110 protein-coding genes and 1 pseudogene (2 of these 111 cut by a window edge) are annotated in these 112,006 nt (G+C 74.9%); 55 read left to right on the top strand and 56 right to left on the bottom strand.

The window, feature by feature from the left end:
- The 4 genes in view from ACR80Q_RS01130 to ACR80Q_RS01115 are tightly spaced (at most 15 nt apart) and all read right to left on the bottom strand, a layout consistent with a single transcriptional unit that may run on beyond the window.
- Positions 1-212, bottom strand: partial view of a GTP-binding protein gene (locus ACR80Q_RS01130; RefSeq protein WP_435375698.1) — the 5' portion only. Its footprint begins 415 nt before the window's first position; 212 of the gene's 627 nt are visible here — the first part of the coding sequence; the start codon lies at positions 210-212; its stop codon lies off the left edge, out of view.
- Complete coding sequence (locus tag ACR80Q_RS01125; RefSeq protein WP_435375697.1) at positions 193-585, bottom strand: DUF742 domain-containing protein; 393 nt, start codon at positions 583-585, stop codon at positions 193-195. The genes ACR80Q_RS01130 and ACR80Q_RS01125 overlap by 20 nt, the downstream gene beginning before the upstream one ends.
- Before the next feature lie 4 nt (positions 586-589).
- A complete protein-coding gene (locus ACR80Q_RS01120; RefSeq protein ID WP_435375696.1) occupies positions 590-1,039 on the bottom strand; it encodes a roadblock/LC7 domain-containing protein in 450 nt (149 codons plus the stop codon).
- Between the two features lie 15 nt (positions 1,040-1,054).
- Entirely contained in the window at positions 1,055-4,939 is a 3,885-nt protein-coding gene (locus ACR80Q_RS01115) for a sensor histidine kinase (protein ID WP_435375695.1), read from the bottom strand.
- 158 nt (positions 4,940-5,097) lie between these two features.
- Here ACR80Q_RS01115 and ACR80Q_RS01110 point away from each other — a divergent pair, with 158 nt between their 5' ends.
- The 3 genes from ACR80Q_RS01110 to ACR80Q_RS01100 are packed head-to-tail and all read left to right on the top strand — an operon-like array spanning position 5,098 to position 7,107.
- A complete protein-coding gene (locus ACR80Q_RS01110; protein WP_435375694.1) occupies positions 5,098-6,075 on the top strand; it encodes an NAD(P)H-quinone oxidoreductase in 978 nt (325 codons plus the stop codon).
- A gap of 17 nt (positions 6,076-6,092) precedes the next feature.
- Positions 6,093-6,677, top strand: a complete 585-nt coding sequence (locus ACR80Q_RS01105) for a bacterial proteasome activator family protein (RefSeq protein WP_435375693.1) — start codon at positions 6,093-6,095, stop codon at positions 6,675-6,677.
- Positions 6,678-6,687: 10 nt separating this feature from the next.
- Complete coding sequence (locus ACR80Q_RS01100) at positions 6,688-7,107, top strand: hypothetical protein (protein WP_435375692.1); 420 nt, start codon at positions 6,688-6,690, stop codon at positions 7,105-7,107.
- Positions 7,108-7,119: 12 nt separating this feature from the next.
- Here ACR80Q_RS01100 and ACR80Q_RS01095 read toward each other — a convergent pair whose 3' ends face one another.
- Positions 7,120-8,433: an alpha/beta hydrolase family protein gene (locus ACR80Q_RS01095; protein ID WP_435375691.1), complete on the bottom strand. Its 1,314-nt coding sequence runs from the start codon at positions 8,431-8,433 to the stop codon at positions 7,120-7,122.
- A complete protein-coding gene (locus tag ACR80Q_RS01090; RefSeq protein WP_435375690.1) occupies positions 8,430-9,326 on the bottom strand; it encodes an HAD family hydrolase in 897 nt (298 codons plus the stop codon). The genes ACR80Q_RS01095 and ACR80Q_RS01090 overlap by 4 nt, the downstream gene beginning before the upstream one ends.
- Before the next feature lie 181 nt (positions 9,327-9,507).
- Between ACR80Q_RS01090 and ACR80Q_RS01085 the strand changes: the two genes are divergently transcribed.
- Both ACR80Q_RS01085 and ACR80Q_RS01080 read left to right on the top strand, forming a co-directional pair.
- Positions 9,508-10,428, top strand: coding sequence for an ABC transporter ATP-binding protein (locus ACR80Q_RS01085; RefSeq protein ID WP_435375689.1), 921 nt, complete (start codon positions 9,508-9,510; stop codon positions 10,426-10,428).
- Positions 10,425-12,101, top strand: a complete 1,677-nt coding sequence (locus ACR80Q_RS01080; protein ID WP_435375688.1) for an ABC transporter permease — start codon at positions 10,425-10,427, stop codon at positions 12,099-12,101. The genes ACR80Q_RS01085 and ACR80Q_RS01080 overlap by 4 nt, the downstream gene beginning before the upstream one ends.
- Positions 12,102-12,110: 9 nt before the next feature.
- Here the strand turns inward: ACR80Q_RS01080 and ACR80Q_RS01075 are convergent, their stop codons facing one another.
- The gene (locus ACR80Q_RS01075; RefSeq protein WP_435375687.1) at positions 12,111-12,944 is read right to left on the bottom strand and encodes an HAD family hydrolase; all 834 of its coding nucleotides are present in this window, start codon (positions 12,942-12,944) and stop codon (positions 12,111-12,113) included.
- Positions 12,941-14,221 carry a serine--tRNA ligase gene (gene serS / locus ACR80Q_RS01070; RefSeq protein WP_435375686.1) on the bottom strand — a complete coding sequence of 427 codons (1,281 nt, stop codon included), beginning with the start codon at positions 14,219-14,221 and terminating at the stop codon, positions 12,941-12,943. The genes ACR80Q_RS01075 and serS overlap by 4 nt, the downstream gene beginning before the upstream one ends.
- A gap of 60 nt (positions 14,222-14,281) precedes the next feature.
- Between serS and ACR80Q_RS01065 the strand changes: the two genes are divergently transcribed.
- Positions 14,282-15,268: a diacylglycerol/lipid kinase family protein gene (locus ACR80Q_RS01065; RefSeq protein WP_435375685.1), complete on the top strand. Its 987-nt coding sequence runs from the start codon at positions 14,282-14,284 to the stop codon at positions 15,266-15,268.
- A 1-nt stretch (position 15,269) separates the two neighbouring features.
- Here the strand turns inward: ACR80Q_RS01065 and yczR are convergent, their stop codons facing one another.
- Positions 15,270-16,703: a MocR-like transcription factor YczR gene (yczR, locus tag ACR80Q_RS01060; RefSeq protein ID WP_435375684.1), complete on the bottom strand. Its 1,434-nt coding sequence runs from the start codon at positions 16,701-16,703 to the stop codon at positions 15,270-15,272.
- Between the two features lie 74 nt (positions 16,704-16,777).
- Here yczR and yczE point away from each other — a divergent pair, with 74 nt between their 5' ends.
- Positions 16,778-17,440, top strand: a complete 663-nt coding sequence (gene yczE / locus ACR80Q_RS01055) for a membrane protein YczE (protein WP_435375683.1) — start codon at positions 16,778-16,780, stop codon at positions 17,438-17,440.
- On the opposite strand, the gene ACR80Q_RS01050 is transcribed toward yczE, so the two are convergent.
- Both ACR80Q_RS01050 and pheA read right to left on the bottom strand, forming a co-directional pair.
- The gene (locus tag ACR80Q_RS01050) at positions 17,418-18,263 is read right to left on the bottom strand and encodes a MerR family DNA-binding transcriptional regulator (RefSeq protein ID WP_435375682.1); all 846 of its coding nucleotides are present in this window, start codon (positions 18,261-18,263) and stop codon (positions 17,418-17,420) included. The genes yczE and ACR80Q_RS01050 overlap by 23 nt on opposite strands.
- 37 nt (positions 18,264-18,300) lie before the next feature.
- Positions 18,301-19,275: a prephenate dehydratase gene (pheA, locus tag ACR80Q_RS01045; protein WP_435375681.1), complete on the bottom strand. Its 975-nt coding sequence runs from the start codon at positions 19,273-19,275 to the stop codon at positions 18,301-18,303.
- Positions 19,276-19,350: 75 nt separating this feature from the next.
- On the opposite strand from pheA, the gene ACR80Q_RS01040 reads away from it, so the two are divergent.
- Complete coding sequence (locus tag ACR80Q_RS01040; protein WP_435375680.1) at positions 19,351-20,370, top strand: LLM class flavin-dependent oxidoreductase; 1,020 nt, start codon at positions 19,351-19,353, stop codon at positions 20,368-20,370.
- Between the two features lie 78 nt (positions 20,371-20,448).
- Here the strand turns inward: ACR80Q_RS01040 and ACR80Q_RS01035 are convergent, their stop codons facing one another.
- The 7 genes and pseudogenes from ACR80Q_RS01035 to ACR80Q_RS01005 form a co-directional block, all read right to left on the bottom strand.
- Complete coding sequence (locus ACR80Q_RS01035) at positions 20,449-20,637, bottom strand: DUF421 domain-containing protein (RefSeq protein ID WP_435376043.1); 189 nt, start codon at positions 20,635-20,637, stop codon at positions 20,449-20,451.
- Positions 20,638-20,846: 209 nt separating this feature from the next.
- Positions 20,847-21,020, bottom strand: a pseudogene (locus tag ACR80Q_RS01030) (DUF421 domain-containing protein); the annotation flags it as partial.
- A gap of 43 nt (positions 21,021-21,063) precedes the next feature.
- Positions 21,064-21,807: an ABC transporter permease gene (locus tag ACR80Q_RS01025; RefSeq protein ID WP_435375679.1), complete on the bottom strand. Its 744-nt coding sequence runs from the start codon at positions 21,805-21,807 to the stop codon at positions 21,064-21,066.
- The gene (locus ACR80Q_RS01020) at positions 21,804-22,727 is read right to left on the bottom strand and encodes an ABC transporter ATP-binding protein (RefSeq protein WP_435375678.1); all 924 of its coding nucleotides are present in this window, start codon (positions 22,725-22,727) and stop codon (positions 21,804-21,806) included. The genes ACR80Q_RS01025 and ACR80Q_RS01020 overlap by 4 nt, the downstream gene beginning before the upstream one ends.
- The gene (locus ACR80Q_RS01015; RefSeq protein WP_435375677.1) at positions 22,724-23,074 is read right to left on the bottom strand and encodes a transcriptional regulator; all 351 of its coding nucleotides are present in this window, start codon (positions 23,072-23,074) and stop codon (positions 22,724-22,726) included. Before ACR80Q_RS01015 ends, ACR80Q_RS01020 begins: the two co-directional genes overlap by 4 nt.
- The gene (locus ACR80Q_RS01010) at positions 23,071-23,832 is read right to left on the bottom strand and encodes a hypothetical protein (RefSeq protein ID WP_435375676.1); all 762 of its coding nucleotides are present in this window, start codon (positions 23,830-23,832) and stop codon (positions 23,071-23,073) included. Before ACR80Q_RS01010 ends, ACR80Q_RS01015 begins: the two co-directional genes overlap by 4 nt.
- Entirely contained in the window at positions 23,829-24,488 is a 660-nt protein-coding gene (locus ACR80Q_RS01005) for a hypothetical protein (protein WP_435375675.1), read from the bottom strand. The genes ACR80Q_RS01010 and ACR80Q_RS01005 overlap by 4 nt, the downstream gene beginning before the upstream one ends.
- A 108-nt stretch (positions 24,489-24,596) precedes the next feature.
- Between ACR80Q_RS01005 and larB the strand changes: the two genes are divergently transcribed.
- From larB to ACR80Q_RS00990, 3 genes are all read left to right on the top strand, one after another.
- On the top strand, positions 24,597-25,385 hold the full coding sequence (gene larB, locus ACR80Q_RS01000; protein WP_435375674.1) for a nickel pincer cofactor biosynthesis protein LarB: 789 nt from the start codon (positions 24,597-24,599) through the stop codon (positions 25,383-25,385).
- Complete coding sequence (gene larC, locus ACR80Q_RS00995) at positions 25,382-26,584, top strand: nickel pincer cofactor biosynthesis protein LarC (RefSeq protein WP_435375673.1); 1,203 nt, start codon at positions 25,382-25,384, stop codon at positions 26,582-26,584. Before larB ends, larC begins: the two co-directional genes overlap by 4 nt.
- 439 nt (positions 26,585-27,023) lie before the next feature.
- On the top strand, positions 27,024-28,292 hold the full coding sequence (locus ACR80Q_RS00990) for an arginine deiminase (RefSeq protein WP_435375672.1): 1,269 nt from the start codon (positions 27,024-27,026) through the stop codon (positions 28,290-28,292).
- Between the two features lie 96 nt (positions 28,293-28,388).
- Here ACR80Q_RS00990 and ACR80Q_RS00985 read toward each other — a convergent pair whose 3' ends face one another.
- The 4 genes from ACR80Q_RS00985 to ACR80Q_RS00970 all read right to left on the bottom strand — a co-directional run bounded on the left by ACR80Q_RS00985 (position 28,389) and on the right by ACR80Q_RS00970 (position 31,160).
- Complete coding sequence (locus tag ACR80Q_RS00985; RefSeq protein ID WP_435375671.1) at positions 28,389-29,408, bottom strand: DUF5926 family protein; 1,020 nt, start codon at positions 29,406-29,408, stop codon at positions 28,389-28,391.
- 75 nt (positions 29,409-29,483) lie between these two features.
- Positions 29,484-29,948 (bottom strand): ATP-binding protein, encoded by a 465-nt coding sequence (locus tag ACR80Q_RS00980; protein WP_435375670.1) that lies wholly within the window; start codon positions 29,946-29,948, stop codon positions 29,484-29,486.
- Positions 29,949-30,004: 56 nt separating this feature from the next.
- Positions 30,005-30,772, bottom strand: a complete 768-nt coding sequence (locus ACR80Q_RS00975; protein ID WP_435375669.1) for a glycerophosphodiester phosphodiesterase — start codon at positions 30,770-30,772, stop codon at positions 30,005-30,007.
- Positions 30,773-30,824: 52 nt separating this feature from the next.
- Positions 30,825-31,160: a rhodanese-like domain-containing protein gene (locus tag ACR80Q_RS00970; protein WP_435375668.1), complete on the bottom strand. Its 336-nt coding sequence runs from the start codon at positions 31,158-31,160 to the stop codon at positions 30,825-30,827.
- Positions 31,161-31,225: 65 nt separating this feature from the next.
- On the opposite strand from ACR80Q_RS00970, the gene ACR80Q_RS00965 reads away from it, so the two are divergent.
- Positions 31,226-31,855, top strand: coding sequence for an SSI family serine proteinase inhibitor (locus ACR80Q_RS00965; protein WP_435375666.1), 630 nt, complete (start codon positions 31,226-31,228; stop codon positions 31,853-31,855).
- 30 nt (positions 31,856-31,885) lie between these two features.
- Here ACR80Q_RS00965 and ACR80Q_RS00960 read toward each other — a convergent pair whose 3' ends face one another.
- A complete protein-coding gene (locus tag ACR80Q_RS00960; protein WP_435375665.1) occupies positions 31,886-32,749 on the bottom strand; it encodes a DNA-formamidopyrimidine glycosylase family protein in 864 nt (287 codons plus the stop codon).
- Between the two features lie 123 nt (positions 32,750-32,872).
- Here ACR80Q_RS00960 and ACR80Q_RS00955 point away from each other — a divergent pair, with 123 nt between their 5' ends.
- Positions 32,873-33,322 (top strand): hypothetical protein, encoded by a 450-nt coding sequence (locus ACR80Q_RS00955; RefSeq protein WP_435375664.1) that lies wholly within the window; start codon positions 32,873-32,875, stop codon positions 33,320-33,322.
- A 50-nt stretch (positions 33,323-33,372) separates the two neighbouring features.
- On the opposite strand, the gene ACR80Q_RS00950 is transcribed toward ACR80Q_RS00955, so the two are convergent.
- From ACR80Q_RS00950 to ACR80Q_RS00940, 3 genes are all read right to left on the bottom strand, one after another.
- Positions 33,373-33,837 carry a DUF3592 domain-containing protein gene (locus ACR80Q_RS00950; RefSeq protein WP_435375663.1) on the bottom strand — a complete coding sequence of 155 codons (465 nt, stop codon included), beginning with the start codon at positions 33,835-33,837 and terminating at the stop codon, positions 33,373-33,375.
- Complete coding sequence (locus ACR80Q_RS00945; protein ID WP_435375662.1) at positions 33,818-34,567, bottom strand: hypothetical protein; 750 nt, start codon at positions 34,565-34,567, stop codon at positions 33,818-33,820. The genes ACR80Q_RS00950 and ACR80Q_RS00945 overlap by 20 nt, the downstream gene beginning before the upstream one ends.
- Before the next feature lie 61 nt (positions 34,568-34,628).
- Positions 34,629-36,017 (bottom strand): hypothetical protein, encoded by a 1,389-nt coding sequence (locus ACR80Q_RS00940; RefSeq protein ID WP_435375661.1) that lies wholly within the window; start codon positions 36,015-36,017, stop codon positions 34,629-34,631.
- Between the two features lie 84 nt (positions 36,018-36,101).
- Here ACR80Q_RS00940 and ACR80Q_RS00935 point away from each other — a divergent pair, with 84 nt between their 5' ends.
- Entirely contained in the window at positions 36,102-37,517 is a 1,416-nt protein-coding gene (locus ACR80Q_RS00935; RefSeq protein ID WP_435375660.1) for a VWA domain-containing protein, read from the top strand.
- On the opposite strand, the gene ACR80Q_RS00930 is transcribed toward ACR80Q_RS00935, so the two are convergent.
- Complete coding sequence (locus tag ACR80Q_RS00930; RefSeq protein WP_435375659.1) at positions 37,508-37,939, bottom strand: hypothetical protein; 432 nt, start codon at positions 37,937-37,939, stop codon at positions 37,508-37,510. The two genes, ACR80Q_RS00935 and ACR80Q_RS00930, sit on opposite strands and share 10 nt — an antisense overlap.
- A gap of 232 nt (positions 37,940-38,171) precedes the next feature.
- Between ACR80Q_RS00930 and ACR80Q_RS00925 the strand changes: the two genes are divergently transcribed.
- The 13 genes from ACR80Q_RS00925 (at position 38,172) to ACR80Q_RS00865 (ending at position 49,957) form a co-directional block, all read left to right on the top strand.
- On the top strand, positions 38,172-38,951 hold the full coding sequence (locus tag ACR80Q_RS00925) for a hypothetical protein (RefSeq protein WP_435375658.1): 780 nt from the start codon (positions 38,172-38,174) through the stop codon (positions 38,949-38,951).
- Positions 38,948-39,709, top strand: coding sequence for a Flp pilus assembly protein CpaB (gene cpaB, locus ACR80Q_RS00920; RefSeq protein ID WP_435375657.1), 762 nt, complete (start codon positions 38,948-38,950; stop codon positions 39,707-39,709). Before ACR80Q_RS00925 ends, cpaB begins: the two co-directional genes overlap by 4 nt.
- Positions 39,706-41,343: a CpaE/TadZ family protein gene (locus tag ACR80Q_RS00915; RefSeq protein ID WP_435375656.1), complete on the top strand. Its 1,638-nt coding sequence runs from the start codon at positions 39,706-39,708 to the stop codon at positions 41,341-41,343. The genes cpaB and ACR80Q_RS00915 overlap by 4 nt, the downstream gene beginning before the upstream one ends.
- Positions 41,340-41,699 (top strand): TadE family protein, encoded by a 360-nt coding sequence (locus ACR80Q_RS00910; protein WP_435375655.1) that lies wholly within the window; start codon positions 41,340-41,342, stop codon positions 41,697-41,699. Before ACR80Q_RS00915 ends, ACR80Q_RS00910 begins: the two co-directional genes overlap by 4 nt.
- Positions 41,699-43,075, top strand: coding sequence for a TadA family conjugal transfer-associated ATPase (locus ACR80Q_RS00905; RefSeq protein WP_435375654.1), 1,377 nt, complete (start codon positions 41,699-41,701; stop codon positions 43,073-43,075). Before ACR80Q_RS00910 ends, ACR80Q_RS00905 begins: the two co-directional genes overlap by 1 nt.
- Positions 43,063-43,983 carry a type II secretion system F family protein gene (locus ACR80Q_RS00900; RefSeq protein WP_435375653.1) on the top strand — a complete coding sequence of 307 codons (921 nt, stop codon included), beginning with the start codon at positions 43,063-43,065 and terminating at the stop codon, positions 43,981-43,983. The genes ACR80Q_RS00905 and ACR80Q_RS00900 overlap by 13 nt, the downstream gene beginning before the upstream one ends.
- Complete coding sequence (locus ACR80Q_RS00895; protein ID WP_435375652.1) at positions 43,980-44,891, top strand: type II secretion system F family protein; 912 nt, start codon at positions 43,980-43,982, stop codon at positions 44,889-44,891. Before ACR80Q_RS00900 ends, ACR80Q_RS00895 begins: the two co-directional genes overlap by 4 nt.
- Positions 44,888-46,159 (top strand): sensor histidine kinase, encoded by a 1,272-nt coding sequence (locus ACR80Q_RS00890; protein WP_435375651.1) that lies wholly within the window; start codon positions 44,888-44,890, stop codon positions 46,157-46,159. The genes ACR80Q_RS00895 and ACR80Q_RS00890 overlap by 4 nt, the downstream gene beginning before the upstream one ends.
- The gene (locus tag ACR80Q_RS00885; RefSeq protein ID WP_435375650.1) at positions 46,156-46,818 is read left to right on the top strand and encodes a response regulator; all 663 of its coding nucleotides are present in this window, start codon (positions 46,156-46,158) and stop codon (positions 46,816-46,818) included. Before ACR80Q_RS00890 ends, ACR80Q_RS00885 begins: the two co-directional genes overlap by 4 nt.
- Positions 46,819-46,965: 147 nt before the next feature.
- On the top strand, positions 46,966-47,172 hold the full coding sequence (locus ACR80Q_RS00880) for a hypothetical protein (protein ID WP_435375648.1): 207 nt from the start codon (positions 46,966-46,968) through the stop codon (positions 47,170-47,172).
- A gap of 91 nt (positions 47,173-47,263) precedes the next feature.
- On the top strand, positions 47,264-48,055 hold the full coding sequence (locus ACR80Q_RS00875; RefSeq protein WP_435375647.1) for a hypothetical protein: 792 nt from the start codon (positions 47,264-47,266) through the stop codon (positions 48,053-48,055).
- A gap of 58 nt (positions 48,056-48,113) precedes the next feature.
- On the top strand, positions 48,114-49,268 hold the full coding sequence (locus tag ACR80Q_RS00870) for an OmpA family protein (RefSeq protein ID WP_435375645.1): 1,155 nt from the start codon (positions 48,114-48,116) through the stop codon (positions 49,266-49,268).
- Entirely contained in the window at positions 49,268-49,957 is a 690-nt protein-coding gene (locus tag ACR80Q_RS00865) for a hypothetical protein (protein ID WP_435375644.1), read from the top strand. Before ACR80Q_RS00870 ends, ACR80Q_RS00865 begins: the two co-directional genes overlap by 1 nt.
- Before the next feature lie 17 nt (positions 49,958-49,974).
- On the opposite strand, the gene ACR80Q_RS00860 is transcribed toward ACR80Q_RS00865, so the two are convergent.
- From ACR80Q_RS00860 to ACR80Q_RS00840, 5 genes are read right to left on the bottom strand one after another with little or no spacing between them, the layout of a single operon-like run.
- Positions 49,975-50,520 carry a hypothetical protein gene (locus ACR80Q_RS00860; protein ID WP_435375643.1) on the bottom strand — a complete coding sequence of 182 codons (546 nt, stop codon included), beginning with the start codon at positions 50,518-50,520 and terminating at the stop codon, positions 49,975-49,977.
- Positions 50,517-51,089: a hypothetical protein gene (locus tag ACR80Q_RS00855; protein ID WP_435375642.1), complete on the bottom strand. Its 573-nt coding sequence runs from the start codon at positions 51,087-51,089 to the stop codon at positions 50,517-50,519. Before ACR80Q_RS00855 ends, ACR80Q_RS00860 begins: the two co-directional genes overlap by 4 nt.
- Positions 51,086-51,757 carry a hypothetical protein gene (locus ACR80Q_RS00850; RefSeq protein ID WP_435375641.1) on the bottom strand — a complete coding sequence of 224 codons (672 nt, stop codon included), beginning with the start codon at positions 51,755-51,757 and terminating at the stop codon, positions 51,086-51,088. The genes ACR80Q_RS00855 and ACR80Q_RS00850 overlap by 4 nt, the downstream gene beginning before the upstream one ends.
- Before the next feature lies 1 nt (position 51,758).
- Positions 51,759-53,126: a hypothetical protein gene (locus tag ACR80Q_RS00845; RefSeq protein ID WP_435375640.1), complete on the bottom strand. Its 1,368-nt coding sequence runs from the start codon at positions 53,124-53,126 to the stop codon at positions 51,759-51,761.
- 51 nt (positions 53,127-53,177) lie between these two features.
- A complete protein-coding gene (locus ACR80Q_RS00840; protein ID WP_435375639.1) occupies positions 53,178-53,621 on the bottom strand; it encodes a hypothetical protein in 444 nt (147 codons plus the stop codon).
- Between the two features lie 125 nt (positions 53,622-53,746).
- Here ACR80Q_RS00840 and ACR80Q_RS00835 point away from each other — a divergent pair, with 125 nt between their 5' ends.
- On the top strand, positions 53,747-54,436 hold the full coding sequence (locus ACR80Q_RS00835; RefSeq protein WP_435375638.1) for a hypothetical protein: 690 nt from the start codon (positions 53,747-53,749) through the stop codon (positions 54,434-54,436).
- 9 nt (positions 54,437-54,445) lie between these two features.
- Here the strand turns inward: ACR80Q_RS00835 and ACR80Q_RS00830 are convergent, their stop codons facing one another.
- The 3 genes from ACR80Q_RS00830 to ACR80Q_RS00820 are packed head-to-tail and all read right to left on the bottom strand — an operon-like array spanning position 54,446 to position 56,206.
- Positions 54,446-54,673: a hypothetical protein gene (locus tag ACR80Q_RS00830; RefSeq protein WP_435375637.1), complete on the bottom strand. Its 228-nt coding sequence runs from the start codon at positions 54,671-54,673 to the stop codon at positions 54,446-54,448.
- On the bottom strand, positions 54,670-55,494 hold the full coding sequence (locus tag ACR80Q_RS00825; protein ID WP_435375636.1) for a DNA-formamidopyrimidine glycosylase family protein: 825 nt from the start codon (positions 55,492-55,494) through the stop codon (positions 54,670-54,672). The genes ACR80Q_RS00830 and ACR80Q_RS00825 overlap by 4 nt, the downstream gene beginning before the upstream one ends.
- A 4-nt stretch (positions 55,495-55,498) precedes the next feature.
- Positions 55,499-56,206, bottom strand: coding sequence for a dienelactone hydrolase family protein (locus ACR80Q_RS00820; protein ID WP_435375635.1), 708 nt, complete (start codon positions 56,204-56,206; stop codon positions 55,499-55,501).
- Between the two features lie 55 nt (positions 56,207-56,261).
- On the opposite strand from ACR80Q_RS00820, the gene ACR80Q_RS00815 reads away from it, so the two are divergent.
- The 3 genes from ACR80Q_RS00815 to ACR80Q_RS00805 all read left to right on the top strand — a co-directional run bounded on the left by ACR80Q_RS00815 (position 56,262) and on the right by ACR80Q_RS00805 (position 60,283).
- Positions 56,262-57,797: an MFS transporter gene (locus ACR80Q_RS00815; protein ID WP_435375634.1), complete on the top strand. Its 1,536-nt coding sequence runs from the start codon at positions 56,262-56,264 to the stop codon at positions 57,795-57,797.
- Positions 57,798-57,962: 165 nt separating this feature from the next.
- Entirely contained in the window at positions 57,963-58,949 is a 987-nt protein-coding gene (locus ACR80Q_RS00810) for an LLM class flavin-dependent oxidoreductase (RefSeq protein WP_435375633.1), read from the top strand.
- 470 nt (positions 58,950-59,419) lie between these two features.
- Positions 59,420-60,283, top strand: coding sequence for a DUF559 domain-containing protein (locus ACR80Q_RS00805; protein ID WP_435375632.1), 864 nt, complete (start codon positions 59,420-59,422; stop codon positions 60,281-60,283).
- A gap of 329 nt (positions 60,284-60,612) precedes the next feature.
- Here ACR80Q_RS00805 and ACR80Q_RS00800 read toward each other — a convergent pair whose 3' ends face one another.
- The gene (locus ACR80Q_RS00800) at positions 60,613-61,398 is read right to left on the bottom strand and encodes an isocitrate lyase/PEP mutase family protein (RefSeq protein ID WP_435375631.1); all 786 of its coding nucleotides are present in this window, start codon (positions 61,396-61,398) and stop codon (positions 60,613-60,615) included.
- Between the two features lie 56 nt (positions 61,399-61,454).
- On the opposite strand from ACR80Q_RS00800, the gene pgm reads away from it, so the two are divergent.
- From pgm to ACR80Q_RS00785, 3 genes are all read left to right on the top strand, one after another.
- Positions 61,455-63,131: a phosphoglucomutase (alpha-D-glucose-1,6-bisphosphate-dependent) gene (gene pgm, locus ACR80Q_RS00795; protein WP_435375630.1), complete on the top strand. Its 1,677-nt coding sequence runs from the start codon at positions 61,455-61,457 to the stop codon at positions 63,129-63,131.
- A gap of 60 nt (positions 63,132-63,191) precedes the next feature.
- Complete coding sequence (locus ACR80Q_RS00790) at positions 63,192-63,974, top strand: CAP domain-containing protein (protein WP_435375629.1); 783 nt, start codon at positions 63,192-63,194, stop codon at positions 63,972-63,974.
- A gap of 85 nt (positions 63,975-64,059) precedes the next feature.
- Positions 64,060-65,430: an FG-GAP repeat domain-containing protein gene (locus tag ACR80Q_RS00785; protein WP_435375628.1), complete on the top strand. Its 1,371-nt coding sequence runs from the start codon at positions 64,060-64,062 to the stop codon at positions 65,428-65,430.
- A gap of 83 nt (positions 65,431-65,513) precedes the next feature.
- On the opposite strand, the gene ACR80Q_RS00780 is transcribed toward ACR80Q_RS00785, so the two are convergent.
- Positions 65,514-67,478 carry a M13 family metallopeptidase gene (locus tag ACR80Q_RS00780; protein WP_435375627.1) on the bottom strand — a complete coding sequence of 655 codons (1,965 nt, stop codon included), beginning with the start codon at positions 67,476-67,478 and terminating at the stop codon, positions 65,514-65,516.
- A 182-nt stretch (positions 67,479-67,660) separates the two neighbouring features.
- Here ACR80Q_RS00780 and ACR80Q_RS00775 point away from each other — a divergent pair, with 182 nt between their 5' ends.
- Positions 67,661-69,064, top strand: coding sequence for a hypothetical protein (locus ACR80Q_RS00775; RefSeq protein WP_435375626.1), 1,404 nt, complete (start codon positions 67,661-67,663; stop codon positions 69,062-69,064).
- Here ACR80Q_RS00775 and ACR80Q_RS00770 read toward each other — a convergent pair.
- Together ACR80Q_RS00770 and ACR80Q_RS00765 are read right to left on the bottom strand one after the other, a co-directional pair.
- Entirely contained in the window at positions 69,039-69,548 is a 510-nt protein-coding gene (locus ACR80Q_RS00770) for a CoA-binding protein (RefSeq protein ID WP_435375625.1), read from the bottom strand. The genes ACR80Q_RS00775 and ACR80Q_RS00770 overlap by 26 nt on opposite strands.
- Positions 69,545-70,855: an O-acetylhomoserine aminocarboxypropyltransferase/cysteine synthase family protein gene (locus ACR80Q_RS00765; RefSeq protein WP_435375624.1), complete on the bottom strand. Its 1,311-nt coding sequence runs from the start codon at positions 70,853-70,855 to the stop codon at positions 69,545-69,547. Before ACR80Q_RS00765 ends, ACR80Q_RS00770 begins: the two co-directional genes overlap by 4 nt.
- A 263-nt stretch (positions 70,856-71,118) precedes the next feature.
- Between ACR80Q_RS00765 and ACR80Q_RS00760 the strand changes: the two genes are divergently transcribed.
- Positions 71,119-73,602: a M14 family metallopeptidase gene (locus tag ACR80Q_RS00760; protein WP_435375623.1), complete on the top strand. Its 2,484-nt coding sequence runs from the start codon at positions 71,119-71,121 to the stop codon at positions 73,600-73,602.
- 101 nt (positions 73,603-73,703) lie between these two features.
- On the opposite strand, the gene ACR80Q_RS00755 is transcribed toward ACR80Q_RS00760, so the two are convergent.
- The 9 genes from ACR80Q_RS00755 to ACR80Q_RS00715 all read right to left on the bottom strand — a co-directional run bounded on the left by ACR80Q_RS00755 (position 73,704) and on the right by ACR80Q_RS00715 (position 82,717).
- Complete coding sequence (locus ACR80Q_RS00755) at positions 73,704-74,528, bottom strand: hypothetical protein (protein WP_435375622.1); 825 nt, start codon at positions 74,526-74,528, stop codon at positions 73,704-73,706.
- A gap of 67 nt (positions 74,529-74,595) precedes the next feature.
- Positions 74,596-75,561, bottom strand: a complete 966-nt coding sequence (locus tag ACR80Q_RS00750) for a formylglycine-generating enzyme family protein (protein ID WP_435375621.1) — start codon at positions 75,559-75,561, stop codon at positions 74,596-74,598.
- The gene (locus tag ACR80Q_RS00745) at positions 75,558-77,057 is read right to left on the bottom strand and encodes an arylsulfatase (protein WP_435375620.1); all 1,500 of its coding nucleotides are present in this window, start codon (positions 77,055-77,057) and stop codon (positions 75,558-75,560) included. The genes ACR80Q_RS00750 and ACR80Q_RS00745 overlap by 4 nt, the downstream gene beginning before the upstream one ends.
- A gap of 76 nt (positions 77,058-77,133) precedes the next feature.
- Complete coding sequence (locus ACR80Q_RS00740) at positions 77,134-78,006, bottom strand: spermidine synthase (protein ID WP_435375619.1); 873 nt, start codon at positions 78,004-78,006, stop codon at positions 77,134-77,136.
- A complete protein-coding gene (locus ACR80Q_RS00735) occupies positions 78,003-79,178 on the bottom strand; it encodes an FAD-dependent oxidoreductase (RefSeq protein ID WP_435375618.1) in 1,176 nt (391 codons plus the stop codon). The genes ACR80Q_RS00740 and ACR80Q_RS00735 overlap by 4 nt, the downstream gene beginning before the upstream one ends.
- Positions 79,175-79,528 carry a hypothetical protein gene (locus ACR80Q_RS00730; RefSeq protein ID WP_435375617.1) on the bottom strand — a complete coding sequence of 118 codons (354 nt, stop codon included), beginning with the start codon at positions 79,526-79,528 and terminating at the stop codon, positions 79,175-79,177. The genes ACR80Q_RS00735 and ACR80Q_RS00730 overlap by 4 nt, the downstream gene beginning before the upstream one ends.
- Complete coding sequence (locus tag ACR80Q_RS00725; RefSeq protein ID WP_435375616.1) at positions 79,525-80,619, bottom strand: DUF2332 domain-containing protein; 1,095 nt, start codon at positions 80,617-80,619, stop codon at positions 79,525-79,527. Before ACR80Q_RS00725 ends, ACR80Q_RS00730 begins: the two co-directional genes overlap by 4 nt.
- A gap of 11 nt (positions 80,620-80,630) precedes the next feature.
- Positions 80,631-82,187 carry a flotillin family protein gene (locus ACR80Q_RS00720; protein WP_435375615.1) on the bottom strand — a complete coding sequence of 519 codons (1,557 nt, stop codon included), beginning with the start codon at positions 82,185-82,187 and terminating at the stop codon, positions 80,631-80,633.
- Positions 82,187-82,717: an NfeD C-terminal domain-containing protein gene (locus tag ACR80Q_RS00715; RefSeq protein ID WP_435375614.1), complete on the bottom strand. Its 531-nt coding sequence runs from the start codon at positions 82,715-82,717 to the stop codon at positions 82,187-82,189. Before ACR80Q_RS00715 ends, ACR80Q_RS00720 begins: the two co-directional genes overlap by 1 nt.
- A 240-nt stretch (positions 82,718-82,957) precedes the next feature.
- Here ACR80Q_RS00715 and ACR80Q_RS00710 point away from each other — a divergent pair, with 240 nt between their 5' ends.
- Entirely contained in the window at positions 82,958-84,367 is a 1,410-nt protein-coding gene (locus ACR80Q_RS00710; protein WP_435375613.1) for a vanadium-dependent haloperoxidase, read from the top strand.
- A 79-nt stretch (positions 84,368-84,446) separates the two neighbouring features.
- The gene (locus ACR80Q_RS00705; RefSeq protein WP_435375612.1) at positions 84,447-85,157 is read left to right on the top strand and encodes a hypothetical protein; all 711 of its coding nucleotides are present in this window, start codon (positions 84,447-84,449) and stop codon (positions 85,155-85,157) included.
- A gap of 102 nt (positions 85,158-85,259) precedes the next feature.
- Here ACR80Q_RS00705 and ACR80Q_RS00700 read toward each other — a convergent pair whose 3' ends face one another.
- Positions 85,260-86,690 (bottom strand): serine hydrolase domain-containing protein, encoded by a 1,431-nt coding sequence (locus ACR80Q_RS00700; protein ID WP_435375611.1) that lies wholly within the window; start codon positions 86,688-86,690, stop codon positions 85,260-85,262.
- Between the two features lie 35 nt (positions 86,691-86,725).
- Between ACR80Q_RS00700 and ACR80Q_RS00695 the strand changes: the two genes are divergently transcribed.
- Positions 86,726-87,499 (top strand): tryptophan 2,3-dioxygenase, encoded by a 774-nt coding sequence (locus ACR80Q_RS00695; protein ID WP_435375610.1) that lies wholly within the window; start codon positions 86,726-86,728, stop codon positions 87,497-87,499.
- The gene (locus ACR80Q_RS00690; protein WP_435375609.1) at positions 87,499-88,677 is read left to right on the top strand and encodes a kynureninase/PvdN C-terminal domain-containing protein; all 1,179 of its coding nucleotides are present in this window, start codon (positions 87,499-87,501) and stop codon (positions 88,675-88,677) included. The genes ACR80Q_RS00695 and ACR80Q_RS00690 overlap by 1 nt, the downstream gene beginning before the upstream one ends.
- Before the next feature lie 380 nt (positions 88,678-89,057).
- Here the strand turns inward: ACR80Q_RS00690 and ACR80Q_RS00685 are convergent, their stop codons facing one another.
- Positions 89,058-90,266 (bottom strand): AI-2E family transporter, encoded by a 1,209-nt coding sequence (locus ACR80Q_RS00685; RefSeq protein WP_435375608.1) that lies wholly within the window; start codon positions 90,264-90,266, stop codon positions 89,058-89,060.
- Positions 90,267-90,345: 79 nt separating this feature from the next.
- On the opposite strand from ACR80Q_RS00685, the gene ACR80Q_RS00680 reads away from it, so the two are divergent.
- Genes ACR80Q_RS00680 through ACR80Q_RS00655 form a run of 6 tightly spaced genes read left to right on the top strand, consistent with a single transcriptional unit; the run spans position 90,346 to position 96,237 of the window.
- Positions 90,346-91,923, top strand: coding sequence for a phytoene desaturase family protein (locus ACR80Q_RS00680; protein WP_435375607.1), 1,578 nt, complete (start codon positions 90,346-90,348; stop codon positions 91,921-91,923).
- The gene (locus tag ACR80Q_RS00675) at positions 91,920-92,765 is read left to right on the top strand and encodes a hypothetical protein (RefSeq protein WP_435375606.1); all 846 of its coding nucleotides are present in this window, start codon (positions 91,920-91,922) and stop codon (positions 92,763-92,765) included. The genes ACR80Q_RS00680 and ACR80Q_RS00675 overlap by 4 nt, the downstream gene beginning before the upstream one ends.
- Positions 92,762-93,742 (top strand): homocysteine S-methyltransferase, encoded by a 981-nt coding sequence (gene mmuM / locus ACR80Q_RS00670; RefSeq protein ID WP_435375605.1) that lies wholly within the window; start codon positions 92,762-92,764, stop codon positions 93,740-93,742. Before ACR80Q_RS00675 ends, mmuM begins: the two co-directional genes overlap by 4 nt.
- A gap of 43 nt (positions 93,743-93,785) precedes the next feature.
- Positions 93,786-94,559, top strand: coding sequence for a LamB/YcsF family protein (locus ACR80Q_RS00665; protein ID WP_435375604.1), 774 nt, complete (start codon positions 93,786-93,788; stop codon positions 94,557-94,559).
- Complete coding sequence (locus ACR80Q_RS00660; RefSeq protein ID WP_435375603.1) at positions 94,559-95,197, top strand: 5-oxoprolinase subunit B family protein; 639 nt, start codon at positions 94,559-94,561, stop codon at positions 95,195-95,197. The genes ACR80Q_RS00665 and ACR80Q_RS00660 overlap by 1 nt, the downstream gene beginning before the upstream one ends.
- Complete coding sequence (locus tag ACR80Q_RS00655) at positions 95,194-96,237, top strand: 5-oxoprolinase subunit C family protein (RefSeq protein ID WP_435375602.1); 1,044 nt, start codon at positions 95,194-95,196, stop codon at positions 96,235-96,237. The genes ACR80Q_RS00660 and ACR80Q_RS00655 overlap by 4 nt, the downstream gene beginning before the upstream one ends.
- A 15-nt stretch (positions 96,238-96,252) precedes the next feature.
- On the opposite strand, the gene ACR80Q_RS00650 is transcribed toward ACR80Q_RS00655, so the two are convergent.
- A complete protein-coding gene (locus tag ACR80Q_RS00650; protein ID WP_435375601.1) occupies positions 96,253-96,396 on the bottom strand; it encodes a hypothetical protein in 144 nt (47 codons plus the stop codon).
- Positions 96,356-97,618, bottom strand: coding sequence for a saccharopine dehydrogenase family protein (locus ACR80Q_RS00645; RefSeq protein WP_435375600.1), 1,263 nt, complete (start codon positions 97,616-97,618; stop codon positions 96,356-96,358). Before ACR80Q_RS00645 ends, ACR80Q_RS00650 begins: the two co-directional genes overlap by 41 nt.
- A 296-nt stretch (positions 97,619-97,914) precedes the next feature.
- Here ACR80Q_RS00645 and ypfJ point away from each other — a divergent pair, with 296 nt between their 5' ends.
- Positions 97,915-98,790 carry a KPN_02809 family neutral zinc metallopeptidase gene (gene ypfJ, locus ACR80Q_RS00640; protein ID WP_435375599.1) on the top strand — a complete coding sequence of 292 codons (876 nt, stop codon included), beginning with the start codon at positions 97,915-97,917 and terminating at the stop codon, positions 98,788-98,790.
- 155 nt (positions 98,791-98,945) lie between these two features.
- Here the strand turns inward: ypfJ and ACR80Q_RS00635 are convergent, their stop codons facing one another.
- Genes ACR80Q_RS00635 through ACR80Q_RS00625 form a run of 3 tightly spaced genes read right to left on the bottom strand, consistent with a single transcriptional unit; the run spans position 98,946 to position 101,472 of the window.
- Entirely contained in the window at positions 98,946-99,686 is a 741-nt protein-coding gene (locus tag ACR80Q_RS00635) for a PPOX class F420-dependent oxidoreductase (protein ID WP_435375598.1), read from the bottom strand.
- Positions 99,683-100,633 carry a chymotrypsin family serine protease gene (locus ACR80Q_RS00630; RefSeq protein WP_435375597.1) on the bottom strand — a complete coding sequence of 317 codons (951 nt, stop codon included), beginning with the start codon at positions 100,631-100,633 and terminating at the stop codon, positions 99,683-99,685. The genes ACR80Q_RS00635 and ACR80Q_RS00630 overlap by 4 nt, the downstream gene beginning before the upstream one ends.
- Entirely contained in the window at positions 100,633-101,472 is an 840-nt protein-coding gene (locus tag ACR80Q_RS00625) for an alpha/beta fold hydrolase (protein ID WP_435375596.1), read from the bottom strand. Before ACR80Q_RS00625 ends, ACR80Q_RS00630 begins: the two co-directional genes overlap by 1 nt.
- Before the next feature lie 208 nt (positions 101,473-101,680).
- Here ACR80Q_RS00625 and ACR80Q_RS00620 point away from each other — a divergent pair, with 208 nt between their 5' ends.
- The 3 genes from ACR80Q_RS00620 to ACR80Q_RS00610 all read left to right on the top strand — a co-directional run bounded on the left by ACR80Q_RS00620 (position 101,681) and on the right by ACR80Q_RS00610 (position 106,354).
- On the top strand, positions 101,681-103,993 hold the full coding sequence (locus tag ACR80Q_RS00620; RefSeq protein WP_435375595.1) for a family 16 glycosylhydrolase: 2,313 nt from the start codon (positions 101,681-101,683) through the stop codon (positions 103,991-103,993).
- Positions 103,994-104,113: 120 nt separating this feature from the next.
- Complete coding sequence (locus ACR80Q_RS00615) at positions 104,114-105,115, top strand: sigma-70 family RNA polymerase sigma factor (protein ID WP_435375594.1); 1,002 nt, start codon at positions 104,114-104,116, stop codon at positions 105,113-105,115.
- Between the two features lie 165 nt (positions 105,116-105,280).
- Positions 105,281-106,354, top strand: a complete 1,074-nt coding sequence (locus ACR80Q_RS00610) for an AI-2E family transporter (protein WP_435375593.1) — start codon at positions 105,281-105,283, stop codon at positions 106,352-106,354.
- Between the two features lie 78 nt (positions 106,355-106,432).
- On the opposite strand, the gene ACR80Q_RS00605 is transcribed toward ACR80Q_RS00610, so the two are convergent.
- Positions 106,433-107,014: a histidine phosphatase family protein gene (locus ACR80Q_RS00605; RefSeq protein ID WP_435375592.1), complete on the bottom strand. Its 582-nt coding sequence runs from the start codon at positions 107,012-107,014 to the stop codon at positions 106,433-106,435.
- Positions 107,015-107,110: 96 nt separating this feature from the next.
- On the opposite strand from ACR80Q_RS00605, the gene ACR80Q_RS00600 reads away from it, so the two are divergent.
- The 5 genes from ACR80Q_RS00600 to ACR80Q_RS00580 all read left to right on the top strand — a co-directional run.
- Entirely contained in the window at positions 107,111-108,721 is a 1,611-nt protein-coding gene (locus ACR80Q_RS00600) for a phospholipase D family protein (RefSeq protein ID WP_435375591.1), read from the top strand.
- Positions 108,722-108,787: 66 nt separating this feature from the next.
- Positions 108,788-109,888 (top strand): hypothetical protein, encoded by a 1,101-nt coding sequence (locus ACR80Q_RS00595; RefSeq protein WP_435375590.1) that lies wholly within the window; start codon positions 108,788-108,790, stop codon positions 109,886-109,888.
- A 106-nt stretch (positions 109,889-109,994) separates the two neighbouring features.
- Positions 109,995-111,107 carry an LLM class flavin-dependent oxidoreductase gene (locus ACR80Q_RS00590; protein WP_435376033.1) on the top strand — a complete coding sequence of 371 codons (1,113 nt, stop codon included), beginning with the start codon at positions 109,995-109,997 and terminating at the stop codon, positions 111,105-111,107.
- Positions 111,104-111,724 (top strand): CE1759 family FMN reductase, encoded by a 621-nt coding sequence (locus ACR80Q_RS00585; RefSeq protein ID WP_435375589.1) that lies wholly within the window; start codon positions 111,104-111,106, stop codon positions 111,722-111,724. The genes ACR80Q_RS00590 and ACR80Q_RS00585 overlap by 4 nt, the downstream gene beginning before the upstream one ends.
- 101 nt (positions 111,725-111,825) lie before the next feature.
- Positions 111,826-112,006: the 5' end (the start) of a DNA glycosylase AlkZ-like family protein gene (locus ACR80Q_RS00580; RefSeq protein ID WP_435375588.1), read on the top strand. 1,460 nt of this gene lie beyond the right edge of the window; only the first 181 of its 1,641 coding nucleotides appear in the window; it begins with the start codon at positions 111,826-111,828; its stop codon lies beyond the right edge, outside the window.

The raw sequence follows: 112,006 nt of genomic DNA, 5'->3' as shown, positions 1-112,006 counted from the left end.
TCGCTCACGCCGCCGGCGTCGTCGACGCCCAGGCTGTGCTCGGTCATCGCCGCCTCGGTGGACAACGGCTCGATGTCGGAGATCGACCCGATGAACGTCGTCTTGCCGACCGCGAAACCGCCGGCCACGACGATCTTGACGACCGTGGGCGCCACTACCTGCTCGGGGACCTCCGCCACGGGGGCGGCCAGGTCAGAGGGAGGAAATGCCATCGAGAACACTCTCCAGAACGCTCAGCGAGATCGAGGGGGAGGACGAGGGGGACGTGAGCCCATGGACCCGGACCTGGCCGGACTCCATCAGGTCGCCCACGACGATGCGGACGACACCGACGGGCAGCTTGAGGTGGGCCCCGATCTCGGCGACCGACTCGAACTTGTCGGCGCAGAGCTCGAGGATGCGGCGCTGCTCGGGGGTGTCGGACACGCTCGGCCGGGCCAGGGCCTGCACGAGCGCCTCCAGCGGGAGCGAGGCCCCGTTGGCGTGCCGCGTGCGGCCCCGGGTCAGGGCGTAGGGGCGCACGGAGAAGTCGTCCCCGTCGCCGTGGCGGGGTCCCGGCGGCGCGGGCCTGCGTCGGTCGTCCACGGTCTCAGCCGACCGTGGCCCGGGTGGCGCCGGAGATCGGCAGGCGCGCCCGCATCTCCCCGACGAGCTGGGGGGTCAGGGTCTGCTCGGTCCGGCTGACCAGCAGCGCCATCTCGTAGCCGATCAGCCCGACGTCGCAGCCGGCGTCGGCCATCACGGCGATGACGGAGCCGTCCGAGACGACCATCGAGAACAGGAACATGCTGTCCATCTCGACGATGGCCTGGCGGACCTCGCCGGCGTTGAGCTGCCGGGCGGCGCCGCGGGTGAGGGACGAGATGCCCGACACGATCGCGGACAGCTGGTCGCCCTGGGTGCGGTCGAGCTGGTCCGACATCGCCATCAGCAGGCCGTCGGCCGACACCACGAGGGTGTGCGTGACGCCGGGGACGCTGCGGACGAAGTTGTCGAGCAGCCAGCTGAAGTTGGTCGCTTCGGTGCTCATCGTGGTCACGGTCCGGGTCCTCCGTCAGTCGGTGGTGCGGGTGTCGTCGGTGCTGGGATGGGTACCGGCGGCGGGCGGTGCGGTGGTGCCGGCGGTCGGGCTGGAACGTGGCAGGACGGCGGGACGGAGAGCCGGTGCGGCTCCTGAGGGGCCCGAGGGGACGGGCACCCGGCTCTGGGCGGGCGGCGGCACGGACGCCTCGGCGTCCTCCCCGCGCCCGCGGGTGACCCCCGACTGGAAGCCGGACAGCATGCTGCGGACGTCCGCGGCGCTGCGCTGCCGGCGCTCGGGCGCCGGGCCGGTGGGCTGGTGGATCTTGGCCGCCTCGCTGGCGGCGGGCTGGCGCCGGGTCAGCGGGGCGGGACCGCCGCGACCCTCGACCGCGCTCGGGCTGTACGTGGACAGCCGGCTCAGCTCGCTGAGCGCCTCCGAGGCCAGCATCGAGCGCTGCCGGACGGAGTCGCCGTCGTCGAGCGCGGGCACCAGGGGGACGGGCACGGCCCGGCCACCGTCACGACCGGGCAGCGGGGCCGCGGGAGCGGCGGTCCGGCCGGGGTCGACCGCGGCGGGCGGCACCGGCGGCGGCCCGGCCGGCCGGCGTGCCGGCCCGGGGTTCTGGGTGGGCACCTGCGGCAGGTCGGGGCGCGGTGCGGACGGGCCGGCCGCGGGGACCGGCGGCTGCACCGGGGGCGTCGCCCGGGCGACCGGTGCGGGCGGCTGGGCCGCGGCCTGCCGGCCGCCGAACAGGCTCCGACGACCGCGGCGACGGCCGCCGCCGGGGAGGATGTCGACGGGCTGGGACGTCGGCGGCTGCGGGGCGGCCTGAGGCGCGGCCGCAGGCTGGGGTGCGGACCGGCGCACGGCCGGTGCCTGGGGTGCCTGGGCCTGAGGCGCCTGGGCCTGAGGTGCCTGGGCCTGAGGTGCGGCGGCCCGGGCTGCCGGTGCCTGGGCGGTCGGCGCCTGGGGCGCCGGCGGCGGGGTCGGCGCGAGCCGGGTCGAGTGCGCCGGCGGCGCGTGCACCGGGGCCGGGGTCTTCGTCGCCGGCGCGGAGTCGCCGGTGGGCGCCCCCGGGGTACGCGTGACCAGGGCCGGGGCCAGGGCGGGGGCGGGGGCGGGGGCGGGGGCGGGGGCGGACCGGACCACGGGAGCGGGCGCCGCGGGAGCGGGAGCTGCGGGGGCGGCTACGGCGGGGGCGGGAGCGGCCGGAGCAGGACGGACCGCGGGGGTCGGCACCGGGACGACCGCGGCCGGCGTCGCGGTCGACGGCGCGGCGGCCCCGTCGGCCTCGACCTCACGGCGGGCACGGAACGCCCCGAACAGCCCGGCCCGACGGGGCGGGTTGCCGGCACGCTCGTCCGGGCCCGTCCCGTCCTCCGACGTCGGGGCGGCCGGCGCGGGCGCCTGGGTGGTGGCCGCCGGGGCAGGCGCGACGGCCGGGGCAGGCGCGACGGCCGACGACGGAACCGGCGTGACGGGGCCGGGCTCGCGGCGGGCACGGGTCGGCAGGGACGGGCCGTCCCCGCTGACCACGGGGGTCAGCGCGGCCGTGTCGTCCTCCGGGCGGGGCACCGTGAAGGTCGGACGGGGGGTGACCGCCGCCGGGGCAGGAGCCGCGGGAGCAGGAGCCGCCGGGGCAGCGGGTGCGGGAGCAGCGGTCCCGGCGACGAGGGTCGCCGGAGCGGGGGTCGCGAGGGGCCCGGCCGCGGTGGCGCCGGGCGCCGGCGCGGCCTGACCGCGGCGCGGCAGGGCGGGTCCACCGGGTGTCACCGTCACGGCCGGCGCGGCCTCGTCGTCGGCCGGGGCGGGGAGCTGGATGGGGGGGCCGGGGGTACGGGGCGCGACGGGCGCGGGAGCGGCCGGGCGCGACGTGGGCGGCCGGGTCGCGTGACCGGGCGCCGCCGGGCGGCCCGGGCCCGGGCTCGGGGCCGCGGCCGCGGCCGGGGCCGGGGCCGGGGCCTGACGGGACGGCGTCGGGACGGCCGCGGGGGCGCCCGCCACCGCCGGGGCCTCGGGGGTCACGGCCCTGACCGTCCCCGGGACGAACAGCGAGGGCGGCAGGTCGACGGTCACGACCAGACCCTTCGCCGCGCCGCGCCGGATCCCGACGGTGACGCCGAGCCTGCGGGCCAGGCGGCCGACGACGAAGAACCCGAGGCGCTGCGAGGTGACGACGTCGTCGGCACCGAAGTCGGAGATCTTGGCGTTGGCCGCCGCGATCTCCTCGTCGTTCAGGCCGAGGCCCTCGTCGGTCACCGTGATGCGGACACCCGTCGGGGTCTTGCTGGTGGCCACCAGCACCGGGGTGTGGGGCTCGGAGAAGTTGGTGCCGTTCTCGAGCAGCTCGGCCAGCAGGTGGGCCAGCTGCAGCGACAGGTGCCCCATGGTCGGCGGATCGACCTGCAGGGCCAGGTTGACGCGCTCGTACTGCTCGATCTCCGACGCCGCGGTGCGGATGACGTCGGACAGGGCCAGCGGCTGACGCAGCCGACGACCGGCGTCGATGTTGGCCAGCACCAGCAGGGACTCCGCGTTGCGGCGCATCCGGGTGGCCAGGTGGTCCAGCCGGAACAGGTTCTCCAGCGTGTCCGGGTTCTCCTCGCTCTGCTCCAGCTGGTCGATGAACGACAGCTGGCGCGACAGCAGGACCTGGTTGCGGCGGGCGACGTTGACGAAGGTCTCGGCGATGGAGCCGCGCAGGGCGGCCTGCTCCTCCGCGACCTCGACGACCGTGGAGTTGACGGCGTTGAACGCGGCGGCCAGACGGGCCACCTCGTCGTCACCGTCCACGTCGATGCGGGGCAGCGTGACGTCGGGCATCTGACCGGGGCTGCGCATCTGCTCGACCATGCGGGGCAGCTGCTCGCGCACCGACGTGGCGGCGGCGGTGAGCTCGCGCAGCGGGCGGGCGATCCGTCGCGCCAGGACCAGCGACAGCAGCACCGTGACACCGACGCCCACGACGGCCGCGGCCACCGCGAGCGCGGCCAGCAGGGTGGCCCGCTGGGAGACGGCTGCGGCCTGGGTGTCGACCTCACCGGCGATCTGCACGAGGGCGGTCTCGAGCCCGGCGATCCGGGCGTCGGTGGTCTCCTGCCAGATCTCGGGGGTGAGCCCGGTCTGGTTGACCGTGGACGGCGAGCTCAGGGCCACCCGGGCCCGGCCGATGGACCAGACGGTCTGCCGCTGCTCGCCGACCAGCTCGGCCGCGTCGGCGGCCGCGTCGGAGCCGACGGCGAACTCCCAGGCCGCGACCTCCTCGGTCTGGGCCTCCGCGAGGGGACCGAAGGTGCGGGTGTCGCCGACGGTGGCGCTGCGGGCCAGGATCCGGCGGCCGATCTCCTGCTCCTGCAGGGCCAGGTCCCGCGTGGTCATCAGGTGGCCGAAGCCGGCCAGCAGGTCGGCGGTCTGCTCGTCGGCGACACCCGCGGCGACACGACCGGGCATGGCCAGGTCCTCGCGCAGGACGTCGTCGAAGTCCGCCATCACGTCGTCGAGGGAGGCGGCGCCGCCGTCCACCCGCTGACGGATGATCCCCAGCTCGACGTGGGCGCTCTGCACCCGGGCCAGCGCCTCCTCGGCCTGGCCGGACAGCAGACCGAGCTGCACGTCGGCCACGGCCTCGCGAGAGGCGACCAGGCCCTGGTCGACCTGCGCGCGGACCTGGGGCAGGGCCTCGACCGCCGCGGGGTCGTCCTGGATCAGCGCAGCGGTGGTGGCGCGCTCGGCGGCGATGCCACGCACCAGGGTGCTGAAGTCCGCGCCGATGGCGGCGATCTTCTCGACCTCGTACGCCTGCCTCGCGCGGTCGACCTGGGCCACGGCCAGCAGACCCGCCGTGATGCCGAGCAGCACGAGGGGCACGACCAGGACCGCGAGGATCTTCGACCGGATACCGGCAGAACGCAGCATGGCGAGCCTTCCAGGAGACGACGATGACCGACCGCCTGAACCGCCGGTCGGTAGGTCGTTCGGCACGCAGGGGCCCCGGGTGAACCACCACCCCCTCACCGGTCACCCGAACGGCGCACCGTGGGAGGTGTGTCGCTGCGTGTCCTACCGTCGACCGGGTGAGAGCTGCAGTGGTCACGTCCCCCGGCGGTCCCGAGTCCCTGGTGGTCCAGGAGGTGCCCGAGCCGCGTCCCGGCCCCAAGGAGGTGGTGGTGACCGTCGCGGCGGCCGGCGTCAACCGCGCGGACCTGCTGCAGCGGCAAGGGCGCTACGACCCGCCGGCGGGCACGCCCGCGTGGCCGGGCCTGGAGTGCTCCGGCACCGTGACCTCGGTCGGCGCCGAGGTGAGCCACCTGCGGGTCGGCGACGAGGTGTGCGCGCTCCTGGACGGCGGTGGCTACGCCGAGCAGGTCGCCGTGCGCGCCACGCAGGTGATGCCGGTGCCCGCCGGGGTGGACCTCGTCGCCGCCGCGGCGCTGCCCGAGGCGGCCGCCACGGTCCACAGCAACGTCGTGACCACCGCCCGGCTGCAGCCGGGCGAGACGTTCCTGGTCCACGGCGCCACGAGTGGGATCGGGACCTTCGCCACGCAGCTGGTCCGGGCGCTGGGGGCGACGCCGTACGCGACCGCGGGGTCGGCGCAGAAGGTGGCTGCGGCGGCCGGCTACGGCGCCGACGTCGTGCTGGACTACCGGGCCGACGACCTCGCGGCGCGGCTGCACGAGCTGACGGGTGGACGCGGCGTCGACGTGGTCCTCGACCCGGTCGGGGCGAGGTACCTGGGCCTGCACGTGCAGGTGCTGGCCACCGGCGGCCGCCTCGTCGTGATCGGGCTGATGGGCGGGCGTACCGCCGAGCTGGACCTGGCCGCGCTCATGGGCAAGCGGGCGACGGTGCACGGCAGCACGCTCCGGGCCCGACCCTGGTCGCAGAAGGCCGACATCTGCGCCCGCGTGGTCGTCGAGGTGTGGCCGCTGGTCGCCCGCGGGGCCGTGCAACCGGTCGTCGACCGGGTGCTGCCGCTGGAGCAGGCGGGCGAGGCGCACCGCGTCATCGAGGCCGGTGAGCACGTCGGCAAGGTGCTCCTGGTGCCGTGATGACCCACGATGGTCCCGTGAGCGACACCGGCCCGACCGACCCGCAGAAGCACCCGACCCAGCCGGTCACGCCGGCGCCCGACCACCCCGCCGAGGGACGCGACGACAGCCGTGACCGGGTCGTGGTGGTCACGCCGCAGGGCATGAGCGTCACCACCGACGCCAGCGAGGAGGGCCTCGCGGGCATGGTCGAGCAGCCCGCGAAGGTGATGCGGATCGGCAGCATGATCAAGCAGCTGCTGGAGGAGGTCCGGACCGCACCGCTGGACGAGGCCGGCCGGGCCCGGTTGGCCGACGTGCACTCCCGCTCGATCGCCGAGCTCGAGAGCGGGCTGTCGGACGACCTGACCCAGGAGCTCCGCCGGCTGGCGCTGCCCTTCGACCCCGGCGCCACCCCGTCCGACGCCGAGCTCCGGATCGCGCAGGCCCAGCTGGTCGGCTGGCTGGAGGGGTTGTTCCACGGCATCCAGACGACGCTGTTCGCCCAGCAGATGGCCGCGCGGGCCCAGCTGGAGCAGATCCGGCGGCAGGCGCTGCCGGGGCCCCTGCCGCCGGGTGCGGCGGGGCCCGACGGGCCGACCGCGACCGGGCAGTACCTCTGATCGCCTCGTCGTGGGGCTGATCGGTCGGCTCACGGCTCGGTTCGGCCCGCCGCCGCACCCGTTGGGCGAGGGCCTGTGGCGCCGGGACTTCGACCGGGTGGACCGGGCCAGCCAGCGCGTGCTGCAGGTGCTGTCCCACCAGCAGCGCGAGGCACCGGCGCTCGTGCACGAGCTGACGGCGTGCCGCGAGCTGGTGTGGCGCTGCTGCTCGGCGGCGTTCGAACGCTCCCCCGGGACCGACCAGGACGTACCGGGGGACGACGGGCTCGCGGCGGCGCACCACGCCCTGTCGCGCGCCGCCACCGCCGTCTCCCAGGTCGCGCAGGCGCTCGTCATCGCCCAGGCGGACCCGGTGGCGGCGGACCGGCCGATGGCGCAGGCCATGGCGCGCGCGCACGACGCGGCCCTCGCCCTCGAGCTGGACGGCTGAGGGGACCCGTGCTCACCCGGCGTCGCGCAGGGGCCCCTCGAACCAGTCCCTCATGGCCTCGTCGTACCCCTCCGGATCCACGTTCCACTCCCGGGTGTGGTCCGCCGGCCCGTCGAAGCGGGTGGTGACGCGGTCCGGTCCGAGGAACTCCGCCAGGTCGCGGCTGGGGCCGTTGGGCACGAAGGCGTCGTCGTCGGAGTGCACGAGGTAGACGGGCACGTCGATGACGACGGCCGCGTCCTCCCGTGTCGTCCAGTCGAACTCCTCGAGGTCGAGCGAGCCGCGCAGCTCGACGAACTGCATGGCCAGGTCGGTGATCCACGGGGGCAGCCCGGCGAGCTCGCCCTGGTGCTCGAAGACGTCGCGCCAGTCCAGCACGGGCGCGTCCAGCACCAGCCCGACCACCGCGTCCTCGTGCTCGGACCGGTCCAGCACCTGCAGGTTGACCGCCCCGCCCTTGGACCAGCCCGCCAGCACCACCTGCTCGGCGCCGTGGTCCAGGGCGTAGGCCAGGGCGGTGTCGATGTCGCGCCACTCGGTGCCGCCGAGGCCGTAGCGGCCGGACGGGTCCTGCGGTGCGCCGGCGTCGTTGCGGTACTGGGGGACGAGGACCTCGTACCCCATCTCGTGCCACAGCGGCAGGTAGCGGTTGGCCTCCTCGCGCTGACCGCCACGGCCGTGCGCGAAGACGATCCAGGTCCCCCGGGCCGCGGCCTGCTGCTCGTCGGGGCGCAGCGGCGCGGGTACCCGGTAGGCGGCCAGCTCACCGAGCTCGGACTCCAGCGTCACCTCGACGAACTCCATGCCCACGACGCCGGGGTTGCCGAGGAACACGTCCTGGTCGATCTGCCCGTTGGCCCCGGCCCGGGGCAGGGTCCCGACCCGGTCCTCCCAGTCGCGCACGACACGACCGTCGGCCCGGGACACCACGTCGCCGACGACGCCCCACCCCGACTCGTCGTCGTCCTGCCAGCGGATGCCGTGCAGACCCTCCACCGCCATCCCGGGGGTGTCCGGCAGGACGACCGTGCCGTCGCGCTCGCCGTCGGCCCCGACACCGGCGCTGAGACCCACCGGCGGGGCCCCGCCGCGGTCCACGGCCAGGGCGATGCCGGAGAAGTACCAGGCGACCCCGGCCACGAGACCCGCGGCGAGGAGGAGCAGGGCGACCACGACGAAGGCGACCGCCCGCAGCCACCGGCCGCGGCGGCTGCGGCGGGCCGGCGCGTCGACCCCCGGACCGGTGTCGCTGCCGGTGTCGCTGCCGGTGTCGCTGCCGGTGTCGCTGCCGGTGTCGCTGCCGGTGTCGCTGCGGGTCGAGGTCATGCGCCGGCGCGGCCCGTCCCCCGGCGCGTGCCCCCCGCCAGGAGCTGCTCGACGACCTGGGCCACCCCGTCCTCGTGGCACGGCGGAGCCAGCCGGTCGGCGGCCTCGACCGCGGCCGGGTGCCCACCGGTCATGGCGTACCCGGTGCCCGCCCACCGGAGCATGGCCACGTCGTTGGGCATGTCGCCGAAGGCGACGACGTCGGTGCGGTCGACCCCCAGCTCGGCCGCCACCTCGGCCAGGGTGGCGGCCTTGTCCACGCCCGGCGGGCCGATCTCCACCAGCGGGGACTGCGAGCCGGAGTGGGTCGGTTCACCACGTCCGGCCGTGACCCGTCGGGCGATCTCGAGCATGTCGTCCCCGGCGGTCGAGCTCGACGCGTGCGTGGCGGGGCCGTCCGGGTCGGCCGGCCCGAACGGGTCGGCCCCCTCGGCCGCCTTGGCCAGCAGCTTCACCACCGGACCGCTGCGCCGGAGCAGCTCGACCAGGTCGGCGCGGGGCAGGTCGGCCTCGATGGCCTGCGGCCAGCCGGGCTCGACGCCGAACCAGGTCACGGACTCCACCGCGAAGTGGATGCCGGGCATCTCGGCCCGCAGGTCGTGGGCCAGCTGCAGGACCTCCTCGACGGCGATGGTGCGGGTGCGGACCACGCCGTGGTCGGCGTCCCCGACCCGTTGCAGGTCGACCACGACGGCACCGTTGGCCAGCACGGCGTGCCCGGCGATGCGCGTGCGGGCGGCGATCTCGGTCATCCAGCGGGGTGGTCGGCCGGTGGCGAGGACCACGTGGACCCCGGCGTCCTCCGCGCCCCGCAGGGCCGAGACGGTCCGGTCGGTGATCGGACCCAGCCGTGGCAGCAGCGTCCCGTCGATGTCGCTGGCCAGTAGACGCACCCGACCATTGTGAGGGAGGGGCGCGCCGTCGGCAGGGTGTACCGACCAGCGACACGACACGCACCCTCGACGGCGGACGAGCCCCTCAGGCCGTACCGGTGTCGCTGCGCGGTACGCGGCGGCGGCGGCGGCGGCGGCGAGCACCCCTGACACGGCGGACCCAGCGGCGTAGCGTGCCGCCATGACCGAGGTGGTCGCGATGCAGGGGGTCGTCAAGACCTTCGGTGCGACGCGGGCCCTGGACGGGCTGGACCTGTCCGTCGCCCCGGGCGAGGTGCACGGGTTCCTCGGGCCCAACGGCTCCGGCAAGTCCACGGCGCTCCGGGTCCTGCTCGGGCTGCTGCGTCCGGACTCCGGGCAGGTGCGGCTGCTGGACGGTGACCCGTGGCGTGACGCCGTCGCCCTGCACCGGCGCCTGGCCTACGTCCAGGGCGACGTCACGCTGTGGCCGGGCATCACCGGCGGGGAGACCATCGACCTGCTGGCGCGGCTGCGCGGCGACCTGGACCCCGTGCGGCGCGCCGAGCTGCTCGAGCGCTTCGACCTCGACCCGACCAAGAAGGCCCGGACGTACTCCAAGGGCAACCGGCAGAAGGTCGCCCTGGTCGCCGCGCTCGCCTCCCGCGCGGAGCTGCTGGTGCTCGACGAGCCGACGTCGGGGCTGGACCCGCTGATGGAGGCGGAGTTCACCGGCTGCGTGCGCCAGGCCCGCGAGGACGGCCGGACGGTGCTGCTGAGCAGCCACATCCTGGCCGAGGTCGAGGCGCTGGCGGACCGGGTGAGCATCATCCGGTCCGGCCGCGTCGTGGAGTCCGGGACGCTGGACGACCTGCGCCACCTGACGCGGACCTCCGTCGTCGCCCACGTGGTGCGGGCGCCGGACGGGCTGGCCGACCTGCCGGGCGTGCACGACTGGAGCACCACCCCCGAGGGCCCGGACGGGCACCGGGTCGAGTGCGAGGTGGAGACGGACCGGCTCGACGGGTTCCTGGCCCGGCTCACCGGGCTCGGGGTGCGCGGTCTGACCAGCCGCCCGCCCACGCTGGAGGAGCTGTTCCTGCGCCACTACGGCGAGCGGGTCGAGGCCCCGGTCCGGTCATGACCACGTCCACCCGACCGGGCGGGCCGGCCACCACCGCGCACCGGCACCGCGAGGACGGCCGGGCCGCTCGTCGGACCGGCACCGGCACCGGGCCCGCGACGGGCACCGGGCCGCTGCTGCGGTTCGCGCTGCGCCGGGACCGGTTGCGGCTGCCCGTGTGGGTGGCCGTGGCCGCCGCGCTCGTCGGCGTGCAGTCGGTGTCCAGCCAGCAGGTCTACGACACGCCGGAGTCGCTGCAGCAGTACGCCCGCACCGCGGAGGCGAGCGCCGCGGTCGTCGCCATGACCGGGCGCCCCGTCGGCCTGGACACCGTCGAGCGGGCGGTGGCGTTCGAGATCACCGGGGTGGTCGCCGTCGTCGTCGCCCTGATGAGCGTGTTCACCGTGGTGCGCCACACCCGCGCCGACGAGACGGAGGGCCGCACGGAGCTGGTGCGGGCCACGGCCGTCGGGCGGCGCGCGCCCCTGCTGGCCGCGATGGCCCTGGCGGTGCTGGCCAACCTGGGCGTGCTGCTGGCGGTCACGGCCGTCGGCGTCGGGACCTCCCTGCCCCTGGGGGGGTCGCTGCTGCTGGGGGCGTCGCTGGCCGGGGCGGGGGTGGTGTTCACCGGGGTGGCGGCGGTCACCGCGCAGCTGGCCGCCGGCAGCCGGGCCGCGAGCTCGACGGCCGGCGCGCTGGTGGGGGTGGCGTTCCTGCTGCGGGCGGTCGGCGACGTGCAGGAGAACCTGCTCAGCTGGCTGTCGCCGATCGGCTGGGCGCAGGCGACCTACCCGTTCCACACCGACCGCTGGTGGCCCCTGCTGCTGTGCCTGGGCGTCGGGGCGATGCTGGTGGGTGCGGCGGTGGCGCTGCTGGACCGCCGCGACCTGGGCGCGGGCCTGCTGCCGGACCGTCCCGGCCGGGCCACCGCCGGGTGGGCGCTGGGCACACCGCTGGGCCTGGCGTGGCGGCTGCAGCGCGGCACGGTCACGGGCTGGTCGGTGGGGCTGGTCGGTGTCGGCGTCGTGTACGGCTCGTTGGTGACGGCGACCGAGGACCTCGTCGAGCAGACCCCCGAGCTGATGGAGCTGCTGCCCGGCGGCGCGGACGACGTCCTGGCCGGCTACCTGGTCATCACGGCCGGCTTCCTGGCCGTGCTGTCCGCCGCGGCAGGCGTGGCGATGGCGCTGCGGCTGCGCGGCGAGGAGGCCGCGGGACGGGCCGAGCCCGTCCTGGCCACCGCGTCGTCACGGACCGCGTGGGCGGCCTCGCACCTGACGGTCGCCCTCGTGGCGTCGGCGGGGCTGCTGGTCGGCTCCGCGCTGGTGGTCGGCCTGACCGCGGTGGCGACGGGGGTGCCGGCCGGCGTGGTCGGGGACGTCGCGCTCGGCGGGCTGGTCCTGGTCCCGGCCGTCTGGTTGCTCGTGGGGCTCACGGCGGCGCTGTGGGGCGCCGACCCGCGGCTCGCGTCGCTGGGCTGGCTCGGGGTGGCCTGGGCGGCGGTCGTCCTGATGCTGGGCGACTCCCTGGACCTGCCGGGCTGGCTGCGGGGCCTGTCACCCCTGCACCACGTGCCGGCGGTGCCGTTGGAGGACGCGACGGCGACCGCGCCGCTGGTCCTGCTGGGCCTCGCCGTCGGGACGGTCGTGCTGGGCGTCGCCCTCTGGGGTCGGCGCGACCTGCGGACGGGGTGAGCGGGCGGGTCAGGCCGCCACGTCGAGGTCCAGCACCCGTTCCAGGAACACGGCCAGACCGTCGTCGGCCACGCTCGGCACCTGCTCGTCGGCGGCCGCGCGCACGTCGTCGTCCAGGGCGTTGCCCATCGCCGCCGACTGCGCGGCCCACTGCAGCATCTCGATGTCGTTGCGCCCGTCCCCGATGGCGAAGGTGTCCCCGGGCTCGACGCCCAGCGAGCGGCGCACCGACTCCAGCGCGCTGGCCTTGGACACCCCCTCGGGGGCGATGTCGAGCCAGGCCGACCAGCCGACCGCGTAGGCCACGGAGCTGAGGCCGATCCGCTGGACGATCTCCTCGAACTCCTGCGGCGTGTGGTCGAGGCTGCGGACGATGACCCGCAGGGCGCGGGTGGCCGTGAGCTCCTCGAAGGAGCCGACCCGGTACGGCCCGCTGAGCTCCCCCTCGGGGAACGCCTGGGTGAGCAGCTTCTCCAGCGTCACCGTCTCCACGCCGTACAACGCGGTCGGCAGGTGCTCCCGGATGACGGCGAGCGCCGGCCCGGGGTCGAAGGAGATCGCCTCGGTCACCTCGTACCCGGTGGGCAGGGCCGGGTCCAGGCCGAGCGTCACCGCGCCGTTGCTGACGATGGCCTGCCCGGTCAGCAGGTCGAGACGGTCCAGCACCTCCAGGGTGCCGTCGGTGCTCCGCCCCGTGGCGATGACGACGTGCGCCACCTCGCTGGCGGCCCTGATCGTGCGGCGCACCCGCTCGGTCAGCCGGTCGTCGTGGTCGACGATCGTGCCGTCGATGTCGATGCCGACCAGGGCGCGCCTCGCCCCGGGCGCCTGCGCCGCGGTCACAGCGGTGCCAGCACGTCGGTGCCGAGCCGTGCGGCCAGCGGCGGCGGGACGATGACGGACCCGTCGGCCTGCTGGTTGTTCTCCAGCATCGCCACCAGCCAGCGCGTCGTGGCCAGGGTGCCGTTGAGCGTGGCGACCGGGCTGGTGCCGTTCTCGCCCCGGGAGCGGATGTCGAGGCGGCGGGCCTGGAACGTCGTGCAGTTGCTGGTGCTGCTGAGCTCCAGCCAGCGGTTCTGCGAGGGCAGCCACGCCTCGCAGTCGTACTTGCGGGCGGCGCTGGAGCCCAGGTCGCCCGCGGCCACGTCGATGACGCGGTAGGGCAGGCCGAGCGCGCCGAGCATGCCCTCCTCCAGCGCGAGCATCCGCTCGTGCTCGGCCTCGGCGTCGGCCGGGTCGGTGAAGGCGAACATCTCGACCTTGTGGAACTGGTGGACCCGGATGATGCCGCGGGTGTCCTTGCCGTGGCTCCCGGCCTCGCGGCGGTAGCACGCCGACCAGCCGGCGTAACGGATCGGGCCGTCGGACAGGTCGAGGATCTCGTCGGAGTGGTACCCGGCGAGCGCGACCTCGCTGGTGCCCACCAGGTAGAGGTCGTCGGCGGCCAGCCGGTACACCTCGTCGGCGTGGGCGCCGAGGAAGCCCGTGCCCGCCATGATCTCCGGGCGGACCAGGGTCGGGGTGATCATGGGCGTGAACCCGGCCTCGTAGGCGGTGTCCATGGCCAGGCCGAGCAGGGCCAGCTCCAGGCGGGCGCCGACCCCGGTGAGGAAGTAGAACCGGCTGCCCGACACCTTGGCGCCGCGCTTGACGTCGATGGCCCTCAGGCCCTCGGCCACCGCCAGGTGGTCCGGCACGGCACCGGCGGCGTCGATGACGCCCTCGGCCTCGAAGTCCCGGACCTGCCCGACCTCGCGCAGCACGACGTAGTCGTCCTCCCCACCCGCGGGCACACCCGGCAGCACCAGGTTGTCGATCGCCCGCAGCGACCGGTCCAGCTCGGTCTGGGCGACGTCGACGTCGACCTGGGCGGCCTTGACGGCGTCGGACAGCTGCTTGGCCTGCGCGACCAGGGCCGGCTTCTCGTCCTTGGGTGCGGCCGCGACGTTCTTGCCGAAGGCCTTCTGCTCCGAGCGCAGCTGCTCGTAGCGGGCCACCTGCTCACGTCGTGAGACGTCGGCGGCGAGCGCCACGTCGACCGTCCCGGGGTCGGCCCCGCGCCGTCTCTGGCTGTCCTTCACGGTCTGCGGGTCGTCCCGGAGCGCCTTGATGTCGATCACGCCCCGAGACTACGGGGGCGGGAGCAGGTCGGACGGTCTGCACGGGACTACGCTCCAGCCGTGGACACGGAACCCTCGGGGGCCGGCGAGCAGTCGTCGGAGCAGAAGTGGGTCGCCGTCATCGCGCACCCCGGCAAGACGGACATGGACGAGGTCCGCCGCGAGGTGGGCGAGCTCGCCACCCGGTCCGGCTGGGGCCGGCCCCGGATCTGGGAGACGACGGTCGACGAGACCGGTGCGCTGCAGGCCCGCGAGGCCGTCGAGGCCGGCGCCACCGTCGTGGCGGTGTCCGGCGGCGACGGGACGGTGCGCTCGGTCGCGTCGGCCCTGGTGGGGGGCTCCACCCCGATGGCCATCCTGCCGGCCGGCACCGGCAACCTGCTGGCCCGCGCCCTGGGCGTCAGCCACACGAACCGTTCCGAGGCCGTGGAGCTGCTGCAGACGGTCCACACCCGGCACGTCGACGTCATGGAGGCCGTCCTGGTCCGCCCGGACGGCACCCGCGCGACAGAGCTGTCCCTGGTCGGGCTGGGCATCGGCTACAACGCCGACATCATGGCCGGCGTCGACGAGAAGCTGAAGCAGCGGGCCGGTTGGCTGGCGTACGTCTTCTCCGGCGCCCGCGCCATCCGCCGGCACGCGCTGCGGGTCCGGATCGCCGACGACGTCGACGACGTCTCCGCGCCGCTGCTGCCCGGTGGGGCCGAGCAGCGCAGCGTCCGGTCGATCCTGGTGATGACCTGCGGCGAGCTGGTCGGTGGGCTGCGGCTGCTCGAGGAGTCCACGCCCGACGACGGGACCATCGAGACGGTGATCGCGGCGCCCAACAGCCACTTCGAGCTGGTGTGGCAGCTGGGTCGGCTCGTCAGCCGGCGCGACGCCCGCGGCGCCAACGTCGACGTGCTCCGCTCGACCCGCAACGTCGTCGTGGAGTGCCCGCGCGAGACCGAGGCCCAGGTCGACGGCGACCCCGTGGGCCAGGTGACCCGGATCGAGGTCACCCTCCGCCCCGGCGCCCTCGAGGTCATCGCCCCCGACCCCGGCTGAGTCAGACCACCAGGCGGGTGGGGCGCTGGGCCGCGGCCGCGACCGCGAGTCCGGACAGCCGGTGGACAGCCTCGTCGACCCGGTTGGTGGGGACCACGAACGGCAGTCGCAGGTAGCGCTCGAGCGCGCCGTCCACGCCGAAGCGCGGGCCCGCGGCCAGCCGCAGCCCGTGCGCCCCGGCCATCTCGGCCATCGAGCTGCTGGAGCGGTGGTCCAGCTCGACCCACAGCGACAACCCACCCTGCGGCGTCCGCCAGCGCCACGCCGGCAGCTCGCGGCGCAGCGCGACCTCCAGGGCGTCCCGGCGGGCGGCCACCTCGTCACGACGGGCGGCCGCGTGGGCCTCGCGGTCGGGGTCGCGCAGCAGGTGCGCCAGCGCCAGCTGACCGACCACCGCGGTGCCCAGGTCCCAGGACAGGCGGGCCTCGACGAGCCGGTCGGCCAGGTCGCGCGGGGCACGAACCCACCCCAGCCGCAGCCCCGCCCAGGCGGACTTGCTCACCCCGCCGACCGTGACGACCGAGTCGGAGAAGGACGCCAGCGGCGGTTCGGGCGCCCGGCCGTCCAGGCGCAGGTCGACCAGGGTCTCGTCCACCACGAGCGTGGTCCCGACCGCGTCGGCCGCGGCGACCAGCTCCGCCCGTTGCGCGGCGCCCATCACCCCGCCCGTCGGGTTCTGGCAGTCGGGCAGCACGTAGCCCAGCGTCGGTGCGCTCTGCCGGAGCACGGTGCGCCAGGTGTCCAGGTCCCACCAGGCCTCGTCCAGGTCGCCCAGCGGGACCGGGACCAGGCGCGCCCCGGACCGGCGCGCCGCCTCCAGGGCGTTGGGGTAGGTCGGCTGCTCGACGACGACCCGGTCACCGGGCTGGACCAGCAGCCGCAGCAGCATCGCCCACGCCGACACCGCGCCGGACGTGATGACGACCTGCGCGGGGTCGGTCGGCAGGCCGCGGGCGTCGAACATCTCGGCCACGGCTCGCCGGGTGTCGTCGACGCCGGCCGCCTCGTAGCCGACGCCGGGCAGGTGGCGGGGCAGCTCGAGCAGGGCGGCCTCGTAGGCGGCCCGCACCGCGACACCGTCCGCGGGCAGGGTCGCCGCGGCCAGGTCGATGGCGTCACCGGCCAGGTCCAGCGGTGTCGCCGGGGCGATGGCCCCACCGGTCGGCCGCACGCCGCCGGGCACCGCGGTCCAGGAGCCGGACCCCTGCCGCGAGTGCAGGAAACCGGCCTCGCGCAGGTGGTCGTAGGCGGCGGTGACGGTGGTGCGGCTGACGTGCAGCTGCTCGGCGAGCTGCCGCTCGCTCGGCACCCGGACGTCGAGCGGGAGCCGGCCGTCCAGCACGAGGGCGCGCAGCCGGGCGGCCAGGCCGACATAGGTCGGGCCACCGGTCCGCCACTGCTCCCCCAGCAAGCGGCCCATCGTCAAGGCACCCATCCGCGTCCGCACCGGGCCAGTCTGCCGTGATTGGCTCTGGAACGGAAGGCCAATCAGACGGCAGGGTTCCCGTCATGCTTCCCCGCCCGGTCCCTCGACGCCTCGCCCAGCTGCTGGTCGGGCTCGTCCTGTACGGCGCGACCATGGCGCTGATGGTCCGCTCCGGCCTCGGCCTCAACCCGTGGGACGTGCTGCACGAGGGCCTGTCCGGGCTGACGGGTCTGACCTTCGGCACCGTCACCGTGCTCGTCGGCGCCGTCGTCCTGCTGGCGTGGATCGCGCTGCGCCAGCGCCCGGGCATCGGGACCGTGGCCAACGTCGTCGTCATCGGGGTCGCCGTCGACGTCACGCTGTGGCTGCTGCCGGAGCCGGAGCACCTGGCGGTCCGCATCGCGTTCCTGCTGTCGGGGATCGTCGGCAACGGGATCGCGGGCGGGCTGTACATCGGCGCCGGTCTGGGGCCGGGGCCGCGGGACGGGCTGATGACCGGTCTGGTCCGTGTGACGGGGCGCTCGACCCGCCTCGTCCGCACCAGCATCGAGCTGTCGGTGCTGGCCGTGGGGTGGCTCATCGGCGGCACGGTCGGCCTGGGCACGGTGCTGTACGCCCTCGCCATCGGCCCGGTCGTGCAGCTGGCGCTGGGGTGGTTCACGGTGCGGGCGGCGGCCGACGGCGAGGCCCCGTCCGCGCGGCTCGCTGAGCGACGCGCGTGCCTCAGCCCACCAACGGCACCGTGACCTCCGTGCCGGCGCTGGTCCCGTCGGGGGCCATCAGCACGACCTGACGCAGGTCCTGCAGGCGGACGTCGGCCCCCCGGCGTCCCGCCTCGACGAGCAGGGCCAGGACGGCCGGGTGCAGCTGGTCGGTCTCCAGGACGGGGTCGTCGTCGTGCGACCACCGGCTCACCAGCCGCGGACCGGCCGGTGTGCAGCCGACCACCACGTCCACCCCCGGCAGGTGCCAGCCGGCGGGGACCGGGCCGTCGACCGGCCAGCAGCACAGCAGCTGCAGCGAGTCCTCCGACCCCGGGTCGACCCGGAAGGCGGACCACGGCGCACCGGTGGGGCGGTGGCCGGCCCGCTGCAACCCCTGCCACACCGCGGCGAAGACGCCGTCGGCGCGTTCGGTGGCCCCGTCGTCGGACTCACCGGAGGCCTCGTCGTCGGTCACGGGGAGCAGCGCCCCCACCCAGTGCTGCGCCGGCGCGTCCCGCTGCACCACCTCCCACCGCTGACCACCGGCCTCCTCCGCGAGGTGTCGCGCGAGCGCCTCGAGCGCGTCGTCCTGTTCCGCGCGCTCGAGGGCCAGCCGCTCGCGGAAGCGCTCGATCGCGGACGACGCCGCGTCCCCGCCCGCCATCACGACCGGCGCGTCGGTCAGCGGCAGCCCCGCCCGCCGGAGCGCACGCAGCCGCAGCGCCGGACCGACCTGCTCCACCCCGTACCGGCGGTAGCGGGAGACCGGGTCGACGTCGGCCGGCTGCAGCACCCCACGCTCGTCGTAGTGGCGCAGCGCCTTGACGCCGAGACCCGTCAGCTGGGCGAACTCCCCGATGCTCATCACGAGGACGAGCCTGCAGGTTCCTGCGAGGGGAGGGTCAAGCCGTCGGCGGGTCGTCGCCCAGCAGGCCCGCCAGCCAGGTGTCGGCCTCGGCGAACCCGTCGGCGCCGGTCCACGTGGGTACCCGCGAGGGCTCCTTGTCCGCCCGGGGGTAGGAGCCCAGGAACCGGGTGTGGGGACTGAGCCGTCGCAGGCCCTTGAGCGCCTCGGCGACCCGCGGCTCGCGGACGTGGCCGTCGAGGTCGATCGAGAAGCAGTACTCGCCGAACCCCGCGCCGGTGGGGCGCGACTCGATCCGGGTCAGGTCGACCCCGCGGGCGGCGAACTGCTCGAGCAGCTCCAGCAGCGCGCCGGAGTGGTTCTCCCGCAGGTAGGCGACGACGCTGGTCCGGTCCGACCCCGTAGCCTGCGGCACCGCGCCGGGCCGCGAGATGACGACGAAGCGGGTCGTGGCCGGCCGGTCGCCGATGTCGGCCGCCAGGACCTGCAGGCCGTAGCGCTCCACGGCCGACGGCGCGCAGATCGCGGCGTCGTAGGCGTGCTCCCCGTCCTGGGCCAGGCCCGCCGCGGCGGCGGCGGTCGACATCGCGGGCTCGACCGCGACGTCGGGCAGGTGGTCCGACAGCCAGGCCCGGCACTGCGCCTCGGCGTGCGGGTGGCTGGCGACCCGGCCCACCTCGGCCAGAGCCGTCCCGGGACGCGCGGCGAGGACGAACGTCACCGGGACCAGCTGCTCGGCCACCACGACCAGCGGCGGGGTGCTCGCGCTCAGCGCGTCGAGGGTGGCGTTGACACCACCTTCGAGGGAGTTCTCGATCGGCACCACCGCGGCCGTCACCTCGCCGTCGCGGACCGCCTCGAAGCAGCGGCCGACCGTCGCCATGGGGACCCGCTCGACGTCGGGGGCGCCGTGCTCGGCCAGCACGCCGTCCAGCGCCGCCTCGGTGAACGTGCCGGCCGGACCCAGGAACGCGACGCGGGTGGCGGGGACGGAGGCGCCGGGGCTGCTCACGGCTGGCCACGCTAGGCCATCGGGCCGCGCGGACGACGGCTGGAACAACCCTGTGGACAGGTTGTTGAACCCGGCATGAAGAAGATCGGTTTCCTGTCCTTCGGTCACTGGTCGGCGTCGCCGCACTCGCAGACGCGGTCGGCCTCCGACGTGCTGCTGCAGTCGATCGACCTGGCCGTGGCCGCCGAGGAGCTCGGGGCCGACGGGGCCTACTACCGGGTCCACCACTTCGCGCAGCAGCTGGCGTCGCCGTTCCCCCTGCTGGCGGCCGTCGGGGCGCGGACGAGCCGGATCGAGATCGGGACCGGCGTCATCGACATGCGCTACGAGAACCCGCTGCACATGGCCGAGGACGCGGGCGCGGCCGACCTGATCTCCGGCGGCCGGCTGCAGCTGGGCGTGAGCCGGGGGTCGCCCGAGCAGGTCGTCGACGGCTACCGGTACTTCGGGTACTCCCCGGCCGAGGGCTCCGACCACGCCGAGATGGCGCGCGAGCACACGGCTCGCTTCCTGGAGGTCCTGCAGGGTCAGGGGTTCGCGCAGCCCGACCCGCGGCCCATGTTCCCCAACCCGCCGGGGCTGCTGCGCATCGAGCCGCACTCCGAGGGCCTGCGCGAGCGCATCTGGTGGGGGGCCGGGACGCGCGCGACCGCCGAGTGGACCGCGCAGCAGGGCATGAACCTGATGAGCTCGACCCTGCTCAGCGAGGACACCGGGGTGCCGTTCCACCAGCTGCAGGCCGAGCAGATCCTGCGCTTCCGCACGGCCTGGGCCGACGCCGGGCACCCCCGCGAGCCGCGGGTGTCGGTCAGCCGCAGCATCTTCCCGATCACGTCCGACGCGGACCGGATGTACTTCGGCGGCGCGGGCGGGACCGGGGACCAGGTCGGCTACATCGACGGCGGCAGGGCCCGCTTCGGCAAGACCTACGCCGGCGAGCCGGACGCGCTGGTACGACAGCTGGCCCAGGACGAGGCGATCGCGGCGGCGGACACCCTGCTGCTGACGGTGCCCAACCAGCTGGGCGTGGACTACAACGCCCACCTGCTGGAGTCCTTGCTGCGCGACGTCGCCCCCGCCCTGGGCTGGCGCTGACCGCCTGGGGCACCCGCCCGGCCCGGGGCTCGGGGGGGTGAGGGCCCCGCGGCGGGGGGCGAGGGCTCGGGGGCGGGCTCAGGTCTCGCGGACGTGGAGGCCGGCCACGTCGGTCGCGGCGGACAGGTCACCGGCGTCGCTGCGGCCGATGACGCTGAGGGTGCCGTCGGACTCCAGCACCACGGCGGCGACCCGGGCCAGGTCCCCGGTCCCCGAGGCCCGCACGGCCTGTCGCACCTCGCCCTCGGTGAGGCGCTGACCACGCATCGCGTCGTGGTCGACGCCTCGCCCTCGGTGAGGCGCTGACCGCGCATCGCGTCGTGGTCGACGCCCCCCTCGCGCAGCACGAGCGTGGGCCGGGCGGTCACGAACGAGCGGCCACCGGGCAGCCTCGACGTGATCGCGGCCACCCCCAGCTGCAGCCCGGCCAGCAGCGCCAGGGCGAGCGCCCCCTCGACCCACGCCACGTCGCTGCTCAGCAGGATCGTGGCCAGGGTGGAACCGAGGGCGACGGTGACGACGAGGTCGAACGCGTTGAGCTTGGCGAGCGTCCGCTTGCCGCTGACCCGCAGGACGACGACGAGCCAGACGTAGGCCGCCGTGCCCACCAGGACCACGCGCAGGAGACCGGACCAGGTGTCGAACCACATCCGTCACTGTCCTCACGTCCGGGCCGTCCCGGCAAGGTGACGTTCAGCGGAACCGACGGCCCTCGTCGCGCCGGTAGGCCCACACGGCGACCGCACCGGCTGCCACCGCCCACAGCGCCAGCACCGGCAGGGCCGAGACCGGCAGGTCGGCGCCGGTGGTCGCGGCGATCACCAGGTCGCGGCCGGCGCGGGTGGGCAGGGCCTGAGACACCGCGTCGAGCCAGGCCGGGAAGCCGTCCGGCGGGATGAACAGCCCGCCTCCGAACGCGAGCGGGAACAGCAGCACCTGGGCCACCGGGATCGCGGCCTTGACCGGCAGCGAGTACCCGATCGCGACCCCCATGAACAGCAGCGGCACCCCGGCGACACCCAGCGCGGCCAGGCCGAGCAGCGCCTGGACCGGGGTCACGGCCGCCTCGGTGAGCAGGGCCGCCACCAGCAGCAGGGGCAGCAGGCCGAGCAGCGCGAACAGCACGCCGTTGAGCAGCCGGGCGACGATCCGCGGCACGGCCCCCACGGGCAGGGTGCGGACGTAGGGGTCCCACGGCGTGCCGCGGTCGTCGGCGACCCCGACGCCGAAGGTGAACAGGCAGACCGAGAACACGGCGAACAGGCTGAGCTGCGACGCGGCCGCGGTGGCCGCGACCGGGTCGCCGGAGATCGCGCCGAACGGCACCACGAAGAACAGGAACGACAGCACCGGGAACATCACCGTGCCGACGACGGCGATGGGGACGCGCAGGGTCTCCATCGCGACGTAGCGGGTGTGGAGCGCGACCAGGCTCATGCGTGGGCCTCCGTCCGGGCGGCGTCCGAGGGGTCGTGCCCGGCGCGGCTGCCGGCGGTCAGCGCGAGGAACGCCTCCTCCAACGAGGCGGCGGCGACCTGCAGGTCCCGGAAGTCCACGTCGGCCCGGACGAGCTCGCGCACCAGCGCGTCGGAGTCGGCGGTGAACAACGACCACCGACCGTCGGGGCGGGCCTCGGCCCGCAGCACGTGGTCCAGATCCGGCAGGGCACCCGCCCGGATGCTGACCCGGCGCTGCTGCACCCGGGCCCGGACCGCGTCGAGGGTGTCGTCGACCAGCACCCGTCCCGACGCGACCACGACGACCCGTTGGGCCAGGGCCTCGATCTCCTCCAGGTAGTGGCTGGTGACCACCACGGTGCCGCCGTCGGCGTGGAAGTCGCGGACCTTCTGCCACAGCAGGTGGCGGGCGTCCACGTCCAGGCCGGTGGTCGGCTCGTCCAGCACCAGCAGGCGCGGACGGCCGACCAGGGCCAGCGCCACGGACAGCCGCCGTCGCTGCCCGCCCGACAACCCACCGGTCTGCCGGCCGGCCTGCTCGGTCAGCCCGAGCTCGTCCAGCAGCCGGGCCGTGGGCACCGGGTCCGGGTGATGACCGGCGACGAAGTCGAGCACCTCCCGGACCTTGAGCGTCGCGGGCAGCGCCGTCTCCTGCGGGGTGCAGCCCAGCAGCCTGCGGTTGGCGGGCACCCGGGGGTCACCGCCGAACAGCTCGACCGACCCGGCGTCCGGACGCCGAAGCCCCAGCAGCAGGTTGATGAGCGTGGACTTGCCGGCGCCGTTGGGGCCCAGCAGCCCGACGACCTGCCCGGCGGGCACGTCCAGCGTGACGTCGTCCAGGGCGAGGACGTCGCCGTAGCGGCGCGTCACCCCTGCCCACCGCGCGAGCGTGTGCGTCATGGTCGCTCCCCCTCGGGTCGGACGGTCGGGGCGGTCGCCTCCAGCAGCGAGCGCAGGGCGGCGAGGTAGTCCTCGTAGGCGTGGCGCCCGGTGCGGGTCAGCGCCAGGTACGTGACGGGCGAGCGGCCCCTGTGGGTCTTGGTCACCTCGACGTAGCCGGCGTCCTCGAGCTTGCGCAGGTGGGTCGCGAGGTTGCCGGCGGTCATGTCGAGCAGCTGCTGCACCCGTGGGAACGCGATCCGGTCCCCGGGCGGCAGCGCGGCCAGCGTCGTCGTCAGCCGCAGCCGCGCCTGGGCGTGGATGACGGGGTCGAGCTCGACCGGTCGGGCGTCGGCGTCGGCGCTCACGTGCGGGCGACCGACGAGGCCCGACCGGCGGGGCGCAGCGTGAACCAGGCCGCGGCGGCCAGGAACCCGCCGCCCCCGGCCAGGCCCATCACCAGGTAGAGCGGGAGCAGCCCGAGCAGGCAGCCCACCCCCGTGGTGACCAGGATCCAGGCCCCGATGGCGAACTGCAGCGGGTCGTCCCACACCGCGGCGCCGGCGACGTACATGAGCCCGACGACGAGACCGGACAGCGCCGGCCACAGCAGCGCGGTCACGTCCGGCGGCGCCCCCAGCCGCTCGGCGGTCAACGCCACGCACGTGACCAGGCCGAAACCGAGGAACCAGCCCCAGCCGTACATCGCGCCGGTCCGGGCGGACGGTCCCGCCACCCCCCGGTAGGCGCGGACGGAGTACACCCCGGTGACGATCGCGGCGCCGAGCAGCAGCACGAAGAACAGCAGGCCGACGAACAGCCCGGGCAGCGGCACCAGGGCGCCGCCCTCACGCAGCGGGGACGCCAGCCACATGACGCCGAAACCCACCAGCCAGGCCGTGCCCCACGCGCCCAGCAGGACGCGCTCGTCGGGGGCGAGGGCGCGGTGGGTGCGTGCCTGCTGCTCGGCGACCAGCCTCAGCTGCTCGGCGGGGTCGACGGGGCCCTCGGGACCGACATGACCCTCAAGGTCGGTGAGGAGCGCAGGCTCGGCGGGAACGGCAGGCTCGGCGGCTCGACCCGCCCGCGCGGGCGGACCGGGCCGACGGGGCGGCGAGGCGCTCACCGGGCCACCACCCCGGCCCGGCGCGAGCCGATCCCCAGGGCGACCGCGAGGGCGGCGAGGAGGAACCCGCCGCCACCGGCGACAGCCATGACGACGTAGTTGCCCGGCGCCCCGGCGAACGGCGCCACCACGGCCACGACGATCATCCAGAGGCCGATGCCGAGGCGCAGCCGGTCCTGCCAGATCGCGGCGGCCGCCAGGTACAGCAGGCCCACGAGCAACCCGGTCAGGGCCGGCCACAGCAGCATCAGCAGCTCGGCGTCGGCCCCGGCCAGGCCCATGGCCAGCACCAGCGCTGCACCGGCGTTGAACGCCACCGGCCAGCTGAGGCCGTGGAGCCGGCGGACCCGTCGGGACGGCCCGTCCAGACCCCGCTCGGCGGCCGCGGTGTGCCTGACCGTGACGACCACGGCCGCGGCGACGAGAGCCGCGTAGACGCCGACCGCGGCGAGCACGGGCACCGGCAGCACAGCGCCCCCCTCGACCGGCCAGCTCGCGGCGACAGCGCCGAAGCCCACGAGCTGGGCCGTCCCCCACACGCCGAGCACCAGACGCGGGTCGGTGTCGGTGCGGGCCCGGACCAGGCGGTCCTGCGCACCGACCGCGGCGAGGAGCTGGGCGGGGTCGGCCGCGCCGTCGTGTGCCGTCGCGTTCACCGGATGGACCACTTTGCGATGCAAACCATGTGCATTTTGTATCGCAAAGTAGTTGTCACCCGCAAGCCCATTGCCGAGCACACCTCGCCGACGACCTACGCTCCCTGCGTGCCCCACCACGAGCAGCCCGACGCCCCCGCGACCACCGACAGCACCGGCACCGCCGCCGGCACGGTCCACCTCGGCCACAGCCGGATCGACGTGGACCGCCGCGCCCGCACAGGTGACCCCGAGGTCGTCTTCGGCGCCGGCAAGACCGCGGAGCAGGTGGTGGAGATCCTGGCCACGCTGCACGCCGCCCACCCCGACACGGCGGTGCTCGCCACCCGCCTCGACGACGCCGCACTGGCCGCGGTCACGGCCCAGCTGCCCGAGGCCGACGTCGACCCCGCCGCCCGCACCGCGGTCCTCGGCCCCCTGCCGACGGCGCGCGGCCTGGTCACGGTCGTCGCGGCGGGCACGTCGGACGGGCCGGTGGCCGCGGAGGCCGCGGTCAGCGCCCGGGTGCACGGGTCCGGCGTGCAGCGCGTCGACGACGTCGGCGTCGCCGGCATCCACCGGTTGCTCGCGGTGCGGGACACCCTGGCCGCGGCCGACTGCCTGGTCGTCGTCGCCGGCATGGAGGGGGCCCTGCCCAGCGTCGTCGCGGGCCTGGTCGGGGTGCCTCTGGTGGGCGTGCCGACGAGCGTGGGGTACGGGACCGGGGCCGGCGGGCTCGCGGCCGTGCTGTCGATGCTCAACTCGTGCGCGCCGGGCGTGGTGGTGGTCAACATCGACAACGGCTACGGCGCGGGGGTGCACGCCGCCCGGGTCGCGCGAGCCGCCGCCAGGTCCGTCGCGACCGGTGCCGCGTCAGGGGCGGGCGCCACGGACCCAGGGCAGACTGACCGACCGTGACCACGCTGTGGATCGACGCCGGCCGCGGGGCCGCGGGCGACATGCTGCTGGGGGCGCTGTGGGACGCGGGAGCCGACGCCACCGCGACCCGCGCCGCCGTGCGGGCCGTGGTCCCGGCCGACATCACGTTCCACCACGAGGTGCGCGACGGCTTCAGGGTCGCCCGGGCCGACGTGGTGCCGGACGCCGACGACCTCGCGAGCGGACCGGACCGACGCTGGGCCGACATCCAGCGGGCCCTGGCGACCGCACCGCTGGCGCCCCGGGTCCGCGACCGCAGCACGGCCGTGTTCGCCGCGCTGGCGCGGGCCGAGTCCGAGATCCACGGCACCGACGTCGACCGGGTGCACTTCCACGAGGTCGGCGGTCACGACTCCATCGGTGACGTCGTCGGTGTCGTCGCGGCGGTCGAGAGCCTGGGCGTCACCCGCGTCGTGGTCACCCCGGTCGCGCTGGGCCGCGGCGAGGACGCCGCCGGCAGCCACGGCCACGGTCGCATCCCGGCCCCGGTCCCGGCCGTCCTGCACCTGGCCACCGCGGCCGGGGCACCCGTGCTGGCGGGCGAGGGCGCCGGCGAGTCCTGCACCCCCACCGGCATGGCGCTGCTGGCCACCCTGGCCGACGCCTGGGGCCCGCTGCCCCCGCTGCGCCCGTCGGCGACCGGGTCCGGGGCGGGCACCCGCCCGACCCCGGGTCGGTTCGGCGCGCTGCGCGTCGTGCTCGGCACCCCGGTCGGGCCGCTGGGCGACACCGGCACCGACGTCGCCCTGGTGACCAGCACCAACGTCGACGACCTCGACCCCCGGCTGTGGCCGCGCGTGCTCGCCCGCCTGCTCGAGGTCGGGGCCCAGGACGCCTGGCTCGCGCCCATCCTCATGAAGAAGGGCCGCCCCGCCCACACCCTGCACGTGCTGAGCGACCCGTCGCTGGCCCAGGCCGTCCGTGACGTCGTCGTCACCGAGACCAGCGCCATCGGGATGCGGGTGCAGGCCGTGGCCAAGCACGCCCTGCCCCGCGACGAGGTGGCTGTCGACGTCGACGGCGACCGGGTCCGGGTCAAGCGGGCGTGGCTGGAGGGCCGGGTCGTCAACGTGCAGCCGGAGTGGGAGGACGTCGCCGTGGCCGCCGCCCGCACCGGCGCCCCGGCCAAGCAGGTGCTGGCGAGGGCCTCGGCCCTGGCCCAGGAGCACCGCGGCTGACGGGAGACCGTCCGTCGTCAGCTGCCCCCGCACGCCGCCCGGGTCGATCGACCTCCGGCCCGCACGGGCAGCCTCGGGGTCGCGGCGCAGCCGTACGACGTGGCGCTGGCCGTCGGTACCGGGCCGGTCGGACGGCCCCAGCGACTGCGCCGCCGCGTGCCGGCGTGAGGTGGTCTCGCCGTGGGGAAGCACCTGCTCATCGACGGTCCTCTCGGTAGTGCCTGTGATGACGCGTGGCCGCCGGGACGACCCCGTACCCGGCGGCCACACGTCGGCCCGCTGCGGAGCGCTCCGGCCCCGGGTCGGGCCGAGCTCGGTGCCGGTCGCGCGCCCGCTGGCCAGACGGTACGCCGTGACACTTTGGTCTGACCAGAGGTGACGCGTGTCATTCACCCGTTGCGGTCCCTCGGCTGCGCTCCGTCGGTGGTTCGATGTCGCCGTGGACAGCAGCAGCACGGCACGTACCGGTGGGTTCGTCGACAGCGAGGTCGGCACGCTGCGGGAGGTGATCCTGCACCGGCCGGGCAACGAGCTGCGCCGGCTGACGCCGCGCAACAACGACCGGCTGCTGTTCGACGGTCTGCCCTGGGTGGACCGCGCGCAGGTCGAGCACGACGCCTTCGCCGACACGCTGCGGGCGCGCAGCGTGGTCGTGCACCTGGTGACCGACCTGCTGCGGGACGTGCTGGGCGACGCCGAGGTCCGGACCCGGGCCATCTCCGACGTGCTCACGGACCACTTCGCCACCCACCTGCGGATGGGGGACACGCTCAAGCAGCGGGTGCGTGACCACCTGGAGTCCCTGGACGCCGACGCCCTGACCGACGCCCTCGTCGCCGGGGTCCGCAACGACGAGGTGCCCGGTCGGTCCGGGCTGGTGGCGGCCCTGCTGCAGGACGACGACTTCGTCGTCGACCCGCTGCCCAACCTGCTGTTCACCCGCGACTCCAGCGTCTGGCTCGGCGACGAGGTGGCCGTGGCCAGCCTGGCCATGCCCGCCCGCGAGCGCGAGACGCACCTGCTGGGACTGGTCTACGCCCACCACCCCCGCTTCGCGGGCGTCGTCACCGCCTACGAGCCGTCCTGGGAGCACGTCGAGGGCGGCGACGTGCTCGTGGTCGGCCCGGGCGTGCTGGCCGTCGGCACCGGTGAGCGGACGACGCCGGCGGGGGTCGAGCGGCTCGCGCGCACCGTGATCGGTCGCGGCCTGGCCCACACGGTCCTCGCCGTCCCGATCGCCCAGGAACGGGCCACCATGCACCTGGACACGGTCTGCACGATGGTCGACCGCGACGCCGTGGTCATCTACCCCAACGTCGCCACCAGCCTGGTCGCCCTGCCGCTGACCGCGGCCAACGGCACGGGCGGGACGCGCGGGTCCCAGGTGCCGCCGGGCGACGTGGAGCTCACCGTCGGGGCGGCCCGACCGTTCCTGCCGGCCGTCGCCGAGGCCATCGGCGTGTCCCGCATCCGGCACGTCGACACGGGCCTGGACCCGGTCTCGGCCGAGCGCGAGCAGTGGGACGACGGCAACAACACCCTGGCGATCGCGCCGGGCGTCGTCGTGGCCTACGAGCGCAACACGGGGACGAACGCCGCCCTGCGCGAGGCGGGCATCGAGGTGCTGGAGATCCCCGGTGACCAGCTCGGCTCCGGCCGCGGCGGCCCCCGGTGCATGAGCTGCCCGGTCGTCCGCGACCCCCTCTGAGTCCAGGCGCCGGCCTGGCACGCGGTGTGGCGGCGGAACCGACCATTACCGGCTCGGTTCACGACCACTGCGCGTGCCAGGCGGCGGCTCCGGGGGTCAGCGGAGGGTGACCTGGCGGGCCAGGAGGCCGGCGCGGGCGCGGCGGGCCTCGCCGTCCAGCGGGTCGGTCTGCGCGAGCGCCGCCTCGAACCGCTCGACGAACGCCGCCAGCGGCTCCTCGGTGGCCTCGGCCGTCGAGTCGTCCGCCAGGTCCCACACCGGCACGACCAGGCCGTAGGCCCGGAAGAACCCGGCGAACCGGGTGCCCTCGCCGAGCGTCGACAGCGGCGAGCCGTCCTCGCCACGCTGGGCGTGCAGCCGCGCGAGCGCGTCGAGGAACGCCTCCTCCGGGGTCGAGATGATCCAGCGCAGGTGGGTGCTCTCGCCGATCTGGGCCCAGTAGGCGCTCTCGGCGCTGGTCAGCTTCTCCGTGGGGACGACGGCCTCGTTGGCCCGCTCGAGCGAGGCCCGCACCTGGGGCGCGAGCGCGGCCAGCGGGTCGTCGTCGGCGGCACCGGCGTCGGACGCGTCGGAGGCGTCGGTGTCGAGCACGCCGTCCAGCCAGAAGTCGAAGCCCTCGTGCACCTCGACGACCGGGTCGACGGTCAGGTCGAGCCGGTCCTGCAGCCGGACCGTCGACGTCCGGGCGTCCAGGTGGGTGACGGGCCCGGGACCGTCCGCCGCGAGCGCGGCGTCCAGGGCGGCGGCCAGGTCACGGCTGGCGTCCGACGACGCGTCGGCCGCCTGCACCCCCACGAACACGCTGCCGTCGACGCGACGCAGCGCGGGCCACGCCACGGGCAGGACGGTGGCGAAGACGACCTCGGTGCCGTCGGTGGTCCGGGTGCGCATGGTGGCGGCCGGGACGATCTCACGGAACGCGACCCAGTCGGTCTCGCGCGGCAGCCCCTCGAAGGGGCGTGCGACGAACTCCGCCCCGGTACGGAACCGGCCGTGGCACTGCTTGTACCGCTTGCCGGAACCGCAGGGGCACGGCGCCCGCAGGCCGCCGCTCGGCGGGTCCACGGGGGTGGACGGGTCGATGGTGGGGGTCGCGGCGTCGCGTCGTCTGCTCACGGGACGAGGATGCCACCGGTGCCGACCCGGGCCGCACCGCGAGGGCGCGAGGCCGTCAGAGACCGCTGGGGGCCGTCAGACCGCGCGGCGACGGGAGGGCCCGCCGATGGCGGCCCACACCGTGGTGTCGCCGCCGGCGTCGTCGACGATGACGCCCCACTCGTGGGCGAGGCTGCGGACGATGCGCAGCCCACGGCCCCGGGTGGCCACGACCGAGGTGCGGCGCGGACGGATGTCCACCACCTGGCCGTCGAGCGGGCCCCCGTCGGTGACGGCGACCTCGACGACGTGGTCCCGGACGCGGACCCGCAGGGAGATGACACCGCGGGAGTCGGGACGTCCGTGCATGACGGCGTTGCCGAGCAGCTCGCTGGCCGCCAGCTCGGACTCGACCACGGTGCCCTCGGGGACGCCCAGGGAGCGCAGCAGACCGGTCAGCTCCTCGCGGGCCGCGGGCACCGCCGAGGCAGCGTGAGCGAGGTCCCACCGTCTCTCGGTCCGTACCGTGGTCCCGGAGACCATGTCCTCACCTTCCGCCATCCGTACTCCTAGGTCGGATGGGGGATACCCCGTCGGGGCTCCCGGCAAACCCGCGCCTACCCTCCCGGGGCCCCGTAGGCGCGGTCCACCACGACGCGGGCGGTCGCCGGGTCGTCGGTGATGATGCCGTCGACGCCGAGACGGACGCACAGGTCCATGTCCTCGACGGTGTTGACGGTCCAGACGTAGGTGCGCTGCCCGAACTCGTGGCAGTCGCGCACCACGGTCGGGTCGGCCCGCAGCAGCCGGATGTCCAGACCGGTGGCGTGCGAGGTGCTCAGTTGCGGGATCGGGGCCCGGTGGGAACGGAGCCGCACCCGTTCCAGCCCCGGCGCCAGGGCCGCCACGCGGCGCACGGCGATGGGCGAGAACGACATGATGTTGACGAACGGCAGGCCCGCCAGGTCCTTGCCGAGGCCCTGGAACAGCTCCGCCACGACCATCCGCTCCACCTGCCACGACCACCGGCTCGGGTGCTTGGTCTCGATGGACAGCCCCATCGGGCGCGGCTGGTCGCGGCAGAACTCGACCAGCCGGCGCAGGGTCAGGACGCCCTTGCCGTCGCCGAAGTCCACGTCCTGGAGCTCGGCCAGGCTGCGGGTGTACAGCTTGCCCGTCGCGTCGGACGTGCGGTCCAGGTCGGCGTCGTGGTGGCAGACGGGTTGCCGGTCCCGGGTCAGCCGGACGTCGCACTCCAGGGCGTCGGCCCCGTCGGCGACGGCCCGCTCCATGGCCGCCATGGTGTGCTCGGGTTCGGCCATGCTCGCCCCGCGGTGCGCGATGACCAGCGGGCGACCGGACGGCGGCAGCGGGGGGCGCCTCACCGGGCGCCGCCCACGTGGTCGCGCACCTGGTCCGGGACGCGACCGGGTCGGTTCAGCGGACGACCGGGTCGGCGTCGGTCTCGGACACCACGGGGCGGTCGGCGTCCACCCAGGCGTGCATCCCGCCGGCGACGTTCACCACGTCGTAGCCGTTGCGGGTCAGCCAGGCCACGGCCTGGCCGGAGCGACCGCCCGAGCGGCAGATGACGTGGACCTCCCCGTCGGGGATCTCGGCCAGCCGGGCGGGGACCTGCCCGAGCGGGACGTGCAGGGCGCCGGGGGCGTGCCCGGCCTGCCACTCGTCGTCCTCACGGACGTCCAGCAGGACGAAGTCGTCGGGCAGGTCGGCCGGCAGGTCGGCGACGCGGACGGTGGGGACCTCGCTCACGCGCAGATCTTCCCCCATCCGGGGCGGTGGTGGAACCCAGGTCGTGGTTGGGTCGTCGGATGGGCATGCGGACGCGACGAGGACGGACCCCGACCGGACCCCGGGCGGCGATCGGGCTGCTCGTCGCCACGGCCCTGCTGGCCGGCTGCGGCCAGGCGGGCACCGACGGCGCCGGCCCCACGACAGGTGCTGCGGCGGCCCCGGCGCAGACGACGGAGGACCCGATGAACCCCGACGACAGCCCGACCGGCCCCGACACCACGCCGGAGGCCACCGAGCCCGAGCTGCTGCTGCCGCCGTCGCCCCCGGTCGGGGCCGCCGAGCTGCCGGTCGACCCGGTCGGCGCCGAGCTGACGGTGGTGGTCGGCGGCCCGGACGGCGACCAGCCGCCCGTCACCCTGTCGTGCGACTGGGCCACGGGCACGGCCACCGGCTCGCACCCGCAGGCCCAGCAGGCGTGCGCCGACCTGCTCGCCGCCGTCACCGCCGGCAACCCGTTCGCCCCGGTCGCACCCGACGCCATGTGCACCCAGCAGTACGGCGGGGACGCCACGGCCGAGATCACCGGCGCGGTCCTGGACGCCGAGGGCGGGCCCGTGGACGTGGCCGCCACGTTCGCCCTGACCGACGGCTGCCAGATCAGCCGCTGGCAGGCCATGGGCGCGGTGCTCGGCCCCTTCGGCGGGGCGGCCTGAGCCGGGCGACAGCCGCCGCCCGAGCACCCACTACTTGAGCAGGCGCGACAGCCGGCGGTCGGCGAGCTTCTGCCCGCCGGTCTGGCACGTCGGGCAGTACTGGAACGAGGAGTCGGTGTACGACACCTCGGCCACGGTGTCGCCGCAGACGTCGCAGGTCTCACCGGTCCGGCCGTGCACCCGCATCCGGCCGCGCTTGGCGTCCTTCAGCGCGCCGGGCTCCTGCCCCACCGCCTGCTGCACCGCCACGCCCAGCACCAGCTGCACCGCGTCGGCGAGCCGTCCCAGCCGTGCCTCGTCCAGGCCGCCGGCGGGCGCGAAGGGCGACAGCCGGGCCGCGTGCATGATGTCGTCGGAGTACGCGTTGCCGATGCCGGCGACGACCTGCTGGTCGGTGAGCACGGTCTTGAGCCGCTGCCGGGTCGAGCCGAGGACCTCGCCCCAGCCGGCGGCGTCCAGGGTCAGCGGGTCCGGCCCCAGCCGGGCGACGTAGGCGACGTCCGAGGGCTCGTGCACCACGTGGACCGCGAGCCGCTTCTGGGTGCCGGCCTCGGTCAGGTCGAGGGCCGCGAGGGAGTCCCCGTCGTCCAGCAGCACCCGCAGCGCCAGCGGCCCCTTGCCGGGACGGGCCGGGGTGGTCGGCGCGGGGTCACGCCACTGCGCCCACCCCGCGCGGGAGAAGTGGACGAGCAGGTGCAGCCCGTCGACGTCCAGGTCGACGACCTTGCCGTGGCGGGACACCCCCGTGACCTGCAGCCCGTGCAGCGCGGTGGGCGGCGGGTCGAACGTCTTGAGCACGTTGAGCGCGACGACGTCGACGCGCGCGACGACACGTCCGACCGCCCGCTCGGCCAGGAACCGGGCGAGCGCCTCCACCTCCGGCAGCTCGGGCACGAGCCGATCGTGCCGCAGCGGGGCTCCCGGCACTACCTCGGGACCAGGTCCACCCGACGACCGGGTCCCACGGTCTGTGCCGGGTACGTCCGACGAGGTCCCGCTCCAGTACCGTCTGCCCTCGTGAGAGCAGGGGGAGGCGTCGTGCTGCACACCCGCACGGTCGTGCTCGCCGGAGGACTGCTGGTCGTGCTGTACCTGCTGCTGAGCGGTCTGGTGGTCCTGGTCGCCGGTGGGCTGGGCAACCGCTACGGACCGAGCCCGGTCTTCGTGGGGACGGCGGCCGCCGCGGTGCTCACCTGGTTCCTGGCCGGGTGGTTCGGCAGCGTCAGGGTGCGCTCCGAGGGCGAGGGACGGGCCACGGCCGGGGTGAGCGCCGCCGCCGGCGCGGCGCTGGGCTACCTGCTGGTCCCGGGTCTGCTGGCCGGCGCCGGCCTGCTGCTGGCCGGCGCGGGGCTGCTGTCGTTCCTGACCGGGCCGGTGCTCAGCGCCCTGCTGGCCGGCGTCGTCGCCGGGCTGGCGGCCGCCGTCGCGCCGCACGCCCCGGCGCCGACGCCCTACACCGGCACCTGACCGGGCCGGCGGGACCCGCGCACAGCACCTGCCTCAGCCCAGCACCTGCCTCAGCCCATCGCCTGCCGCAGGACGAGCACCAGCACCATGACCAGACCGCCCACCACGACCAGCCCCCCGGGGACCAGGTAGGGGTGGGGCCGGCCGCTGCCGGGCAGGTGCACCCACTGGGGCCGCTGCGGGTCGTAGCGCACCGGCACGCGCATGCCCGGCTGGTAGAGCGTCTGGTCCACGGTCGAGTCACCGGCCCACACGCCCTGCTGCACCCGGCCCTCGACGTCGCGGTACTCGACGGTGAGCCGCCACAGCCGCCGCCCCTCGTACATGCTCTGCCGCCCGACGTCGACGACGACCCCCTCGCCGGGCAGGGCCCGGCGTACCCGCGGCACGGTCCGCAGCAGCCACAGCACGCCGATGACGAGCATGACCGCCGGGACGGCCAGGAACAGCCACCAGAACCAGTCCGGCGGGGCGAGGGTCGCGACGGGGCCGCGCTCAGGCGTCAGCAGGCTCATCGACGACGCGGAGCGAGCCGGTGAAGGCGTCGAGGTCCTCCGTGGACACGATCTCGGTCGAGGCGCTGAGGAACGCGCCGTACTGCGGGCCGGGGTCGGGCATCTGGACGGTCACGTCGACCTGCAGGCTGTCGGTGCTGCGACCGGTCTCGGGCACGTCGATGTCGTACTGGTAGCGCAGCGTGGTCGCCCCGACCGCGCCCGGGACCTCGAGCTCGGCGGCGGGCTCCAGCGGCTCGGTGCCCGTCTGGTCGGTGCGGATGTCCTCGAGCACGTCGGTGCGCACCGCCAACGGGCCGACCGCACCCGTCTCGACGAAGACCGCCAGCGCACCCAGCGTCTCGCCGTCGTCGTTGGGCGGGGGGACGAAGGTGACGGTGGAGGACGGGATGCTGTTGTCCGCGGACGGCTCGAAGCCGGGCGGCACCGCGAGGACGAGCCGGTCGACCTGCCAGACCGTCCAGCCCTCCGGGGCGCCGACGTCCAGGTCCAAGCGGCTCACGTCGGCCGCCGCGGCGGCGGTCATCCCGGGCGAGGGCTCCCCCTGCGACGGCTGGGTCGACGGCTCGGTCGACGTCTCGCCCGAGGACGTGCCCGTCGGCCCCGAGGTCGGCTCCGTGGGGGCCGCGGCGTCGTCGCCCGACCCGCCGCACGCGCTCGTCATCAGGACGGCAACCAGGACGGCGGCGGCCCGGACGGTACGACGGGCGGACGGCGGGACGGCTGGCATGGGTCTCCGATCGGGGCGTGGTGGGTCGGTCGGCGCCGGGGGCCCGGTTCGCCGCATCGTCTCAGCACGTGGTGAGCGTCTGCCAACCGCCGGGGACCCGGGCGTCGTAGTAGGCGGCGTCCAGCAGGCGGCGGGAGGAGGAGTCCCCGCCGATGTTGAGGCCGAACTTGAAGCCGGCGCTGCCGTTCAGGTCCAGACCAACGCTGCTGTTGTCCACCGCGTACGCCGACGTCACCTGCAGCCCGTCCGCGGCCACCCGGGCCGCCAGCTCCTCGGCGCTGCCGTTGAACAGGGCGTCCGGCCGGATGATGGCCGTCGGGCCGGCCACGACGAAGTTGCTCTCGAACGCCGCCAGGTTCTCGGGGACGGTCAGGTCGAGGTACGTGGTGCGGCGGTTCTCGCCGCCCCACTCGCCGATGTCGAAGTCCCAGCCGGCCTCGTCGATCGTCTCCCCGCCGGGCAGGCCCAGGTCTCCGGTGTTCATGCCGATGGCGGCCTCGTAGCTCTTGACCTCCTGCACCTCCAGGCCCACGGGGTTGCCCTGGGCGTCGAAGCTGACGGTGTAGCCGCTCGTGATGCCCGCGTTGCCGTTGCCGGTGAACATCGCCAGCGTCGCCTGGGCGTCGCCGCTGAGCTCCGCGTTGGTGCTGAACGTGGACGTGCCGTCGACCAGGCTCTGCTCGACCACACCGGTGATGCTCGCCTGGCCCGACGCGCCGCCGCTGGCCAGGCCGCCGAAGCCGCCCTCGCCCGACAGCTGGGCCTGGGCACCGATCTCGTAGGCGATCGCCGACGGCGTGGGACGCCCGTCGTCGACCGCGTTCCACAGCTGCTCGGCGCCGTCGGCCAGAGGCCCGCCCGCGAAGTTGAGGCCCTGCGTGAAGATGTTGCGGTTGCTGTCCACCCAGTCCTGGGCCTCGCCCGCGTCGTCGAAGTCGTAGAACAGCCGCAGGCCCCCGCTGGCCGTGACCGACCCCTCGATGCGGCCGCCGCCGCGGATGCCGCCGTCGTCGGTGAACTGCAGGTCGGCGCCGCCGCCCGCGCCGACCTCCAGGCCGATCTCGCCCACGTCACCGGTCATCACGCGGGCGGTGCCGTCGCCGTACCGGAGGATCTCGTACTGGTCCTCACGGCCGACCTTCACGCTGAAGGCGGTGATGCTGGCGCCGATGGTGCGCCCGTCGGACGAGGTCTCGCACCTGGGCAGCTCGGCCGCCTCCACCGTGCTCCCGCAGCCCGTGCCACCGAGGAAGTTGCAGATGGCGGTCGTGACCCCGGCACGGGCCGGTTCGGCGATCGGGACCACGGCGATGGCTGCCACCAGGGCCGCCATGACGCCCAGCACGGCCATGTACTCCAGCGCGCCGGCACCGAGGCTGCCCGTCGGCGCACGGTGACGCAGGCGGGCGGTCACCCCGGTGGGCGAGGCGTGGGGCTGGACGACGGTCACGGATGCAGCCTGGCCGAGGTCCTGGCGCTCCCGCCGGGCCCGAGGGCCCAAAACCGGGCCGGTGGCGTGCGTATGCTCACGGCCGTGTCGTTCGGGGGCGCACCGGTGTCCGGGTCCGTCGCGGGGGTCCTGCTGGCAGCCACCCTCGCGGTCGTGCCGTCCCCTGCCGCTGCGGCCCCGCAGCCGCAGCCCAGCGCCCGGCCCGCCTCCGAGGCCCTGCTCCTGATCGTCGACTACTCCGGGTCCATGAAGGAGCCCGACGGCCGCGGCTCGACCCGGATCCAGGCCGCCAAGGACGCCCTGGGGACGATCATCACGGCCCTGCCGGAGGACCTCGACGTCGGCCTGCGCGTGTACGGGCACCGGGTGCCCAGCGCCGACAAGGCCGCGGCGTGCGAGGACACCGAGCTCGCGGTGCCGGTGGGACCGCTGGACCGCGACGGGCTGCGGGCCACCGTCGACGGGCTGCAGGCCCTCGGCGAGACGCCCATCGGGCTGTCGCTGCAGCAGGCGGCCCAGGACCTGCCCGAAGGCGTGACGAGCACCGTGATCCTGGTGTCCGACGGCGCCGACGAGTGCTACCCCGACGACCTCGGCCCGGAGCCGTGCGAGGTGACGAAGCAGCTGGTCGCCCAGGGCGTGAACCTGCGCCTGGAGACCATCGGGCTGCAGGTCGAGGAGTCCGGGGCCGAGCAGCTGCAGTGCATGGCCGAGGCCGGCGGCGGCCAGTTCACGTCGGTGGAGGACGCCGGCCTGCTGGCCGAGGCCCTCGCGGCGGCCCAGAACCGGGCGTTGCGGGTGTTCGAGCCGCGGGGCGAGCCGGTGGCCGGTGGGCCGTCCCTGATCGACGCCACCGTGCTCGAGCCGGGCACCTACTCCGACAGCATCCTCGACGGCGAGACGCTCTGGTACGCCGTCGACGTCCCGCAGGGCGGGTCGATGACGGCGCGCCTGACCATCCGCACCGCCGACGTGCCGGCCGAGGCGCTGGTGGCCCTGGAGTGGCAGGACCCCCAGGCGCGACGCGTGGACGTCGGCCTGCTCAACGGCATCAGCCGCGGTCAGGCGAGCACCCTGGCCACGAGCACGGGCGAGGCCAACGGCTCCCGGTCCCCCTACGGCGCCGAGCGCGAGGCCGGCCCGTACTACCTGGCGGTGCGCACCGGCGGGTTCCCGCCCGACGCCGCCCACGACTTCGTGCTGGAGCTGCTGCCGGACGGGCAGTCCGCAGAGGCCACGGCCGCGGCGAGCCCGGCGCCGTCGGCCTCCCCCGCCGGTCCTGCCGCCGGCGCGGAGGCGTCGACCGACGACGGGGGCGCACCGTCCCCGCCCCTGCCCAGCGCGGGGGCCGAGGCCGTCGAGCTGCCCCCGCCCCCCAGCACGTCCCCCCTGCCGCTGCTGCTGGTGATCCTGCTCGCGGCCGGTGGCGGGGTGGGCTACCTGGTGTGGCGCCGACGGACCGCCGGGCACGAGGAGCCCGACGAGCCGACCTACGGCTGAGCCGGGTCCGGCGGGGCGTCGTCGTCGGTGTCGACCAGCCGGACCTCGTCGCCGACCTGCAGGCCCCAGGACCCGAAGCGGCCCGCGGGCGCCTCCAGGGTCGCGCAGGCGCCGCGCACCCCGCCCACCAGGGCGAAGGGTCGCAGCAGACCGATCTTGGCCACCGTCATCGGCTCCTGCGGTGACGGGCGCCCGCGGCCGCCCAGGACCGACGGCCGGAGCACCGCCACGTCGAGGGAGCGCGTCATCCCCATCCCGTGGACGCTCCCGCCCGGCACCAGCAGCAGGGCGTCGGGCAGCCGGCGTCGCAGCAGCATCCCCCGCAGCCGGCGCAGGTAGGTGTCCGCCACCACGACGTCGCGCACCTCGTGCCCCGCGACCAGCAGCCGCGCCCCCCGACGCGACCCGCGCGCTCCACCCACCGAAGGACCTCCGTCGTCGCCGTTGCGCCGAGTCCGGACCCCGGCGACTGCTGACAGTCACGAAAGGTGACATTTCGTCACCACGTGTTCGCGTCCGGTCTCACATTAGGTCCAGCGACCCATCGACGGCCCTGACGCGTCGCTACTGTCAGCCGGGGTCAGGGACCAGCTCCGGCGCGGTCCACCCGACCGACACGGACGACTAGGGGGGTTCACCACTGTGTGGCAGCCGGTGTTCGCCTCCCACGACGCGCACGACGTGACGGTCGGTGCGGTACGCCTGACGGACGTCCGGTCGCCGGTCGCGGCCGCGGTCCGGCTCGCGGAGTCCGACGAGCCGCTGGTGCTCGTCGGTCACCGCAACGACGCGACCCGGATCCGGGTCGTGGCCGCCTACGTGTCGGCCAACCAGCCCGACCGCCTGGTCGCGCGCGCCTCCACCGACCACGCGCCCCTGGCCGGGGTGGCCGCGCTGGACCAGGCCGTCACGCTGGCCAAGGACGCGGGCCACGCCCTGAGCATCTGGCGCGACCTGCTCGACCGGACGTGGTCCGCGGCGGTGCTGTCGTCGGTCACCCGGCTGGGCCGGCCGAACCCGACCATGGTCCAGCACCTGCGGTCGTGGCTGCCGCGCAGCCGGTTCCTCGTGCAGCAGGGCGACTCGCCCCGCAGCGTGTCCGCGGGCGACGTCGACCAGCTCCTGGTGGACCTGCCCCGGCGCAGCCACGACATGTTCGTGACGGCCGGGACCGACGACGACGTCGTCCAGCGGGTGGTGTCCCAGCTCTCGCCCAGCCAGCTGCGCACGGTGGACGGGATGGCGGGCTGGCCCCAGGTCTACGGCGTCACCGAGCAGCTGCAGCTCGCGCTGCTCCCCAGCGACGCCGCCCGCGTCGTCCGCGCCCCCGGACCGGTCTGCGACGGGTGCGGCACGCACGCCGCCGACGCCGTCTGCCCGTTCTGCCGCACCAGGACCGCACCTCGGCCACAACTCGTGGGAGAAGGCTCGTGAACCCCCGTCAGCGTCGAGGCGTCATCTTCATGGTGCTCAGTGTCATCGTGGCGATCGCCGTGTTCGTCATCCTCACCAACTACGTCCGGTCGGTCAGCAGCCAGGTCGGCCCGACCACCACCGTCTACCGGGCGGTCGGACCCATCGAGGCCTTCGTCCCGCTGAGCGAGGAGAACCTGGAGGCCTACCAGGTGCCCGAGCGCTGGGTGAGCCAGACGGCCCGGCTGGAGCTGCCGGACCTGGACGGCCGTCGCGTCGGGTTCCCGCTCGCGGCGGAGACCGTCATCACCTCCGACATGCTCGTGCCGCCGTCGGACCTCAGCCCCACCGAGCGCGAGATCGCCATCAACGTGGACGCGGTCACCGGCGTCGCGGGCCGGGTGCGCACCGGTGACCGGGTCGACCTGTACTCCGTGTTCGCCGACGTCCCGGGCCTGCCGGCCCAGGTGCGGGTCCTGGTCCGCGACGTCCGGATCGTGTCGATCGGCGGGGTGCAGAGCGTCACGCAGACCGACCCGGAGGACGGGACCTCCGAGAACGACGTCCTGCCGGTCACGCTGGCGCTGGAGCCCGACGACTCGCTCGCGGTGACGTACGCGAACGCGTTCGCCGAGGAGGTGCGCCTGGTGGCGCTGCCGAGCGACGTGGGTCTCGACCGCTCCGAGGACATCGAGCAGTTCGACGCGGGCAGCCTCGGCGGCACCGCCATCCCCGAGGGTCTCGAGGGCCTGCCCGACCTGGAAGGCCTCCTGCCGTGACCCGCGTCATCATCGGGGCCGCCGACCAGGCGCTCGCCCGGGAGATCCAGAGCTCGCTGCTGGAGATGGACGACGTCGAGCTGGCGTACGTGGCGGCCACCACCACGGAGCTGGCCCAGGCGGTGCTGCGCGAGGACGCGGACATCGTCCTGGTGCACGACCTGCTCGGCCCGGACCCCGTGCTCGCGCTGGTCCGCGACCTGGGCATCCGCCGCCCGGCCACCGCGTCCCTGCTGGTCTCGGGCTCGGCCGACGCCGACACCGTGACCGCGGCGATGGAGGTCGGCGCCCGCGGCATGGTGTCGCTGCCGTTGTCGTTCGCCCAGCTGCAGGGCCGGTTGACCGCGGCGGGCGAGTGGTCCGCGCAGATCCGACGGATGATCAGCGCCGGGCCGGCCAGCAGCGGGTTCGACGAGTCGGCGGGGCGCGCCCGCATCGTCGGGTTCGCCGGGTCCAAGGGCGGGGTCGGCGTCACCACCCTGCTCACCCACATCAGCCTCGACATCGCGCGCACGGTGCCGTCCCTGGCCGTCTGCCTGATCGACCTGGACCTGGAGAAGGGCGACGTGCCCGGCCTGGTCGAGGTGCGCCACCGCATCGGCGTCGCCGACCTGGCCAAGGTCGCCGACGACCTGTCCGCCGGCACGGTGGCCGACGCCATGAGCCGGCACGAGTCCGGGGTGGACCTGCTGCTGGCCCCCACGGACATCCGGGACGTGGAGGCCGTCACCCCCCAGACGTTCCGTCAGGTGCTCGCCGCCATCCGGCAGGAGTACGACCTGGTGCTGCTGGACCTCGGTTCCCACGTCACCCCGGTGCAGGCGACCGCGCTGGAGCTGTGCGACGAGGTCGTCCTCGTGACCAACCCGGACGTGGCCTCGATGCGGGGGATGCGGCGCACGTTCAACGCCTGGGAGTCCCTGGGCGTGTTCAAGGAGACGGACGTCCGGGTGCTGCTCAACCGCGCCAGCAAGCAGGTGACGGTGTCCCTGGACACGGTGCGCCAGCTGACGCGCGCCTCGGTGCTGGACACCACGGTCCCGGCCGCGTTCCGGCGGCTCGAGCCCGCGATCAACGCCCGCAACCCCCTCGAGGTCCGCAACCCGCAGTGGTGGAACGACCTGAGGCGGGTCGGGAGGGAGATCAGCCTCGTGCCGCAGACCGTGACGCCGTCGACCCGACGCCGGGACGGCACCCGCACCTCACCCCCGGGCAGGACCGCGCCCACCGACGAGGGCTCCTCGGCGCGAGCCGGCGCTCGGCAGCGCCCCGGCCGCAAGCGACGCAAGACCGCCGACACGGGGTCGGCGTCCCTGGAGATGACCGCCATGATCCCGATCTTCGCGCTGATCGCGCTGCTGGTGTGGCACGTCGCCGTGCTCGGCTACGCGTCGGTGCTGCAGTCGGCGGCCTCCAACGTCGCGGCCCGCGAGTACGCCATCACGGCGTCGGCGTCGCAGGCGCAGGACGCCGCCCGTGACCGGTTGCCCTTCTACGAACCGGGCAACATCACCGTCCAGGTGTCGGGGGGTCAGGTGCGGACCAGCGTGGAGGTCCCGGACGTCGCCGGCACCTTCCTCCCCGGCATGCCGACCACGATCACCAGCACCCGACAGGTGGTGACCGAACCATGAGGCGGCTGCGGCCGGTCTCCCGGCGCGACGACCGGGGCCAGGCCACCCTCGAGCTGGTCGCCATGGTCCCGTTCGTCCTCTTCGTGACCGCCACCCTGCTCCAGCTGGCCGCGGTGGTCTGGGCCATCACCGACACCACCGAGGCCGCACGCCAGGGCGCCCGGGCCAGCTCCATCGGTGACGTCGACGGCTGCTCGGCCGCGCGAGCGGCCCTGTCGGGCACGTTGACGGCGACGAGCTGCATTGCCGACGGGGGGTCGCTCACCATGGAGGTGGACGCCCCGATCCTCGTCCCGGGCTTCGAGGACGTCGTCATCCGCCGCGAGGCGGCCATGCCCGACGTGTCGGACCGCTGATGCGCTCGTTCGAGGGCTTCGGGGTCGACCGCGCGCCCGCCGCGACCCGCTCGGCCCTGGCCGGTGACGTCGACAAGCCGCTGGTCGAACGGTTCAAGCAGCTGCTGCTGGAGGAGGTCGACCTCCACGAGCTCAGCCGGATGGAGGTGTCGCAGCGCCGGCTCCGCCTGGAACGCGTCATCGCCCACCTGGTGTCGCGCGAGGGCATCATCCTCACGACCCGCGAGCGCAACCGGCTGGTCCGCCGCGTCGTCGACGAGTCCATCGGCCTGGGCATCCTGGAGCCGCTGCTAGCCGACCCCGCCATCAGCGAGATCATGATCAACGGCCACGACAACATCTTCGTCGAGCGGTTCGGTCGCCTCGAGCGCCTCACGACCACGTTCTCCAGCAACGCCCAGCTGCTGCAGACCATCGACCGGATCGTGTCGACCGTCAACCGCCGGGTCGACGAGTCGAGCCCGATGGTCGACGCGCGGCTGCCCGCCGACAACCGGCTGCCGCGCGGCGCCCGCGTCAACGTCGTGCTGCCGCCCCTGGCGCTGAACGGGCCGACGGTGACGATCCGGCTGTTCCCCAAGGCGCTCGGCATGGCCGACCTGCTGCAGTACAAGAGCATCGACCCACCCACGGCCGAGCTGCTGGCCGCCTGCGTACGGGCCCGGCTCAACATCATCGTGTCCGGCGGCACGGCCTCCGGGAAGACGACGATGCTCAACGCCCTGTCGGCCTACGTCCCGAACGAGGAGCGCATCGTCACGATCGAGGACGCGGCCGAGCTGGTCCTGCTCCAGGAGCACACCATCCGGCTGGAGACCCGCCCGCCCAACGTCGAGGGCACGGGGCAGGTCACCATCCGCGACCTGGTCCGCAACTCGCTGCGGATGCGGCCCGACCGCATCATCGTCGGCGAGGTCCGGGGCGGCGAGGCGCTCGACATGCTGCAGGCCATGAACACCGGCCACGAGGGCTCGCTGGCCACGGTCCACGCCAACAGCACCGACGACGCGCTCAGCCGGTTGGAGACGCTGGCCTCGATGTCCGAGGTCGAGCTGCCGTTCGCCGCCATCCACGACCAGGTCAACGGGGCCGTAGACGTGGTCGTGCAGCTGCTCCGGACCGCGGACGGCACCCGACGCACGGTCGCGGTGGACTTCCTGACCTCGCGACGGCGCGAGGAGTACCGCCTGGCGCAGGTCATGCACTTCGACCCGCACAGCGGACCGGACGGCCGTGGTGGGTTCGAGCGGCACCCGCTGCCCGCCGGGCTGGTGGCCAAGCTGCGCGCCAAGGACGAGCCCGTCCCGGCCGGCTTCACGGTCGCCACCGGCGACGGTGACGGCGAGGAGGGTGGGGGCGTCACGTGGTCCTCCTGACCGTCCTGCTCCTCAGCCTGTCGACGGTGCTGCTCGTCGCGGCCTTCCTGGACTTCGTGTCGGCCCCGCTGGCGCAGCGCCGGGCCGTGGCGTCCGTGGTCGGCAACCGCGAGGGCGGCGCCCGGCAACGGGCCGACCTGGTGCAGGAGCGCTTCGCCCGGACGCGCCTGGGGCGGCTGCTGGAGCGCGAGCTGGTGATGGCGGGCAGCCCGCGCAGCCCGCTCACCGTGCTGCTGGCCGGGATCGCCGCGGGCCTCGCCGCCGGGGCGCTGCTGTGGACGCTGCTGGCGCCGCTGCTGAGCGTGCTCGGCCTCGTGGCCACCGTGATCGGAATCCGGGCGTACCTGCGCCGGGCGCAGGACCGACGACGCGAGGCCTTCATCGCCCAGATGCCCGAGCTGGCCCGGGTGCTCGCCAACGCCACCAACGCCGGGTTGTCCATCTCCACGGCCATCGGGATCGCCGGCGACGAGATGGACGAGCCCGCCCGGACCGAGCTGCGCCGTGTCGCGTCCAGCCAGGCGTTCGGCAGCGACCTGGAGTCGGCCCTGCTCGAGCTGCAGGAGCGCGTGCCGTCCCGCGAGGTCGCGGTCCTGCTGTCGACGCTGCTGGTCAGCGCGCGCAGCGGCGGTTCGCTCGTCACCTCGCTGCGCAGCATCGCCGACACCCTGGAGCAGCGGAAGGAGACCCGCCGCGAGATCCGGACCACGCTCGCGCAGAGCGTGACGACCGGCTACACGGTGATCGCCCTCGGGTTCGTCATCCTCGTCCTGCTCAACTTCATCAACCCCGGCACGGTCGACACGATGACCCGCAACGTGTTCGGGCAGGCCGCGCTGGTATTCGCCGCCGTCGTGTTCGGCATCGGGTTCGTCGCGATCCGTCGGATGACGCGGATCGACCTGTGAGCGCCCTGCTGCCCGCGGTGCCGGCGGTCGTCGTCGTCGGCTGCGTCGCGCTGTTCGTCGCGGGGATGCGGCTCATGCGCTCCGACGCGGTGGAGGGCCTCGAGGTGGGTGACCTGACCCTGCTGCGGGGCGAGCAGCGCCGCGACGCCGTGGGCCGGGGCCCGCTGGAGCGGCTGGCGCGGCCCCTGGTCCCGCTGCTGCGACGGCTGATGGGCCCCGTCCTCGAGGCCCGGCTCAAGCGCATGATCGAGCTCGCGGGCCGCCCCGACGGCGCCAGCGTCGACTCCGTGCTGCTGCGGATGGCCGTGGTCCTGGTGCTGGCCGTCCCCACCGGCCTGTTCTTCGCCGTCAACGGGCAGGTGTGGGTGCTGGTCCTGGTCCCCCTGGCCGTGGTCGTGTTCCCGCTGGCCCGGATCACCCGGGCGCGACGGCTGCGGCAGGAGTCGATCAGCGAGACCCTGCCCGACTTCCTGGACGTGCTGTCGGTGACGGTGAGCGCCGGCGTGGGGTTCCGCTCGGCCCTGGGGACCGTGGGCGAGCGCTTCGGCGGACCGCTGGGGGCCGAGGTGTCGCTCACCCTCGACCAGATCCGCAACGGCAGCTCGGTCCGCGAGGCCTTCGACCGGCTGCGCAAGCGCAACGACTCCGAGGCCCTGTCGCAGTTCGTCAGCGCGTTCATGCAGTCGGAGGACCTGGGCGCCCCGCTGGCCCAGACCCTCACGCGGATCTCCGAGGACACCCGCCGCGCCAGCGCCCAGGCCCAGCGCCAGAAGGCGGCCCGCGTCGCGCCCCGGGTCACGCTCGTCACCTCGATGGTCCTGGTGCCGGGCGCCCTCGCCCTGCTGTTCACCGGGTTCATCCTCGGCGCCGACGTCGACTTCGGTGCCATCTTCGGGAGCCTGCAGTGACGGGCACCGCCGGCCCGGCGCCCGGGCGGCAGGTCGACGGGCTGGCCACCGGGATGATCCGGGTGGCGCTGCTCGTCCGCCAGCTCGCGCTGGCCGCCGCCGCGCTGGCGATCCTGCTCCGCGGGCCGTCCGTCCTGGACGTGCTGGTGGTGCTGGCCCTGCTGGTGACCAGCCAGGCCGGGCTTCACAGCGTGCGCGTGCTGCAGCTCGTCGAACGGCACCCGTCCCTGGCGCTGGTCGACGTGCTGCTGGTCGCCGCGGCGACGGCCGCGCTCGGTCCCCGCCACCCCGTCGTCCTCGCGACCCTGACCTCGGCGCTGATCATCGGGGTGCTCTTCCGTCGCCGGACCTCACCGCTGCTCGTGGCCGTGCTGCTCACCGGCCACCTGCTGTCCCTGCGGGGGGAGCCCGCGCTCACCGTCAACGACATGATCGGGATGCCGGTCGCCATCGTGTCGGTCGCCGCGGTCGGGCTGGGCTTCCGGCTGCTGGTCGAGCAGGCGCAGCAGAGCGAGCGTCGTCTGGCCGAGGCCCGACGGACCGCGGCCGCCGCCGAGGAGCGCCTGCGGCTCGCCCGTGACGTCCACGACACGGTGGCCAAGTCCGTCCAGGGGGTGGCCCTGCTCGCCTCGTCGCTGCCGCAGTGGATCGAGCGGGACACCGCACGCGCCGTCGCCCACGCCGACCTCGTCGCCGCCAGCGCCCGGGACGCCGTGCGAGAGGCCCGGGCGCTGCTCAGCGACCTGCGCAGCGCCCCGGACGACGGGCTGCTCACCGACTGGCTGGAGGGGCACGTGCAGGCCTGGGCCGCCGGTCGCGAGGCGGCGGTCGACACCGACCTGGTCGACGTCCCCGGTCTGGACCCGGTCGTCTGCCGGGAGGTCCGGGCGGCCGTCCACGAGGCGCTGGAGAACGTCGACCGTCACGCCCCCGACGCCGCCGTCCGCGTGGTCCTCGACCACCTCGACGACGAGGTCCGGCTCACCGTCAGCGACGACGGGCCGGGCTTCGACCAGGCCCGGCGGGTGCAGGCGCTCGCCGCGGACCACTACGGCCTGGTGGGCATCGAGGAACGGCTCGCGGCCGTGGGGGGTCGCGGTGAGGTGCGGTCGGCCCCGGGCCGCGGCACCCAGGTCAGCCTGGTCGTGCCGACGGGAGCAGCGGTGCTGGACCTGACCCGGATGCCGGCACCCGCCCCGGCGGGGGACCGGCCCGCGGTGGTTCGAGGCGACCAGGCCGCGGTCGTCGGGCTGCGGGTGGTCAGGTGAGCACCGAGGCGGGCGCCGTCGTCCGGGTGGTGGTCGTCGACGACAGCGCGGTGGTCCGCACCGGTCTGCTGTCCATCCTGGGCCTGGACCCCGCCGTGCTGGTCGTGGGCGAGGCCGCCAACGGGGACGAGGCCATCGAGGTCGTCCGACGGCTCCGGCCCGACGTCACGCTGCTCGACGTCCAGATGCCGCGCCGCGACGGCGTCAGCGCCGCGCGCGAGATCGCGTCGTCGACCGCGGTCATCATGACCACGTTCACCGAGACCCCCGCGATCGTCCACGACGCCGTCGAGGCCGGTGCGGTCGGCTACCTGGTCCACGGGACGTTCGAGCCCAACGAGCTGGTCGCGGCCATCCTGGCCGCGGCGGCGGGCAGCGGGGTGTTCGGGCGACCGGCGCTGTCGGCGCTGCGGGCGGGTCGCCCGGCGGTGGCGCCCGACCGGTCGGGCTTCGGGCTCAGCCGCCGTCAGGAGGAGATCATGGAGCTGGTCTCGGCGGGACGGTCCAACAGCGACATCTCGCGCGAGCTGTTCCTGGCCGAGAAGACCGTCAAGAACCACATCAACCACATCTTCGCCGGGCTGGGCGTCCGCACCCGGGCCGAGGCGGTGTCGGTGTGGCTGGGCGGCGCGGCCGCCGGGGACCTGAGGTCGTTGTGAGGCCCAGGACCAGGCCTTTCTTGGGCCCGCACTTGGGCCCCTGGGCCCGGCCCGGAGCGGACCGCCGACCGTAACGTTCCCGGTGTCAGCACGGGGTCGGCAGGACCCACCACACAGCGCAGGCGGACCACCGCCGGAGGAGTCACCATGACCAAGCACCTCGTCCGCTTCCAGACCGCCATGACCACCCGTCTCCGCGACGACTCGGGCCAGGGTGCCCTGGAGTACGTCGGCATCCTGATCATCATCGGCGTCATCGTCGCCGCCGTCATCACCATCATCTCCGGCCAGGAGGGCGCGATCACCGGCGCCGTCACCACCGCGATCGAGAACTTCCTCTCCGGCGAGGGCTGATCCAGCACCCAGGTGGTCGCGCCGTGCCGGGGCCTGTCCCAGACAGGTCCCGGCACGCTGCGTGTCAGGTCGAGGGCACGAGGAGGCGGAGGTGGACGTGCGCGAGCGGATGAGGTTCGACGACTCGGGCCAGGGCATGCTGCCGCTGATGGTGCTGGTGTCCTTCAGCATCCTCGTCATCACCTTCTCCCTGCTGGTCCCCTGGGGATCGGCCACCACCGAGAAGTCCCAGAGCCAGACCGCCGCCGAGGCGGCCGCGCTGGGCGCGGTGCAGGGCAAGCGGGAGGCCTGGGGCGCCGGCACGCAGCCGAGCGCGCTGAGCATGCTCAGCGCGCTCGGCTGCGTGCCGGCGTCCCATGCCTCCCGGTGGCCCTGCACCGCAGCCAGCGCGGCCGCGCCGGCCGCGGTGCAGGGCAACCGGGAGGCCTGGGACGCCGGCACGCAGCCGGGCGTGCTGAGCATGCTCAGCTCGCTCACCCTCCCGGGCCAGGCACGCCTGGCGGGCTGCCTCAGCGGGGCCGACGCGGTCTACGCGAGCCGGAACGGCGCCACCGCCGTCTCCTGCCAGCACGCTTCGCGTCGAGGCCAGGACGGGGTCGAGGTCCTGGTGCGGAACAGGACCACCTCCCAGCCGGACACCGGGAGGGCCGAGGCACGGGCGATCGCCGTGATGGACGTCGACCTGGACGCGTGCCGCTGGACGGAGCCCCCGCCCCCGCCACCTCCTACCGGGCCGTCCACCTTCCCGAGCACGTTGGTGTGCGGCGGTTGGCGGGCCACCTACCTGCTCGACAACGTCCCGACGATCTACCCGACGACGACCCTCGTCAGCCCGACCGAGGACCTGCTCTACAACGGTCTCGAACCCCGGCTGGTCGACTGACCCCCTGACCGGTTCGGGTACGTTGCGTCTGGTTCCAGACATCCGTCAGGGGGGGTTCATGCGTTCGCTGCGCCAAGGGCTCGGGGTCCTGGTGACCTGCCCGCTGCTGCTGCTCGGGGCCGCGGGCCACGCGTCGGCCGGGGCCACGAGCCCGCCGGACGACGGCGCGTCGGAGCCGGCCGCGGCCTCGCCCGCCGGCTCCTCCCCGCGGACGCAGACCTCCTCCGAGGGCGTCGAGGTGACGACGTACGGCACGGTGACGGTCGCCCCGGACATGCGCTCCGACGAGGCGCCCGCGTACCAGGCGCTCCACGCGGTGCAGCGACTGGCGGAGCACACCGTCGTGTACTGGTCGGTGGGCTGGCCCGAGGAGCCTGACAACACCCTGATGTCCGTGCTCGGTCGAAACCCGACGTCGGGCAGCCGGCTCGACGGTGTGAACTCGGCGCAGTTCGTCAACATCGCCCTGCCGGAGCAGGGGCTGTTCCTGTACGCGGTGCAGGACCCGCAGGAGAGCCGCACCCGGGCCGCCACCTCCGGCAGCGACGCCCTGCCCTCCGAGCCAGGGGTCATGAACGTGATGTACGCCGTGCTGCCCGCGCTGCCGCCGGACGTGGACACCGTCGACGTGACCCTCGGCTACGCCGGCGTCGTGACGGACGTCCCGGTCGGGGACGGTCTGCTGGAGCCCACGGTCGACGGTCCGGAGGTCCCGCTGGGGACCGGCTGGCCCGAGGTCCCCGACGCGCTCCTGCAGCCCGTCCAGCTGCCCGGGTTCTCCAACCGGCCGCTGTTCGCGCCGTCGGAGCAGGTGGACGGGTTCAGCCGCGAGGCCGAGTCCGGTGAGCAGGTGAGCATCGACATCGCCGCCGACGTGCTGTTCGCCTTCGACTCCGCGGAGCTGTCCGACGAGGCCGTCACCCGCCTCGACGAGGTCGCGGCCGACCTGGCCGAGCGGGCCGCGCCCGGGGCGCTCACCATCGTCGGGCACACCGACAGCAACGGGTCCGACGCCTACAACGACGACCTGTCCCTGCGCCGCGCGCAGGCCGTCGCCGACGTCCTGGGCCCGTCGCTGACCGACGCCGACCTCGACATCAGCGTCGAGGGGCGCGGCGAGAGCGAGCCCGTCGCCGACAACGGGACGGAAGAGGGACAGCAGCTCAACCGCCGCGTCACCGTCGGCTTCACCGAGAACCCCGGGAGCGACTGATGCGCCGACGTCTCGCCGTGCCCTTCGCGGCGGCCGGGCTCGCCCTGCTGCTGGGCGGCTGCACCCTGTCCGGTGGGCAGTCCGACCCCAGCGGCTCGCCCGCGGCCGGTGGGTCCTCCACCACCGACCCCACCAGCACGCCGACCGCGTCCGAGACCCCGAGCGGTCCCACCCCCGAGGAGCTGTCGGCGGAGCTGCTCGAGCAGGCCGCTGCCGCGCCGCCGGCGCCCATCGGCAGCCAGACCGTGCAGGTGGACGCGATCGGCGGCTCGGCCACCGTGCCCGTCACGATCGACGTGCTCGCGGTGCAGCGCACCCGCGACGCCACCAAGGTCACCATGCAGATGTCCAGCCCCGAGGTCGTCGAAGGGCTCCGCAACACCGCGCTGAGCGCGGTCGGCCTGGAGAACACCACCTTCTTCGACCGCTTCGCGCTGCAGGACACCCCCAACGGCGTCAACTACCTCGCCCTGTCGTGGCTGCGCCCGGACCTCGACGAGGAGGACCCTGCCGGCCCGCCCAACTCGTGCATCTGCCCGTACCGCGGGGCCGCGCTCGTCCTGAGCCCCGAGCCGATCGTCATGGACGCCCTGTTCGGTCCGCTGCCCGAGGACGTGGGCACCGTCTCGTTCGTCGGGCCCGACGAGGTGCTCATCCCCGACCTGCCGGTCGCCCCCTTCACGGGCTGAGCGGCGACCGCCCCCCTTCAGTCGGCCGAGGCGCGCAGCATGAGCAGCCCGACCGTGCCCAGCGGCAGCAGGAACGCCGCGACGCAGTAGGCACCGAGCGGGATGAGGGACCGGCTGCTCGCCCCCGGCACCACGAACAGCGGCGCCGCCGCCGCGGCGGCGGGGCCGGTGCAGGCGATGCTGTGGCCCTCCCGGCCGGGGAACGACACGAGCGGCACCAGACCCACGTCCGCCACGACGATCCGGTCCTCGCGGGCGGCGGCCTCGGTCGACAGCGCCCGCTCGCCCTCGGTCGCCGTGCAGCCCAGCGCGTCGAGCTCGGGCCGCTCACCGGTCGGGGGCGTGCCGTACACGACGAGGTCCCCCACGAAGGCGACCCGGTCGGGGACGGTGTGGACCGCACCGACGGACAGGGGTACGGGCTCCCGGGACTCCGGCGAGGTCTGCACGAGGGCGCCGAGCGCCACGGCGCCGACCCCGACCACGAGTGCGAGGCACGACAGCGCGACCAGCAGGGCACGTCGTCGCGAGACGTAGCGGCGCCGGCGCGTGGACCGGCTCACGGTCGAGCCCCCCGACCGGACGCCGTGCCACGACGCAGCACCGCCCCGACCCCCACCAGCGCCAGCCCCACCACGACCGCGAACACCCCGAGCACGAGCATGGCTACCGCGGCGCCCCGGGCCCCGGTGCTGCCGATCGACAGGGCGAGGGGCTGGGCCCGCTCGGCGCCCGGACCGTCGCAGCGGACCGAGTCGCCGTCGGCGAAGTCGGTGGTCGCCACCAGCGGCTCCAGCTCGCCGACACCGTCGAGCTCCACCACGGTCTCCCCGGGCGGGCGCACCGCGAGCCGGGCCCCGTCCCGCCCGCCGGCGCTGACCACGACGCAACCCATCGCCTCGGTGAGCGAGCCGTCCACCTGCGGGTCCGCCCCGTGCACGACGACCGGCGCCAGGTTGAAAGGCTGCGTGGCCGGCACCGGCACCACCTCGCCCACGGGCAGCGCGACGGGCTCGCTCGCCTGGTCGGCGCCCAGCAGGACGACACCCACCAGGACCGCGACCACGCCCGCGACCAGGGCGAGCGCGCCCCCGCCGAGGCTGATGAGCGGCAGCCCGGGCCGCCCGGTCACGCGACCGTGTCCACGACGACGACGCTGCGCAGCACCTCGAGGACGCGCGAGGACTCGAACTCCGCCACGGGCGCGACGGCGATCACGGTGGCGAGACGGCCCTCGTCCACCTGCAGCACCAGCTGGGCGTAGCGCTCCTGCAGGGCCCCGGCCCGCGTGGACGTGCCCTGGGTCCACTGCGCGATGACGGCGTCGGTGGCGCCGGGCCACTCCACGGAGTCGCGCTCGAAGTCGGTGACGCCCTGCAGGTCGCTCAGGCTGGCCCCGAGCACGGACATCTGCTCGGCCGGTCCGGCCTCCGCCTCGACCTCCTCGAACGCGGCCACCTGGATCACCCCGCCGTCCGTCGTGGCCGGTCGTTCGAGCAGGAGCATGGTCACGCCACCCGGGCCGGTGGCCTCGGACTGCTGGAACTCCGCCGGGGCGGACAGGGTGAACGACGGCCCGGACACCTGCCGGCTGTCGCGGGGGACCTCTTCCAGGGGTAGCAGCTCGGGCCCCGCTTCCGTGGTGGGTTCGACGAGGTCGGCGACGGGGTCGGGTGAGGCCTCCGCCTGCTCCACGGCCCCGGACGTGCAGCCGCTGACGGCGAGGACGACGGCGAGGACGACCGTCGGGACCCCGGCGCGGGTCATCGTCCCGACCCGACCGGGCGCAGCAGCAGGCATGTCAGCAGTTGGTCCTCGGGACGTAGGCGGTGCCGTCGAAGTACTCCGGGTCGGCGTACTCCATGCTAGACGTGCCGTAGCTGGCGCTGACGCCCGCGACCGCGCCTGCCTTGAGCGCCGCCTCCAGTCCCGCGACGGTGCTGGAGCCGGCCACGACGTCGGTGCGCGTCAGGTCGCCGCGGTCGCGGACCGCGGCCAGGAACGGCTGCCCCAGCAGGGCCGAGGCGCCGGGGGCCAGGGGCGTCGCCCCGATGTCGACGGCCTCGATGCCCGTCGACGCCAGCAGCGAGGCCACGGCCTGCCGGTCCGCGTCCGTCGTGACCTCGAGCGTCGCGTCGTACTGGGTGCCGGTCCCGACGGAGTCGTTGGTCGAGGTCGAGAGCTCCCCCCCGAACAGCGCGTTCGTCAGACCGGCGCTGGTGCCGGTCGCCAGCCCGGACCTCGACGCCTTCACCACCTGCCCCGAGTCGTCGACCGTGACGGTGGTCAGCGTGGTGACCTCGCCCTCCAGCGAGGCCCCCTGCATGCCACCCAGGTCGATGATCCCCGCGAGGGCGTCACCGGACTCCTTGGTCTCGAAGTAGTAGGTCCGGTCCCCGTTGCCCTCGGGCTCGTAGCTGTAGCCGAGCACCCGGGAGGTGGCGACGCCGGCGTTGGCGGTCGCGACCCCGGAGGCGCCGACGTAGGCGCTGCCCTCGGCGACCAGGCCGCCCTCGACGAAGACCCGGTCGGGCGGCGGGAGCTGCTCCCCGATGCCGAGGGCCTCACGACCCCAGGCGGCCAGCGCGAACCCCACCGGGCTCGTGACGCCGGCCACCGCGTCGAACCGTTCCCAGTTCTCGGCGCTCAGCAGCCGGTCCCGCTCCTCCACCCCGTCGACGACCCACTCCTGGCCCCCGGAGAACGTCGCCCCGCCGGAGATCCCGGCGTCGGCCCCGAAACCCACCTCGGTGTCGGCCACGGTGAAGCCCACCTTGGCCCCGACCCCGACCGTGCCCTGCAGGTCGCCCCCGCTGCGCTGCGTCAGGCGGAACCGCCCGTCGCTGAGCTCTTCCCAGCCCATCGACCGGCTGCCGCCGACGCTGGCCACAGTGAAGTCGATCCCGGCGTTGATGGTGTCCGAGCTGCCCTGGACGACGCACGGGGCCGTCGGCTCCCGGGTCTGGACCTCGGTCTCGGACCCGCAACCGCCCAGGGTGATGAAGTTGCAGACGGCCCGGGCCACGTCCCGACCGACGGCGGGGGTGTTGGCCACGAACGCCGTGACGACCGCCGCGACGAGCGCACCGATGACGACGACCATGCCGACCAGCTCGAGGCTGCCCTGCCCGTCGTCGCCCGCGCGGCCCGTGCTCGGCGTTCTCCTCACCCGGGCATCGAAGCAGGCCCCGTCGGGACCGGGGTGGGTCCAGGGACCCGGTCAGCCGTAAGGCGTCGCCGGCGCCTGCCGGAGCTCCTCCTGGGAGTCGCCCCAGAGCACGCCGAGCCCCACCACCGCCGTCCAGAGCAGCAGGTCGACCGACCAGGACACCACGCCCGGGCTCACCAGCTGCCACCCCAGCAGCGCCGTGCCCGCCCAGGCGGACGGGTTGAGCAGGTAGGACAGGACGCCCGGGACGAGGGCCCAGGGGACCGCCGGCAGGCCGGCCCGCAGCCCGACCGTCGTGCGCCACCGGGTCGTCCACGCGACCAGGACCGTCACGAGGAACACCTGCACCATCACGAACGTGGTCACGCTCCCGCTCGGCCGGGCGATGAGGACGGCGAGGACGGCAGCCGCGGTGGCCGCGACGAGCAGCAGGACCGTGCTCCAGGCGACGTGGGCGACGAGTCGGAGTGGGCTCGTCCCGGACGGTGCGGGCAACACGGCCTCCTGGTGGGCACGGGTCGGGGCTGGACGTTGCGCGAGAAGGTAGCCCAGCCCACGGCGCCACCACCGGGCCCCAGGGCCCACGTCACGCCGTCGGTGCCCGGATAGTCTCGCTGCCCATGTCGCACCCCGTCCCCCGTCGTGGACCGGCGCCCTGGGTGGTCGTCCTCCTCACGCTGGGCGCCGTGGCCCTGGTGGGCGTCGTGTTCGTGGCCGGTGTCGCCGTGGGTGTCGTCGCCGCCCGCGCCGGCGGCGGTGCCGGAGGGTCCGGGGTGGCGGCCCCGCCGCTGCCCGCGGCCCCCGCGCTGCCGGGGGACGACGTCCCGGTGCCGGACGACCCGACGACGAGCGACCCGGTCCCGGGGGACCCTGCGGAGGGGTCCGCGGCCGGCGGGGCGTTCGACCCCTGCCTGGTCGGCACCTGGCAGAGCACCGAGCACTCCGAGAGCTACGAGACCGAGCAGGGCCCCGCGTCCATCACCGAGCTGGAACGGACCATCGTGTTCGGTCCCGACGGCCGCCAGACCATCACCTACGAGTCCTCGCAGGCCACCATCACCACGGAGGTCGGGGCGCTGCCGGCGGTCTTCGAGGGGTCTGTCGTGTACGACGCCACCACCAGCGGGTCGACGATGTCCTTCGAGCTGCTGTCCGCCGACGGGACCGTGACCGTCCTCGGCCCGGACGGCGAGGTCGCCGAGGAGCGGCCGCTGGAGCCCGGCTCGGGCGACGTGTCGTACGCCTGCGACGAGACCGACTTCGTGCAGGAGGCCGAGGGCTACCGCTCGGCCTACGAGCGCGTGGCCTGACCGGGCGGGTCAGCGCCCGGGCGGAGGTGCGACCAGGCGGCGCCCGACGAGCAGCGCGTAACCGACCAGGGCCGCCCCGCCCAGCAGGAACGGCCACCACGGCACCGGGGCCTGCGCACCCACGACCAGCAGCAGGACACCGACCGCGATGCCGACCGTGCCCCCGATCAGCGGCGCGACCACCAGCTGCCACCGCAGTCGGGCCCGCTCGGCGGGGGAGGGACCGGGGACGCTCATGATCGCGACGCTACCTGCTCGTGGGTGCACCACCAGGTGGTCCGGCCGCCCACCTGACCGGTCGCCATCTCGGCGCCGCAGCGCGGGCACCGCCCGCCCCTCACCCGGTGGCGGATCACCTCCCCGGTGTGGACGCCGCCGTTCCTGATGGCGGCGCGGGTCGCGGCCCGCAGGGTGCGGTGCAGGGACGTCAGCTCCTCGGCGTCCAGGTCCCCGGCCTGACGGTGCGGGTCGAGGCGGGCCTGCCACAGCGTCTCGTCGACCAGCAGGTTCCCGACCCCGGCCAGGACCGACTGGTCGAGCAGCCGCGCCTTGAGCGGGGCGGTCCCCCGACCCACCCGGGCCCGGAAGTCGGCGACGCCGATCTCGGCCGCGTCGGGGCCGAGGTCGTCCAGGTCGGGGTCGAGGCGGACCCGACCGAGCCGTCGCTTGTCGAACAACCGCATCGAGCCGCCGTCGTCGAAGGTGAGCGTGAACCGGTACCACTGCGGCGACGCCACGGACGCGTCGGTGCCGTCCGCGCCCCGCACCGGGTCACCGCCGTGCTCCACCCGGCCGTCGGCCGTGCGGACGATGATGCGCCCGCTCATGCCCAGGTGGATGCCGAGCTGCGGGCCGTCACCGTCGGTGTCGCACCACATCGTCTTGCCGCGGCGGTGCGCCACCGTCAGCGCCCGCCCGAGCAGCGCGTCCCGGATCTGGCCCGGGGCGTGCGGACGGCAGACCCACTCGTCGGTGTCGTCGACGTCGCTGATGGTGCGCCCCAACGCCGCCCGCTCGATGGTGGAGCGGGCCAGCTCGACCTCGGGCAGCTCCGGCACCGGCTCAGGCCAGCTTCGTCTTCAGGAAGTCCACCGTCCGGGCCCAGGCCTGCTTCGCCAGGTCGGCGTCGTAGGTGCCCATGTGGTCCTCGTCGTTGAAGAACGCGTGCCCGGCGCCGGGGTAGCGGACGATCTCGACGGAGCCGCGGGCCTTGGCCACCAGCTCGGCCTCGAGGGCGTCGACCTGCTCCGGCGGCGCGAAACCGTCCTCGGTGCCGAAGTGGCCCAGCACCGGTGCGGTGATGCCGGCCAGGTCGACCTGGTCGTAGCCGCCGACGCCGTAGAAGGGGACGGCCGCGCCGACCCGGTCGCCCTGCTGCGCGGCCAGCACGAGCACGAACCCGCCGCCCATGCAGAAGCCGACCGCGCCGACGGTGGCCGAGGTGACGGCGTCGTAGCCGAGCAGGAAGTCGACGGCCCCGGCCAGGTCGGCGGCCGCCCCGGCGACGGGCAGGTCCTGCATCAGCTGCCCGGCCTCGTCGGAGTCGTGCGTCGTCCGACCGCCGAACAGGTCCGGCGCCAGGGCGACGAAGCCCTCGGCCGCGAACCGGTCGGTGACGTCCTTGATGTGCTCGGTCAGGCCCCACCACTCCTGGATGACGACCAGGCCGGGCCCGGTGCCGGACTCCGGGGTCGCGAGGTAGCCGTGCGCGGTGCCGCCGTTGGAGGCGAAGCTGACGTTCTGGTGGGGGTTCTGAGAGGTGTCGGTCACGCCGTCACGGTACGTCGGCCTCCTCCCCTCGGCGATCCAGGCGCATGCTGGCCCGGTGAGCGGAGCGGGGACGGTCGCGTACGGGACCAGGCAGGGGCGGGGGCTGCTGGCGGCGGTCGTGCTCGGCGGCGCCATCGCGTTCCTGGACTCCACGGTCGTCAACGTGGCCCTGCCCAGCATCGGTGCCGACCTGGACGCCAGCTTCGCGCAGCTGCAGTGGGTGGTCACCGGCTACACCCTCACGCTGGCCGCGTTCATCCTCATCGGCGGCTCGCTCGGTGACCGGGTCGGTCGGCGACGGGTCTACGTCTGGGGGATCGCCGGGTTCGCGGTCACGTCGCTGCTGTGCGCGCTGGCCCCGACGGCCGACGTGCTGGTGGCGGCCAGGCTGCTGCAGGGGGTGGCCGGGGCGCTGCTGACGCCGGGCTCCCTGGCCGTCATCCAGGCCAGCTTCCGTCCCGCCGACCGGGGCCGGGCGATCGGCACGTGGGCGGGCGTCGGGGCCGTCGCCCCGGCGCTGGGACCACCGCTGGGTGGGTTCCTGGCCGAGATCGACTGGCGGCTGGTGTTCCTCGTCAACCTGCCCGTCGCCGCGCTCGCGCTGCTGCTGACCGCCCGCTTCGTGCCGGAGAGCAAGGACCCGGACGCCGCGAACGGGTTGGACTGGCTCGGCGCCGGCCTGGGCGTCGTCGCCCTGGGCACGCTCACCGTGGCGCTGGTCGGCGGGGGCGCGGGCGAGGGGGGCGAGGTGCTCGCAGCGCTCGTGCCCGCCGCGGCCGTGGTCGCGGTCGGGTCGGGCGTCGGGTTCGTGTGGTGGCAGCGGCGGGCGGCCGACCCGATGGTGCCGCCCTCGCTGTGGGCCAACCGCACGTTCACCATCGCCAACCTGCTGACCCTCGCGGTGTACGCGGCGCTCAGCGGGCTGTTCTTCTTCCTCGTCCTGCAGCTGCAGACGTCGCTGGGCTACCGGCCCGTCGTCGCGGGCGCGGCGGCGCTGCCCTCCAGCGTCATGCTGCTGCTGTTCTCCTCCCGGGCCGGGGACCTGGCCACCCGCACGGGGCCCCGGTTGCCGCTGCTGACCGGACCCCTGGTCGCGGCGGTCGGGGTGGCGCTGCTGGCGTTCGTGTCGCCCGGCGACTCCTACCTGCTGCACGTGCTGCCCGGCGTGCTGCTGTTCGGCGCCGGTCTGGCGCTGCTGGTGGCGCCGTTGACGACGACCGTGCTGGCCGCGGCCCCGGACCGGCTCACCGGCACCGCGAGCGGGGTCAACAACGCGATCAGCCGGGCGGGTGGGTTGCTGGCGGTGGCCGCGCTGCCGGCGCTGGTCGGGCTCGGCGCCCGGGACTACGCCGACCCGGAGGCCCTGACGGCCGGGTACCGGGCGGCCATGCTGGTGTGCGCGGGGCTGCTGGTGGCGGGCGGGCTCAGCGCGCTGGCGCTGCCACGTCGCCTGGTCGACTGCGCGCCCCCCCGGGAGCCGGCGGGGTCGCCGGGGCCGCCGGGGCCGCCGGGGCCGCCGGGGCCGCCGGGGCCGGTACCTGTACCGACCAGCGACACGACACGCGGTCTCGACGGTCGAAGCCCGCCCTGAGCCCCTCGTNGCCGCCGGGGCCGCCGGGGCCGGTACCTGTACCGACCAGCGACACGACACGCGGTCTCGACGGTCGAAGCCCGCCCTGAGCCCCTCGTGCGTCGCTGGGCGGTACGCGGGCGGGGCCCTCTCGCGCCCCGCGCCCCGGGCTGGTAGACCCAGGACATGAGCCGGACCGGTGACGTGGGCGTCGTGCTGCCGCGGGAGGTACCGCCGGCCGACGTCGCCCGGGTCGCCCGGGCGTGCGAGGACGCGGGCTTCGACGAGGTGTGGGTGGTCGAGGACTGCTTCTTCACCGGAGGACTGACCACGGCCGCCCTCGCCCTCGCGGCCACCGAGCGCGTCACGGTCGGCATCGGGATCCTGCCGGCCGTCGTGCGCAACGCGGCCTTCACCGCGATGGAGCTGGCCACCCTGGCCGGTGCGTTCCCCGGCCGGGTGCACGCGGGGCTCGGTCACGGCGTGCTGCCGTGGATGGCGCAGGTCGGGGCGACCCCCGGGTCGTGGTTGACGTCCCTGCGGGAGACCACGGACGCCGTCCGGGACCTGCTGCACGGGCGCACCGTCACGACCGCTGGGGACCAGGTCACCCTGGACGCGGTCACGCTGGCGTTCCCGCCGGACGTCGTACCGCTGCTCAGCCTCGGGGTGCGTGGCCCCCGCTCCGTCGAGGTCGCCGGCGGGCACGCCGACGGGCTGGTGCTGTCGGAGCCCTCGCCCCCGGGCTACGTCGCGGCGTCGCGGACCCGGCTGCGCGAGGCGGCCGACGCGTCGAGCCGTCCGGGACCCCGCCGGCTGAGCGTCTACACCTGGGCCCTGACCGGGGACCACGTCAACGTCGACGCAGCCGACGAGCTGCTGCGGGCCCGCTGCGGCGACGCCCTCCGGCACGGCGGCATCGACGCCCACCTCGCCGACCTGGACGCGCCGTCACGGGAGCACCTGGACGACGTGCGGGCGGGTACCGACACCCTGCGCGACGACGTGCTGGACCTGCTCGTGCTGCGGGGCGACGCCGCGCACGTGCGAGCAGGCGTGGCCACCCGGCACGCCGCGGGCGCCGACTGCGTGGTGCTGGTGCCCCCGCGGGCCGACGCCGGGGTCGCCACGGTCCTGGCCGACGTCGCCGCGCTGGGGGCGGCCCTCGCCTGAGCGGCCGCGTCGACCCCACGACCGGCTCCCGCGACCCCCGGCCCCCGGCCCCCAGACCCCAGGGCCCCCCCCCCCCCCCCCCCCCTCCGCGGGCGCCGACTGCGTGGTGCTGGTGCCCCCGCGGGCCGACGCCGGGGTCGCCACGGTCCTGGCCGACGTCGCCGCGCGGGGGGCGGCCCTCGCCTGAGTGGCCGCGTCGACCCCACGACCTGCTCCCGCGGCCCCCGGCCCCCGGCCCCCGACCCCCGGCCCCCGACCCCCGACCCCCGACCCCCGACCGGGTGTACCGACCAGCGACACGACACGCGGGGTGGACGGTCAGGACGGCGAGGAGCGACCCCGGTCGTCGCTGGTCGGTACGGCCCGTAGACCGTCCGTCCGCGCGTCCCCAGGCGAGACCGACCGCGGGCGGTCCACAGGGCGCGGGACGACACGGGAGCGCCGGGCGCACTCGGGTCAGCATCGTCGGCATGGACCCCGTCACCGCGCTGCACCTGCTGGGTGGTTCCGCCCGCACCCGCGACCTGCTGCCCCGGACGACCCGTCGGGCGCTGCAGCGGGCACTCGAGGACGGCACCGTGCGCCGGGTCGCGCGAGGCCGCTACGTGCTGCCCGACGCGCACCGGGCGACCCAGGCCGCGGCCGCCGCACCGGGCGTGCTCGCCGGGGTGTCCGCGGCCCAGGCGTACGGCTGGCCCACGCTGCGCCGCCGCGACGACGTCGTGGTCGCGGTGCTGCCCGGCCAGCGGGTCGACCCGCTGCCGGGCGTGACCTACCGGCGCCTGCGCCTGGACGCCGACGAGCGGCGGGCCGGCCGGACCTCTGCGCTGGCCACGGTGGTCGACTGCGCCACGTCGCTGCCGTTCGTCGACTCGCTGGCCGTCGCGGACGCGGCGCTGCGGGACGGCTCCGTGCTCGTCGCCGAGCTGCAGGACGTGGCGGACGGGTTTCGGGGCCGCGGTGCCGCGGACCTGCGCCGGGTCGCGCGTCATGCCGACGCCCGCGCGGCCAACGCGTTCGAGTCCCGTCTGCGCGGTCACCTGCTGCTGGCAGGGGTGAAGGGTCTGGTCCCCCAGCACGTCGTCACCGCACCGGGGTTCCTGGCGGCGGTGGACCTGGCGGTCCCTGAGCGGCGGGTGGCCATCGAGGCGGACGGCTACGAGGTCCACGGGACGCGCCGGCAGTTCGCGCTCGACCTGCAGCGTCATGACGAGCTCGCCGCGCTGGGCTGGACGACGCTGCGCTTCGCCTGGGAGCACGTCGTGTTCCACCCCGCCTGGGTGGTCGAGCAGCTCACGTCCGTGCTGCGACGACGGCGCTGCGTCGCTGCGTGACCGTGGCCCGACCTGGACCCCCGCGCACCGACCCCGGACCTTGCCCCCGCAGACGTCGGCCGCGGCGAGAGCCTCTCGTTCGACGTCGGGCCGCGGCGGGAGCTCGGTCGACGCCGGGCCGCGGCGAGCGCCTCTCGGACCAAGCCGGATGTACCGACCAGCGACACGACACGCGGGGTGGATGGTCCCCGACCGTCCGGGGCGCCTCGCGTGTCGCTGGTCGGTACGGCGCGGGCGTCCGCCTGGTCGGCGCGGCCTGAGCTTCCCCCAAGCGCCTGGTCAGCGGCCCAGCTGCCGCCCGGGCGACGGCCCGGGCAGCAGCGCTCCCCTCAGTTGAGCTTGCGGGTGCCCTCGGGCAGCGCACCGCCGTCGTACGCGCTGGTGGCGAGGTCGGCGAGCGCGGTCAGGGCGACGTTCTGGCTCCAGGGACCGAACGACACGCGCGCGACGCCGAGCTCCTGCATCCGGCGCAGCGGCAGCGCCCCGGGGACGGCGATCAGGTTGAGCCGCTGCGGGCCGAGCGCCTCGACCAGGGCGTTCACCTGGGCCTCGTCCAGCTTGCCGGGGGCGAAGAACGTCGACGCCCCGGCGTCCAGGTAGGCCTTGCCCCGCTCGACCGCCTCGGCCAGCACGTCGGCCGGGTCGCGGTCGCCCGCCTTGAGGAAGGCGTCGGTGCGGGCGTTGAGGACGAACGGGACCCCGGCGGCCTCGCCCGCCGCGACAGCCGCGCGGACGGCGGCGACGGCCTCCTCCAGCGGCTTCATCTGGTCCTCGAGGTTGGCGCCCACGATGCCCACGTCGATGGCGCGGGACACGGTGGCCCCGGCGTCGCCGTAGCCGGCCTCGAGGTCGGCGCTGACCGGCAGGTCGACCGCGGCGGCGATCCGGCCGACGGCGGCGATCATCTCCTCGACGGGGATCACCTCACCGTCGGGGTACCCGGCGGAGGCGGCGATCGAGTGGCTGGCGGTGGCGAGCGCCCTGGTGCCGGGGACCTCGGCGACGGTCGTCGCGGTGATGACGTCCCAGACGTTGACGACCACGAGGAGCTCGGGGTCGGTGTGCAGCCGCTGCAGCGTGGCGGCCCGGTCGGCGGTGGTGACGACATCAGTCATCTCACGACCGTAGCCAGGCCTGGTGAGGACTGCCCGAGGAGGCCAGGATCGACCCCATGAGTGGACACCCGCGTGCTGGACAGCTCGCCCTCCCCGAGGACCTGGTCGACGTCGCCCACCTCGTCACCGCCTACTACGCGTTGACCCCCGACCCCGAGGAGGTGTCGCAGGCGGTCGCGTTCGGTACCTCCGGGCACCGCGGCTCCAGCCTGGACACGGCGTTCAACGAGCAGCACATCGTCGCCACCACCCAGGCGATCGTGGAGTACCGCAAGGAGCAGGGCATCGCCGGGCCGTTGTTCATGGGCCGCGACACCCACGCGCTGTCCGAGCCCGCGTGGAGCACCGCGCTGGAGGTGCTGGCCGCCGCGGACGTGACGGTGCTGGTCGACGACGCCGACCGGTTCACCCCGACCCCGGCCGTCTCCCACGCCATCCTGCGGCACAACCTCGGCAAGGCCGCCGACGACTCCTCCCGCGCCGACGGCATCGTCGTCACCCCCTCGCACAACCCGCCCCGCGACGGTGGCTTCAAGTACAACGCCAGCCACGGCGGTCCCGCCGACTCCGGGGCGACGTCCTGGATCGCTCGCCGGGCGAACGAGATCCTCCGCGAGGGCCACGGCCGGGCGGACTCGGTGCCACGGGTGCCATTCACCCGGGCCCGTGCCCACGCGCAGGGCTACGACTTCATGGGCACCTACGTCGCGGACCTGCCGTCGGTGCTGGACCTGGACGCGATCCGCGCGGCCGGGGTGCGGATCGGGGCGGACCCGCTCGGCGGCGCGGCCGTGGACTACTGGGGGGCGATCGGCGAGGCGCACCGGCTCGACCTGACGGTGGTCAACCCCGAGTACGACGCGACCTGGCGTTTCATGACGCTGGACCGCGACGGCAAGATCCGGATGGACTGCTCGAGCCCGTGGGCCATGGCGAGCCTGCGGGAGCGGATGTCGGACGTGGACGCCGACGGGCGCGCTCCGTTCGACGTGGCCACGGGCAACGACGCGGACGCGGACAGACACGGCATCGTCACCCCCGACGGCGGGCTGATGAACCCCAACCACTTCCTCGCCGTGGCCATCGAGCACCTGTTCGCCCACCGGTCCTGGGACGCCGGCGTCGCCGTCGGCAAGACGCTCGTGTCCAGCTCCATCATCGACCGGGTGGTCGACGGGCTCGGTCGTCGTCTGCTCGAGGTGCCCGTCGGGTTCAAGTGGTTCGTGCCCGGGCTGGTGGACGGCAGCGTCGGCTTCGGCGGCGAGGAGTCGGCGGGGGCGTCGTTCCTGCGCAAGGACGGCACCGTCTGGACCACGGACAAGGACGGCCTGATCCTGGCCCTGCTCGCCGCCGAGGTGACCGCCGTCAGCGGGGCCTCGCCCAGCGCCGCCTACGCCGACATCGAGTCCCGCTACGGCGCGCCCGTGTACGCCCGGGTCGACGCGCCGGCCAGCCGCGAGGAGAAGGCCAAGCTGGCCGCGCTGTCCGCCGACGACGTCAGCGCCACCGAGCTGGCGGGCGACGCGGTGACCGCGGTGCTGACCGAGGCACCCGGCAACGGTGCCGCCCTGGGCGGGCTCAAGGTCACGACCGAGCACGCCTGGTTCGCCGCGCGGCCGTCGGGCACGGAGGACGTCTACAAGATCTACGCGGAGTCGTTCCGGGGCCAGGAGCACCTCGAGCAGGTGCAGGACGCCGCCCGTGAGGTGGTGGCGGGAGCGTTGGGCTCCTAGTCACCTGTCGTCACACGTGTTCTACTCTCCGTCGGTTTGTCCCTCGTCCCAGGAGCGCGTGTGCCCTCTGCTCGACCTCGCCCTCGACCGCGCCGCCGCGCCGTCCTGGCCACGTTCCTGGGGCTGGTGACGGTCGCGGCGTCCCTCACGGGGGGCGCGACCCCGGCGTCGGCGTCGGCGGGCGAGGTGGTGGCCCTGGTCGCCGCCGAGCGCTCCGCCTCCGGGCTCCCTGCCCTGCGGACGTCCGGTGACCTGGGCGCCGTCGCCCAGCGGTGGGCGGGGCAGCTGGCGTCCTCCGGTTCACTGGCCCACAACCCCGACCTGGGCCAGGAGGTCGACGGCTGGTCGGCCGTCGCCGAGAACGTGGGGACGGGGACGGACGTCGGGACCGTCCACGGGGCCCTGATGGACAGCCCCGGCCACCGGGCCAACATCCTCGGTGGCCACACCCAGGTCGGCGTCGGCGTCGCGACCGGGCACGACGCGGTGTGGGTGGTCCAGGTGTTCCGCACCCCGTCCGGGGCCGCACCGGAGCCCGCCGGTGACGCACCCGTCCCAGGCGTACCCGAGCCGGGCACCGCCGCCCCCGGGACCGGCGAGGACGACGCGCCCGCCGAGCCCGACCGTCCCGAGCCCGACGCCCCTGAGCCCGACGGGCCCGCGACCCGACCGGCACCGACCGACGAGGTCGGCCCGCACGGCGCAGCGGTCGCCCGCGAGGCGACCGACGAGCGGGCCCCGACGCCGCCGGCAGCCCAGCTCGCCTGGGTCGAGCGCTCCGAGCGCCTGCGTGCGGTGGGCGGCCGCGGCCCGGCCTGGTGGTGCGAGCCCTGGCCCACCTGACCGACCGGTGGCCGTCTCGAGGTTGAGGTGGCGACCCACCCTGCCGATGCAGCCAGGGACATACCAGCAGCGACGAGAGAAGAGCATGACGACACGCCGGACAGCCCGCCCCACCCGTTCCCGACTCCGACGGGCGTTCGGCGCCGCCCTCACCGTCGCCCTCGCCGGGTCGTTCCTGGTCGTCAGCGGCAGCGCCTCGGCGGCCCTGCCGACGCCCCGCGCGACGGTGACCTTCCGCTCGGCGCCCGAGGCCCCGTCGCCGTACCAGGGTCAGATCGCGTGCGACCCCGTGGAGCGTCCCGGGACGCAGGCCCTGCGCGCCCTGCTGAAGACGACCTACGGCAAGGGCAACAGCGCGGGCATCACCCGGTCCTGCGCGACCGGCGGCGCGAGCGAGCACAAGGACGGTCGGGCCTACGACTGGATGCTGAACGCGAGCAACGCCACCGACAAGGCCATGGGCGACTCGTTCGTGGCCTGGCTGACCGGCAGGGACGCCGGGGGCGTGGTGGGCGGCAACGCGCACCGCCTCGGCGTGCAGTACGTCATCTGGAACAAGCGGACCTGGCAGTCCTGGAACGGGCAGTGGAAGGCCTACACCGGCGCCAGCCCCCACACCGACCACGTCCACATCAGCCTGTCCTGGGACGGCGCGATGAAGCGGACGTCCTGGTGGACCGGCAGCACCGTCACCCAGCGCGACCACGGGCCGTGCCAGCTGTACGTGGGCGAGCCCGCCCCGCGGTACGCCGGCGCCAACTACTCACCCTGCCCCAAGCCCACCACCCGCCTCGGCGGGGTGGTCGCGGCCGACTTCGACGGTGACGGCCGCGACGACGTGGCCACGTTCCGGGCCGGGCAGTGGGTCATCGCCCTCAGCGCGACCGACCGGGTCATCCGGTCCTCCTACGGGCGGGCCGGTGACATCCCGGTCGCCGGGGACTGGAACGGCAACGGGTACGCCGGCATCGGCGTGGTCCGCAACGGGCGCTGGTTGCTGCGCAACGCCAGCAGCGGCGGTCCGGTGCACCGTGACTTCTACTTCAGCCCGGTCGGCGCCCTGCCCGTGGTCGGCGACTGGAACGGCAACGGCACCGACACGCCCGGGTTCTTCCGCAACGGCTCATGGGCCTTCCGGCGCAACAACGACACGTCGTCCGGCTCCACGTACATGACCTGGAGCAAGGCGGGGCACCAGGTCGTCGCGGGCGACTGGAACCGCGACGGCATCGACTCCGTCGGCGTGTGGAGCCGCGGGGCCTGGGCCCTGGCGGAACGCACGGCGACCGGTACGTCCCACCGGACCCTCCGGTTCGGGCCGACGAGCGGGATGGCCGTGGCGGGGGACTGGAACGGCGACCGCTGGTCGACCGCCGGCACGGCGACCGTGGACACGTTGCACTTCACCGACAACCTGAGCGGGGCCGTCCCGCAGTCGGTGCGCCTGCCGCTGTGATCCACCGCGAGCCCTGAGCACGCGCGAGCAGCCCCGCCCGGCCGACCGGCCGGGCGGGGCTGTGTCGTCCTACCGGGACCGGGTCACCAGATGCGGACGCGCTCGCCCTCGTCCAGCCACAGGGCGTCGCCCTCGGACGTGCCGAACGCGCGGTGGAACGCGTCGACGTTGCGGACGACGTTGGCACGGAACTCCGCCGGGGAGTGCGGGTCCGTGGCGATCCGCCGGGCGGCCTCCTCGCCCCGGATGACCTGCTGCCAGATCCGGCCGAAGCCCATGAAGAACCGCTGGTCCCCGGTGAGCCCGTCGACCACGGGGGCCTCCTGCCCGCCCAGCGACAGCCGGTAGGCGTGCAGGGCCACCTCGGCCCCACCCAGGTCCCCGATGTTCTCGCCCAGCGTGAACGCCCCGTTGACGTGCCGGTCGGGCGCCTCGGCCGGCGCGAAGGCGTCGTACTGCTCCACCAACGCCTTCGTGCGCTCCTCGAACCGGGTGCGGTCCTGCTCGGTCCACCAGTCCTCGAGCGAGCCGTCGCCGCCGTACCGGGAGCCCTGGTCGTCGAAGCCGTGGCCGATCTCGTGCCCGATGACCGCGCCGATGCCGCCGTAGTTGTAGGCGTCGTCGACCGCGAGGTCGAAGAACGGCGGCTGCAGGATCGCGGCCGGGAAGACGATCTCGTTCATCGCCGGGTTGTAGTACGCGTTGACGGTCTGCGGCGTCATCAGCCACTCGTCGCGGTCGATCGGCCCGCCCAGCTTGGCCAGCTCGCGGTCGGCCTCGGCCGCGGTGGCGCGTCGGACGTTGCCCAGCAGGTCGGCGGCGTCGATGTCAACCGAGGAGTAGTCGCGCCAGCGGACGGGGTAGCCGATCTTGGGCGTGAACGCCGACAGCTTGGCCTGCGCCCGCTCCTTGGTCGCCGGGCTCATCCAGTCGAGGGAGTCGATGCGCTGCCGGTAGGCCGCGATCAGGTTGTCGACCAGCTGCACCATCCGCTCGTGCGCGGCGGGCGGGTAGTGCCGGGCGACGTAGAGCTCACCCACGGCCTCGCCCAGCACGCCCTCGACCAGCGAGACCCCGCGCTTCCACCGCTCGCGGATCTGGGGCACGCCGCTCAGCGTCGTGCCGTAGAAGGCGAAGTTCTCGTCCACCAGGGGCTGCGACAGGTACGCCGCCATGCCCGTCACGACCCGCCAGCGCAGCAGGGTCAGCCAGTCCGCCAGCGGCTCCTCGGCCAGCGCCTCGGCCAGCCCGCGCAGGGCGTCGGGCTCCCCGACGACGAGCTCGGCCCGACCCGCCTCGGGCACGCCGAGCCCGTCGGCCCAGCCGCGCCAGCCCGGCAGCAGGTCGTCGACCTGGGTCCCGGTCATCAGGTTGTACGTCTTGACCGCGTCCCGGGACTGCACGGTGTCCCAGTGCGACGCGGCCAGCCGCGTCTCCAGCCGAAGGACGGTCGCCGCGGCGGCGTCCGCGGCGGGACCGCTCGCGACGCCGGCCAGCGTGAGCATCCGGGCCACGTGCCCGGGCAGGGCGTCGCGCAGGGCGGCGTGCTGCTCCTCGCGGTAGTACGACTCGTCGGGCAGGCTCAGCCCGCCCTGCGACAGGTGCAGCAGGTAGCGGGTCGGGTCGCCCTTGTCGACCCAGACGTAGGAGCCGAACACCCCGCCGATGCCCTGGCGCTCCAGCTCGCCGAGCAGGCGCCACAGCTCCTCGAGGCTGGTCACGGCGTCGACCCGGGCGACCACCTCGCCGAGCGGCGCGGCCCCGAGCGCCTCGATGCGCTCCACGTCGAGGAAGCTCGCGTACAGGTCGCCGACCTTGCGCTCGACGGTGCCGGGCGCGGGCTCCGCGGCGGCGGCCTCCTCGATGATGGTGCGGACATGGGCCTCGGCCTGCTCCCGCAGCACGTAGAAGCTGCCGTAGCTCGACTTGTCGTCCGGGATGGTCGCCGTGGCGAGCCACCTGCCGTTGACGTGGCGGTACAGGTCGTCCTGCGGGCGGACCGCGGGGTCGACGTGCTCCAGGGGCGAGGCGTGCGTCTGCGTCGTCACCGCTCCATCGTGCCCTCGCCCCCCGCCGAGCGCTAACGCGTCGGTCGGGCCGCGTGGTCCGCCGTGCCCCCGCAGCCCCGGCCGCCCGGTGTCCGGCTCCCAGGGGCGGGCGCCCGGTCGGCGGGCCAGACCCTGCCCTCCGGGCCGGACCGGTGCTATACCTGCAGGACCAAGGAGGGTCGATGGCGACCTGGCCACGTACGGTGACCCGCCCGGGGCGTGGTGTGGCCCGGGTGGCGCTGCTCCTCGGCCTGACGACGGCCGTGGTGGTGGGCCTCACGCTGGTGGCACGGGACCCGCTGGACGTGCTGTCGGAGGCCGACCTGGACCGGATCGAGGACGCCGTCGAGCAGGGCTGCCCCGGTACCGCGGAGCCGCTGACCGAGGGCACGGGGTACGCCCTGGACGGGACCGTCGTCGACGTCGTCGCCCCTCCCGGCCGCAGCCCGGTGCGGTTGACGCTGCGGGTGCAGGAGTGGTTCCTCGGCCCACCCCTGGGGACCGTGGAGGTCTGGGTCGACCCGGACACCGTGAGGTACCTGGTCCCCGACGACGGGGGGCCGGACGTGGGGGCGCGCCTGCTGGTGTCCGGGCGGGGCTGGCAGGACCGCACCGACGCGCTGGTGGCGGCCGGCTGCGGCCGGACCCGGGCCTGGGACGCCACGACGGCGGCGGACTGGCGGCGGACGCTCGGCCGTCCGGACGCGGCCGCTCCGACCGGCCCGGCCGGCCCCGTCGCCACCTACCCGTCGGTGGACTTCGTCCGGGCCGTGCCGATGCCGGACCTGCGCGGGGTCGCCGTGCTGGACGGGGGCTGCCTGTACCTGCAGGACGGTCGCACCCGGTGGGTCCCCGTGCTGCCGGCCGCGACCACGACCTGGCACGACCGGCCTCCGTCGCTGAGCGTGGGCGGGGTGCGGACCGACGTCGGGCACATGGTCCGGTTCGCCGGGGTCCCGGCCGGCGGTCCGGTCTCCCGGGGCGCCGGCGGGAGCGACCCGGCGGACGTGACGGCCCGGCTCGTCGACCCGGCGGGCGTCCCCGAGGCCTGCGACCCCGCGGCGCCCCGGTTCGTCGTCGCCGAGCGGCTCGGCCCCGGCGCCCTGCCCAGCCAGCAGGCCGGGGCGGCCCCGGTGGCTCTGGCGTCCGACGCGCTGCGGCGCGCCGGTCTGCGGCCCACCGCCGCGGTCGGGGGCGTCGTCACCGACTCGTTCGGGGCGGCGAGCTCCAGGGTGGAGCTGCAGACCACGGGCGGCGAGGTGCTGGTCCACGTCGAGTCGGTCGCGTTCCTGGCCTGGCCCCACGCCTACGCCCCGCGCGACTCCGACCTGGTCCGGGGCTCGGACCCCGACCGGGGCCGGGCGCTGCCGACCGTGCCCCCGGGCTGGGAGCTGGCCGTCGTCACCCGCAGCGACGGTGTCACGCAGGTCCTGCTCCGTACGCCGGGGCGGGTGGTGGTGTCGGTCACCGCCGACCTGACGACCCTGGGCCTGCCGACGGGCGGTGCCGTCGACCCGGCGGTGCAGGCCCTGACCGACGTCGCGACCGACGTCGCCGGGCTCAGTCCTTCCGGCGGCGGGAGCTGATCACCCCGGTGTCGAAGCCGGCCAGGTGCAGCCCGCCGTGGAACCGGGCGTGCTCGATCTTGAGGCAGCGGTCCATGACGACCTCGAGGCCGGCGGCCTCACCGTCGTGGGCGACCTGCTCGTGCCACAGCCCCAGCTGCAGCCACAGGGTGCGGGCGCCCACGGCGAGCGTCTCCGCCAGGACCCCCGGCAGCGCGTCGTGGGCCCGGAAGGCGTCGACCATGTCCGGGACGACGGGCAGGTCGGCCAGGGTCGGGTAGACGGGGCGGCCCAGGATCTCCTCGACCCGCGGGTTGACGAAGTACACCTCGTAGGGCGAGGTGGACAGCAGGTAGGTCGCCACGAAGTAGCTGGCCCGGGACGGGTTGTCCGAGGCGCCGACCACCGCGACGGTGCGGGTCCGGCGCATGATCGCCAGGCGCTCCTGCGCGCTCGGGCCCACCCAGGTGCGGGCCCCCCGACCGGTGCCCGCGGTCTCGCTCATGCCCGCTCCCCCGTCCGGGTGGTGCCGGTGGCCCGGGCCAGCGCCTGGTCCAGGTCCCACAGCACGTCGTCGACGTCCTCGAGACCGACGCTGATCCGGACCAGGTCGGGGTCGACGCCGCCGGTGCGCAGCTGGTCCTCGCTGAGCTGCTGGTGCGTCGTCGAAGCCGGGTGCAGCACCAGGGTGCGGGCGTCGCCGATGTTGGCCAGGTGGCTGCACAGCTCGACCGAGTTGATGAACCGTTCCCCCGCCTCCCGCCCGCCCGCGACCCCGAACGCGAACACCGCTCCGGGGCCCTCGGGCAGGTAACGGGCCGCGCGGTCGTGGTCGGGGTGGCTGGGCAGCCCCGCGTAGCGCACCCAGGCGACCCGCGGGTCCCCGTCGAGCCAGTGCGCGACCTGACGGGCGTTGGCGGCGTGCTCGCGCATCCGCTGCGGCAGCGTCTCGACCCCCTGCAGCAGCAGGAACGCGGAGTGCGCGCTCAGGGTGGCGCCGATGTCGCGGAGCTGCTCGCTGCGCAGCTTGGTGAGGAAGCCGTACTCGGCGAAGTTGCCCCACCAGGTCAGGCCGCCGTAGCTGTCCACCGGCTCGGTCATCGACGGGAACCGGCCGTTGTCCCAGGGGAACGTCCCCGCGTCCACGACGACACCCCCGATGGTGGTGCCGTGGCCGCCGATGAACTTGGTGGTCGAGTGGATGACGATGTCCGCGCCGTGCTCGATGGGACGGCACAGGTAGGGCGTCGCCGTCGTCGCGTCGACGACGAGCGGGACGCCGGCGGCGTGGGCGACCTCGGCCAGGCCGGCGACGTCGGCCACCTCGCCCCCGGGGTTGCTGACCACCTCGGCGAACACGAAGCGCGTCCGGTCGGTGATGGCCGCGGCGAAGTCGGCGGGGTCGTTGCCCCGCACGAAGGTGGTGTCCACCCCGAACCGGCGCAGGGTCACGTCGAGCTGGGTGATGGTGCCGCCGTACAGGCTGGCGCCGGCGACCACGTGGTCCCCGGCCCCGGCGAGCGCGGCGAAGGTGATGAACTCCGCCGCCTGCCCGCTGCTGGTGGCGACGGCGCCCAGACCGCCCTCGAGGCTGGCCAGCCGCTCCTCGAGCGCGGCCACCGTGGGGTTGCCGATCCGGGAGTAGATGACGCCGTACTTCTGCAGCGCGAACAGGTTGGCGGCGTCCGCGGTGTCCTCGAACACGAAGCTCGTCGTCTGGTAGATCGGCACGGCCCGGGCCCCGGTCGTGGGGTCGGGCGTCGCCCCGGCGTGCAGGGCCCGGGTCCGGAACCCGAACTGGCGGTCGGTCATGGGCGCAAGCCTGCCACCTGGGCGGGACGGAACCTCCCGGGCGTCGTGGCTCACTCCTCGTGAGGGACGCCCTCGCCCGCGCCGTCGGGGTCGGCGACCGCTCCCGGAGGCTGCGGCAGGAACCTGACCAGCACCGTCGAGGACCGACCGGATGAACGGTAAATCACTCATGCGGAGCAACCGATGTCACTCAGAGTCTTCCCATCTGTCCCGGGTCGCGCCTAGGTTCCGAAGCACTCCCATCGACCGAGAGGCGACACCGCATGTCACAGCCCGCCACGTTCGACCCGCCCGGAGGCCCCGACCAGGGCTCCGCGAGCCGGTCCGACGGCCGCTCCCGCACCCGTGCCCGCACCGCGATCGGCCTCACCGGCCTGCTCGTGGCGACCGGGGCGCTGGTCACGCTGCCCTCGGCCCAGGCCGGACCGACCAACGTCCTCGAGGTCCGCGGCGCCCAGGACCGCACCTGCGCGGACGGTGTCGCCCGCGGCCGCGGCGTCGACTCCTACACGCTGACCGCGCCGTCCTCCGGGATCGTCGAGGCCGGCATCGCGGGCACGGGCGACTGGGACCTCGCGATCTTCGACGGCTCGGGTGACGTCGTCGCCGCCAGCGCCGGCTTCACCGGCACCGAGAAGGCGACCGGGTTCGTCGACGCGGGCACCGAGCTCACCGTCCAGGGCTGCCTGCTGTCGGGCCGCGCCGGGTCGGTCGACGTCGACCTGACCTTCCTGGAGATCGAGGGCGAGCCCGAGGTCACCCGGCTCGTGTCCGTGGACACCCCGGAGCGGGCGGACAAGGAGCGTCTCCAGGCCCTCGAGCTCGACCTCACCGAGCACGCCGACGCCACCAGCATCGACGTGGTGCTCTACGGCGAGGCCGACACGCAGGTGCTCGAGGACGCGGGCTTCACCTACGACGTCGAGATCGCCGACATGGCCGCGCAGTCCGCCGCCGACCGCGGTGCCGACGCCCGCTTCGCCGCCGCCGTCGACTCCTCGGTGCTGCCGAGCGGCCGCACCGAGTACCGGCGCCTGGCCGACTACGAGGCCGAGCTGAAGGCCCTGGCCGAGACCTACCCCGAGCTGGTCCGTCCCCTCACCCTGGACGAGCCCACCATCGAGGGGCGCATGGTCCACGGCATCGAGATCACGACCGACGTCGACCGGGTCAACGACGGCAAGCCCGTCTTCCTGCACATGGGCCTGCACCACGCCCGGGAGTGGCCGGCCGGCGAGCACACCATGGAGTGGGCCTACGAGCTGCTCCAGGGCTACGGGGCCGACGAGGAGATCACCGGCCTGGTCGAGGACACCCGCACGATCATCGTGCCGGTCGTGAACCCGGACGGCTTCACGATCTCCCGCGAGGCGGCGACGACCAACACGTTCGGGACGTTCAGCTACGACAACAAGCGCAAGAACTGCGCCGTCTCGGCCAACACGCCGGCCAACTTCACCACCGGCACCTGCTCCGCCAACAACGCCGGACGCCTGCGCGGCACCGACCTCAACCGCAACTACGGCGGCTTCTGGGGCGGGCCCGGTGCGAGCACCAGCTGGTCCAGCGACACCTACCGCGGCGACGGCCCGTTCTCCGAGCCCGAGAGCCGCAACGTCAAGAACCTGGTCGGCTCCCGGTCGGTGACCACGCTGGTCACCAACCACACCTACTCCAACCTGTGGCTGCGTCCCCCGGGCGTGCAGGCCACGGGCGAGCCGCTGGACGAGCCGCTGTACAAGGCCCTCGGCGACGCCGCGGCCTCGCACAACAACTACGCCTCGATCCCCTCCTACGAGCTGTACGACACCACCGGTGGCACGGAGGACTGGACGTTCTGGACCGCCGGCGGCCTCGGCTTCACCCCCGAGATCGGCGACGAGAACTTCCACCCCGCCTTCGAGCGGGCCGTGGTCGCGGAGTACGCCGGTCTGGAGCCCGCAGCGGGCGCCGGCCTGGGCGGCAACCGCGAGGCCTACATGGAGGTCCAGCGCGCCACGGCCGACCCGACCTACCACTCGGTCATCACCGGCACCGCCCCCTCGGGCTGGGAGCTCGAGGTCAGCAAGGAGTTCATGACCGCGACCAGCCCCGTCGTCGGCCAGGGCAACGTGGTCCAGTACTTCGAGGACTCGCTGTCCAGCACCTACGACTCCGACGGCGGCAAGTTCTCCTTCGCCGTCAACCCGTCCACCCGTCCCGTCGTGGCCGGCCGTGACGGTCGCGAGCCGACCGGTCCGACCCAGCCGAGGAGCACGCTGACCAACCCCGCCGGGATCCCCGCCCCCAACCCGCAGCTGTCCTTCAGCGGGCCCCGGGAGTCGACGACCTTCGTCATCGAGGAGGGCTTCGACAACGCCTACGCCGACCTCCGCTTCAACTGGGAGACCGCCGGCCCGGACTGGGACTTCTACGTCCGCAACTCTGACGGCCAGGTCGTGGCCAGCGCGGCGACGGGCGACCGCCCCGAGGTCATCTCGATCCGGGACCCCCAGCCCGGGACGTACGAGCTGGTCGCGTTCAACTACAGCGGCGGCGGTGAGGGCGGTCGCGACTGGACCGGCACCCTCGACTTCCGGGGCCCGACGCCCCGGGTCGTCAACGAGCCGGAGCCGTGGATCCTCACGTGCACCGACCGTCGCGGCACCGTGAAGTCGGTCAAGGAGGTGTTCGTCGAGCGCGGTGAGTCCGTGGACGTCGGCAACGCCTGCTCGCCGCGCAGCCCGGTCCGCAGCCCTCGCGGCTGACCTGGGCCACCTGGAGCCGAGCCCCGGCACCACCTGAGGATCGAGGGCGGGGTCCTGCCCGGCACGCACCGCGTGCCGGGTGGGGCCCCGCCCTCGTCGTGTCAGGAGCAGGTGCGGTCGATGAGGCCCTGCAGCGCTGCGCGCTCCGGCACCGGGACCGCGACCTCGACGTGGACCTCCTCGCCCCCGTCGGGCGTCACCCGCACCGGGAACAGGTAGCCCTTCTTGTCCTCCGCCACGGCGTGCGGGTCGCACCGGGTCACCGTGACCACGACGTCCAGGACCGCCGGTCCTCCCCGCAGGGTGACCTCGACCCGCTGGTCGACGGTGAACAGGGTGGTGGCCCCCGCCACGGCCACCGTCACCGGGCTGGACGAGGTCGGCGTCAGGACCAGGCGGCCGCGCAGCGCCGGCTCGCCGTCGACCACCCCCGCGTCCTCCCACCCGGGCTGCCACGTCGTGGCCACGAGGTCGCCGACCGCCGCCTCGGCGCAGCGCTGGGACCGCACCCGCTGCAGGACGGCGTCGTCGACGGGCAGCCGCACCGTCGTGCCGTCGACGACGAGGACCGCGACGTGCTCCCCGGCGCCGTCCCCCGCCTCTGCGCAGCTGGGCTCGGCCAGCGGCAGGGACAGGTCGACCGACCGCCCCGCGCCGATGGTCGAGTCCTTGTCGGCGGAGGCCGGTGCGGCGAAGGTGGGGCTCCGTACCTCGACCCGTCCGACCTGCACGGCGCGGCCGCCGCCGTTGGTGACCTTGACCTGGATGACGTCGCGCTGGGCGTCGCGGCGGTACTGGACCACCTCCGCGGTCAGGTCGACGGTCCCGGGCGCGGCGCACCCGGCGCTCAGCAGGCACAGGAGCGGCAGCGCGCCGAACCGGGCGACCCGCCCGGGTCGCGTGGTCCGGCGTGGCTCGCCCCGCACCTGCCGATGGTAGGGACGCGGTACGACGTCGAGCGGGTGGGACGGCACGCACGCCCTGCTCAGGACCTCACCGGGCGCAGCGGAAACCGATGTGGCTCATCCCGGAGTCGACCATCTGCGGACGGCGCGCCGCCGGTCGGTAGCGACGGCAGTACGAGTCGGCGCACAGGTGCGAACCGCCCTTGATGACCTTGCGAGGCACCGGGAACTGGGGCTGGGCCGGGTCGAAGCTCTGCTCCCGCCGCACGCCCCTCGGCCCCGCCGTCACGCAGCACGACGGCTCCGCCACCTGGTGAGGGCCGCCGTAGTAGTCGTCCGTCCACTCCCAGACGTTGCCCGCCATGTCGTGCAGCCCCCATCCGTTGGCCGGGAAGCTGCCGACCGGTGAGGTCCGTCGCCAGCCGGACCCACCGGTGTGACGCCACGGGAAGTCCGGCCCGTCCCAGGTGTTGGCCATGATCCGTCCGCCGGGACGCGCCTCGTCGCCCCAGGTGAACTCCGCGCCGCGCAGCCCACCCCGCGCGGCGTGCTCCCACTCGGCCTCGGTGGGCAGCCGCCCGCCGTCCCACGCGGCGAACGCGGCGGCGTCCTCGTGCGCGACGTGCACGACCGGGTGCCGGCCCCGACCCGACAGGTCGCTGCCCGGGCCCTCCGGCCTCGACCAGGACGCACCGGGGACCCAGGACCACCACTGGCTCAGGTGGCGCAGGTCGACCGGCCCCGACGTCGGGGTGAACACCAGCGACCCCGGGGCGAGGTTCTCGAGCGGGGCACCGGGGAAGTCGTCGGGGTCCAGGGGACGCTCGGCCACGGTCCGGTACCCCGTGTCGGCCACGAAGACCGCGAACCGGTCGTTGGTGACCGGGTCCTGGTCGATCCCGAACGCCGCGACGGGCACGACGTGGGCGGGACGTTCCTCCGGGTAGTGGACCTCGGAGCCCATGAGCAGCTCGCCCCCGGGCACCCGGACCACCGTGACGTCACCGCGATCGTGTCCGACGGTGCGGGTCGAGGGGGCGGGACGACCGGTCATGCGCTGGCGATGCCGGCCGTCAGCTTGGCGACCACCTGCTCGAGCGAGAAGCTCGCCGGTTTCTGCGTGGGTGGGAACTCGGCCAGGGTCGCGATCATCCGCGCCGCGTACGCCTGGGCGGGGACGAGCAACCAGGCCCGGTCGATGAGCCAGTCGTAGTACGTGTTGGAGGTCAGGTCGGCGCGCTCGTAGGGGTCGGTCCGCAGGTTGAAGATCTTGGGTACCCGCAGCTGGGTGTACGGCTCCGCCCAGACCTGCAGCGTCCCGGTGGCGCGCTGCTCGAGGAACACCACCTTCCAGACGTCGAACCGCATCGCCGTCAGGTCCCCGTCGTCGGAGACGTAGAAGAAGTGCCTGCGCGCGCCCTCGTCGGACTCACCCGTCAACCAGGCCAGCTGGTCGTGCCCGTCCAGGTGGACCTTGAAGCTGCTGCCGCCCAGCTCGTGGCCGGCCTTCAGCTGCTCGACGACGTCCGGGTTGCCGGCGGCCGAGAGCAGGGTCGGGAACCAGTCGTTGTGGCTCATCATGTCGTTGAGCACGGTTCCCGCCGGGATGCGGCCCGGCCACCGGACGACGCACGGCACCCGGTAGGCGCCCTCCCAGTTGGAGTTCTTCTCGTTGCGGAACGGGGTCATGCCGGAGTCCGGCCAGGTGTTCAGGTGGGGGCCGTTGTCGGTGGAGTAGACGACGATGGTGTCCTCGGCCAGACCCAGCTCGTCGAGCAGGCCCAGCAGGTCCCCCACGAGGTCGTCGTGGTCGAGCATCGTGTCGTGGTACTCCGACTGCCACCGTCCCGCGCGACCCAGGCTCCCCGGCTTGGTGTGCGTGCGGAAGTGCATGTGCGTGGTGTTGAACCAGACGAAGAACGGCGTGCCCGCGTCGTGCTGGCGACGGATGAAGTCCGCCGCCGCGTCCCGGAACTCCTCGTCGCAGGTCTCCATGCGCTTCCTGGTCAGCGGGCCGGTGTCCTCGATGCGCTGGCTGCCGTCCGGCTCCGCCCAGGAGTGGATGACGCCCCGCGGGCCGAACTTCTGCCGGAAACCGGGGAAGTCCTCGTCGCTCGGGTAGTCGCGCTGCTCCGGCTCCTCCTCCGCGTTGAGGTGGTAGAGGTTGCCGAGGAACTCGTCGAAGCCGTGCGCCGTCGGCAGGAACTCGTCCCGGTCACCGAGGTGGTTCTTGCCGAACTGCCCCGTCGCGTACCCCTGCTCCTTGAGCGCCTGCGCGATGGTGGGGTCCTTGGCGCGCAGGCCGATGTCGGCCCCCGGGAAGCCGACCTTCGTCAGGCCGGTGCGGTAGGGGTTCTGCCCGGTGATGAACGCCGCCCGCCCGGCGGTGCAGCTCTGCTCGCCGTAGTAGTCGGTGAACCGCGCCCCCTCCTCGGCGATGCGGTCGATGTTCGGTGTCCGGTACCCCATCACGCCGTCGCTGTAGCAGCTCAGGTTGGAGACACCGATGTCGTCGCCCCAGATCACAAGGATGTTCGGCTGGTCCGTCACGGATGGAGTCTGCGTCGGACAGGGGCCCCGGCGGGTCATCCCGGGTGGGTGAACCGGGAGCGTCCGGGGTCCGGGCCTACCGGAACCGGGGCCTGGGCGGCGGGGCCAGGAAGGGCCCGGCGTCGTCGATCGGCGCGCCGCCGCCGAACCGGTCGCGCACCTTGTCGAGGGTCATCAGCCGTACGGGGGTGACGGCGTCACCGGCCAGGCGCCTGCCCCAGGTCGCGACCGGCAGGTCGGCGTCGGAGGCCACCAGGACCACGTTGCCCGTGCGCCGTCCCCGCAGGGTGGCGGGCTCGGCGACGGCGAGGACGTTGGCGAAGCGGGTGCGCAGCGTGGCGACCTCGGCCCGGGTGTGCGGGAACGGGCTGGAGTCGGGCAGGTTGACCGCCAGCACGCCTCCCGGCCGGAGGACGGCCGTCACGGCGTCGCACCACTGCCTGGTGGTGAGCGACGGCGGGACACCCGCGTCGGCGAACGCGTCCCGGACGACCAGGTCGAAGGACGCCGGCCGGCAGCCGGCGAGACCGTCCCGGCCGTCCTGGGCACGGATCTTCAGGAACGGCCCGCTGCGCAGCCGCAACCGCTCCCGGACGAGGTCGAGCAGGGGCGCGTCGGGGTCGAGCAGCACCTGCCGTGAGCCGGGCCGGGTGGCCGCGACGTAGCGGGCGAGCGTCCCCGCCCCGACCCCGACGTGCACGGTGTGCAGGTCCTCGCCCGCCGGGGCGAGGCAGTCGACGAGCCCCCCGATCCACCGGACGTACTCGAAGACCAGGACCGTCGGGTCGGCCAGGTCGACGTGGGACTGCGGGACCTCGTCGACCGCCAGCAGCCAGCCGTCGGACCCCGCGGGCTCGTTGACCAGGCTCGCGGTGCCCCCCGCCACCGGCCACGGCCCGTCCGGGTCGGGCTGCGCGTCGTGCCGGCGGCCGCGTCCGGGACGGCTCACGGGTGCCAGGGACCGTGCGCGGCCAGCGGGTCGGACGCCGGACCCGGTGGGGAGTCGACGCCCGGGCCGGTCCCAGGCCCCGGCAGCAGCGACACCGCGATCTCCTCGGCGACGGCGGGGCCGATGGTCCAGCCCGACCCGCCCCAGCCGTGCGTCACGACGACGTCCCGACCGCCCACCAGCGAGGGGTCCACGCGACCAAGCGCGACGCTGTCGCGGACGGGCCGGATGCCCCACCAGGGCGGGCCGTCCGGCTGCCAGCCGGCCAGGTCGGGGAATCGTTCCGCGACGTCGGCCAGCAGCGCGGGGACCTCGGCCAGGGCCCGCCCGGCCAGCCGCGACGGGTCGTCCCAGTCGGCCGGGTCCTCGACCGGCAGGTAGGTGCCGCCGACGTGCAGGTGCCCCTCGCGGCCCGAGCCGTCCGGGCCCGACGAGCCGTGGGGCACGGTGTAGCGCGGCCGCAGCTCGTCGTCGTCGTCGATGACCGCCCCCTCGGCGTGGACCGAGCCGACGGGCAGCGGACCCCGCAGCAGCACGCCCAGCCGTCCGGCCAGCCGGGTGTCCCCGAGCACGTGGGCGCCCAGCCCCAGGCAGGCCACCGTGGTGGTGGCGCCGTGCAGGTCGTGCAGCACCGCCAGGTCGGCGGTCGAGGTCACCGGCTCGGGCATCTCGAGCAGCCGGACGCGCGGGTCCTCGGCCAGCACGAGCGGCCAGCGCGGGAGCAGGCCGCACGGGTCCCACTGGGGGGAGGTCTCGTGCAGCAGGCCGTGCTCGTGCGGCAGACCGCGCCCGGCCGGGTCGACGACCTGCCCGGGGTAGCCGCGCACCGGGGCGCGTCGCGACAGCAGCAGCGCACGGGTGCTGCCGACGTGCGGGCGCAGGTGGGGGTGCCGGGCGGCGAGCCCGGCCGCGAGGACCGCGGACCGCGACGTCCAGGCGTCACCGCGGGGGTCGGCCGAGGCGTAGCGCAGCGAGAGCCCGCCGCTGCGCGACGCGGTGCCGTACCCGGGCCGGTGGACCAGCCACGTGACGGCGAGCGGCTCGTCGGCCCGGGCCCGTCGCCCGGCCGAGTGGTCGGTCCGACGCTCGGCCAGGTCGTCCGCCCGGTCGAGCAGCGCCTGCACCGTCAGCAGACCGGCCACCCCGCCGCCGACGACCAGGGCGTGCGTCACGACCGGTGGCGGTCGGCGACGACCCAGCTCGCGGCGGCGACGGCGGCCGACACCGTGAGGACCGAGGGCCAGGCCCCGATCTCCCGGGCCAGCACGTGGCTGCCGACGAACGCCCCGGCGTACCCGCCCAGCAGGCCGACCGCCGGCACCGGGCCCCGGCGCCACCACCGGGTGCCGCACCACGCGGCGCCGGCGAGCAGCACGACACCCCCCAGCGCCCGGACGTCGGTGGCCTGGGCCACGGCGAACCCGGCGACCAGCGACCCGGCGGCCACGACCCCCGTCGGGACCACCGTCCCCACGCGGGTCGGGGTGGGACTGGTCCGGCTGCGTGCGGCGGGGCGCGTCATCGCCCCAGGGTAGGCACCGGGCCTGGGTGCCACCGGGTGGGGACGCCGTGGCCGACGCTCGTGCCCAGCACGACACGCTCGCCGCCGGGCCAGGTCCGGGCGGCGACGAGGAACTCGTGGTGCGCCCCCGGGCGGGGCCGCTCGGGCTCCAGGGACAGCTCGACGAGCGGGGCGTCCGAGGTGGCGGTGGCGCCGAGCCGGGCCAGCACCTCACCCACCCGCGCCTGGTCCTCCCGCGTCAGGTACTGCCACATCACCGAGTGCCACAGGACGGTCAGGTGACCGGGCCGCAGGTCGAGCCGGTCGACGGCAGCCACGGCGTCCAGCCGCTCGACGCCGACCGGGTGCGCCGCCGCGACCTCGAGGGCCGCCCGGGTGCGCTGCACCCGAGGCCCCTGGTCGGCCCAGACGTAGGCCAGCAGGCGTTCGGCCGCACCGGGTCGGCCCAGGTCGACCGGGGCGACGTCCGTGCCGACGCGCTCCACCACGTGCAGCGGGGCGCCCACGTCGGGCACGGCGCCCCGCCAGGCGTCGACCAGCTGCACCGGGCTGCCGGCCGGTCCCCACCACGGCCCTCCCGGCCCCGCCTGGACGCGGTAGCGGTCGGCGTTGAGGTTGAGCCCGGCGCTGCTGCCGATCTCGTGCAGGCGCACGGGCAGGTCACGACCGGCCAGCACCCGGATCAGCCCTCCCACCAGGGCGGCGGAACGACCGACCTCGTTGGTCTGGGGCGGGCCCTGCAGGAACGCCGCGACCTCGTCGGGGTGATCGGCCAGGGCCTCGCGGAAGGCCCGCCACAGACCGGGCCCCGGCGTGCCACCCACGCTCGGGTAGTGGGCGGCCAGGCCGGGGGCCCGAGACGTCAGGACCAGGTGGTGCACCGCCCCGAGCAGCCTGATCCCGGTGGCGGCCGGCCCGGGGGCGTGCAGGTGGTCGGCGAGCACGACCCGGAGCACGTCCTGGTCCCCTGCCTCGCGCAGGTCGGCGGCGCAGGCCCGCAGCAGGTCCGCGTACATCGGGGAGCCCATGTCGGCGCAGGCCTGCGCCTGGTCGTGCAGGTGGCGCACCAGGGGCGCTGCCCCGTCGTCCACCCCGGCCACGCTCAGCCCTCGGTGGTCGTCGGCTCCACCGCCGAGCCCGTCGGAGCCACGGTGCCGGTGCCGGTGCCGCGTGAGGACGGCGCGAAGGTGGTGCCCGTGCTCTCGGTCACCCGGGCCATCATCTGCTGCAGGTCGACGCCGGTCGCGCCCTTGAGCAGCTCGAGGGTCTGCACGAGGTTGTCGGTGACCTGTCGCGGCAGCGCTCCCGCACCGTCGGTCGACACCACCGTCAGCTTGTCGATGGAGGCCATGGGCGAGGCGAGCTCGCGGGCCACCTCGGGCAGGATCTTGACGAACAGGTCGAGGACGGCGGCCTCGTTGTAGTGGCTGAACGCCTCGGCGCGCTGCTGCATGGCCTCGGCCTCGGCGTTGCCCTTGGCCAGGGTCGCGGCGGCCTCGGCCTCACCCTCGAGCTTGACCGCCTCGGCGATGGCGGAACGGCGGGCCTTCTCGGCCTCACCGGTGCGCATGCCCTCGATGGCCTCGGCCTCGGCGAGCGCGGTCCGGCGGCCCTTCTCGGCGACACCGGACAGCTTGGTCTCCTCGGCCTTGGCCTCGGCCGCTGCGATCGAGGCGGCCTTGCGGGCCTCGGCGGTGAAGATGTCGGCGTTGCGGCGGCCCTCGGCCTCCTGCTCCACGCGGTACCGCTCGGCGTCGGCGGGCTTGCGGACCTGGGTGTCGAGCTGACGCTCGGTGAGCGAGGCCTGCCGGATGGCGACCTTCTCCTGCTCGGCGAGGATCATCTGGTCCCGGTCGGCCTGGGCGAGCGGACCGGCGGCGGCGGCCTGCGCGGCCGCGGCGTCGGTCTCGGCCTTGATCTCGGCCTGCTTGAGGTTCAGCGCGCGGTTGGAGATCGCGATCTGCTCCTCGGCCCGGATCCGGGCCTGCTCGGCCTCCTGCCGGGAGTTGGCCTCGGCGACCGAGGCGGTCTGCAGCAGCCGCGCGGCCTCGGGACGACCCAGGTCGGCGAGGTAGGTGCCGTCGTCGCTGATGTCCTGGATCTGGAAGGTGTCCATGACCAGGCCCTGGCCGGTGAGGGAGTTCTCGGACTCGTCGGCCACCCGCTGCGCGAAGGCGGCCCGGTCCCGGATGATCTGCTCGACGCTCAGCGCACCGACGATGGAGCGGAGCGCACCGGCCAGCACCTCCTGCGTGTAGGGGGTGATGTCGTCCTGCTGGGACAGGAACCGCTGGGCGGCGGCCCGGATCGAGTCCTCGTTGCCGCCGACCTTGACGATCGCGACGCCCTCGACGTTGAGCTTGATGCCCTGCCCGGACACGGCGCTCTTGATCTGCACCGGGATCCGACGGCTCGACATGTCCATGATGTGCAGCTTCTGCACCAGCGGGACGACGAACACCCCGCCGCCCAGGACGACCTTCTGGCCGGACACGTCGGCCTGGCCCGGGACGGTCGTGCCGCTGCCCCGACGCCCGGTGACGATGAACGCCTGGTCCGGCCCGGCCACCTTGTAGCGGCGGACCACGACGACGACAACGAGCAGGACGAGGACGACCAGCCCGATGATCGGGACGAGGGAGGTGTCGAGACCGAACATCAGGGGATCTCACCGATCTCGGCGTCACCGGACGCCGGTAGGGGCTCGACCTGGACGGCCGAGGCGGACAGGACGGCGCTGACGCGCACGACCGAGCCGGTGCGCACCGCCAGGTCGTCCGCGGTGCGGGCGTTCAGGCGCGTCGGGTGGCCGGCGACGACCAGCGACACCGTGCCGTAGCCGTCGGCGGGGATGTCGGACACCACGGTCGCGGTGGCGTCCACGAGGGCGCTGCTGCGCGGGGTGGAGCCGTCCTCCTCGCGCGTCAGCGAACGGGTGAGCAGACCGGCCAGCAGACCGGCCCCGGCGCCCGCGCCGACCCCGACCGCGGTCGCGACCCCGGTGGACGAGCCGGCCTGCAGGGCCAGCGCCCCACCGAAGCCGACCGCCGCGAGGAAGGCGGCGACCGCCGTGCCCGACAGCCAGTCCGGCCCGAACCCGTCGACGAGACCGTCGACCAGGTCGCCCAGCAGCAGGGTGACGACCAGGAGCAGCAGACCGACGCCACCGAGGACGAGGAACGTCGACACTTGCTCCCCCTTGTCCCGCCGGGGCGGGCCCCCTGACGTCCGCAGCCAGCAGTCAAGCACAGGACGAGCGGTCGGTGCCCGGGTCCGGGGACCCTGTGGACGACAGCACCCGACTGCACCCGACCGCCGCGGCCGGCGACCCGTGCGGGCCGATCGACCACCGTTCACGCGGACGACCGGTAACGATCGGATAACGTTCGGGCCGCGCTCTACCGCTGATCCCCCGCGGGGAAGTCAGATGTGCCAGCGCACGACGAGGGTGGCGCCGGGGAGCACGTCCAGGGGGAGCAGATGGTCCAGCGAGGCGACCTCGGTCGGCGAGGCTTCCTGATAACGGGTCTCGGTATTGCTGCGGTCGTCGGCGTCGGTGCCGCCCCGGCCGCGGCGGGTCCCGGCACCGCGGCCACGGCGGCGCCCGACGTCGCGCACACCTGGGTCCGCGCGGCCTACCGCGCCGTCCTGCTGGAGAACCTCACCCCGCCCACCGCCGCCCGGGCCTACGCCCACCTGGCCGTGGCCATGTACCAGGCCGCGGTCGTCGGCATGCCGCACCACCTGACGCTGGAGGGGCGCCTGAACGGTCTGGCGCCGACGCGCCCTGCGGTGCGCCGCCGCGGCGACCTGGACTGGGCCACGGCCGTCTCGGTCGCCGCGCACGACGTCCTGGCCGCCGTGCTGCCCCGTCGCTCGCCGCTGACCGCGGGGGTCCTCGCGGACACCCACGCGGACGTCCTGCGGTCCCGGCGGGCCGCGGGTGCCCCCGCGGCCCGCATCCAGGCCTCGCTGGTGCACGGACGCGCCGTCGCCGCGGGCCTGGTGGCCTGGCTGGAGGCCGACGGCCACGCCGAGGCCGCCGCCAGGACGTACACCCCGCCGACGGGTCGACCGTGGTTGTGGGAGTCGACCCCGCCCAACTACCGCCCCGCCATCGAGCCGTACTGCGCCGACGTCCGGCCGATGGTCCTGCGCACGACGGACGAGGTCGAGGCGGCCCCGCACGTCCCGTTCTCGGACGTCCCGGGTTCCGCCTTCCACGCCCAGGCCATGGCCGTGCTGGCCCAGAGCCGGGTCAACGGCGACGAGGAGCGTGAGATCGCCCGGTTCTGGACCGACAACCCGGGTTCGTTCACGCCGCCCCTCGGGACCCCGACCGGTCTGCCCGCCGGTCACTGGATGATGATCGCGTCGCAGACCACGGCCCAGCTGGGACTTCGCCTGGACCGCACCCTCGAGGCGCTGGTCCGTCTCGGCGTCGTCCTGCACGACGCGTTCCTGGCCTGCTGGACCGAGAAGTACCGCAGCAACCTGCTGCGCCCGATCACCTACCTGCAGCGCTACGTCGACCCCACCTGGACGTCCTTCGTCAACACGCCGCAGTTCCCGGAGCACACGTCCGGGCACTCGGTGTCCTCGGCCGCGGCCGCGGTTGTGCTCACCGACCTGCTGGGGTCCTTCGCCTTCGTCGACGACTCCCACGACGCCCGCGGCTACCCCGCGCGCCGGTTCTCCTCCTACTCCGACGCCGCCCTGGAGGCGGCCGGCTCGCGGTTGTTCGGCGGGATCCACTACCCGTGGGGCATCGAGGCCGGCCTGGCCCAGGGCGAGCAGATCGGAGCGGTCGTCGTCGACCGCCTGCGCACCCGCCGCTGACAGCCCCGGACCAGCACCGCCGACCAGCACCGCCGCACGGTCACGACCCATCACCCGACCCAGCTCCCAGGAGACCGCCATGCCCAGCACCCTCCGCCGTCTCGCGACGGCCCTCACCGCCACCGGCGCCGTCCTCGCCCTGGCCCTCACCACGGCACCGTCGGCCTCCGCCGACGTGTTCGAGCCACCGCAGAACGAGCGCAACGCGTCCTCGGGCCGCTCCATCAGCCTGAGCTGGCAGGAGGTCGGCCGGCTCCCGGGTGGCGTCCTGGGCAACTACCACCAGGGCTGGCTGAGCGTCGAGACGCCCGGCGACGGGAGCGGCACGTACGTCTACGGCGACGTCGTCGACCTCGAGTGCCCCCCGGGGGTCACCCCCGACGACGGCTGGGGCGGGCACGGCGAGGAGGAGGAGCCCGAGGGCCCGTTCTGCGAGGTCGTCGCCTTCCGCACCATCGAGGACGGCGACCTCACCGTGGTCGCGGACAAGCGCAACCGCAACGCCCGCATCACCGGCACGCTGGCCGTCACCGACCACGGCACCCCGCTGGGCAACCCCGCCGTGGACATCCGGATCACCGGCGGCACCGGGACCTTCGTGGAGCGGTACAGCTCGCGGTACAGCGACGGCGGCGTGACGTGGTCCTCGACCTACAGCCAGACCGGTCGGGAAGGGACCGTCACCGGGCGGATCGGGCCGATGGTGTTCGACGACGCCGAGGGCGAGTACTCCTCCGCGCGGCTGTCGACCTGGGTCGAGGTCTCGCGCGTCCGGGTCCGCAACCGCTGACGCTCGCGGGGGAGGCGGCCCGGACCCCTTCGGCCGTCTCCCCCGCCGACCGTCGGACCGATCAGGGCGGCCCGTCAGATCGCGCCCGTCAGGTCCGCCCCGTCAGATCGATCCGGGCGTCACCCGCCGCGGCAGCGGCAGCTCGTCCGCGCGCCAGGTCGTCATGCCGCTCGCGGTGCGCAGCGTCGCCACCCGCCCGGCGCCGTCCCGTGTCGCCCGGACCTGCTCGCCGACCGCGCCGTAGCCGGGCCCGGCGGCCATCACCAGGGTGTCGGCGTCGACGACCTCCAGGTCGACCACGGCCGCCGTCGGGTCGGCGAGCGACGGGTTCAGGCCGACCAGCCGGTCCCCCAGCAGGGCGATGTCCTGCACCCCCCACAGCGTCGCCCACCGGCCGACGAAGGCGTGGGCCAGGTCCTTCTGCGGCGGCGTCAGCGCGTGCCGACCGGGCGTGGCGGCCAGGTCCACCAGCTTGACCGCCCCGACGGCCAGCTCGAGCGCAGGGCCGTCGATGGCGTTGGTCAGCACCGACACCGCCAGACCGCTGCCGGGGTCGAGCAGGGTGCGGGTGATGTGCCCCGGCCAGCCGCCGCCGTGCCCGACCAGCCGCCGCTCGCCCACCGTGCTCACGCCCATCCCGAGGCCGTAGGCGTCCCCCGGGGCGCCGGGCACGTCCCACCAGCCGTGCTGCAGCTGGCGGCGGGCCTGCGGGTCCAGCAGCCGCGGGTCGTCCGCGTCGCCGTCGCCGTCCCGGTGCGCCGCCACGTACCGGAGCAGGTCGGAGGCGGTCGAGCAGAACCCCGTCGCGGCCGCCATGGCCCGGGTCCCGACCTGGTCGACGGGGACACGCGCGTCGGCGTAGGCGAGCGAGGTGTACCCCGTGGCGACCCGGTCGGCGAGCGGGTCGCCCGGGGCGAGGTCCGCGGCGGTGGAGGTGAGCCCGAGCCGGTCCACCACCCGCTCGTGGACGGCCTGCGCCCACGTGGTCCCCGTGGCCGAGGCCACGACCAGGCCGAGCAGGGCGTACCCGATGTTGGAGTACTTGAAGGCCACGTCGGGGCCGGTGACCACGGCGTCGCGCACCACCTCGCGCAGGTCGGCCTCGTCGTGGAAGGGCCGACGCAGCTGCCACTGGTCGCCGTCGAGGCCGTCCCGGACCAGACCGGCGCTGTGGTTGAGCAGCTGCCGCAGCGTCACGGCCCCGACCCCCGCCGAGGCGTCCGCGGTCCACGGCAGCCACGCGTCCAACCGGTCGTCCAGGCGCAGCACCCCCTCGGCCGCCAGCTGGTGCACGACGGTCGCGGTAAAGGTCTTGGAGTGCGACGCCACCCGGAACACGTGCTCGGTGGTGAGGGTCGTGGCCGCCTCGACGTCGGCGAGGCCGTGGGCGGTGCTCAGCAGCACCTGCCCGTCCAGGCCGACGGCCCCCTGCACGCCGGGCACCCGGTGGTGCCGGCGCCGGAACGCCCACCAGGAGTCGACGTAGCCGGTCGTGCTGCGGACGAGGTCGTGGGTCAGGTCGGGTGCGCTCACAGCGGCCGAGTCTGCCGCAGGGCCATGATGGGCCGGTGGCCGACGAGACGTCCCGGACCGACGGGGCACCCCTGACCTACGGGACGTACCTGCGCGTGGACGACCTGCTGCGCCTGCAGCGGCTCAGCTCGGACCCGCCGGAGCACGACGAGCTGCTGTTCATCACCATCCACCAGGTCTACGAGCTGTGGTTCAAGCAGATCCTCTGGGAGCTCGACCGCGTCGTGCGCCTGCTCGGCACCGACGACCGGGCCCGGGCCCGCCACACGCTCGGCCGGGTCCGGAGCATCGTCAAGGTGCTCGTCAGCCAGCTGGACGTGCTCGAGACCATGACGCCGCTGGAGTTCGCGTCGTTCCGTGCGCACCTGGAGTCCGGGTCGGGCTTCCAGTCCGCGCAGTTCCGCGAGGTCGAGTTCGTCCTGGGTCTCAAGGACCGCGCGGCCATGCGTCGGGCCGAGCACGACGAGGCCCGCGGCCGGCTGCAGGCCCGCCTCGACGCCCCGTCGTTGTGGGACGCGCTGCTGGCCCACCTGTCGCGCACCGGGCACCCGGTCGACCCCGGTGACGAGGCCGCCGTCGAGGACGCTCTGGTCGACCTCTACCACCACGACCCGGACGCCGCCGGGCTGTGCGAGAGCCTCGTCGACCTGGACGAGGGCCTCCAGGAGTGGCGCTACCGCCACGTCAAGATGGTCGAGCGGACCATCGGCGCGAAGATGGGGACCGGCGGCTCCGACGGGGCGGCCTACCTGCGGTCCACGCTGCGGCCCGCGTTCCCGTTGCTGTGGTCGATCCGGAGCCGGTTCTGATGGACGCCCCGCACGACCCGCGGGCGCTGGCCGAGCACTACCGGGCCGCCCGGGTTCACGAGCGGCTGCTGCTGACCGGGCACAGCCACCAGGCCTGGCCCGACGTGGCCCGCGACGGGCAGCTCGAGGCGTTCGACGACGCGACCGCGCTGGTGGACGAGAAGTGGGAGCGGGCGTTCGCGAAGGCCACGCGGGTTCAGGACGGCTGGTTGCGCTGGCTCGGTGACGACGGCTCGGGGGTGGTGACGCTGGGCGACAGCACCCACACCCTGCTGGTCCGGCTGATGTCCGCGCTGGACTGGGCCGCCCGGCCGCGGGTCGTGACCACCGACGGGGAGTTCCACTCCGCGCGCCGGCAGCTGGCCCGCCTCGCCGAGACCGGGGTGGAGGTCGTCCGGGTCCCGGCGCAGCCGGTGGCGACCCTGGCCGAGCGGGTCGCGGCGCGGGTGGACGACCGGACGGCGATGGTGCTGGTGTCCAAGGTGCTGTTCGGCACGGCCTCGGTGGTCCCGGGCCTGGCCGCGACCGCGGCCGCGGCCCGGCGCCACGGCACGGTGCTGGTCGTGGACACCTACCACGCGCTGGGGGCGCTGGACTGGTCGCTGGGCGACGACGACCTGCTCGACGCGTTCGCGGTCGGCGGCGGCTACAAGTACCTGCAGCACGGCGAGGGGTCCTGCTTCCTGCGCCGGCCGGCCGGGTCGCAGCTGCGCCCGGTCGTCACGGGCTGGTTCGCCGAGTTCGCCGACCTGGCGACCACCCCCGCCGGGGAGGTCGGCTACGGCCCCGGCCCCGAACGGTTCGCCGGGTCCACCTACGACCCGACCAGCCACTACCGCGCCGCCCGGGTGCTGGAGTTCTTCGACGCCCAGGGCCTCACGCCCCCTCGGCTGCGACAGGTCAGCCGGCACCAGGTCGGGCGGCTCGCGAGCGCCGTGACGGCCCTGGACGTCGATCCGGCGGTGCTCGAGGTCGTGGTGCCCGACCCCGACCTGCGAGCGGGCTTCCTGGCCCTGCGCACCCCTCACGCCGGGCCGTTGCAGGCGGCGCTGCGCGAGCGCGGCGTCCTCACCGACCACCGCGGCGACGTGCTCCGTCTCGGCCCCGCGCCGTACCTCCGCGACGACCAGCTGGACGAGGCCGTCGCCCTCCTGGCCGAGGCCCTCCGAGGTCTCTGACCCGGTTCCGGCGCGCCCGCGTCCGGGACCGGCGCGCCCGCGTACCGGGCAGCGACGGGCCACCGGTCGACCCGGCTCCATGACCGTCGAGCCTGCGTGCCGTGTCGCTGGGCGGTACGGCGCGGGCCCCGACGGGGCGACCCGGACCCGGTCGGTGCGCGCGGCGGCGCCGGCCGGCGCCTGAGTCAGGGGCGGTCCAGGCAGGCCCGGACCCGGTCGGTGCGCGCGGCGACGCCGGCCGGCGCCTGAGTCAGGGGCGGTCCAGGCAGGCCCGGACCCGGTCGGTGCGCGCGGCGACGCCGGCCGGCGCCTGAGTCAGGGGCGGTCCAGGCAGGCCCGGACCCGGTCGGTGCGCGCGGCGGCGCCGGCCGGCGCCTGGGTCAGGGGCGGTCCAGGCGGGCCCGGACCCGGTCGGCCAGCGAGCGCCGCCCCTGCTTGGCGTCCTGCTCGACCCGGCGCCCCTCGACCTCTCGGGCGTCGGCGAGGGCCGGGTCGTCGGGCGCCCTCGACCTCGTGACCGCCGCGTCCATGGCGCGCTCCTCCGCGTCGGCCTCCCGCGAGGCCTGGACCGCCGCCCAGGCGACCGCCGCGAACGGCACCGCCAGGATGGCGCCGACGATGCCGGCCACGATCGACCCCGCCGCCAGGGCGAGCAGGATCACGAGGGGGTGGAGCGACAGGCTGCGACCCAGGACGATCGGGGCGAGGAAGTTGCCCTCGATCTGGTTCACCGCGATGACGATGCCGAGCACGATCAGCGCCTCGACCGGGCCCTGCAGGGCCAGCGCGATCAGGACGGCCACCGAACCGGCCGCCACGGCCCCGATGATCGGCACGAAGGCACCGACGAACACGAGCAGCGCGAGCGGCAGGGCGAGCGGGGTGCCGAGGATCAGCAGACCGACACCGATGAGCACCGAGTCGACGAGCGCCACCACCGCCGTCCCGCGGACGTAGCCACCGAGCACCGACGAGGAGCGCGTCCCCACCAGGTCGAACCTCGCGTGGGTCCGTTCCGGCAGCTGGTCGCGGAAGAAGGCCCACATCTGCCGCCCGTCCTTGAGCAGGTAGAACAGCACCACCAGGGCGAGGACGACACCGGTGGCGACCTGGGCGACCGCGGTGGCCCCGGTGACGGCACCCGACTGCACCGCGGAGCCCTGGAGCACGCCCTGCAGCTGCTCGGTCAGGTCACCGACGTCCGTGGCGGGCAGGCCGAACGGGCCGGAGGCGATGTACTCCTGCAGCTGCGTGATCCCGTCCGTGACCCCCTCACGCAGCTCGTCGAACTGCTCCGCCACCGAGTCGCCGACCAGCCAGGCCACCGCCCCCAGGGCCGCGAGCCCCATGACCAGCGTGGTCCAGACGGCCGCCAGGCGTGGCATCCGACGGTCGAGGAGGTCGACCAGGGGCGTGGCGGCGGCCGCGATCAGCACGGCGATGAGGACCGGGACCACCACCAGTCGCAGCTGCACCCCGACGAAGGTCACCACCACCACCATGGCGAGGACGAGCAGGGTCTGGGCGCTGCGCGTGGCGATCCGGCCGAAGCCGTCGTGCCAGCGTGCCTTGGTGTCCGGTCGGTCCATGCAGGCGAACGTACCCGCGCGGGGTGCGATGAACCCTCGACGTGGGCGCCCGGGTCCCGGGGGCGGGCAGGATGGACGCATGCAGAGCACCCACCACGACGTCGTCGTCGTCGGGGGCGGCCACAACGGGCTGACCGCCGCGGCGTACCTGGCCCGAGCCGGTCGACGGGTCCTGCTCCTGGAGCAGGCCGACCACCTGGGCGGCGCCTCGGTCAGCGAGCAGGTCTTCCCGGGGGTGGACGCGCGGCTGTCGCGCTACTCCTACCTGGTCAGCCTGCTGCCGCAGCAGGTCCGCACCGAGCTCGGGCTCGACCTGCGCCTGGTCCGCCGCCGGGTGTCCTCCTACACCCCGGACCCCCGGCGCGGGGCGACGTCGGGCCTGCTGGTCACCGACGACGACGCCGCCACCACCGCGTCGTTCGAGCGCATCGGCGCCGGCGGCGACCGGCGCGGCTGGGACCGGCTGTACGCCCGCACCGCCCGCGCGGCCGAGGCGCTCTGGCCGACGGTGACCGAGCCGCTGCTGTCCCGCGAGCAGGCGCGGGCGCGCGTGGGTGACGACGAGATCTGGGACCTGCTGGTCACCCGGCCCGTCGGCGTGGGGGTGGCCGAGGCCGTGCAGGACGACCTGGTGCGTGGTGTCGCCCTCACCGACGCCCTGATCGGCACGTTCGCCGACCCGGCGACGGACCTGCTCGCCAACCGCTGCTTCCTCTACCACGTGATCGGCGGCGGCACCGGGGACTGGGACGTGCCCGTCGGGGGGATGGGCGCCGTCTCCGGGGCGCTCGCCGGCTCCGCCCGCGACGCCGGCGCCGACCTGCGGACCGGGGCACGGGTGGTGCAGCTGGACCCGGCCGGTCGGCTCGTGGTCGACGTCGACGGCACGGAGCAGGTCGTGACCGCCGACCGCGTGGTGTGGGCCGGGGCACCGGCCGCACTGGACCGCGCGCTGGCCGCGGCCGGCGCCGAGGACCACGGCGGGGCCGGGGACCCGGTCAGCGACGCCACCCCCGAGGGCTCCCAGCTCAAGGTCAACATGCTGCTGCGCCGCCTGCCCCGGCTGCGCGACGAGGCCGTCAGCGCCGAGGACGCGTTCGCCGGCACGTTCCACGTCAACGAGACCGCCGAGCAGCTGGCCACGGCGTTCGCGCAGGCCTCCGCGGGCCGGATCCCGGACCTGCCGCCGTGCGAGGTCTACTGCCACACCCTGTCCGACCGCTCGATCCTGGGTCCGGGGCTGCGGGAGCAGGGCGTGCACACCATGACCCTGTTCGGGCTGCACATGCCCGCCCGGCTGTTCCGCGACGACCCGGACGGGGCCCGCGAGCGGGCGCTCGCGGCGACGCTGGCCTCGATCGGGTCGGTGCTGGCCGAGCCGGTCGAGGACGTGCTGCTCACCGACGGGCAGGGGCGTCCGTGCCTGGAGGTCCGCACGCCCGTCGACCTGGAGGGTGACGTGGGGCTGCCGGGCGGGCACATCTTCCACCGGGACCTGTCGTGGCCCTGGGCCGAGCGCGACGGCGACGTCGGCACCTGGGGCGTGGCCACGGCGCACGACCGGGTCCTGCTGGGCGGGGCCGGGGCCAGGCGCGGCGGTGGCGTCAGCGGCATCCCCGGAAGATCGGCGGCCATGGCGGCGCTGCAGCAGTCATGACCGCCACCCCGACGACCCCGGGCAAGAAGGACTTCAGCGAGCTCTACACGAGCCCGGACCCACGCCCGTACATGCGCTACTTCGCCACCCAGGACTACCGGGTGCTGGCCGCGGGGGGCGAGCTCTACCGCCGGGTGGTCGACGCGATGGGCGACCCCGGGTCGCTGGTGGACGTCTGCGCGTCCTACGGGCAGGACGCCGCGGTCCTCAACCACCACCTGAGCGGGCAGGAGCTGTTCGACCACTACACCGCCGACGTCGCGGCCAGCCTGTCCCGGGACGAGCTCGCGGCGCGCGACCGGGACTTCTACGCCACCCGTCGCCGCTCGTCCGCCCTCCCGGTCCTCGGCCTGGACGCCTCCGCGCCTGCGGTCGGGTACGGCGTCGACGCCGGTCTGCTGAGCGCCGCGGTCGCCGGTGACGTCGAGGCCGACCCTGCCGTGGACCTCTCCCCGTTCCGCGACGCCGGGGGCGTCGTGGTCACCGGCGGCGTCGGCTACGTCGGCCCGCTCACGTTCTCGCGGCTGCTGGACAGCACCGCCGGCCGGCCGTGGGTCGCGGGTCTGGTGCTGCGCTGGGTCGACCTGACGCCGCTGGCCGACGAGCTGCGGTCGCGGGGCTACCGGGTGCAGGTCGCCGAGGACGCCCCGGTGGTACAGCGCCGGGTGGCCGACGACCAGGAACGGACGGCCATGCTGGACCGGTTGCGCGAGCTGGGTCGCGCCGTGGGTCCGGTCGAGTCCGGCGGGCACCACGCCGCGCTGCCGTTCCTCGCGGTGCCGGACGGTGGTCCGACCCCGGACCTGGACGCGCTCGTCCGGGGCCTGGAGGCGGTCCGGTGACCGACGTGACCGGGCTGCGCGAGGCACTCCTCGCGGGCCCGGTCGTGCTCGACGGGGGTCTGGCCACCCACCTCGAGGCGCGCGGGCACGACCTCACCGGGGACCTGTGGTCCGCGCGGCTGCTGCGGGACGACCCCGCCGCGGTGCGCGACGCGCACGAGGACTACCTGCGGGCCGGGGCCCAGGTCGTCGTGAGCGCGTCCTACCAGGCCTCGGCCCAGGGCTTCGCCCGGCTCGGCCTGGGCCCGCAGCAGTCCTCGGCGCTGGTCGCCCGCTCGGTCGAGGTCGCGCGGGAGGCCGTCGAGCGGGTGGGCCGACCGGCCTGGGTCGCCGGGTCGGTGGGCCCGTACGGGGCCGTGCTGGCCGGCGGGCAGGAGTACACCGGCGAGTACCTCGACCCCGGTCACGACGGCGGCCGCCCCCTGACGGTGGCGGGGCTGCGGGCGTTCCACCGCGAGCGCATGTCCGTGCTGGCCGACGCCGGGGCGGACGTCCTGGCCCTGGAGACGGTGCCCGCGCTGGCCGAGGTCGAGGCCCTCCTGCTGGCCGCGGGCGACGTCGGTGCACCGGTGTGGCTGTCGTTGACCACGGTCGTGGGGGAGGACGCGGTCGTACGCACCCGCCGGGGCGAGCCCGCCGAGGAGGCGTTCGCCATGGCCCGCGACGTCCCCGAGGTGCTGGCGGTCGGCGTCAACTGCTGCGACCCGTCGGGGGTCGCGGCCGCCGTCCCGGTCGCGGCCGCGGCGTCCGGTCTGCCGGTGGTCGTCTACCCCAACAGCGGGGAGGTGTGGGACGGCGCCGCCCGCCGCTGGACGGGTCGTCCCGACCTGGACCTGGCCGCGGCGCAGGGCTGGGTCGACGCCGGGGCCCGGTTGGTGGGCGGCTGCTGCCGGGTGGGGCCCGAGCAGGTGGCCGCGCTGGCGCACGGGCTGGCGCACGGGCCGGCGCACGGGCCGGGGGTCTCCCGACCGTGCTGACGGCGTCCGGACACGCCGCACCGGTCACGGGATGATCGCTGCCATGCCCCAGGACACGCCAGCGACCGTCGACCTGAACGCCGACGTCGGCGAGGGGTTCGGCCGCTGGCGGCTGACCGACGACGAGGCGCTGCTGGACGTGGTGTCCAGCGCCAACGTGGCCTGCGGGTTCCACGCCGGGGACCCCAGCACGATGCGGCGGCTGTGCCTCGCGGCGCACGCGCGCGGCGTGAGCATCGGGGCGCACGTCGGCTACCGCGACCTGGCGGGCTTCGGCCGCCGGTTCGTGGACGTCGCGGCCGACGAGCTGCGTGACGACGTCGTCTACCAGGTGGCGGCCCTGGTCGGCACGGCGGCGTCGGTCGGGGCGAGGGTGCGCTACGTCAAGCCCCACGGGGCGCTGTACAACGCGATCGTCCACCACCACGACCAGGCCCGCGCCGTGGTCGAGGCGGTCGCGGCGGTCGACCCGACGCTGCCGCTGCTGGGGCTGCCGGGATCGGTCGTCCTCGACCTCGCGGCCGCGGCGGGCCTGCGGACCGTGACCGAGGCGTTCGGCGACCGGGCGTACACGGCGCAGGGCACCTTGGTGCCGCGCGGCGTCGAGGGCGCGGTGCTGCACGACGTCGACGAGGTCGTCGCACGCTGCCTCGCCATGGCCACCGGGCGGCCCGTCGAGGACATCGGCGGGGCGCCGCTGCAGGTGACGGCGCGGTCGCTCTGCCTGCACGGCGACACCCCGGGCGCCGTCACCACCGCCCGCGGGGTCCGTGAGGCGCTGGACCGGGCCGGTGTGGCCGTGTCGGCGTTCGCCTGATGCGGCTGCTGCCGTCGGGGTCGCGGGGGGTGCTCGTCGAGCTCGACGACCTGCCGCAGGTGATGGACCTGCACGCCCGGCTGCGTCACGCCGCCCTGCCCGGGGTGGTCGACCTGGTGCCCGCAGCCCGCACCGTCCTGCTCGTCCTGGACCCGAGGACGACCACGGCGGCCGCGGTCGCCGACGGCGTGCGCGCCGTGGCCGGTCGGGGCACGGTCGAGGCGGTCGTGCCGGCCCCGGAGCCCTCGGAGGTGCCGGAGCTCGTGGAGGTGCCCGTGGTCTACGACGGGCAGGACCTGGCCGAGGTCGGCCGGCTCACCGGCTGGGGTGCCGACGGCGTCGTGGCCCGGCACACCGGCACCACGTGGACGGTCGCGTTCGGCGGGTTCGCCCCCGGCTTCGGCTACGCGGTCGCCGACTCCGGGCCGACCTGGCAGGTGCCCCGCCGGCACGAGCCCCGGCCCCGGGTCCCGACCGGTTCCGTGGCCGTGGCCGACGGCTGGACCGGGGTCTACCCGACCGCCTCGCCGGGCGGGTGGCAGCTGCTCGGCCGCACCACCGCGACGGTGTGGGACCTGGACCGCGATCCCCCGGCCCTGCTGCGTCCCGGCGTGCGGGTGCGGTTCGTGGCGACGTGACGTCGCAGCGGCCACGCGCCGCCGGCACCGGGCCCCGGCTGCGCGTGCTGGCCAGCGGGCCGGCCACGACGGTCCAGGACGAGGGCCGGACCGGGTACGCGGCGTGGGGGGTGACGCGGTCCGGGGCCTGCGACCGGGCGGCCTACCGGCTGGGCAACCGGCTGGTGGGCAACCAGCCGGGGGCCGCGTCCCTGGAGGTCCTGCTGGGCGGGTTGCGGCTGACGAGCGACCGGCCCGTCACCCTGGCCGTCACGGGCGCGCCCTGCGGCGGCACGCCGCTCGGGGCGCCGTTCGTGCTGCGGCCGGGACGGACCCTGCACCTGACGCCTCCCCCGGTCGGCCTGCGCAGCTACGTCGCCGTCCGCGGCGGCGTCGACGTCGAGCCGGTCCTGGGGTCACGGTCCACCGACACGTTGTCGGGCCTGGGTCCGGCCCCGCTTCGCGCCGGTGACGAGGTGCCCGTGGGCCCGGCCGGCCCACCGATGCCGGGGGTCGACCTCGCCGCCGTGCCGCACCCGCCCGCGGACCTGGTGCGCGTGCGGGTCGTCCCGGGTCCGCGCCTGGACCGCTTCACCGCTCACGCCTGGCCGGCCCTGCTCGACGTCGGGCGCGTGGTGGGCCCGGCCAGCCCACCGATGCCGGGGATCGACCTCGCCGCCGTGCCGCCCCCGCCCGCGGACCTGGTGTGCGTGCGGGTCGTCCCCGGTCCGCGCCTGGACCGCTGCACCGCTCACGCCTGGCCGGCCCTGCTCGACGTCGCGCGCGTGGTGGGGCCGGAGAGTGACCACGTGGGCGTCCGGCTGCAGGGGGGTCCGCTGGTCCGCGACGAGGTCACGGGGTCCGCCGAGCTACCGAGCGAGGGCGTCCTGCGGGGCGCCGTGCAGGTCCCGCCGTCGGGCACGCCCGTGGTGTTCCTGTCCGACCACCCCGTGACCGGGGGCTACCCGGTGGTGGCCTACGTGCGGGACGACGAGCCCCGGTCCGACGTCGACCGGCTCGCCCAGGCCCGCCCCGGGCAGGTCGTCCGGTTCACGCGCTGAGGCCCGCCGAGGCGCTCAGAGCACCTGCAGCGTCATCCCCGCATCGCGCAACCGACCCACGAGCACCTCGCCCAGGGCCGTGGCGGGCGTCAGGACACCGGCCGCCTCGGGCAACCGGTCACGGTCGAGCGCCAGGGCGAGCGCGCTCTCGCCGAGCATCCGGGCCGTGGCGGCGTAGCCGGGGTCGCCCGGGGAGGACACCGTCGCCTGCACGAGGCGTCCGGTGCTGGTGCGGGAGTGCAGCCGGACCGAGAAGTACCCCGCCTCGCGGGCCTTCTCGTCCGGCCCCGTCCCCACCGCCGGGAGCACCTTGTCCAGCAGCCGGCGCGTCGGGGGCAGCGCCATGCCGAGCCCCAGCGCCCCCGTCCCGACCGCCAGCCCGGCCGCCAGCGGCGCACCGAGGACCCGTCCCCACCGCCGGGAGTACCTTGTCCAGCAGCCGGCACGTCGGGGGCAGCGCCATGCCGAGCCCTAGCGCCCTCGTCCCGACCGCCAGCCCGGCCGCCAGCGGCGCACCGAGGACCCGCCCCGGCAGGCCGACCGACTCGCGGTAGGTGAAGCCGCGCCCGTAGGAGTAGTCGGACAGGGCGTTGCTGCGCCGCACCACCCGGCTGTTGACCGGACCCATGACGAACGGGGCGAGCCAGCGACCGGCGTCCTCGTCCCAGGTCACCCCCCAGGAGTCGGGGCCGTCGCCCGGGCCGTCCACGGTGCGGTCGGGCTCGCGGCCCCGGTCCGGGCTGAGCGAGTACGGGTCGGCGACCAGGCGACGCGCCTGCCGGTCGGAGCGCATCCGGTCCACCTGCGCCCGCAGGGAGTCGACGGTCCCGCCGCTGAACCCGCCGGACGCGCCGGTCAGCACGAACCGCGTCCGTCCCAGCTCGCCCAGCCCGTGCGTGGCCGCGGCCCGCGCGAGCAGCAGCACCCCCAGGTCGGACGGCACGGAGTCGAACCCGCAGGCGTGGACCAGCCGCGCGCCCGTGCGCTGCGCGGTCGCGTGGTTGGCGTCGATGCTGGCCCGCATGAACAGCACCTCGCCGGTGAGGTCGACGTAGTCGGTGCCCTCGCCGGCGCAGGCCCTCGTCAGGGGCAGCCCGAAGCGCTCGTACGGGCCGACGGTGCTGGCGATGACCCGGGTGCGCCGCGCCACGTCGCGCAGGGCCGCGTCGTCCTGGGCGTCGGCGACCAGTAGCGGCCAGGCCGCGGCGCGGTCACCGAGACCGTCGCGGACCTCACGGAGCCGGTCCGGCGACCGACCGGACAGCCCCACCCGCACCCCGTCCGGGGCGTGGCGGACCAGGTGCGCGGCCACGAGCCTGCCCGCGAAGCCGGTGGCACCGTGCACGACGACGTCGAGCTCGCGGGACTCCTGGACGGCCATCACGCCACCGTACGCACCGTCGCGGCGCCCGCCCGTCGAACGCCTGCGTGGCCGTGTCCCGGCTCCCGCGCCACGCTCCGCTCGTGCTCCCGTTCGGCCACCTCGCGCGGTTCGTCGGCTCCAGCGGCGTGATCGGGGCGTGGGGGCCGCGGTGGGTGGCGTGAGGGCTCGTCGGCAAGGTGCCGGTGGGTCTGCTCGTCGGTGGCGCGGTGGGGTGGCTGCTGGCGCGGGTGGCCTTCCGGGTGCGCAGACCCCACAGAGGTGTGAACCACCCCCCGGGTGGGGATCCCCCGCGCATGACGTTCAGCTCCGGTGGCAGCTTCGAGGGTGGGCGCGTGCGCAGCCGCCGCGGCGGCGCGGCCGCCGCCGGCGGTGGGGTCGGGATCCTCGGCGTCGCCGCGTTCCTGATCTTCCAGTTCACCGGCGTCGACATCGGCCCGGTGGTCGACGGCGCCCGGTCCGGCGGGGCACAGGAGCAGGAGTCCGTCGTGGGCGACTGCACCGCCGAGCAGGCCAACACCGACCGCGCGTGCCGGCTGTCGGCCACCGTGCAGTCGCTCGACACCTACTGGGCCACGACCCTGGCCGCGTCGGGCGGTGAGCTGGTCCGACCCGGGGTGGTCGAGTTCACCGACGCGACGACGTCGGGCTGCGGTCAGGCGACGTCGGCGACCGGGCCGTTCTACTGCCCGGCCGACCAGGGCATCTACATGGACCTGGGGTTCTTCGACCTGCTGCAGACCCAGTTCGGCGCCTCGGACGGCCCGCTCGCCGAGATGTACGTGACGGCCCACGAGTACGGCCACCACATCCAGAACGTCACCGGGGTGTTCGACACCGCCGACCGCAGCGCCGGGTCCGGGGCCGGCCAGGTCCGCCTGGAGCTGCAGGCCGACTGCTACGCCGGGATGTGGGTGGGAGAGGCCGCCACCACGGTCGACCCCGACACCGGCGAGGTGTTCCTCGAGCCCGTCACGGCCGAGCAGCTGGCGGACGCGCTGTCGGCGGCGGAGGCCGTGGGCGACGACCACATCCAGGAGGCCTCGGGCGGTCAGGTCGACCCGCACACCTGGACCCACGGCTCCAGCGAGCAGCGGCAGCAGTGGTTCACCACGGGCTACGAGCAGGGCTCCCTCACCGCCTGCGACACGTTCGCCGTCGAGGACCTCTAGCGCGAGCGGGCCTCGTGGCCGGGACGGCCGTCAGTGCGCTCGGACTCCTTCATGGGGGCCGGACGGACGTGCCGCTCGTCGGGCCGCTCCGGTCGGGCACCGCGTCGTCGGGCTGCGCGTCGTCCACGCCGTCGGGCCGCGCGTCGTCGACCGGGTCAGCCGGGGTCGGGCAGCATGCCGTAGGCGTGCGTCGGGTTCACGGCCAGCAGCAGCCTCCGCTCACGGACCATGACGCGGCGGTACTCGTCCCAGTCGGGGTGCTCCTCACCGGCCGCGTCGCGGTAGTACCGCACCAGGGCCTCGACGGTGTCGTCGTCGGTCTCGCGGGCCACGGGGGTGGTCTCGGCGTCGCCCTCGACCACCACGTAGCTCCAGAAGTCGGGCGCGCTGACGTGCAGGGACACCCGCGGGTCGCGGCGGGCGTTGCGGGTCTTGGCCCGGTCGTCGGTCACCGACACCACGAACCGGCCGTCCCGGACGACGTGCATGACGTTGGACGACTGGGGTCGACCGTCCCGCTTGAGGGTGATGAGCACGCTGCGCCGGTGCTGGGTGGCGAAGGAGACCGCGTCGTCGAGTTCCACCTGTGCATCCTCGTGCCGGGACCTCGGCCCCGCACCCGGGGCTGTCGGTCCCCCGGCCTGCACCACGGCCTCCGGCTCGTCGCGGACCGGACCGCCGCCGAGCGCTCGCAGCCGGCCCGAGACGCGCACCTCGACCACGACCCCGTGGAAGTGCGGCGGCACGTGGTCGCACACGGCCTGCTCGGTCACGGAGACGGTGATGACGTAGTCGCCCTCGCGCCGGCCGATGCCGATACCGGTGACCCCGGGCAGCCGCCCCAGCTCCGCACGGAGCTGGTCCTTCGCGGCGCGGGCGGTGTCCCGGTCGGTCATCCGAGAAGGATGGCACCCAGCTCGTCGAGGACGTCGTCGACGACGTTGCAGAACGTCAACCCGAACCCGTCGTCACCACCGGCCTCGCTGCCGGCGAACAGCAGCCCCACGGCTCGGCCCCCGCCGGCCAGCCGCACGAGCGACCCGCTGTCGCCCCCGCGCGAGAAGGGCCCCGCGGTCCCGTCCGGGCCACCTGCGGTCCCGCTCACCTCGACCTGCCCGTCGAAGCGGAGCAGCCCCACCCCCTCACCGAGGTCCACGACCACGTCGTCCACCTCGATCGCCGTCACCCGGCCGCGGGTGAGCCCGGTGGTCCGGCCGAGCTTCTCGACCAGCTCGTCGCCGTCCAGCCGGGCCGTGCCCGAGGGGTGCAGGTCGACCTCGACACCGGGGTCCGGGCGGGCGATGGCGGCGTCGACCCGGTTGGCGCCGGCCGGGTCGAACGGCACGGCGGTCTCGAGCACCCCGACGCGGTCCTGCGCCCGGCCGCCGTCGGCCGGACCGGGCTGCCGCACCACGTCCCCGGGCGAGGCGAGCCCCGCGCGGGCCAGCACGTGGCTGTTGGACAGCAGGAAGCGCTCGCCGTCACGCTCGACGACGCCGCCCAGCGTGCCGGCCGTGTCGGCCTCGTGGCAGATCGAGCACCCCGGCACCAGGGGCCGGAGCCGGCCCTGCAGCTGCTCCGGCGTGGGGGTGGTGAGCGGCCGCACCGACCCGATGCGGCGGACGTCGACCTCCCGGTCCCCGACCGCGTCCCGCAGCTGCCCGACGAGCCGGGCCACCAGCGGCCCCTCGTGCCGGTAGCGCACGGCGAGCGCGTAGCCGGCACCCCGCGGGGCCGCGCCCAGGGCCACCGGACCCACCATCGGCGCCCGCCCCGCGACGCCCCGCACCGCCACCCGGGACAGCCACGCCTCCTTCAGCTCCCGTACCGACCCCAGCTCCATCACGCCAGGCTGTCAGCGGGGCCGGACACCTGCTCGGCGGTCGGCCCGCCGGTCACCGACAGCAGCAGCTGGGCGGTCGCGAGCGGCTCGTCCCACGGCGGCAGGTGACCGGAGCGGTCGAACCAGTGCAGCGCGGCCCCGGGGACCGCCCGCTGCGCGCGGTGCGCCTGCGCGGGCAGGCAGAGCCCGTCGCGGCGCCCCCAGGCGACGGTCACCCGGCGCCCCCGGGTCCGCTCGGCCGGGACGACGACCGGCGGACGGCGGCGGCCGAGGTGGCGCAGGCCGGGCACGAACGACGGCGTGCAGCCGAAGAGCCGCGACGAGTCCGGCACCACGTCGCTCAGGTGACGGGGCCGCGGCGAGAGCGGCCGCAGCAGCACCTCGCGGCCGACCCGGGTGCCGAGGATGGCGGGGGCGACCGGGCGCAGGACGGTGACGAGGACCAGCGCCGCCCAGGCCACCAGCAGGAACCAGACGCGCCCCACGAGGCCCCAGTACCCGCTGGGCGCGAGGGCGACGACGTCACCGCCGTGGCCGCGGCGCAGCAGCTCCAGCACCACCTCCGCGCCCATCGAGCTGCCCACCAGGTCCGCGCCGAGCAGGTCCTCCTCGTGCAGGAGGGCCTCCACCCGGTCGGTCATCGTGCCCACGGTGAGCGGCCCCGGCAGCGACGGGGCGTGCCCGAAGCCCGGCAGGTCGAACGTCACGACCTCGCGGTGCAGCCGGAGCAGCGGCACCACGTGGCGCCAGCAGTCGTGGGTCGCGCCGAGGCCGTGCACCAGCACCAGGGGTCGCCCGGACCCGACACGGCGCAGCACCGGCAGGGCGGGGTCGGTCACGGGTCGGTCTCGTCTCGTCCGGGGTCTTCGAGATCATCGGCGGTCGGTACCCGACCCGCCAACCCAACCGTCCCCGACCGGCCGCCGCACGACACTCTGCAAGCGCTTGCGGAAATCGCCCCGGTCTGTGCATCGTGATCCCACGAACAGCGGCCCCCCCGACGTCCGGTCGTGCGGGAGGCCAGTCGCACCTGGTCGAGGAGGACCTATGCGGACCCGCCCATCCCCCCTGCGCACCACCGTCGTCGCCCTGACGGCCGCCGCCCTGGTCGTCCCGGTCTCGCTGCTGGGCAGCGGGCCGGCCGGAGCGGCCGTCGACGACCCGCTCCCCGGTCCCGTGGTCGTCCTCGACGACTTCGAGGACCAACAGCTGCCCCGCACGACGGACCCCGACGGCAACGCCATCGGCGTCTTCGAGTTCTCCGGCGACGGCTACGCCTACAGCTACGTCGGTGCCGGCGCCCCGCCCTGGACCCCGTCGCCCGGTGGCGGCGAGAGCCTGGTGCTGGGGTCGAACACAGGCAGCTTCGCCGGCCTGGTCCGCATCTTCACCGGCGGCGACCCGCTCGACTGGGCCCCCGTCGACGCCTCGGCGTCCGCCGGGTTCTCGGTCCGGTTCTTCGGCAGCGGCTCCGGCACCGGGATGTTCCTGGACCTGCTGGACAACCGCTCCGAGGGCTCGACCCGCGACGACGCCGGGCGCTGGACGGTGTCCTGGATCGACGACACCCCCGGGTGGCGCACGCTGTCGTGGGAGTGGGACGAGTTCGCCTTCAAGAACATCGGCAACGGCGCCCCGGACGACGGCCTGACGCTGGAGGAGATCAACGGCTACGGCTTCGGCACGCTCGGCACGGGCGGGGGCGAGCGGCAGTTCGCCTTCGACGACGTCGCGCTGTTCGGCGAACGCCCGCTGACGGTGGCCTTCGACCCGCCCGTGACCCGCGTCGGCGAGGGCGAGACCGCCGAGCCCAGGATCCGGCTCAGCCGGGCCACCGACCGCGACGTCACGATCGACTGGGCCACGAGCGACTCCACCGACCGCACCGCCACCGAGGACCTGGTCGCCACCCCGGACCGTGACTACGTGCCGAGCGCGGGCACGGTCGTCATCCCGGCCGGCGAGCGCGACGCGTTCCTCAGCATCCCCGGCCTGCAGGACGACACCTGGGAGGTCGACGAGTCGTACCAGGTCGTCCTCACCGACACCGACGGCCTGCCCGGCGGGCCCGCCACCCGCGGTGTGGTCAGCCTCATCGACGACGACCCCCGCGACGAGCGGCTCGTCGAGGACGGCCAGGAGCCCGGTCTGCTCGAGGCCGGCCCCCGCGGCACGGTCGACGTGACCGAGGTCCCGGTCGGCAGCCCGCTGGCCCGGCCCGGCCAGGTCTACACCGAGGACGTCGTCACCGGCCGCGGTCCCGGCACCATCGGCCGCACGTTCGCCGAGCCGCAGGACTGGTCGGACTCCGACGGCCTGTCGTTCTGGTACCGCGGCACCGGCTCGCGCGGCCGGGTCCAGCTCGAGCTGGCCGAGAACAGCGCCCCGGACCCCGGCCCCGACGGCTGGGAGCTGAAGTGGTCCGACGACTTCGACGGTCCCGCCGGCAGCCTGCCCGACCCCGACAAGTGGTCCTTCGAGACCGGTGGCTGGGGCTGGGGCAACCAGGAGCTGCAGTACTACGCCGAGGGGGCCGAGCACGCCTCGCTGGACGGTGAGGGCAACCTGGTCATCCGCACCGCCGAGGTCGAGGACCCCGAGGCCGCCGACCTGCCCTGCTGGTACGGCCCGTGCGAGTACACCTCGGCCCGCCTGGTCACCGAGGGCAACGCCGAGTTCCGCTACGGCCGGATCGAGGCCCGGCTCAAGGCCCCGGCCGGCACGGGCATCTGGCCCGCGTTCTGGAGCCTCGGTGACGACTTCCGCGACGTCGGCTGGCCCACCACGGGCGAGATCGACTTCTACGAGTTCGTCGGCCGGGAGCCCTTCGACGTGTTCGCCACCATCCACGGCCCGGGGTACTCCGGCGGGCAGTCCTTCGGCGACACCATCACCCTGGACCGGCCCGTGCCGGAGGAGTTCCACACCATCACGACGGAGTGGCAGCCGGGCCTGATCGAGTGGTACCTCGACGGGGTCAAGTTCCACGAGGCCACGCCCGAGGACGTCGCCCCCAACGGCTGGCCCTTCGACAAGCCGTACACGCTGCTGCTGAACACCGCCCTGGGCGGCAACTTCGGCGGCGCGCTCGGGGCGGACCTCGAGCTGCCGGGCGAGTACCTGGTGGACTACGTCGAGGTCTACGGGCCCCCGGACACCGCCGAGCGGTTCACGGCGTCGTTCCAGGACACCAGCGGCTGGCAGCAGGTCACCGTGCCGTGGTCGTCGTTCCGCCGCGACCGGCAGCAGCCGGCCGGGGCACCGGCCGACGGTCTCACCCTGACCGAGGTCAACGGCTGGTCGCTGCGGACCCCGGGCCGCACGCCGTTCTACCTCGACGAGGTCCGCCTGACGGACTGAGTCCGGGGCCGTCCGACGGCCACGCACCACCCGGGAGGGCCGGGCGCCGAGGCGTCCGGCCCTTCCGCGTCGTCGGTGCCCAGGTCTAGCGTCGACGCAGCGACCTGGGAGGGGACCGAGATGGCGCAGGCGACGCAGCAGACGACCGGTGGCTTCGTGGCGGAGGCGGACCTGGCCCTGCACCGGGGCGAGCTGACGGGGTACTGCTACCGGATGCTCGGGTCGGTGCACGACGCCGAGGACGCCGTGCAGGAGACCATGGTCCGGGCCTGGCGGTCGATGGACTCCTTCGAGGGCCGGTCCAGCGTGCGCTCGTGGCTGTACCGGATCGCCACCAACGTCTGCCTGGACGCCATCGCCGGCCGCAAGCGGCGGGCCACCCCGCTGGAGATCGGCGGTCCGTCCGCCCCGGTGCAGTCCTCCCTGGGCGACCCCCGACCGCACGAGGAGTGGCTGGAGCCGCTGCCGTGGCGCGGGGTGGCGCCGGCCACGACCGACCCGGCCGAGCAGGCCGCCGAGCGCGACAGCGTCCGGCTGGCCTTCGTGGCGGCCTTGCAGCACCTCCCCCCGCGTCAGCGCTCCGTCCTCATCCTGCGCGACGTCCTCCGGTTCAGCGCCCAGGAGGTCGCCTCTCTGCTGGGGAGCAGCGTCGCCTCGGCCAACAGCGCGCTGCAACGGGCCCGGGCGACCCTGGCCGCCCACCACGACGACCCGCGGCCGCTCGACCCGCTGGACGACGCCCAACGGCACCTGCTCCAGCGCTACGTCGAGGCCTTCGAGAGCTACGACATCGACGCGTTCGTGGCGCTGCTGCACGAGGACGCCACCCAGAACATGCCGCCGTTCGCGCTGTGGCTGCAGGGGGCGCAGGACCTGGGCGACTGGATGCTCGGGCCGGGCATCGCCTGCAAGGGCTCCAGGGTCCTGCGGGCGGAGGACGCCAACGGCTGCCCGGCGTTCGCCCAGTACAAGCCCGCCGCCGACGGCGACGGGTACGAGCCGTGGGGCCTGCACGTCCTGGAGATCACCGACGGTCGGATCGCGGCCATCACGTCGTTCCTGGACACCCGGCTCTTCGCCCGGTTCGGGATGCCGGACCGGCTGCCGGCCGACGGCGGCTAGGACGGGCGGGGCCCTGCACCTGGGAGCATGCAGGGTGCTCCTGCTTGTCGCCCCCGCCCTCGCCCACCGCCGACCGCAGCCGTGAGGCTCGGTCGGTCGACCCGTCCCGGTGCGCCCTCGCCCGATGAGCGGGGTGAGCACCCCACGGCCCCGTCAGGCCCCCTGGTGCCCCACTGGCTGCTGCGTTGCGCCGCCTACGGCGCCGTCCTGCTGGTGCTGGTCGCCGTGCTCGCGGTGCTGGTCGCTGCGGCCCTGGAGGTCGCCCTGGTCACGTTCTCGCTGGTGGTCGCCGTGCTGCTGGTGGCCCTGACCGAGCCGGCCGCCGGCCGGCTGCGGCGGCGCGGGGTGCCGTCGGTCCTGGCGGCCCTGCTGAGCCTGCTCGTCCTCGTGGGCGTTCCCGTGGCGATCCTCCTGCTGGTGGTGGACAACGTCCTCGCCCAGGTGGACGACCTGACCGGCGCTCTGACGGGCGGGGTGGAGACGGTGTGGCAGTGGCTGGTCGACGGGCCGTTGCAGCTGGACGCGGACCAGGTCACGGCCCTGCAGGAGCAGGCCACCAGCGGGCTGCAGTCCGTCGCACCCACCCTGGCCTCGGGCGTGCTCACCGGCGCCTCGACGGTGGGCACCGCCGTGACGGGGACCCTGTTCGCGTTGGTCGCGGTGTTCTTCCTGCTCAAGGACGGCTCACGGATGTGGGCGTGGCTGCTCAGCTGGGTGCCGTCGCGGCACCGGGAACGGACCGACGGCGCCGGTCAGGAGGCCTGGACCGCCCTCACCGGCTACGTCCGCGGGACCGTCGTCATCGCGGTGGTCGACGCCGCCCTGATCGGGACCGGGCTCCTCCTCGTCGGCGTGCCCCTCTGGCTGCCGCTGACCCTGCTGACGTTCCTGGCCGCGTTCGTACCCATCGTGGGTGCCGTGGTCGCCGGGGCGGCCGCCGTGCTGGTGACCCTCATGACCGAGGGCCCGACCGACGCGATCATCATCCTGGTCGTGGTCCTGCTGGTGCAGAACGTCGAGGGCGAGATCCTGCAGCCGCTCGTCATGGGCAAGGCCCTGAGCCTGCACCCGCTGGCCATCCTGACCACGGTCACGTGCGCCACCCTGCTGCTCGGCATCGCCGGTGCGGTGGTGGCGGTGCCGCTGGTCGCCTCGGCCTACAAGGTGGCCTCCTACCTGGCCGGCCGGGGCGAAGCCGAGCAGCGGACCAAGGAGGAGCTCGAACGCTCGTCGAGCTAGGCGGGGTGTCGCCTCGACGTGTGCACCCGGTCGGGCGCCGACCAGAGCACCGTGGGCCCGAGCGGCGGGGAGCGCCCGTCAGGCCCGCAGGTGGCTGTCGTCGTTCCAGACCTGGACGACGCGGTTGCCGTGCTCGTAGCCGAGCCGGCTGAGGGTCGCGGTCCCCAGGACGAAGCTGCGCCCGTGCAGCGCCGGCAGACCCAGCCAGCGGGCGGTGAGGATGCGCAGCATGTGGCCGTGCGCGACCACCGCGACGTCGCCGTCGGCGACCTCGACGCGGGCGATGACCCGGTCCGCCCGCTCGCCCACCTCCTCGACCGACTCGCCCAGACCGGCCCCGTGCGTCCAGACGGTCCAGTCCTCGACCTCGGTCTGCATGTCGGCCGTGCTGCGGCCCTCGGCCACGCCGTAGTCCCACTCCATCAGGTCGTCGACCAGCTCGGCCGCGTCCCCCAGACCCGCCAGGCGGGCGGTGTCGGCGGCCCGACCCAGCGGGCTGCACAGCACCAGGGCCAGGTCCAGGCCCGCGAGCGCCCGACCGGCCCGTTCGGCCTGTTCCCGGCCGGTGTCGGTCAGGGGGATGTCGGTACGACCGGTGTGCCGGTGCGAACGGCTCCACCCGGTCTCGCCGTGGCGGACGAGGAACACCTGGGACGTCATGCGGTACAGGCAACCGCACCCGGGCCGCCCGCGCGAGCAGCCGGACCGGGCCCGGTTCTGCACGACAGCCCCGGGCCGGCCTGCGATGCTGCGGCGATGCCCCGGCACGAGCCCGACCGGCCCCCAGGAGACGTCCGTCACTGGTTCCTGAGCGAGCGGGAGCGGGGCAACCACGCCACCCGGCTGCGGGCGTGGACCGAGGGCAACGAGGTGCTGCCGCTGGTGCACGGCCGGACCTACTTCCCGCTGCTGCTCCAGGCGCTCGAGGGGGCCGGGGCCGGTGACCTGGTGGTGTTCGCGGACTGGCGCGGTGACCCCGACGAGCGGCTGACCGACGACGGGCCCACCGTGGGCCAGGCGTTCAGCGACGTGTCCCGGCGCGGCGCGATGGTCAAGGGGCTGCTGTGGCGCTCGCACATGGACCGGTTCCAGTTCTCGTCGGAGCAGAACCGGGACCTGTCGGAGGACATCGACGACGACGGCGGGGAGGTGCTGCTCGACCAGCGCGTCCGGCCGATGGGCAGCCACCACCAGAAGTTCGTCGTCGTCCGCCACGCGGAGCACCCCGGCACCGACGTCGCCTTCGTCGGCGGGATCGACCTGGGCCACAGCCGCCGCGACGACGCCGAGCACGGGGGCGACCCGCAGACCCAGCCGTTCTCGTCCCGCTACGGCGACAGCCCGGCGTGGCACGACGTGCAGGTCCGGCTGCGTGGTCCCGCGGTGCGCGACGTCGAGGACGTGTTCCGCGAGCGCTGGGAGGACCCGGCCGAGCTGACCCGGATGCCGTGGCACGTCATCCCCGACGTCCTGCGCAGGCTGGACCGGGACGCCTCGACGCTGCCCGAGCCGCGGCCGGACCCGCCGGCCGCGGGGACCTGCGCCGTCCAGCTGCTGCGGACCTACCCCAACCGCCGTCCCGGCTACCCGTTCGCCCCCGACGGCGAGCGCAGCGCGGCCCGCGGCTACGCCAAGGCCTTGCGACGCGCCAAGCGGCTCGTCTACATCGAGGACCAGTACCTGTGGTCCACGCAGGTGGCCGAGGTGTTCGCCGAGGCGCTGCGCCGGGAGCCGGACCTGCACCTGGTCGCCGTGGTCCCCCGCTACCCCGACCAGGAGGGCAGGCTGCGCCTGCCCGCCGTCCACCACGGTCACGCCCAGGCGCTCGCGATGGTGGAGGAGGCCGGTGGGGACCGGGTGCACGTGGTCGACGTCGAGAACCGCCGGGGCGAGGCGGTCTACGTCCACGCCAAGGTCTGCGTCGTCGACGACGTCTGGGCCACCGTGGGCAGCGACAACTTCAACCGGCGCAGCTGGACCCACGACTCCGAGCTGACGGCCGCGGTCCTCGACACGGCCCGCGACCCGCGCGAGCCCCGGGACCCGGCGGGCCTGGGTGACGGCGCCCGGCGCTTCGCGCGCGAGCTGCGGCTGGAGCTGATGCGCGAGCACCTCGACCGCGCCGAGGGCGACGACGGGGACCTGCTGGACCTGGGCTCGGCGGTGACGGCGCTGCGCGACAGCGCGGCGACGCTGGACCGCTGGTACGCCGACGGCCGGGTCGGCGAGCGACCGCCGGGGCGGCTCCGCCCTCACCGGCTGCAGGTGCCGCCGGCGTGGCAGCGACGGCTGTCGGCCGGCTTCTACCGTGTCGTCATCGACCCGGACGGCCGCCCCCCCATGATGAAGTGGCGCAAGCAGATGTGAGCGGCCAGGGGCCAGGGGCCGGGCCGAGGGACGGGGGACGGGGACGACGTGGGTAGAGGTGCCGTGGTGGCGGTCGCCGGCGCGGCGGTCCTGGTGGGCGTCGTCCTGCTGGTGCGGCCCGGCACCCAGGCGCCCGACGGGCTCGCCCTGCCCACGCAGGCGCCGTCCGGACCGTCGCCGGCCGCCGACCCGCTGCCGACCGTGCCGATCCCCGACGTCGAGGACCTGGCGCAGTGGCGGGTCGACGAGGTCGCCGTGGACGGCGGCGGCATCGGGCCCTTCCGGCTCGGCGCCCAGGCGGCGGGCCTGGTCGAGTCCGGCTGGCAGCAGGTGGAGCAGCCGGACGGCTGCGTCCGGCTACGGGGGGCCTCCGTGCAGGGGGCGGACCTGCTCGGATGGGCCGTGGACGGGGAGGTCGTGTCGCTGCAGGTGCGGCTCCACGCCGACGAGCCGCCCCCGCCGGGCCCCTCGGTCGTCCCCCTGGGCCTGACCGCGGACCGCACGCTGGAGGCCATCGGCGGCTCGGACGGGCTCACCGACCTCACGATCCCCGCCGGGGACCGCACCGTGCGGCTGCTGGAGCTGTCCAGGGGCAGCACGACCATCTCGGTGTCCGACCTCGGCGGCGAGCTGGTCCGTCACCTCGAGGTGGCGACCCGGCGGGGCCGGGACTGCACCCCGACGCCCGAGACCCTGCTGGCGGAGTTCCCGCCGACCGTGCTGCCCGAGACGCGCCGGGTGGTGGAGGACCCGACGACCTACGCCGACCTGCTGCCCGAGGTCGACGCCCTCGGGCTGCCCGTCGACGAGGCGATCGACCAGGGCGTCCCCGTCGTGGCGTCCACCGACGGGTGCCAGACGTCCTCCGGGACCGACGGTCGGGACCGCGACGTGTCGACCACCGTCCGCGACGGTGTCGTCGTCGGCCAACGCGTCACCCGTCCCGGCTGGGACGCCACGGCGCTGGACCTCACCTTCGTCGAGGACGACGGGGCCCTGGTCCGGCAGGCACCGGGCACCTCCTCGGTCGTCGACACCGACGGCGGGACCGTCCGCTTCGAGCTGCTCACCCGGGAGCGGCTCGTGGTCGCCGTCGACGGCGGCGTGCTCACCGGTCCGCCGGTCGTGCAGTCCCGACGCGCGGGCGAGGACTGCGGCGGTCCGTGACCGTCCCGGCACACCGGGCAGGCATGCTCCTGCGGCATAACCGGCGCCCGCCCGACGTTCGTGGTCGTAGAAGCGTCAACTATCGAGGAGGCACCCGGTGAGCGGCATCCAGCTCGGCGTGTTCAGCGTCGGCGACATCACCCCGGACCCGACCACGGGTCGGACCCCGACCCAGCAGGAGCGCATCAAGGGGCTCATGCAGATCGGGCTCAAGGCCGAGGAGGTGGGCTTCGACGTCTTCGCGCTGGGCGAGCACCACGACCACCCGTTCGTGCCGTCCGCGCTCACCACCATGGGGGCGTTCCTGGCGGCGCAGACCGAGCGGTTGATCTTCTCGACGTCCATCGCGCACATCACCACCAACGACCCGGTCCTAATGGCCGAGCAGTACGCCATGCTCCAGCACCTGTCCGACGGTCGCGTCGACCTGATGCTGGGCCGGGGCAACACCGGCCCGGTGTACCCGTGGTTCGGCAAGGACATCCGCGACGGCCTCAAGCTCGCGGTCGAGAACTACGACCTGCTGCACCAGCTGTGGCGCACCGACGTGCTCGACTGGCAGGGCCAGTTCCGCACCCCGCTGCAGGGCTTCACGTCGGTCCCCCGGCCGTTGGACGGTGTGCCGCCGTTCGTCTGGCACGGGTCGATCCGCAGCCCCGAGATCGCCGAGCAGGCCGCGTACTACGGCAACGGCTACTTCCACAACAACATCTTCTGGCCCAAGCAGCACGTGGAGCGGATGGTCGGGTTCTACCGTCAGCGCTTCGAGCACTACGGCCACGGCCCGGCCGATCAGGCCTACGTCGGCCTCGGCGGGCAGGTGTACGTCCGGCCCAACAGCCAGGACGCGATCCGTGAGTTCCGGCCGTTCTTCGACGTCGCCCCGGTCTACGGGCACGGACCGACGCTGGAGGAGTACATGGACCAGACCCCGCTCACCGTGGGCTCTCCCCAGCAGGTCATCGAGCGGACGCTGGCCTACCGCGAGGTGGTCGGGGACTACCAGCGGCAGATGTTCCTGCTCGACCACGCCGGGCTCCCCCTGACGACGGTGCTGGAGCAGATGGACTACCTGGGCGAGCACGTCCTGCCCGTGCTGCGGGCGGAGTTCGCCAAGGACCGCCCCGCCCACGTGCCCGACGCCCCGACCCACGCCACGCTGCTGGCGGCCCAGCAGACCCGGGCCCAGCAGCCCCAGACCCAGGAGGTGTCCCCGTGACGCGACGCATCGTCGTCATCAGCGGCGGCCTGAGCGAGACCTCGGCCACCCGCCGCCTCGCCGACCGGCTCGCGAGCGCCACCACCGGTGAGCTGCGCACGCGCGGCGTCCAGGCCGAGTCGGCGGTGATCGACCTGCGCGAACGCGCCCACGACATCACCAACGCGACGCTGACCGGGTTCGCGAGCCCCGACCTGCAGGGCGACCTCGACGCGGTGCTCGCCGCCGACGGCGTCATCGCGGCCACCCCGGTCTACAGCGGCTCCTACACGGGGTTGTTCAAGTCCTTCGTCGACCTGCTGGGGCAGGCCGCGTTCGACGGGACCCCGGTCCTGCTCGCCGCCACCGCCGGCACCGCACGGCACTCGCTGGCCCTCGACCACGCGATGCGCCCGCTGTTCAGCTACCTGCGGGCCCTCACCGTGCCGACGGGTGTGTTCGCCGCCAGCGAGGACTGGGGCGGGGACGGCGACGCCGCCGGGGCGCTGGCCGGGCGCGTGACGCGGGCGGCGGGTGAGCTCGCGGCGCTGGTCGCGGTCCGCGAGCCCAAGCAGGTCGTCGACGCGTTCGACACGGCCCCCTCCTTCACCGACCTCCTCGGCGGCCTGCGGGGCTGAGGCCGGTTGCAGGTCACGCTTCGGACCACTGGGTTTTAATACTTATGACTTCGTCCTCGCGTCCCTTGCTCCCTTCATAGTTATGCATAACTCTTGAGGTCGTGACGACGACCGCCCTCATCGGCTCCGGGGAAGACCTCACAACCGAGTTCAAGCGACAGGTCAACGACCGCGACCTGGTTCGCGCCGTGACCTGTCTGGCCAACTCCCAGGGTGGTGTCCTCCTGGTGGGCGTGGAGGATGACGGCACCGTGGTCGGCGCTAACCCGCGGCACGGGGAGG

The organism is Aquipuribacter aurantiacus (assembly GCF_051216895.1).
Lineage (GTDB): Bacteria > Actinomycetota > Actinomycetes > Actinomycetales > JBBAYJ01 > Aquipuribacter.
The sequence above is the reverse complement of the archived record's forward strand: the minus strand, read 5'-3'. Positions and strand labels throughout refer to the sequence as shown.

What these genes read in the sequence shown, in the direction of transcription:
- ACR80Q_RS01115 (WP_435375695.1), bottom strand. Translation starts at nt 4,939, where the DNA reads ATGCTGCGTTCTGCCGGTATCCGGTCGAAGATCCTCGCGGTCCTGGTC.
- ACR80Q_RS01095 (WP_435375691.1), bottom strand. Translation starts at nt 8,433, where the DNA reads ATGACCTCGACCCGCAGCGACACCGGCAGCGACACCGGCAGCGACACC.
- ACR80Q_RS01085 (WP_435375689.1), top strand. Translation starts at nt 9,508, where the DNA reads ATGACCGAGGTGGTCGCGATGCAGGGGGTCGTCAAGACCTTCGGTGCG.
- ACR80Q_RS01080 (WP_435375688.1), top strand. Translation starts at nt 10,425, where the DNA reads ATGACCACGTCCACCCGACCGGGCGGGCCGGCCACCACCGCGCACCGG.
- yczR (WP_435375684.1), bottom strand. Translation starts at nt 16,703, where the DNA reads ATGGGTGCCTTGACGATGGGCCGCTTGCTGGGGGAGCAGTGGCGGACC.
- yczE (WP_435375683.1), top strand. Translation starts at nt 16,778, where the DNA reads ATGCTTCCCCGCCCGGTCCCTCGACGCCTCGCCCAGCTGCTGGTCGGG.
- ACR80Q_RS01050 (WP_435375682.1), bottom strand. Translation starts at nt 18,263, where the DNA reads ATGAGCATCGGGGAGTTCGCCCAGCTGACGGGTCTCGGCGTCAAGGCG.
- ACR80Q_RS01040 (WP_435375680.1), top strand. Translation starts at nt 19,351, where the DNA reads ATGAAGAAGATCGGTTTCCTGTCCTTCGGTCACTGGTCGGCGTCGCCG.
- ACR80Q_RS01035 (WP_435376043.1), bottom strand. Translation starts at nt 20,637, where the DNA reads ATGCGTGGTCAGCGCCTCACCGAGGGCGAGGTGCGACAGGCCGTGCGG.
- ACR80Q_RS01025 (WP_435375679.1), bottom strand. Translation starts at nt 21,807, where the DNA reads ATGAGCCTGGTCGCGCTCCACACCCGCTACGTCGCGATGGAGACCCTG.
- ACR80Q_RS01020 (WP_435375678.1), bottom strand. Translation starts at nt 22,727, where the DNA reads ATGACGCACACGCTCGCGCGGTGGGCAGGGGTGACGCGCCGCTACGGC.
- ACR80Q_RS00980 (WP_435375670.1), bottom strand. Translation starts at nt 29,948, where the DNA reads ATGGCGGAAGGTGAGGACATGGTCTCCGGGACCACGGTACGGACCGAG.
- ACR80Q_RS00965 (WP_435375666.1), top strand. Translation starts at nt 31,226, where the DNA reads ATGCGGACGCGACGAGGACGGACCCCGACCGGACCCCGGGCGGCGATC.
- ACR80Q_RS00950 (WP_435375663.1), bottom strand. Translation starts at nt 33,837, where the DNA reads ATGAGCCTGCTGACGCCTGAGCGCGGCCCCGTCGCGACCCTCGCCCCG.
- ACR80Q_RS00945 (WP_435375662.1), bottom strand. Translation starts at nt 34,567, where the DNA reads ATGCCAGCCGTCCCGCCGTCCGCCCGTCGTACCGTCCGGGCCGCCGCC.
- ACR80Q_RS00910 (WP_435375655.1), top strand. Translation starts at nt 41,340, where the DNA reads ATGAGGCGGCTGCGGCCGGTCTCCCGGCGCGACGACCGGGGCCAGGCC.
- ACR80Q_RS00905 (WP_435375654.1), top strand. Translation starts at nt 41,699, where the DNA reads ATGCGCTCGTTCGAGGGCTTCGGGGTCGACCGCGCGCCCGCCGCGACC.
- ACR80Q_RS00880 (WP_435375648.1), top strand. Translation starts at nt 46,966, where the DNA reads ATGACCAAGCACCTCGTCCGCTTCCAGACCGCCATGACCACCCGTCTC.
- ACR80Q_RS00870 (WP_435375645.1), top strand. Translation starts at nt 48,114, where the DNA reads ATGCGTTCGCTGCGCCAAGGGCTCGGGGTCCTGGTGACCTGCCCGCTG.
- ACR80Q_RS00865 (WP_435375644.1), top strand. Translation starts at nt 49,268, where the DNA reads ATGCGCCGACGTCTCGCCGTGCCCTTCGCGGCGGCCGGGCTCGCCCTG.
- ACR80Q_RS00850 (WP_435375641.1), bottom strand. Translation starts at nt 51,757, where the DNA reads ATGCCTGCTGCTGCGCCCGGTCGGGTCGGGACGATGACCCGCGCCGGG.
- ACR80Q_RS00835 (WP_435375638.1), top strand. Translation starts at nt 53,747, where the DNA reads ATGTCGCACCCCGTCCCCCGTCGTGGACCGGCGCCCTGGGTGGTCGTC.
- ACR80Q_RS00830 (WP_435375637.1), bottom strand. Translation starts at nt 54,673, where the DNA reads ATGAGCGTCCCCGGTCCCTCCCCCGCCGAGCGGGCCCGACTGCGGTGG.
- ACR80Q_RS00810 (WP_435375633.1), top strand. Translation starts at nt 57,963, where the DNA reads ATGAGCCGGACCGGTGACGTGGGCGTCGTGCTGCCGCGGGAGGTACCG.
- ACR80Q_RS00805 (WP_435375632.1), top strand. Translation starts at nt 59,420, where the DNA reads ATGGACCCCGTCACCGCGCTGCACCTGCTGGGTGGTTCCGCCCGCACC.
- ACR80Q_RS00800 (WP_435375631.1), bottom strand. Translation starts at nt 61,398, where the DNA reads ATGACTGATGTCGTCACCACCGCCGACCGGGCCGCCACGCTGCAGCGG.
- pgm (WP_435375630.1), top strand. Translation starts at nt 61,455, where the DNA reads ATGAGTGGACACCCGCGTGCTGGACAGCTCGCCCTCCCCGAGGACCTG.
- ACR80Q_RS00785 (WP_435375628.1), top strand. Translation starts at nt 64,060, where the DNA reads ATGACGACACGCCGGACAGCCCGCCCCACCCGTTCCCGACTCCGACGG.
- ACR80Q_RS00775 (WP_435375626.1), top strand. Translation starts at nt 67,661, where the DNA reads ATGGCGACCTGGCCACGTACGGTGACCCGCCCGGGGCGTGGTGTGGCC.
- ACR80Q_RS00770 (WP_435375625.1), bottom strand. Translation starts at nt 69,548, where the DNA reads ATGAGCGAGACCGCGGGCACCGGTCGGGGGGCCCGCACCTGGGTGGGC.
- ACR80Q_RS00765 (WP_435375624.1), bottom strand. Translation starts at nt 70,855, where the DNA reads ATGACCGACCGCCAGTTCGGGTTCCGGACCCGGGCCCTGCACGCCGGG.
- ACR80Q_RS00760 (WP_435375623.1), top strand. Translation starts at nt 71,119, where the DNA reads ATGTCACAGCCCGCCACGTTCGACCCGCCCGGAGGCCCCGACCAGGGC.
- ACR80Q_RS00750 (WP_435375621.1), bottom strand. Translation starts at nt 75,561, where the DNA reads ATGACCGGTCGTCCCGCCCCCTCGACCCGCACCGTCGGACACGATCGC.
- ACR80Q_RS00730 (WP_435375617.1), bottom strand. Translation starts at nt 79,528, where the DNA reads ATGACGCGCCCCGCCGCACGCAGCCGGACCAGTCCCACCCCGACCCGC.
- ACR80Q_RS00720 (WP_435375615.1), bottom strand. Translation starts at nt 82,187, where the DNA reads ATGTTCGGTCTCGACACCTCCCTCGTCCCGATCATCGGGCTGGTCGTC.
- ACR80Q_RS00705 (WP_435375612.1), top strand. Translation starts at nt 84,447, where the DNA reads ATGCCCAGCACCCTCCGCCGTCTCGCGACGGCCCTCACCGCCACCGGC.
- ACR80Q_RS00690 (WP_435375609.1), top strand. Translation starts at nt 87,499, where the DNA reads ATGGACGCCCCGCACGACCCGCGGGCGCTGGCCGAGCACTACCGGGCC.
- ACR80Q_RS00685 (WP_435375608.1), bottom strand. Translation starts at nt 90,266, where the DNA reads ATGGACCGACCGGACACCAAGGCACGCTGGCACGACGGCTTCGGCCGG.
- ACR80Q_RS00680 (WP_435375607.1), top strand. Translation starts at nt 90,346, where the DNA reads ATGCAGAGCACCCACCACGACGTCGTCGTCGTCGGGGGCGGCCACAAC.
- ACR80Q_RS00675 (WP_435375606.1), top strand. Translation starts at nt 91,920, where the DNA reads ATGACCGCCACCCCGACGACCCCGGGCAAGAAGGACTTCAGCGAGCTC.
- ACR80Q_RS00665 (WP_435375604.1), top strand. Translation starts at nt 93,786, where the DNA reads ATGCCCCAGGACACGCCAGCGACCGTCGACCTGAACGCCGACGTCGGC.
- ACR80Q_RS00660 (WP_435375603.1), top strand. Translation starts at nt 94,559, where the DNA reads ATGCGGCTGCTGCCGTCGGGGTCGCGGGGGGTGCTCGTCGAGCTCGAC.
- ACR80Q_RS00650 (WP_435375601.1), bottom strand. Translation starts at nt 96,396, where the DNA reads ATGCTCGGCGAGAGCGCGCTCGCCCTGGCGCTCGACCGTGACCGGTTG.
- ACR80Q_RS00645 (WP_435375600.1), bottom strand. Translation starts at nt 97,618, where the DNA reads ATGGCCGTCCAGGAGTCCCGCGAGCTCGACGTCGTCGTGCACGGTGCC.
- ypfJ (WP_435375599.1), top strand. Translation starts at nt 97,915, where the DNA reads ATGACGTTCAGCTCCGGTGGCAGCTTCGAGGGTGGGCGCGTGCGCAGC.
- ACR80Q_RS00635 (WP_435375598.1), bottom strand. Translation starts at nt 99,686, where the DNA reads ATGACCGACCGGGACACCGCCCGCGCCGCGAAGGACCAGCTCCGTGCG.
- ACR80Q_RS00630 (WP_435375597.1), bottom strand. Translation starts at nt 100,633, where the DNA reads ATGGAGCTGGGGTCGGTACGGGAGCTGAAGGAGGCGTGGCTGTCCCGG.
- ACR80Q_RS00620 (WP_435375595.1), top strand. Translation starts at nt 101,681, where the DNA reads ATGCGGACCCGCCCATCCCCCCTGCGCACCACCGTCGTCGCCCTGACG.
- ACR80Q_RS00615 (WP_435375594.1), top strand. Translation starts at nt 104,114, where the DNA reads ATGGCGCAGGCGACGCAGCAGACGACCGGTGGCTTCGTGGCGGAGGCG.
- ACR80Q_RS00605 (WP_435375592.1), bottom strand. Translation starts at nt 107,014, where the DNA reads ATGACGTCCCAGGTGTTCCTCGTCCGCCACGGCGAGACCGGGTGGAGC.
- ACR80Q_RS00600 (WP_435375591.1), top strand. Translation starts at nt 107,111, where the DNA reads ATGCCCCGGCACGAGCCCGACCGGCCCCCAGGAGACGTCCGTCACTGG.